Source organism: Roseateles flavus, from assembly GCF_039872765.1.
Lineage (GTDB): Bacteria > Pseudomonadota > Gammaproteobacteria > Burkholderiales > Burkholderiaceae_C > Roseateles_B > Roseateles_B flavus.
Genome location: NZ_JBDPZC010000002.1, coordinates 372,214 through 486,483 on the forward strand (window position 1 = coordinate 372,214; position 114,270 = coordinate 486,483).

General features: G+C 70.1%; 92 protein-coding genes and 3 pseudogenes (2 of these 95 cut by a window edge). 46 read left to right on the forward strand and 49 right to left on the reverse strand.

All coding sequences use genetic code 11. The annotated features are described in order from the left end of the window. From ABDJ40_RS07360 to murJ, 4 genes are all read right to left on the reverse strand, one after another. Positions 1-106: the start of an HdaA/DnaA family protein gene (locus tag ABDJ40_RS07360; protein WP_347608199.1), read on the reverse strand. The gene continues 563 nt to the left of window position 1, outside the view; 106 of the gene's 669 nt are visible here — the first part of the coding sequence; it begins with the start codon at positions 104-106; the stop codon falls past the left edge of the window. Continuing rightward, positions 103-1,173, reverse strand: a complete 1,071-nt coding sequence (locus ABDJ40_RS07365; protein ID WP_347608202.1) for an AI-2E family transporter — start codon at positions 1,171-1,173, stop codon at positions 103-105. Before ABDJ40_RS07365 ends, ABDJ40_RS07360 begins: the two co-directional genes overlap by 4 nt. Before the next feature lie 138 nt (positions 1,174-1,311). Next, positions 1,312-2,184 carry a SirB1 family protein gene (locus tag ABDJ40_RS07370; protein WP_347608205.1) on the reverse strand — a complete coding sequence of 291 codons (873 nt, stop codon included), beginning with the start codon at positions 2,182-2,184 and terminating at the stop codon, positions 1,312-1,314. Between the two features lie 18 nt (positions 2,185-2,202). Continuing rightward, positions 2,203-3,765 carry a murein biosynthesis integral membrane protein MurJ gene (murJ, locus tag ABDJ40_RS07375; protein WP_347608208.1) on the reverse strand — a complete coding sequence of 521 codons (1,563 nt, stop codon included), beginning with the start codon at positions 3,763-3,765 and terminating at the stop codon, positions 2,203-2,205. Positions 3,766-4,009: 244 nt separating this feature from the next. On the opposite strand from murJ, the gene rpsT reads away from it, so the two are divergent. Further along, positions 4,010-4,306: a 30S ribosomal protein S20 gene (rpsT, locus tag ABDJ40_RS07380; protein WP_133604851.1), complete on the forward strand. Its 297-nt coding sequence runs from the start codon at positions 4,010-4,012 to the stop codon at positions 4,304-4,306. A gap of 145 nt (positions 4,307-4,451) precedes the next feature. On the opposite strand, the gene ABDJ40_RS07385 is transcribed toward rpsT, so the two are convergent. Continuing rightward, entirely contained in the window at positions 4,452-5,294 is an 843-nt protein-coding gene (locus ABDJ40_RS07385) for an alpha/beta fold hydrolase (protein WP_347608212.1), read from the reverse strand. Then, positions 5,291-6,313: a M14 family zinc carboxypeptidase gene (locus tag ABDJ40_RS07390; protein WP_430765607.1), complete on the reverse strand. Its 1,023-nt coding sequence runs from the start codon at positions 6,311-6,313 to the stop codon at positions 5,291-5,293. The genes ABDJ40_RS07385 and ABDJ40_RS07390 overlap by 4 nt, the downstream gene beginning before the upstream one ends. A 227-nt stretch (positions 6,314-6,540) precedes the next feature. On the opposite strand from ABDJ40_RS07390, the gene ABDJ40_RS07395 reads away from it, so the two are divergent. Continuing rightward, entirely contained in the window at positions 6,541-6,669 is a 129-nt protein-coding gene (locus ABDJ40_RS07395; RefSeq protein ID WP_347608215.1) for a hypothetical protein, read from the forward strand. Between the two features lie 33 nt (positions 6,670-6,702). Here ABDJ40_RS07395 and ABDJ40_RS07400 read toward each other — a convergent pair whose 3' ends face one another. After that, positions 6,703-7,029 (reverse strand): DUF3579 domain-containing protein, encoded by a 327-nt coding sequence (locus ABDJ40_RS07400; protein WP_183104535.1) that lies wholly within the window; start codon positions 7,027-7,029, stop codon positions 6,703-6,705. A gap of 240 nt (positions 7,030-7,269) precedes the next feature. Here ABDJ40_RS07400 and ABDJ40_RS07405 point away from each other — a divergent pair, with 240 nt between their 5' ends. From ABDJ40_RS07405 to ABDJ40_RS24750, 3 genes and pseudogenes are all read left to right on the forward strand, one after another. Continuing rightward, a complete protein-coding gene (locus ABDJ40_RS07405) occupies positions 7,270-8,481 on the forward strand; it encodes an aspartate aminotransferase family protein (RefSeq protein WP_347608219.1) in 1,212 nt (403 codons plus the stop codon). Beyond that, positions 8,478-9,440, forward strand: coding sequence for an ornithine carbamoyltransferase (gene argF / locus ABDJ40_RS07410; RefSeq protein ID WP_269633631.1), 963 nt, complete (start codon positions 8,478-8,480; stop codon positions 9,438-9,440). Before ABDJ40_RS07405 ends, argF begins: the two co-directional genes overlap by 4 nt. A gap of 42 nt (positions 9,441-9,482) precedes the next feature. Then, positions 9,483-9,584, forward strand: a pseudogene (locus ABDJ40_RS24750) (hypothetical protein); the annotation flags it as partial. 33 nt (positions 9,585-9,617) lie between these two features. Here ABDJ40_RS24750 and ABDJ40_RS07415 read toward each other — a convergent pair. Both ABDJ40_RS07415 and ABDJ40_RS07420 read right to left on the reverse strand, forming a co-directional pair. Further along, positions 9,618-10,001, reverse strand: a complete 384-nt coding sequence (locus ABDJ40_RS07415) for a GFA family protein (protein WP_347608223.1) — start codon at positions 9,999-10,001, stop codon at positions 9,618-9,620. A gap of 27 nt (positions 10,002-10,028) precedes the next feature. Continuing rightward, positions 10,029-10,790 carry a substrate-binding periplasmic protein gene (locus tag ABDJ40_RS07420; RefSeq protein WP_347608226.1) on the reverse strand — a complete coding sequence of 254 codons (762 nt, stop codon included), beginning with the start codon at positions 10,788-10,790 and terminating at the stop codon, positions 10,029-10,031. Between the two features lie 141 nt (positions 10,791-10,931). Between ABDJ40_RS07420 and ABDJ40_RS07425 the strand changes: the two genes are divergently transcribed. Genes ABDJ40_RS07425 through ABDJ40_RS07435 form a run of 3 tightly spaced genes read left to right on the forward strand, consistent with a single transcriptional unit; the run spans position 10,932 to position 13,659 of the window. Then, positions 10,932-11,687, forward strand: coding sequence for a metallophosphoesterase family protein (locus ABDJ40_RS07425; RefSeq protein ID WP_347608229.1), 756 nt, complete (start codon positions 10,932-10,934; stop codon positions 11,685-11,687). Positions 11,688-11,715: 28 nt separating this feature from the next. Beyond that, a complete protein-coding gene (locus ABDJ40_RS07430; RefSeq protein ID WP_347608232.1) occupies positions 11,716-13,287 on the forward strand; it encodes a serine/threonine protein kinase in 1,572 nt (523 codons plus the stop codon). A 42-nt stretch (positions 13,288-13,329) separates the two neighbouring features. Beyond that, positions 13,330-13,659: a YkgJ family cysteine cluster protein gene (locus tag ABDJ40_RS07435; protein ID WP_347608235.1), complete on the forward strand. Its 330-nt coding sequence runs from the start codon at positions 13,330-13,332 to the stop codon at positions 13,657-13,659. 27 nt (positions 13,660-13,686) lie between these two features. Here ABDJ40_RS07435 and ABDJ40_RS07440 read toward each other — a convergent pair whose 3' ends face one another. The 3 genes from ABDJ40_RS07440 to pulA all read right to left on the reverse strand — a co-directional run bounded on the left by ABDJ40_RS07440 (position 13,687) and on the right by pulA (position 19,006). Next, positions 13,687-14,907 carry a tetratricopeptide repeat protein gene (locus ABDJ40_RS07440; protein ID WP_347608238.1) on the reverse strand — a complete coding sequence of 407 codons (1,221 nt, stop codon included), beginning with the start codon at positions 14,905-14,907 and terminating at the stop codon, positions 13,687-13,689. After that, positions 14,904-16,097 carry a tetratricopeptide repeat protein gene (locus ABDJ40_RS07445; protein ID WP_347608241.1) on the reverse strand — a complete coding sequence of 398 codons (1,194 nt, stop codon included), beginning with the start codon at positions 16,095-16,097 and terminating at the stop codon, positions 14,904-14,906. The genes ABDJ40_RS07440 and ABDJ40_RS07445 overlap by 4 nt, the downstream gene beginning before the upstream one ends. Positions 16,098-16,219: 122 nt before the next feature. Next, complete coding sequence (gene pulA / locus ABDJ40_RS07450; protein ID WP_347608244.1) at positions 16,220-19,006, reverse strand: pullulanase-type alpha-1,6-glucosidase; 2,787 nt, start codon at positions 19,004-19,006, stop codon at positions 16,220-16,222. 159 nt (positions 19,007-19,165) lie between these two features. Between pulA and ABDJ40_RS07455 the strand changes: the two genes are divergently transcribed. From ABDJ40_RS07455 to ABDJ40_RS07465, 3 genes are all read left to right on the forward strand, one after another. Beyond that, complete coding sequence (locus tag ABDJ40_RS07455; RefSeq protein ID WP_347608247.1) at positions 19,166-20,752, forward strand: alpha-amylase family glycosyl hydrolase; 1,587 nt, start codon at positions 19,166-19,168, stop codon at positions 20,750-20,752. Positions 20,753-20,765: 13 nt separating this feature from the next. Continuing rightward, positions 20,766-22,643, forward strand: coding sequence for a glycoside hydrolase family 13 protein (locus ABDJ40_RS07460; RefSeq protein WP_347608250.1), 1,878 nt, complete (start codon positions 20,766-20,768; stop codon positions 22,641-22,643). Positions 22,644-22,814: 171 nt separating this feature from the next. Beyond that, complete coding sequence (locus ABDJ40_RS07465; protein ID WP_347608253.1) at positions 22,815-26,039, forward strand: ATP-binding protein; 3,225 nt, start codon at positions 22,815-22,817, stop codon at positions 26,037-26,039. Between the two features lie 34 nt (positions 26,040-26,073). Here the strand turns inward: ABDJ40_RS07465 and ABDJ40_RS07470 are convergent, their stop codons facing one another. Then, positions 26,074-27,030 carry a hypothetical protein gene (locus ABDJ40_RS07470; protein WP_347608256.1) on the reverse strand — a complete coding sequence of 319 codons (957 nt, stop codon included), beginning with the start codon at positions 27,028-27,030 and terminating at the stop codon, positions 26,074-26,076. A 214-nt stretch (positions 27,031-27,244) separates the two neighbouring features. Here ABDJ40_RS07470 and ABDJ40_RS07475 point away from each other — a divergent pair, with 214 nt between their 5' ends. Then, on the forward strand, positions 27,245-28,462 hold the full coding sequence (locus ABDJ40_RS07475; RefSeq protein WP_347608484.1) for a 6-phosphofructokinase: 1,218 nt from the start codon (positions 27,245-27,247) through the stop codon (positions 28,460-28,462). A gap of 166 nt (positions 28,463-28,628) precedes the next feature. Here ABDJ40_RS07475 and ABDJ40_RS07480 read toward each other — a convergent pair. Beyond that, positions 28,629-29,195, reverse strand: a pseudogene (locus ABDJ40_RS07480) (P-loop nucleotide/nucleoside kinase family protein). Between the two features lie 252 nt (positions 29,196-29,447). On the opposite strand from ABDJ40_RS07480, the gene ABDJ40_RS07485 reads away from it, so the two are divergent. Next, the gene (locus ABDJ40_RS07485) at positions 29,448-30,800 is read left to right on the forward strand and encodes an erythromycin esterase family protein (RefSeq protein ID WP_347608259.1); all 1,353 of its coding nucleotides are present in this window, start codon (positions 29,448-29,450) and stop codon (positions 30,798-30,800) included. 53 nt (positions 30,801-30,853) lie between these two features. On the opposite strand, the gene ABDJ40_RS07490 is transcribed toward ABDJ40_RS07485, so the two are convergent. Both ABDJ40_RS07490 and ABDJ40_RS07495 read right to left on the reverse strand, forming a co-directional pair. After that, positions 30,854-32,017 (reverse strand): acyl-CoA dehydrogenase family protein, encoded by a 1,164-nt coding sequence (locus tag ABDJ40_RS07490; RefSeq protein ID WP_430765608.1) that lies wholly within the window; start codon positions 32,015-32,017, stop codon positions 30,854-30,856. A 64-nt stretch (positions 32,018-32,081) separates the two neighbouring features. Next, positions 32,082-33,266: a lipid-transfer protein gene (locus tag ABDJ40_RS07495; protein WP_347608262.1), complete on the reverse strand. Its 1,185-nt coding sequence runs from the start codon at positions 33,264-33,266 to the stop codon at positions 32,082-32,084. A gap of 195 nt (positions 33,267-33,461) precedes the next feature. On the opposite strand from ABDJ40_RS07495, the gene ABDJ40_RS07500 reads away from it, so the two are divergent. Further along, on the forward strand, positions 33,462-34,487 hold the full coding sequence (locus ABDJ40_RS07500) for an AraC family transcriptional regulator (RefSeq protein WP_347608265.1): 1,026 nt from the start codon (positions 33,462-33,464) through the stop codon (positions 34,485-34,487). A 29-nt stretch (positions 34,488-34,516) separates the two neighbouring features. On the opposite strand, the gene ABDJ40_RS07505 is transcribed toward ABDJ40_RS07500, so the two are convergent. From ABDJ40_RS07505 to trhP, 3 genes are all read right to left on the reverse strand, one after another. Beyond that, entirely contained in the window at positions 34,517-34,744 is a 228-nt protein-coding gene (locus ABDJ40_RS07505) for a hypothetical protein (RefSeq protein WP_347608268.1), read from the reverse strand. Positions 34,745-35,167: 423 nt separating this feature from the next. Next, complete coding sequence (locus tag ABDJ40_RS07510) at positions 35,168-37,630, reverse strand: phosphocholine-specific phospholipase C (protein WP_347608271.1); 2,463 nt, start codon at positions 37,628-37,630, stop codon at positions 35,168-35,170. A 109-nt stretch (positions 37,631-37,739) separates the two neighbouring features. Next, positions 37,740-39,125: a prephenate-dependent tRNA uridine(34) hydroxylase TrhP gene (trhP, locus tag ABDJ40_RS07515; RefSeq protein ID WP_347608274.1), complete on the reverse strand. Its 1,386-nt coding sequence runs from the start codon at positions 39,123-39,125 to the stop codon at positions 37,740-37,742. An 88-nt stretch (positions 39,126-39,213) separates the two neighbouring features. Between trhP and ABDJ40_RS07520 the strand changes: the two genes are divergently transcribed. From ABDJ40_RS07520 to ABDJ40_RS07545, 6 genes are all read left to right on the forward strand, one after another. Further along, complete coding sequence (locus ABDJ40_RS07520; RefSeq protein WP_347608277.1) at positions 39,214-39,759, forward strand: GbsR/MarR family transcriptional regulator; 546 nt, start codon at positions 39,214-39,216, stop codon at positions 39,757-39,759. A gap of 59 nt (positions 39,760-39,818) precedes the next feature. Then, positions 39,819-40,301 carry a thiol-disulfide oxidoreductase DCC family protein gene (locus tag ABDJ40_RS07525; RefSeq protein ID WP_347608280.1) on the forward strand — a complete coding sequence of 161 codons (483 nt, stop codon included), beginning with the start codon at positions 39,819-39,821 and terminating at the stop codon, positions 40,299-40,301. Continuing rightward, complete coding sequence (locus ABDJ40_RS07530; protein WP_347608283.1) at positions 40,298-41,203, forward strand: NAD-dependent epimerase/dehydratase family protein; 906 nt, start codon at positions 40,298-40,300, stop codon at positions 41,201-41,203. The genes ABDJ40_RS07525 and ABDJ40_RS07530 overlap by 4 nt, the downstream gene beginning before the upstream one ends. Beyond that, the gene (locus ABDJ40_RS07535) at positions 41,200-41,571 is read left to right on the forward strand and encodes a DoxX-like family protein (RefSeq protein ID WP_347608286.1); all 372 of its coding nucleotides are present in this window, start codon (positions 41,200-41,202) and stop codon (positions 41,569-41,571) included. The genes ABDJ40_RS07530 and ABDJ40_RS07535 overlap by 4 nt, the downstream gene beginning before the upstream one ends. Beyond that, positions 41,564-42,040, forward strand: a complete 477-nt coding sequence (locus ABDJ40_RS07540) for a DUF2269 family protein (RefSeq protein WP_347608289.1) — start codon at positions 41,564-41,566, stop codon at positions 42,038-42,040. Before ABDJ40_RS07535 ends, ABDJ40_RS07540 begins: the two co-directional genes overlap by 8 nt. Positions 42,041-42,144: 104 nt before the next feature. Beyond that, on the forward strand, positions 42,145-42,903 hold the full coding sequence (locus ABDJ40_RS07545; protein ID WP_347608292.1) for an MgtC/SapB family protein: 759 nt from the start codon (positions 42,145-42,147) through the stop codon (positions 42,901-42,903). 56 nt (positions 42,904-42,959) lie between these two features. Here the strand turns inward: ABDJ40_RS07545 and ABDJ40_RS07550 are convergent, their stop codons facing one another. The 8 genes from ABDJ40_RS07550 to ABDJ40_RS07585 are packed head-to-tail and all read right to left on the reverse strand — an operon-like array spanning position 42,960 to position 54,762. Continuing rightward, a complete protein-coding gene (locus tag ABDJ40_RS07550) occupies positions 42,960-45,791 on the reverse strand; it encodes an ATP-binding protein (protein ID WP_347608295.1) in 2,832 nt (943 codons plus the stop codon). After that, complete coding sequence (locus tag ABDJ40_RS07555; protein ID WP_347608298.1) at positions 45,791-46,564, reverse strand: hypothetical protein; 774 nt, start codon at positions 46,562-46,564, stop codon at positions 45,791-45,793. Before ABDJ40_RS07555 ends, ABDJ40_RS07550 begins: the two co-directional genes overlap by 1 nt. Continuing rightward, positions 46,561-47,982 carry a hypothetical protein gene (locus ABDJ40_RS07560; RefSeq protein WP_347608301.1) on the reverse strand — a complete coding sequence of 474 codons (1,422 nt, stop codon included), beginning with the start codon at positions 47,980-47,982 and terminating at the stop codon, positions 46,561-46,563. The genes ABDJ40_RS07555 and ABDJ40_RS07560 overlap by 4 nt, the downstream gene beginning before the upstream one ends. 31 nt (positions 47,983-48,013) lie before the next feature. Beyond that, positions 48,014-50,380, reverse strand: coding sequence for a DNA topoisomerase IV subunit A (parC, locus tag ABDJ40_RS07565; RefSeq protein ID WP_347608304.1), 2,367 nt, complete (start codon positions 50,378-50,380; stop codon positions 48,014-48,016). Between the two features lie 36 nt (positions 50,381-50,416). Then, positions 50,417-51,109, reverse strand: a complete 693-nt coding sequence (locus ABDJ40_RS07570; protein WP_347608307.1) for a lytic transglycosylase domain-containing protein — start codon at positions 51,107-51,109, stop codon at positions 50,417-50,419. Then, positions 51,106-51,654, reverse strand: a complete 549-nt coding sequence (locus tag ABDJ40_RS07575; RefSeq protein ID WP_269633663.1) for a GNAT family N-acetyltransferase — start codon at positions 51,652-51,654, stop codon at positions 51,106-51,108. Before ABDJ40_RS07575 ends, ABDJ40_RS07570 begins: the two co-directional genes overlap by 4 nt. Positions 51,655-51,659: 5 nt before the next feature. Further along, complete coding sequence (locus ABDJ40_RS07580; protein WP_347608311.1) at positions 51,660-52,712, reverse strand: histone deacetylase family protein; 1,053 nt, start codon at positions 52,710-52,712, stop codon at positions 51,660-51,662. Between the two features lie 55 nt (positions 52,713-52,767). Further along, positions 52,768-54,762: a DNA topoisomerase IV subunit B gene (locus ABDJ40_RS07585; protein ID WP_347608314.1), complete on the reverse strand. Its 1,995-nt coding sequence runs from the start codon at positions 54,760-54,762 to the stop codon at positions 52,768-52,770. 133 nt (positions 54,763-54,895) lie between these two features. On the opposite strand from ABDJ40_RS07585, the gene ABDJ40_RS07590 reads away from it, so the two are divergent. From ABDJ40_RS07590 to bamC, 6 genes are all read left to right on the forward strand, one after another. Beyond that, a complete protein-coding gene (locus tag ABDJ40_RS07590; protein ID WP_347608317.1) occupies positions 54,896-56,419 on the forward strand; it encodes an amidohydrolase family protein in 1,524 nt (507 codons plus the stop codon). Positions 56,420-56,438: 19 nt separating this feature from the next. Next, entirely contained in the window at positions 56,439-57,668 is a 1,230-nt protein-coding gene (locus ABDJ40_RS07595; RefSeq protein WP_347608320.1) for an MFS transporter, read from the forward strand. Positions 57,669-57,898: 230 nt separating this feature from the next. Then, positions 57,899-58,693, forward strand: a complete 795-nt coding sequence (locus tag ABDJ40_RS07600; protein ID WP_269633668.1) for an SDR family oxidoreductase — start codon at positions 57,899-57,901, stop codon at positions 58,691-58,693. A gap of 22 nt (positions 58,694-58,715) precedes the next feature. Further along, complete coding sequence (locus ABDJ40_RS07605) at positions 58,716-59,276, forward strand: class I SAM-dependent methyltransferase (RefSeq protein ID WP_430765614.1); 561 nt, start codon at positions 58,716-58,718, stop codon at positions 59,274-59,276. Positions 59,277-59,337: 61 nt separating this feature from the next. Beyond that, complete coding sequence (gene dapA, locus ABDJ40_RS07610; protein WP_347608327.1) at positions 59,338-60,219, forward strand: 4-hydroxy-tetrahydrodipicolinate synthase; 882 nt, start codon at positions 59,338-59,340, stop codon at positions 60,217-60,219. 74 nt (positions 60,220-60,293) lie between these two features. After that, positions 60,294-61,448 (forward strand): NlpB/DapX family lipoprotein, encoded by a 1,155-nt coding sequence (gene bamC / locus ABDJ40_RS07615; protein ID WP_430765609.1) that lies wholly within the window; start codon positions 60,294-60,296, stop codon positions 61,446-61,448. 900 nt (positions 61,449-62,348) lie between these two features. Here bamC and ABDJ40_RS07620 read toward each other — a convergent pair. Next, entirely contained in the window at positions 62,349-62,876 is a 528-nt protein-coding gene (locus ABDJ40_RS07620) for a hypothetical protein (protein WP_347608333.1), read from the reverse strand. Positions 62,877-62,918: 42 nt separating this feature from the next. After that, the gene (locus ABDJ40_RS07625) at positions 62,919-64,052 is read right to left on the reverse strand and encodes a JmjC domain-containing protein (protein ID WP_347608336.1); all 1,134 of its coding nucleotides are present in this window, start codon (positions 64,050-64,052) and stop codon (positions 62,919-62,921) included. Positions 64,053-64,107: 55 nt separating this feature from the next. Here ABDJ40_RS07625 and ABDJ40_RS07630 point away from each other — a divergent pair, with 55 nt between their 5' ends. The 14 genes from ABDJ40_RS07630 (at position 64,108) to ABDJ40_RS07695 (ending at position 82,364) form a co-directional block, all read left to right on the forward strand. Beyond that, positions 64,108-64,629 carry an FKBP-type peptidyl-prolyl cis-trans isomerase gene (locus ABDJ40_RS07630; RefSeq protein WP_347608339.1) on the forward strand — a complete coding sequence of 174 codons (522 nt, stop codon included), beginning with the start codon at positions 64,108-64,110 and terminating at the stop codon, positions 64,627-64,629. A 199-nt stretch (positions 64,630-64,828) separates the two neighbouring features. After that, the gene (locus tag ABDJ40_RS07635; protein ID WP_347608342.1) at positions 64,829-65,785 is read left to right on the forward strand and encodes an AfsR/SARP family transcriptional regulator; all 957 of its coding nucleotides are present in this window, start codon (positions 64,829-64,831) and stop codon (positions 65,783-65,785) included. A 185-nt stretch (positions 65,786-65,970) separates the two neighbouring features. After that, positions 65,971-66,276, forward strand: coding sequence for a hypothetical protein (locus tag ABDJ40_RS07640; protein ID WP_269633677.1), 306 nt, complete (start codon positions 65,971-65,973; stop codon positions 66,274-66,276). A 3-nt stretch (positions 66,277-66,279) separates the two neighbouring features. Next, complete coding sequence (locus ABDJ40_RS07645; RefSeq protein WP_347608346.1) at positions 66,280-70,527, forward strand: trypsin-like peptidase domain-containing protein; 4,248 nt, start codon at positions 66,280-66,282, stop codon at positions 70,525-70,527. 28 nt (positions 70,528-70,555) lie between these two features. Then, on the forward strand, positions 70,556-71,614 hold the full coding sequence (locus ABDJ40_RS07650) for a hypothetical protein (protein WP_347608349.1): 1,059 nt from the start codon (positions 70,556-70,558) through the stop codon (positions 71,612-71,614). After that, the gene (locus ABDJ40_RS07655; RefSeq protein ID WP_347608352.1) at positions 71,614-71,886 is read left to right on the forward strand and encodes a hypothetical protein; all 273 of its coding nucleotides are present in this window, start codon (positions 71,614-71,616) and stop codon (positions 71,884-71,886) included. Before ABDJ40_RS07650 ends, ABDJ40_RS07655 begins: the two co-directional genes overlap by 1 nt. Next, complete coding sequence (locus tag ABDJ40_RS07660) at positions 71,883-72,713, forward strand: hypothetical protein (protein WP_347608355.1); 831 nt, start codon at positions 71,883-71,885, stop codon at positions 72,711-72,713. Before ABDJ40_RS07655 ends, ABDJ40_RS07660 begins: the two co-directional genes overlap by 4 nt. Continuing rightward, positions 72,710-74,143, forward strand: a complete 1,434-nt coding sequence (locus ABDJ40_RS07665) for a S8 family peptidase (RefSeq protein ID WP_347608358.1) — start codon at positions 72,710-72,712, stop codon at positions 74,141-74,143. The genes ABDJ40_RS07660 and ABDJ40_RS07665 overlap by 4 nt, the downstream gene beginning before the upstream one ends. A gap of 260 nt (positions 74,144-74,403) precedes the next feature. Further along, complete coding sequence (locus tag ABDJ40_RS07670) at positions 74,404-76,143, forward strand: hypothetical protein (RefSeq protein ID WP_347608361.1); 1,740 nt, start codon at positions 74,404-74,406, stop codon at positions 76,141-76,143. A 16-nt stretch (positions 76,144-76,159) separates the two neighbouring features. Beyond that, positions 76,160-77,215, forward strand: coding sequence for a hypothetical protein (locus ABDJ40_RS07675; protein ID WP_347608364.1), 1,056 nt, complete (start codon positions 76,160-76,162; stop codon positions 77,213-77,215). Position 77,216: 1 nt separating this feature from the next. Next, positions 77,217-78,599, forward strand: coding sequence for a hypothetical protein (locus ABDJ40_RS07680; protein WP_347608367.1), 1,383 nt, complete (start codon positions 77,217-77,219; stop codon positions 78,597-78,599). Positions 78,600-78,609: 10 nt separating this feature from the next. Further along, positions 78,610-79,944 carry a hypothetical protein gene (locus tag ABDJ40_RS07685; protein WP_347608370.1) on the forward strand — a complete coding sequence of 445 codons (1,335 nt, stop codon included), beginning with the start codon at positions 78,610-78,612 and terminating at the stop codon, positions 79,942-79,944. 21 nt (positions 79,945-79,965) lie between these two features. Continuing rightward, entirely contained in the window at positions 79,966-80,895 is a 930-nt protein-coding gene (locus ABDJ40_RS07690) for a hypothetical protein (protein WP_347608373.1), read from the forward strand. A gap of 2 nt (positions 80,896-80,897) precedes the next feature. Next, entirely contained in the window at positions 80,898-82,364 is a 1,467-nt protein-coding gene (locus tag ABDJ40_RS07695; protein WP_347608376.1) for a hypothetical protein, read from the forward strand. A 276-nt stretch (positions 82,365-82,640) separates the two neighbouring features. On the opposite strand, the gene ABDJ40_RS07700 is transcribed toward ABDJ40_RS07695, so the two are convergent. Then, entirely contained in the window at positions 82,641-83,093 is a 453-nt protein-coding gene (locus ABDJ40_RS07700; RefSeq protein ID WP_347608379.1) for an ester cyclase, read from the reverse strand. A gap of 139 nt (positions 83,094-83,232) precedes the next feature. Here ABDJ40_RS07700 and ABDJ40_RS07705 point away from each other — a divergent pair. After that, a pseudogene (locus ABDJ40_RS07705) lies at positions 83,233-84,000 on the forward strand (IS110 family RNA-guided transposase). 427 nt (positions 84,001-84,427) lie between these two features. On the opposite strand, the gene ABDJ40_RS07710 reads toward ABDJ40_RS07705, so the two are convergent. From ABDJ40_RS07710 to ABDJ40_RS07770, 13 genes are all read right to left on the reverse strand, one after another. Further along, positions 84,428-84,721 (reverse strand): hypothetical protein, encoded by a 294-nt coding sequence (locus ABDJ40_RS07710; RefSeq protein ID WP_347608382.1) that lies wholly within the window; start codon positions 84,719-84,721, stop codon positions 84,428-84,430. Between the two features lie 650 nt (positions 84,722-85,371). Then, positions 85,372-85,854 carry a GreA/GreB family elongation factor gene (locus ABDJ40_RS07715; RefSeq protein WP_347608490.1) on the reverse strand — a complete coding sequence of 161 codons (483 nt, stop codon included), beginning with the start codon at positions 85,852-85,854 and terminating at the stop codon, positions 85,372-85,374. A 68-nt stretch (positions 85,855-85,922) separates the two neighbouring features. Beyond that, positions 85,923-86,372: a dUTP diphosphatase gene (gene dut / locus ABDJ40_RS07720; RefSeq protein ID WP_347608385.1), complete on the reverse strand. Its 450-nt coding sequence runs from the start codon at positions 86,370-86,372 to the stop codon at positions 85,923-85,925. A gap of 62 nt (positions 86,373-86,434) precedes the next feature. After that, complete coding sequence (gene coaBC / locus ABDJ40_RS07725; protein WP_347608388.1) at positions 86,435-87,643, reverse strand: bifunctional phosphopantothenoylcysteine decarboxylase/phosphopantothenate--cysteine ligase CoaBC; 1,209 nt, start codon at positions 87,641-87,643, stop codon at positions 86,435-86,437. 36 nt (positions 87,644-87,679) lie between these two features. Next, the gene (gene trmB, locus ABDJ40_RS07730; RefSeq protein WP_347608391.1) at positions 87,680-88,414 is read right to left on the reverse strand and encodes a tRNA (guanosine(46)-N7)-methyltransferase TrmB; all 735 of its coding nucleotides are present in this window, start codon (positions 88,412-88,414) and stop codon (positions 87,680-87,682) included. A 62-nt stretch (positions 88,415-88,476) separates the two neighbouring features. Then, on the reverse strand, positions 88,477-89,793 hold the full coding sequence (deoA, locus tag ABDJ40_RS07735) for a thymidine phosphorylase (RefSeq protein WP_347608394.1): 1,317 nt from the start codon (positions 89,791-89,793) through the stop codon (positions 88,477-88,479). Positions 89,794-89,797: 4 nt separating this feature from the next. After that, positions 89,798-90,577: a deoxyribose-phosphate aldolase gene (gene deoC / locus ABDJ40_RS07740; protein WP_347608397.1), complete on the reverse strand. Its 780-nt coding sequence runs from the start codon at positions 90,575-90,577 to the stop codon at positions 89,798-89,800. A gap of 41 nt (positions 90,578-90,618) precedes the next feature. Continuing rightward, positions 90,619-91,464, reverse strand: a complete 846-nt coding sequence (locus tag ABDJ40_RS07745) for a purine-nucleoside phosphorylase (RefSeq protein ID WP_347608399.1) — start codon at positions 91,462-91,464, stop codon at positions 90,619-90,621. Between the two features lie 32 nt (positions 91,465-91,496). Beyond that, entirely contained in the window at positions 91,497-91,913 is a 417-nt protein-coding gene (gene cdd, locus ABDJ40_RS07750) for a cytidine deaminase (protein WP_347608402.1), read from the reverse strand. Positions 91,914-91,923: 10 nt separating this feature from the next. Continuing rightward, a complete protein-coding gene (locus tag ABDJ40_RS07755; RefSeq protein WP_347608405.1) occupies positions 91,924-92,889 on the reverse strand; it encodes an ABC transporter permease in 966 nt (321 codons plus the stop codon). Continuing rightward, positions 92,882-94,000 carry an ABC transporter permease gene (locus ABDJ40_RS07760; RefSeq protein WP_347608408.1) on the reverse strand — a complete coding sequence of 373 codons (1,119 nt, stop codon included), beginning with the start codon at positions 93,998-94,000 and terminating at the stop codon, positions 92,882-92,884. The genes ABDJ40_RS07755 and ABDJ40_RS07760 overlap by 8 nt, the downstream gene beginning before the upstream one ends. After that, positions 93,997-95,547 carry an ABC transporter ATP-binding protein gene (locus ABDJ40_RS07765; protein WP_347608411.1) on the reverse strand — a complete coding sequence of 517 codons (1,551 nt, stop codon included), beginning with the start codon at positions 95,545-95,547 and terminating at the stop codon, positions 93,997-93,999. The genes ABDJ40_RS07760 and ABDJ40_RS07765 overlap by 4 nt, the downstream gene beginning before the upstream one ends. Positions 95,548-95,659: 112 nt before the next feature. Then, positions 95,660-96,643 carry a BMP family lipoprotein gene (locus ABDJ40_RS07770; RefSeq protein WP_269633712.1) on the reverse strand — a complete coding sequence of 328 codons (984 nt, stop codon included), beginning with the start codon at positions 96,641-96,643 and terminating at the stop codon, positions 95,660-95,662. 506 nt (positions 96,644-97,149) lie between these two features. Between ABDJ40_RS07770 and ABDJ40_RS07775 the strand changes: the two genes are divergently transcribed. Next, the gene (locus ABDJ40_RS07775) at positions 97,150-97,458 is read left to right on the forward strand and encodes a FeoA family protein (protein ID WP_347608414.1); all 309 of its coding nucleotides are present in this window, start codon (positions 97,150-97,152) and stop codon (positions 97,456-97,458) included. Between the two features lie 70 nt (positions 97,459-97,528). Further along, entirely contained in the window at positions 97,529-99,400 is a 1,872-nt protein-coding gene (gene feoB / locus ABDJ40_RS07780) for a ferrous iron transporter B (RefSeq protein ID WP_347608417.1), read from the forward strand. A gap of 321 nt (positions 99,401-99,721) precedes the next feature. Here feoB and ABDJ40_RS07785 read toward each other — a convergent pair whose 3' ends face one another. The 4 genes from ABDJ40_RS07785 to ABDJ40_RS07800 all read right to left on the reverse strand — a co-directional run bounded on the left by ABDJ40_RS07785 (position 99,722) and on the right by ABDJ40_RS07800 (position 106,986). Continuing rightward, a complete protein-coding gene (locus ABDJ40_RS07785) occupies positions 99,722-100,063 on the reverse strand; it encodes a hypothetical protein (RefSeq protein WP_347608420.1) in 342 nt (113 codons plus the stop codon). Positions 100,064-100,558: 495 nt separating this feature from the next. Then, positions 100,559-103,339, reverse strand: a complete 2,781-nt coding sequence (prsT, locus tag ABDJ40_RS07790) for an XrtA/PEP-CTERM system TPR-repeat protein PrsT (protein ID WP_347608423.1) — start codon at positions 103,337-103,339, stop codon at positions 100,559-100,561. Between the two features lie 124 nt (positions 103,340-103,463). Beyond that, positions 103,464-104,915, reverse strand: coding sequence for an exodeoxyribonuclease I (sbcB, locus tag ABDJ40_RS07795; RefSeq protein WP_347608426.1), 1,452 nt, complete (start codon positions 104,913-104,915; stop codon positions 103,464-103,466). A 79-nt stretch (positions 104,916-104,994) separates the two neighbouring features. Further along, complete coding sequence (locus ABDJ40_RS07800; RefSeq protein WP_347608429.1) at positions 104,995-106,986, reverse strand: S9 family peptidase; 1,992 nt, start codon at positions 106,984-106,986, stop codon at positions 104,995-104,997. Positions 106,987-107,179: 193 nt separating this feature from the next. Between ABDJ40_RS07800 and ABDJ40_RS07805 the strand changes: the two genes are divergently transcribed. Next, positions 107,180-109,507, forward strand: a complete 2,328-nt coding sequence (locus ABDJ40_RS07805) for a penicillin-binding protein 1A (RefSeq protein ID WP_347608432.1) — start codon at positions 107,180-107,182, stop codon at positions 109,505-109,507. 117 nt (positions 109,508-109,624) lie between these two features. Here the strand turns inward: ABDJ40_RS07805 and ABDJ40_RS07810 are convergent, their stop codons facing one another. Then, the gene (locus ABDJ40_RS07810) at positions 109,625-110,803 is read right to left on the reverse strand and encodes a S41 family peptidase (RefSeq protein WP_347608435.1); all 1,179 of its coding nucleotides are present in this window, start codon (positions 110,801-110,803) and stop codon (positions 109,625-109,627) included. A gap of 236 nt (positions 110,804-111,039) precedes the next feature. Continuing rightward, positions 111,040-112,161, reverse strand: coding sequence for a beta-ketoacyl-ACP synthase III (locus tag ABDJ40_RS07815; RefSeq protein WP_347608438.1), 1,122 nt, complete (start codon positions 112,159-112,161; stop codon positions 111,040-111,042). Positions 112,162-112,454: 293 nt separating this feature from the next. Between ABDJ40_RS07815 and ABDJ40_RS07820 the strand changes: the two genes are divergently transcribed. Continuing rightward, positions 112,455-113,432 (forward strand): GMP reductase, encoded by a 978-nt coding sequence (locus ABDJ40_RS07820; protein ID WP_347608441.1) that lies wholly within the window; start codon positions 112,455-112,457, stop codon positions 113,430-113,432. 242 nt (positions 113,433-113,674) lie between these two features. Further along, positions 113,675-114,270: the 5' portion of an acyltransferase family protein gene (locus ABDJ40_RS07825; RefSeq protein WP_347608444.1), read on the forward strand. Its footprint extends 1,567 nt past the window's final position; the window shows 596 of its 2,163 coding nt (coding positions 1-596); it begins with the start codon at positions 113,675-113,677; its stop codon lies beyond the right edge, outside the window.

Below are 114,270 nucleotides of genomic sequence, written 5' to 3' on the forward strand. Positions count from 1 at the left end.
GGCGCAGGGACAGCAGATGTGCCAGAGCCGCCTCGTTGGCGCCAGGCAGGAGGTTATCGAAGGAGTAATGCGGCTCGGGACCGAGCGCCAGCGGGATCTGCTTCAAGAACGGGGACTCTGGTACAGGGCGCTGGACAGGTAAGCCTCGCGCAGGCGGCGCGCGGCAACCACCCCCAGGGCGGACACGGGCAAGGCGATCAGCACGCCGACAAAGCCGAACAGGTGGCCGAAGGCCAGCAGGGCGAAGATGACCATCAGGGGCGACAGGCCGATGCGTTCGCCCACCAGGCGGGGCGTCAGCACGAAGCTCTCCAGCAGCTGGCCGAGGCTGAACACCACGGCCACGGCCAGCAAGCCATAGAGGTTGGCGAACTGCAGCAGGGCCGCCATCACCGCCAGCAGCAGGCCCAGGCCGAAGCCCAGGTAGGGAATGAAGACGGCCAGTCCGGTGAAGATGCCCACCGGCAGCGCCAGGTCGAAGCCCGCCAGCAGCAGGGCCAGGCTGTAGTAGACGGCCAGCAGCAGCATCACCAGCAGCTGGCCGCGCAGGTACTGGCCCAGCATGCTGTCGCACTCCTTCAGGAAACGGCCCACGGGCGGGCGCAGGCGCGGCGGCACCAGGTCCCAGGCCCGGCCGAGCAGGCTGTGCCAGTCATGCAGCAGGTAGAACAGCACCACCGGCAGCAGCACGGCATTGCCCACGATGGCCAGCACGAAGCTGCCGCCGATGCGCGCCGAGCTCAAGGCCGTGGCCAGCCAGTCCTCGATGTTTGCATCCAGGTACTTGAGCACGAAGGCCTTGATGCTGGCCGTGTCCAAGGCCACGTTCACGCCGTGCTGGGCCAGCCAGGGCGAGACGTGCTTGTTCAGGGCATTGGCCAGCACGGGGATCTGCTCGCGCAGCTGGGGCAGCTCGCGGCTGAGGATGGGCAGCAGGAGCAGGAAGAGTGACAGCAGCGCCACCACGGCCGCCAGCTCCACCAGCACCACGGCCAGCAGCCGGGGCACACGGCGTCGCGTGAGGGCATCGACGGCGGGGCTCAGGGCATAGGCCAGGATGCCCGCGGTCAGGAACGGTGCCAGCACCGGCGAGAGCAGCCACACCAGCCCCAGGCTCAGCAGGGCCAGGGCCGTCCAGGCCAGCGCGTAGCGTTGGGTCTTGCTCAGGGTCATGCAGATGTGTTGCGGATGAAGGCCGTCAGCCGGCGGGGGCATTGTGCGCAGCCGGCAGGGCCGCGTCAGGCAGGGCCGGATTCTAGGGTCTGTTGCAGGGCCCCGACCCGGGTCCTGAGCGGGCGGGACACCCGGCGCTCAGTGAAGCAGGCGCCCGCCCGGCGAGTGGCGCAGCTGCTCCAGCCGCTCACGGGCCTGCTGGGCCAGCTCCACGGGGGGATGCAGGCTCAGCAGCTGCTCATAGTCCGCCACGGCCTCGGGCCATTGCATCAGGCGCTCCAGGGTGTGGGCGCGGTCCAGCAGCTCCTCGGCATCCCCCGGCAACAGGATCAGCAGCCGGTGCTGGACCTGCAGCAGCAAGGCCCAGGCCGCCGCACGCCGGTGGATTTCCTTGAGATTGCGCAGCATGCGTGCCAGCCACTGGCGCGGGCTGCAGGGCTGCAGGAAGAGCTCCAGGGGCAGGTCCGCCGGGTCGCTGACGCCCGCCCGCTCGCGCAGGGGGTGCAGCAGCTCCTCGAGGGCGTCGCGGGAGAGGGAGCGGCCGTGGAAGACGTCCATCACCACTTCGCCGGCCGGCAGCTTCAGGCAGACCAGGAAATGCCCCGGGAAGGAGATGCCACGGGCGCGCAGGCCCAGCTGCAGGGCCAGCTCGGCATACAGCAGACTCAGGCTGATGGGGATGCCGCGACGGGTCTTCAGCACCTCGTGCAGGTAGGAGTTGCCGGAGGCGTAGTAGTCATTGACATTGCCGGCGAAGCCCTGCTCCTGGAAGAAGAACTGGTTCAGCAGGCGCAGGCGCAGGCTGGCGACGGCATCTGCCGGCACCCGGCGCTTGAGCCGCAGCGCCAGCTCGTCGACATCCGCCAGCAGCTGCTGCACGTCCAGCTGCGGCCATTCGTCCTGGGCCAGCGTGGCGGCGGCCTCCAGGAGGTTCAGGCTGTCGTCCTCGGCCACCAGGCGGGCGAAATAGTCCAGCGGATCCACCGCGGCCAGGTCCAGATAGGCAGTCATGGGCACATCATCCACGCCTCAGTGGCGGCGCGCAAATTCACGCAGCTTCAGCCCTGACAACAGCAGGACCGCGAAGTAGACCAGGGCCGACCCAGCCAGGCTCAGAGCCATCCAGGCCGCGCGCTGCATCTCGTGCCGCCCCAGGGCGACCCAGTCCAGCGCCTGACCCAGCCACCACTGCAGCCCCCCCATGGCCAGGCAGGCCAGCAGCACGCGCGCCATGAAGGCCACCCAGCCCGGCGCCGGGGTGTAGGCCCCACGCTGGCGCAGGCCCCGCAGCAGCACGGCCGCGTTGACCAGGGCCCCCAGGCCGATGGACAGCGCCAGCCCGGCCACGCCGATGGTCGGCACCAGGACGAGGTTGAACACCTGGGTCAGCAGCAGCACGCCGATGGCGATGCGCGCCGGCGTGGCGCTGTCCTGGCGGGCATAGAACCCCGGCGCCAGCACCTTGATGGCCACCAGGCCCAGCAGGCCGACGCCCCAGCCCATGACGGCCTGCGCGGTGCGCGTGACGTCAACGTCGTGGAAGGCACCGCGGTGATAGAGCGTCGCCACCAGAGGCTCGGCAAAGACCAGCAGGGCCACAGCGCAAGGCAGGGCCAGCAGCATCACCATGCGCAGGCCCCAGTCCAGCAGGGCTGAGTAGCGCTCGCCCTCCTCGCTGGCCTGCGCCGCGGCCAGCTGCGGCGTCAGCACGGCACTCAGGGCCACGCCCAGCAGGCCGATGGGGAATTCCATCAGGCGGTCCGCGTAGTTGAGCCAGGAAGTCGCGCCATCGGCGATGTGGGTGGAGATCTGGGTGTTGATCAGCAGCGAGACCTGGGACACGCCCACGCCCAGCAGGGCCGGGCCCATCTGCTTGAGGATCTGCATCACGCCACCATGGCGCCGGGCTCGCTGCAGGGCCGCCCAGCTCAGCCCGATGTGCGGCAGCATGCCGATGCGGCGCAGTGCCGGCACCTGCACGGCCAGCTGCAGCACGCCACCCAGCATCACCCCCAGGGCCATGGCATAGATGCCCGGATAGCCCCAGGCCGGCAGCCGCTTGGCCAGCAGCACGCCTGCGACGATGCAGCTGAGGTTCAGCAGCACCGGCGTGACGGCCGGCACCATGAAGCGCTTCCAGGTGTTGAGCACGCCGGCCGACAGCGCCACCAGGGACATGCAGCCGATGTAGGGAAAGGTCCAGCGCGTCATCACCACGGCGGCCTCATGCCCCTCCTTCGACATGCCCGAACCCAGGGCCCAGACCAGCAGCGGCGCGCCCACAACGCCCAGCACGCAGGTGGCCAGCAGGGCCCAGGTGAGCACCGTGGCCACGGCATCCACCAGCTCGCGGGTGGCTTCATCCCCATGCTTGGCGCGTGTGGCAGCCAGGGCGGGCACGAAGGCCTGGGAGAAGGCCCCTTCCGCAAACAGGCGGCGCAGCAGATTGGGAATGCGGAAGGACACCAGGAAGGCGTCGGTCATGGCATTCGCGCCGAACAGGCCTGCCACCATCTGCTCCCGCACAAGCCCCGTCACGCGGGAGGCCAGGGTCAGCACGGAAATCAGGGATGCGGAACGCAGCAGGCTCATCGGGAATATCGTCTTTCTTGTCTCGGGATGCCTAGCCGGCGGGGCCAGGTCCCACCCTCCTGGGAGACAGGCCGGGCGGGACCATGCAGGTGGCCGGCGATTATGAGCGAAGGCCTTGGACTAGAATCCGGCCCCTTCTTCCCGTTTTCTCCGCGAGGGGACCGAATTTGCATGTCGGGCCTATGAAACTCCAATTGCAAGTGCTATACTCGCGGTCTTTGCACCAACTGGATTAACAAAGAACATGGCAAGCTCTTCCAAAGCCAAGAAGAAAACCGTCCGTTTGGCATCGGGCCGCAAGCGCGCTCGCCAGGACGTCAAGCTGAACGCCGCCAACACGGCTCTGCGCTCCAAATTCCGCACGGTCATCAAGAACGTGCAAAAGGCCGTGGTCGCTGGCGACAAGACCAAGGCTGCTGAACTGTTCAAGACTGCCCAGGCCGTGATCGATTCGGTCGCCGACAAGGGCATCTTCCACAAGAACAAGGCTGCTCGCCACAAGAGCCGCCTGTCCGCCAAGATCAAGGCACTGGCTGCCTGAAACACCAGTCCTGGTGCAAAGAACTGAAAGGCCCGCCTCTGGCGGGCCTTTTTCATGGCGCCCGAGCTGGCTGCCCGGCTTCTTTGCACGAGACGGCGGGCACCCGACCTGCAGGCGGCCCTGGAGCCCAGGCATCAAGCCGGGCTCAGGCCAGGTGCAGCGGCACCGTCTCCAGGTCCATGGGCTGCGTGCTCGGGCCGCTCATCAGCTCGCGCTTGGCCAGCCAGTCGCCCACGGCGCGCACCACCCAGTCCGGGTCATCCAGCGGGATGTCGTGGCCGGCCCGGGTGTGCATGCGCAGGGGCAGGCCCCAGCCCCGGCTCACCGCCTGGGAGCAGCGCCAGTCCACCAGCATGTCACCCTGCCCGCACAACAGCAGCATGGGGACCCGCGGCCGCGCCCGGCTGGCCCGGTAGTTCATCGCCGCCCACAGCTGGCGCAGCACATTGAGGCCGCTGACCGGGTGCTGCCGGTGCAGCTTCACCCAGGCGTCCAGCACCTCCTCGGAGTGACTCATCAGCTGAGAGGTCAGCTGCAGCACATGGCGCTCCCGCCAGCGCGCCGCGAAGCGCGCCAGGCTCATGGCGACCAGGGTGAGGTAGTTCGTGGGGCGCAGCCGCCTGAAGAAGGGGCTGAAGGGCTTCATGCTCGTACTCACCAGCACGGCGGCGGCCAGCTCCGCGGGGTAGCGCTGGGCCCACTCGGCCGCCACCATGCCGCCCAGGCTCAGGGCCAGCACATGGACCGGCCCCTCCACGCCAGCCTGGCGCAGTTGTTCGCGCAGGTCCTCCACCATCTCGCCGATGTCGGCGGGGCTTTTTTCTCGGCAGCGGTTGCCATTGCCGGCCAGGTCCAGCGTCAGCACGCGGACCGAGCCTTGCGTGGCCTGCAGGCCCCGCGCCATCTGCAAGGGGAAGCTCCCCCAGTGGCCGGACTCGCGCGTCAGGCCACGCAGCAGCACCCAGGTCGCCGCCTGTACTTCACTCATGCCCGCCCCCCGCGATACCAGCGATCCAGCGCCCGCTCGCGGGCCCGCTCCCGCTCGGCGCCAGTCGGCAGCCAGCGCGGCAGGCTGAAGGCGGCCCTGGCGCAGAAGTCCAGCCAGCCCAGGTGGCGGCGCAGCACCCGCTGCTGGCGATGGCTCACCTTGGGGTTGAAGATGCCGTCCCGGGAAAAGAGCTGGCGGGGGTTCTTCTTGACCCAGATCCAGGAGCCCATCTCCAGGGTCAGGGGAAGAAAAACGCGGTCGGGCCGGTCAAGCATTTGGCAGGATTCCAGATACAGGTAATCCCACAGGTCCCCATGCGTCAGGTATTGCCGGCTCTGCGGCTCGAACACATAGCGGTGCTGGGCGTGGGTCTGGTCCAGCAATTCACTGAGCGCCAGCATCTCCGGCAGATGCATGATCGGCCTTGTGCTACAAGCGAACGGAAACCAGATTCTGTCATCGAGGCCGAAGCCGGAATGGCAGTCGATGGACAAGGCGGCGCGATGGCGCAACAGTTCCTCACAGACCACCTGACAAAGGGCTTGCGCTTCCGGCTGCATCTTGGCATCCGCCCTGCCCCGGTACCAGGGCAGGTTCGCGCTGAGGCGCTGCCCCCCGACCAGAAAAGGCACCGGGCGTTCGGCCTCCACGGGCGCATTGCGCATCAGGTCCACCCCCGCGGGATTGGCGCGTGTGCCCAGCAGCAGGCCGCCCGGATTCACCAGGGGCATGAAGACCATGCGCAGGCCCTGCAGCTGCTGGTGCAGCAGCTCGTCCCAGCGCAGCCGGGCGACCAGGCTGGCCAGATAGGACAGCACCACCTGGCTGCCGATGCGCTCCAGCCCGTGCACCCCACCGAAGAAGCCAATGGCCGGCACCTCCGGCGCGCGGCTGCCCAGGCTCAGCACCGGCACGGGCAGCGACTGCCCGGCCACCTCCACCACGGCCACGTCTCGGCGCTCCAGGAGGCCGCGGGACTGCGATTGCAGCCGGTCCAGCAGGGTGAGTGATTCCAGCAAGGGTGTCGGGCGACGGACGTGCAGCAGACCTGCGGATGCCGGCGCGCCGCCCGGTGGCATCGCGGCGGCGACCTCGGCCGAGGCAGGCAGGACAAGCCGGCAGCATAGCCAGCGGCAGCGGTGCCCGCCATGCGCCAAACGGCCCAGGACGCCGCCACCTGGCCGTCATGCCCCTGGACTAGGCTGCGGGCATGTCCCCTGAAGACACCCCCGAGAGGCAACGCCCAATGGACAACGCCCTGCACAAGCCCCCCCTGCGACTCGGGCAGCGCCTGAGGGTCGCGACCTGCCTGCTCCTGTGGGGTGGTGCCGAATGCCTGGCGCTGTGGCGCACCCGGCGCCGGCGCCGCGGCTGATCGCAGGACCGTGGGACGTGGGGCAGGCGCCGCTCAGCGCTCGCCGCGCTCGGGCAGCAGGCAGGCCTCGGCGACCTGCAGGTGGTTGTCACGGGCGAAGTTCATGACGAAGTCCCAGGCCATGGGCTCGACCGACTTCAGCTCCTCGTTGACGATCACGCACTTGATGCCGTTGATCACCCGAGGCACGCAGTAGGGCGAATAGCCGATGTGCGCCCCGATGCCCGCCTTCGCGCCCCCGGGACGGAAGCAGGACATGGCCCCCGCCAGCCGCTCCGCCCAGTCACTGGGACGGAAGGTGCGCCCTTCCAGGGTCACGCCTTGGATGAACACTTCGCGGGGCTTGGGGACTTGGGTCATGGATGGAAACGGCGGCCGCCCGGACAACGGAATGAACGGCAAACCGCTATTGTGCCTTGGATGTGTTGCGCCGCAGCACGGGTGAGTTACAAGGCTTCATTTTTTGCCCGGCACTTCTTGGCGAAAACCCTCAGCTGCCTGGGACGCAACCTTAGAATCATCGGCTCCCGGCCTGACGCTGGATTGACGCAGCACCAGGCCCGGAGCGCCCTTACCCCACCCATCCGACATGGAGAGTTGATGAACGCCTCTGCGCCTTCCGTTCCGTCCGAACCGCATGTGATGCAAACCTATGGCCGCCTGCCGATCGCGCTGTCGCATGGCCAGGGTGTCTGGGTCTGGGACGTGAACGGGCGACGATACCTGGACGCGCTGGGCGGCATCGCGGTGAACACCCTGGGTCATGCACACCCCAAGCTGGTCCCTGCCCTGCAGGAGCAGATCGGCAAGATGATCCACTGCAGCAACTACTACCACGTGCCGCTGCAGGAGGAACTGGCCTCGAAGCTCGTGGAGCTCTCGGGCCTGACCAACGCCTTCTTCTGCAACTCGGGCCTGGAAGCCAACGAGGCCGCGATCAAGATCGCCCGCAAGTTCGGCACCGACCGCGGCAACACCAATCCCGAGATCCTGGTCTTCGAGGGCGCCTTCCACGGCCGCTCGCTGGCCACGCTGTCTGCCACGGCCAATCCCAAGATCCACGCCGGCTTCGGTCCGCTGGTGCCAGGTTTTGTCCGAGTGCCGCTGAATGACATCGCCGCGGTCGAGCAGGCCCTGGACGCCCATCCCAACATCACCGCCATCTTCCTGGAGACCATCCAGGGCGAAGGCGGCGTGAAGCCGGCCCGCATCGAGTTCCTGCAGCAGCTGCGCGCCGTCTGCGACCGCCGCGACCTGCTGCTGATGCTGGACGAGGTGCAATGCGGCATCGGCCGCACAGGCAAGTGGTTCGCGCATCAGTGGGCCGGCATCCAGCCTGACGTCATGCCGCTGGCCAAGGGCCTGGGCTCGGGCGTACCGGTGGGTGCGGTGGTCTGCGGCCCGCGAGCGGCCCAGGTCATGCAGCCGGGCAACCACGGCACCACCTTCGGCGGCAACCCGCTGGCCATGCGGGCCGGCGTGGAGACCCTGCGGCTGATGGTCGAGGAAGACCTGCTGGCCAATGCCGCCAAGGTCGGCGCCGAGCTCAAGGCCGCACTGGAGCGCGAGCTGGCCGGCGTGGCCGGCGTGCGCGAGGTGCGCGGCCAGGGCCTCATGCTGGGCATCGAGCTGGACCGCCCCGCCGGCGCTCTGCTGGGCCGCTGCGCAGAGGCCGGCCTGATGATCAGCGTCACCGCTGACCGCGTCATCCGCCTGGTGCCCGCCCTCATCCTTTCCAGCGACGAAGCCGCGCAGGTCGTGAGCCTGCTCGTGCCCGTGGTCAAGCAATTCCTCTCGGAGACCCAGGCATGAAGCCCGGGGACAGCCTCATGCGCCATTACCTTCAGTTCAAGGACTTCCGCGCCGAAGAGTACGCCCACCTGTTCGAGCGCGCCTCCATCATCAAGCGCCGCTTCAAGAACTACGAGAAGTACCAGCCCCTGCAGGACCGCACGCTGGCCATGATCTTCGAGAAGGCCAGCACCCGCACGCGGGTGAGCTTCGAGGCCGGCATGTACCAGATGGGCGGCTCGGTGGTGCACCTCACCACCGGTGACAGCCAGCTGGGCCGCGCCGAGCCCGTGGAGGACAGCGCCCGCGTCATCAGCCGCATGGTCGACCTGGTGATGATCCGCACCTTCGAGCAGAGCAAGATCGAGCGCTTTGCCGCGCACTCGCGCGTGCCTGTGATCAACGGCCTGACCAACGAGTTCCACCCCTGCCAGATCGTGGCAGACCTCTTCACCTTCCTCGAGGCCCGCGGCATGGACCGCCGCGGCGGCATCGACATGAACTGCCTCAAGGGCCGCGTGGTGGCCTGGGTGGGTGACGGCAACAACATGGCCAACACCTGGCTGCAGGCCGCCGAGATCCTGGGCTTCACCGTGCACGTGAGCACGCCCAGCGGCTATGGCGTCGACCCCAAGGTGGCGGGCGTCAGCAATCCCGACTGCTACAAGGTCTTCACCGACCCCATGGAAGCCTGCCGCGGCGCCGACCTGGTCACGACCGACGTCTGGACCAGCATGGGCTACGAGGCCGAGAACGAGGCCCGCCGCACCGCCTTTGCCGACTGGTGCGTGGACGCCGAGATGATGGCCGCCGCCAAGCCGGACGCCCTCTTCATGCACTGCCTCCCGGCGCACCGCGGCGAGGAGGTCTCGGCCGAGGTGATCGACGGCCCGCAGTCCGTCGTGTGGGACGAGGCGGAGAACCGCATGCATGTCCAGAAGGCGCTGATGGAGTACCTGCTGCTGGGCCGCATCGGCTGAAGCTCGGGCCCAGGGTCAGGTCTTGCCTCGCGGCGCGACGAGCATTCGATCCAGATGCGCGGCGCATGGATTGCGGAGCAAGACCTTCACTGCACGCTGAACTTTGGCTTCCTCGATCCCCGCACGGGGAGGTGGCCCCGTTGACCACCCCTCCGTGAGGGCGGCGCTACGTCGGCATCAGTCCAGAAACTCCCACGTCTGCGCCCCGTCAAACCGCCTGACCAGCACGGACTCCAGCAGCCGGGGATCGAAGTTGCGCAGGTTCACGCCGTGCCGGGCGCCGGGCCCGCCCTCCAGCGGTTCCCAGTGGGTGGCGATACCGCAGGTCCGGCAGCGCAGATTGCGCAGGGTGCGATCGCCCCAGACGTAGGACTCCGTGTGCTCCGGGTGCCCCTCGATCGTGACGGACCCGAGGCCATAGAAGGCCCAGATCCCGCCGGTGCGGCGGCAGAGGGAGCAGTTGCAGCTCGTGGCCGTCTCCGGCGCAAAAGGCAGGGTCAGGCGCACGGCACCGCAATGGCAGGCGCCCTGGAGCATCGTCTGGCTGGCTTCGTCAGGCATCTGGATTCGCGGGATGACCCGCCCTCTTCAGTACTTGGGCCGCAGACTGCCTTCCATGCTGCCGGCCGGATAGAACTGCTTGAACAGCTTCCAGACCAGGCCGCTGCGGGCGGCCTTGTCCAGGGACTCCTGCAGATGCCGGCGATCAGCCTCGCCCAGCGCGGCGCGGGACAGGTAGACACCGCTGTCGTTCCAGCCCAGCTCCTCGGCCGCATCCAGGCGCAGGCGCCCCAAAAGATGGCTGACCCGTTCATCCGCATGCAGGGCGCTGGCCAGGATGGACGGGGCCATCACGGTCAGGTCCGCACCGCCGGCATCCAGCACCCGCGCCACCGAAACAGGGTCCACCTCCAGCCGCAGACGCCCCTGCCGCCCCAGTTCCTTGAGCAGGGCCTGGTAGGCATCCCCGTAGTCGAAGCCCCGAACCAGGACCACCCGCAGCTCGCTGGCCTGCGCGAGCGCCCGCAGGCTGCTCGGCAGGACACGGTCGGACCGCAGGGAGATCATCATGGCCCGCGCCTGGATCAAGGGCACGAAGTCGCCGAATTCATCGCGCCGCGGCGTGCGGGAGGCGGGCACGAGAACGTCGCTGCGGCCGGACTCGAACATCAGCTCCTGGCGGGCGCGGGGCACGGCGCTCATCGCGAAGAGGCAGCCATCGGCCTCACCCACCTGGCGCAGCAGCTCGGGATAGACCCCTGTTGCCGCGCCCTGCGGAGGCAGCAGCACGCTCAGCCCCACCGGCGCCAGCGGAACCTGGATCACCCGGCTGCAGGCCGCCTGTGCCATGCCCGCCGCGATACTGCCCAGGAGCAGCCCCCACACACGCATCCAACACCCGACGACCATCCGTGATACTCCAAGCCACGAACTCTCAGCATGCCATGAAAGCATCAGCATGCCGTCAGAGTCCCAGGAGAAACTCCGGACATGAAGCTTGCCCTGATTTCCGACCTGCATGCCAACCGCGAGGCCTTCAGCGCCGTGCTCGACCATGCACGAATCAACGGCGCGCAGGAATTTGCGTTGCTGGGCGACCTCGTCGGCTACGGCGGTGACCCGGCGTGGGTGGTCGACCAGGTGCGGGAGCTGGTCAGCCAGGGCGCCATCGCGGTGATGGGCAACCATGACAGCGCCATCGTCACCGGGCCCCTCCCCAGCATGCGCGACGACGCCCGCGACGCCATCCTCTGGACCCGCGCGCAGCTCGATGCGGCGCAGCTGGATTTCCTCGCCGGGCTGCCCATGCACCACGAGCGCGACGACTGCCTCTTCGTGCACGCCAACGCCTTCGACCCGGCCGGCTACGAATACATCCAGGGCCGGCTGGAGGCCATGCGCAGCCTTCATGCGACGCACTGCCGCTACACCTTCTGCGGCCACATGCACGACCCGCGGCTCTACCACCTGTCCGGCACCGGCAAGGCCGGCGAGTTCGTGCCCTCGCCGGGCGTGGACATCCCCCTGCTGCCCAACCGGCAGTGGCTGGTCATCCCCGGTTCCTGTGGCCAGCCGCGTGACGGCAACCCGGCGGCCTGCTACGCATTGTTTGACATGGCCACGGGTCTGCTGAGCTTCCAGCGCGTACCGTATGACGTGGACGCCGCGGCTGCGCGCGTCCGTCAATCCGGGCTCAACGCTGCGGTCGCCGAGCGGCTTGCGCAGCGTCTGCTGCTCGGAGAATGAGCATCGCCACCAGCCCCGGGACCCAGCCATGCGAGTGACCGCCGCCCGAGAAGACAAGCCCAGCGCCAAGACCGACACCGCCCTGCCCTCGCCCGCGGTCGGCCCGCTGGAGCCCGGCATGGTGCTGGACGGCTTCCGGCTGGAAGAGCGGCTGCACCAGGGTGGCATGGCCAATCTGTGGCGCGTCACCCGGCTGGACCCCTTGCCGGGCGAGGACTTCCCGCTGCTGATGAAGGTGCCGCGCATCAAGGGCGGCGAGGACCCGGCCACCATCGTGGGCTTCGAGGTCGAGCAGATGCTGATGCCCGCGCTCAAGGGCCCCCATGTGCCCCGCTACGTGGCGCGCGGCGACTGGACCCGCCAGGCCTATATCGTGATGGAGCACATCGAGGGTCAGTCCTTGCGCCCCCGGCTGGACGAGGCACCGCTGCCGCTGGACGAGGTCGTCGAGATCGGCAGCCGCGTCGCCACCGCGCTGCAGGACCTGCACCGCCAGCATGTGGTCCACCTGGACATCAAGCCCAGCAACATCATGTTCAGGCCGGACGGCAGTGCGGTGCTGATCGACTTCGGCCTCTCGCGCCACGACCACCTGCCCGACCTGCTGGAGGAGGAGTTCAGCCTGCCCATGGGCACGGGGCCCTACATGTCTCCCGAGCAGGTGCAGTTCGTGCGCAACGACCCGCGCAGCGACCTCTTCGCCCTGGGCGTCATGCTCTACCACCTGGCCACCGGCGAGCGGCCCTTCGGCCAGCCCTCCTCCGTGCGCGGCCTGCGCCGGCGGCTCTATGTGGAGCCTGTGCCGCCGCGCGCCATCAACCCCGACATCCCGCCCTGGCTGCAGGAGGTGATCCTGCATTGCCTGGAGGTCAAGGCCGAGCGCCGCTACCAGAGCGCGGCCCAGCTGGCCCTGGACCTGCAGCGCCCCGAAGGCGTCACGCTGACGCGGCGCGCCGAACGCATGAGCAAGAGCGGCGCCATCAAGGAACTCAAGCGCTGGTTCTTCGCGCTGGGCTCCGAGCCCGTGCTGCAGCCCAGCGTGGCCGAGCAGGTGGCGCGCAGCCCCATCATCATGGCGGCCGTGGACATCGAGAACGCCACCCCGGGCCTGCTGGAACAGCTGCGCGAGACCGTGCGCCGCATCGTGCAGACCGAGCCGGGGGCGCGCCTGGCCTGCGTCAGCGTGATGCGCACCGCCCGCATCGGCATGGACGTGCTGACCGACAAGGACGGCAAGAGCGTGCACGTCAAGCAACTGGTCGCACTCAAGCACTGGGCGCGCCCCATCAGCCGCGCGCTGAGCCTTGAAGATGGCCGCCTCACCTTCCACGTGCTGGAGGCGCCGGACCCCGCCTCAGCCATCATCGACTTCGCCGCCCGCAACGGGGCCGACCACATCGTGATGGGCGCCCGCGGCAACTCGGCACTGCGGCGCTACCTGGGCAGCGTGTCGGCCCAGGTCGTGGCGGAGTCGGACTGCAGCGTCACCGTGGTCCGCGAGGTGGCCTCGGGCCATCACTCCGGGCACAAGGCCGCGCCGCCGCCGGCCCCGGCGGAACGCGCGCAGCCAGCGCCATCGCTGGAGCCACCACCGCGCTGATCCTCACCGGCCGGCGGCGCCGGCCCCCCTACACTGGCCGGCATGAGCACCGACAACCCCTGCCTCCGCTGCGGCGCCTGCTGCGCCAGCTTCCGCGTCGACTTCGCCCGCGAGGAACTGCAGAGCGAGGGGGGCTCCGTGCCCGACGGCCTCTGCGTGGACCTCACCGGCAGCCTGTGCCGCCTGCGAGGCACCGATCATGCGCGCCCGCGCTGCGCTGCACTGGTGGGCCAGGTGGGTGTCGATGCCCACTGCGGCATCTACGAGTGGCGCCCCTCGCCCTGCCGGGAATTCGGCCTGCGCGCCCCCCTGGGGCTGGGTGACGAGGCCTGCACCCGGGCCCGGCAGCGCCACGGCCTGCCGGCCCTGTGAAGCAAGACCAGGCGCAAGACGGCGGGATCAGGGCTGCTGCGCGCGCGCCTGCAGCAGCAGCTTCTTCTTGGCACTGAGCTCGTGTCGCTGGCCTTCGTTGTCGCTGTACTCCAGCGCCAGGCGCAGCGCGTCCCGGGCCTCGCTGAAGCGCCCCAGCCGCGCGTAGCTGGTCGCCAGCATCTGCTCGATGCGGGCATCGTCACCGGTCACCTCGCGCTGCCTCAGGAAGGCGGCCAGCGCGCCTTCGGCATCGCCCTGGGCCAGCGCGACCTCGCCCGCGTCGAAGTCGGCAAAGGGAGCGCGCGGCTGCACGGCGGCCAGGCGCTCGCGCAGCTGCGGCAACTCGGCCTGCGCCGCCGCCCCGCCTCGCTGCTCCAGCAGGGCCAGCAGATTGCTCAGCGCGGCCACGCCCTCGGGCGCCAGGGCCAGGCTCTGCCGCAGGGCCGCCTCGGCCTTGTCCGTCGCGCCCCGGCGCTGCAGCACCAGGCCCAGGGTGTTGTAGGCCTCGGGCAAGGCGGGGTCACGCAGCAGGGCCTGCTTCACGAGCTGGTAGGACTGGTCGTAGCGACCGCCGTCCATGGCCTCCGAGGCCAGGTTGTTCAGGTACATCGCCAGCACGGTGGCCTCGGAGATCTCCTTGACGACCTCGCGGATGCGCCGGTTGGGCGGCACGAAGTCCACCGTCAGGCCCTGGCTGCCGGGAGCAGCCAGCACCGAGCCGTCGGAGCCATCGCCGACCAGGGTGACGTTGACATGCCGGACCAGGAAATTCAGGCGCTCTCCGCGGCTCCAGACATTGGGTGTGCGCACGAGGTGGAAGTGCGGCTCCACCCCCAGGCGCCGCGCATAGGCCGCCGTCATGAGGGCCAGCGACAGGCAGTTGCCGCGCCGTGCGGACCAGGCCTCGCTGGCATTGCGCGTGTAGTCCGAGCTGTACTCGACGACCACCCGCCCCCGCTCGAACAGAGCCGAGAACAGCGCCTGAGGCCCGCCGATGCGCGAGGCCATCGGCACCAGGGAGCGCTGGGCGAACTGCTCCATGTCCTCGCTGAGCGCCAGGGCGAGCTCGCCCTTCATCTGGGCGCCGGTGTCCTCGGCAAATCGCTCGTCGGCCCAGAAGACGGGCAGACGCTCGCTCAGGGCGGCCTGAGGCCGGGCCGCAGGGGCCGAGGCACAAGCGGCCAGGACCAGCGAGGCCAGCAGCAACAGGGCCGGCAGGGCCCTGCCGGCGAGGATCCGTTCACTCATTGCATCCGCTCCTTTGATCTTGCATGGGACTGCAGCCAGTTCAGCTTGGCCTGGTAGATGCGCTGCTGCCCCGGCGTCGGGCTGGTTTCGGCGGCCAATGCCAGATGCCGGGCGGCGCGCTCCTGCTGCCCGAGGGCGAGCTTGGCCAGGGCGGCCCAGAAATGCAATTCGTGGTTGTTCCCGGACCGGGCCAGCTCCTGTGCAAAGAGGGCGTCAGCCGCACGGTAGTCCTGGCGCTTCATCGCCTCCTGGCCGTCGTCGAAATACTTGAAGGGCGGCACGGGCCGCACGGACGCCAGCCGTTGCTCATAGCGTGCCAGTTCCTCGGTCCGGTGGGCCTCGCGCAGCACGACCACCATATTGGCCAGGGCGACCTCGTTGTCCGCTTCCTGCGCCAGCACCTGCTCGAGCACGCGTTCGGCCAGGTCCAGCCGCCCCTGCCGGCGGTACAGCACGGCCAGGGTGTTGAAGCCGGCACTGAAGCGCGGATCAGCCAGCACCGCGGCGCGCGCCCACCAGTAGGCCCCATGGACGTCGCCGGCATTGAGCTGCTCGGCCGCACGGTTGTTGTAGTACATGGCCGTGATGGTCGCGACGCTGACCTCCACCGCCCGGCTGCTGTACTGCCCCTCTTCGGGCAGAAAGTCCACGATCACGGGCGCCTCCACCGTGCCCGTGAAGGCCCGCTCCTGCAGCCGCGTGCCCAGGCCCAGGTTCACATGGCCGGACTGGAAGATGAGACTGTCGCTGCGCGTCCATTGCGGGTCGACCAGCACGGAACGGAAGTAGACCGGCAGCTGCAGCTCCTGCGCAAAGGCGGCCGTCATCAGCACCAGGGACAGGCAGTTGCCCCGGCCATCGGCAAAGGTCTCGGTGGCGGTGCGGGTCTTCTCGGCGTCGTATTGCAGGCGCAGCTGCCCCTCGCGGTAGAGCGCCTTCAGCAGGCCCTCCTTGCTGCCATACATCCGGACCTTGGGCCGCACCGTCTGCTCCAGGAATTCGCGCATGGCCGGCGACAGGGCCAGCAGCTCCTGGCTGCTCGGCAGCACCGGCGCCGGGGCATAGGCCTCGTCCAGCAGGGGCGGTGTGGGCAGGGCCTGCCGGGGCGCGGTGGCACAGGCTTGCAGCAAGCTCAGGGCCAGGGCCATGCCGGCCAGACGCAGACGGGCGGACAGTCGGGGCTGAGACATGATGCGGGCCTCGCAGGGCTGGGATCCCGGCCCATGATGAGCGCCTGGCGCCGCGCTGGCAAGCCGTGCCGGAACTCATGGCGCCGGCAACACCGGCGCGGTCGCAGGCCTGCGGCAGGGCCTCAGCGCACGAACACCGCCGCCGCCCAGGCCGGCACCTGCAGCTCGCCCCGCGCGGCATCCGCGCGGGCGCCCTGGCGCAGGGCGGTGTCCGCCGCGTCGGCGGCTGCCAGCACCGGGTGCAGACGCCAGCCCAGCCGCGCCGGCGTCCAGCTGAAACGGGCCGCCTCGCGCCCTGCATTGAAGACGATCAGCAGCTCGCGAAAGCCGGCACCGGGCAGGCCCCGGCCGTCCAGCCGCGCCATCAGCACGGTGGGCGGGACACCCCGGGGAAGGCGCGGGAAGCTGAGGCGCTGCTGCACCTCGGCCGCACTGCGCAGGTGAAAGAGGCTGGAGCTGGCGCGCACGCGCAGCTGGTCCAGGAACATGTCGCGAGCCTGGCGGATGTCCTGGGGGCGCGGCTTGATCGCGGGATCCGCCAGCAGGCTGCGGTAGAGGGGCCAGGCGCCGGCGTTGTCGGCCGCGGGCGGCAGGCCGGCGCCGAAGCCGTTGTCCTGCAGGCGCCAGTCCAGGCGGTTGAAGGCATCGCCCGAGTCGAAGCTGTTGCGATCCAGGGACTTGGACCGCAAGATCTCCATGCCCGCATGGAAGTAGGCCACGCCCTGGCTGTAGGCCGTCACCGCCGTGGCCAGCAGTTGCGCCCTCACTCGCTCCTCGTGCGAGACATCGCGGGGCAGGCGCAGCACGTGGTTGTCGAAGAGGGTGTGGTTGTCGTGGTTCTCGGCGTAGTTGACGACCTCCGCCGGCTCGCTGGCATAGCCAGCCGGCTGGTCGCCATAGGCGATGCCCGACAGGGGGCGCGACACACCGCGCCAGTCCCTCAGCCGGTAGCTGCGCAGGCTGCCCGCCAGGCCCACGCGGACCAGGTCGGCCGCCTGCTGCAGCGCCGCCCGGGTGGCGGGTTCCCCCACGCCGTTGGGCGCGCTGAAGAGGCCGTTGCCCCAGCCCTGGCGCACCAGGCCGGCCGGCGATCCATCGCCCGGCGAGCCCCCGCGCAGGGCGTCTCGCGCCCGGTCACTGAAGGTGCCGATGCCGCTGCCGTTGAGCGACAGCTGGCTGGCCTGCACGAAGCGCGCGCCGTTCGCGACCTCGCCGAAGTTCCAGCCCTCACCGATCAAGGGCACGGCATGCCCCAGCTGCCGGCGCAGACGGGCCGCGAGGGCCTCCATCACCGCGCGCGGCTGGTGGCCCATGAGGTCGAAGCGGAAGGAGTCGATGCCGTGCTTGTGCGCCCACAGCAGTACGGAGTCGCTCATCAGCTTGGCCATCATCCGGTGCTCGGTGGCGGTGTTGTCGCAGCAGGTGGAGCGCTCGACGCGGCCCTCGGCGTCCAGACGCTGGTAGTAGCCGGGCACCACGCGGTCCAGCACCGAATGGAGGTGCTGGCCGGAAGCTGGCGTGTGGTTGTAGACCACATCCATGCCCACCCGCAGGCCCAGCCCGTGCAGGGCCATGACCATCTGGCGGAACTCCAGCAGGCGTTGCCCGCCGGCATTGGCGTCGCTGGCGTAGCTGCCTTCCGGGGCGCTGTAGTGCAGGGGGTCGTAGCCCCAGTTGTAGCAGTCGCGGCCGGCCAGTGCGCTGACGGCCGCCTGCTGGGCCTCGCTGTCCGGCGCGGCATCAGGCACGGCGGGCTGGACGCAGCCGCGCTCGGGAATGCTGGCAATGTCGAAGACGGGCAGCAGGTGGACATCCGTCATGCCCGCCCGTGCGAGCCGGCCCAGATGCTGCACGCCCAGGGACTCGGCCTGCGCGAAGGCGCCGAAGCGGCCGCGCAGGGCGGGTGGCTGGCTGGGGTCATGCCAGGAGAAGTCCCGCACGTGGAGCTCGTAGATGCTCATGTCTGTCGGCGCGGCCGCAGGGGCGGGCCGGCGGTGCTGCTGCCAGCCGGGCGGCATCCAGGCGGGATCGTCCAGGTCCGCGATGAAGCTGCGGCGCGAATCGGCATTCAGGCTGACAGCATAGGGATCGGTCACCCGCTGGCGCAGCAGGCCCTGACCCGGCACGAGCACGTCCAGGAGGAAGCGGTAGTACTGGCCTCGCAGGTCCTCGGTCGGTGACAGAAACCAGCTGCCGCTGGCCGGCTCCCACTGCAGGGGCAGCAGGCGCGCTGCGGGCGATTCGGCGTCGGGATACAGGCACAGCTGCACCTGGTGGGCCGTCGGCGCCCACAGGCGCAGGCCGCTGGCCCGGGTGGCGGGGGCGAACAGCGGCCCGTAGTCCAGGCGCTCGGCGGCCTCGGCATACAGCTGGTCCAGCGCACCGGGCAGCTGCAGGCGGCTGGCCTCCAGCACGCGGCCCTGCGCGTCCTCCCGCAGCAGCAGCAGCTCGGCGCGCAACCAGCGCTCGTCCAGGCCCAGGCCCGGCGGCAGCGTCAGCACGCCACCCGCGCGGAGGTGCGGGAACTTCAGGGCCAGCGCCTCGGGCAGCGCCTCGCCACGCCGGACCGGCAGGCTGGCGTCGACCCCCTGCACAGGCTCACCCGCCACCGCCTTCAGGCCGCCACGCCATGCCGCGACGAGGCGAAGCACCCCCTCCGCCTTGAGGCCGGGCCACTGCAGATGCTGCAGGTCCAGGGCATGGGCGCGCGCCGGCCACTCGGGCGCTCCCGGCGCCGGGGCCCTCAGGACCTCGGCCAGGCCCGGCGCATCGCAGGCCGCCAGCCCTTCGCTCGCGAGCGCCGCCCCTTCCGCATGCCCGAGCCCGGGCAGCAGCGCCAGCAGCAAACCCATGGCCGCAGCAGCCAGGCGGAGGGACGACGCGGGAGTGATGAAGATAGGAGAGGCCATGGCGACAATGCAGTGGAGGTCGGGGATGCGGGGTGGCCACAGCGCCTGCGGCCGCGCAAATAGTAGCAAAACTACATACAAACAAAACCTGAGTTTTCAGGATGCCCGTTTGCAACTATGCTGCTTCGCGGACATTCCTTCATTGCAATCCGTCCCACCATGTATTTCAACTACAAACTTCTCAGCAGCTGCTGGCTCGGCTGTCTGAGCCTGGCCGCCAGCGCCGCGCCCCAGGGCAGCCCGCCGCCGGACTGGTCCCAGGGCGTGTTCATGGAAGTCTTCGTGCGCGGCTACCAGGACAGCAATGGCGACGGCATCGGCGACCTGCGGGGCCTCACCCGCCGGCTGGACTACCTGCAGCGCCTGGGCGTGACCGGCCTCTGGCTGATGCCCATCACCCGCAGCGCGGACCACGACCACGGCTACGCCATCACCGACTTCCGCGGCATCGAGCCCGACTACGGCAGCCAGGCCGACTTCGACGAACTGCTGCGCCAGGCCCACCGCCGCGGCATCGGCGTGGTGATGGACTACATCCTCAACCACAGCGCCCGCGAGCATCCGCGTTTCCAGGACAGCCTGCGCGATCCGCAGTCCCCCTACCGCGACTGGTACGTCTGGCAAGACCCGGCCCCCGCCGATCTCAAGGACTGGGACATCTGGGGCCACACCCCCTGGTATGCCGACCCGGACCAGGCGTCGCCGAGCGCCCGCTACTTCGCCACCTTCGGCCCGCACATGCCGGACTTCAACCTGCGCAACCCGGCCGTCGTCGAGGATCACCGCGAGAGCCTGCGCTTCTGGCTGGATCGCGGGCTGGACGGCTTCCGGCTCGATGCCGTGCCCCACTTGATCGAGAACAGCGCCAGGGACTGGAACGACCAGCCCGAGAGCCGCGCCCTCACCGCCGACTTCACCCGCCTGATCCGCAGCTATCCCGGGCGCTTCACCGTCTGCGAGGCCACGGCCAGCCCTGCGGCCTATGCCAGCCCCGAGGTCTGCGGCAGCGCCTTCGACTTCGGCCTGGAGAAGCTGATCCTCGGCGCCGTGCGCGGCGACGCGCAGGCCCTGGCGCCCCTGGCCCGGCATTTCGAGACCACGCCCCTGAACATGGCCACCATGCTGGCCAACCACGACATCTTTGCCGGCGCCCGCGTCTGGGACCAGCTCGGCGGAGACGAAGCCCGCTACCGCCTGGCCGCCGCGAGCTACCTGCTGCTGCCCGGCATCCCCTTCCTCTATTACGGCGAAGAGATCGGCATGGCCGGCGTCGAGGGCCCGGGCGATGAGCCCCTGCGCGCCCCCATGAGCTGGACCGCCGACGAGCGCGGCTTCACGCAGGGCCGGCCCTTCCGCGCGGTCTCGCCCAACGCGGCCACGCACAATGCGCAGGCACAGGCACGCGATCCGGGCTCGCTGCTGAACCACTACCGTGCGCTGATCCACTTGCGCCGCACCCAGCCCGCGCTCAAGCGGGGCGACTACCGGCAGGCCTTCCAGGACGGCAGCGTCATCGGCTTCCAGCGCAGCGCCGAGGGCCAGACCCTGCTGGTGCTGATCAACTATGGCACGCAGGCCTGGCGGGGGTTGCCGGCGGGTGTCCGCGCGGACCAGCGCCTGCGCCCCGTGCTGCGCAGCGCCGCCCAGGCCCGGCTGGCGCACGAGCGCCGTCGCGCGACGCCTGCGCTGCGAGCGGACCAGCTCCAGCTGCCGCCACAGTCCTTTGCCGTCTTCCGCCTCCCGTGAGAATGGTGCGACCATGCCCCTGCGTTCCCTCCTGAGCCGCCAGCCCTGGCTGCGCGCCATGCTCCTGGCCACCTCCCTCTTCAGCAGCGCACATGCCATGACCCTGGATCACATCGAGCCCCGCTCCTGGTGGGTGGGCATGAAGCAGAGCGGCCTGCAGCTGATGCTGCATGGCCAGGACATCGGTCGCCTGAAGGCACGCGTCGAGTATCCCGGCGTGCGCCTGCTGCGCCAGCAGGGCCTGGAGAGTCCCAACTACCTGGTGCTGGACCTCGAGATCGGCGCCGAGGCAAGACCTGGCACCCTGAGCATCGAACTGCGAGAAGGCGACCGCCTGGTGCTGAGCCACCCCTACCCGCTGCAGGCCCGCGCGCCGGGCTCGGCGCAGCGCGAGGGCTTCGGGCCCAAGGACGCCATCTACCTGGTCGTGCCCGACCGCTTCGCCAAGGGACTGCCCGCACCGGATGCCGGCGGCATGAGCGAGGGCGAGCGCCGCGAGCTGCCCGGCGGCCGCCACGGCGGCAACCTGGCCGGCATGCGCCAGCACCTGGACTACGTGGCCGCCATGGGCTTCACCCAGATCTGGCCCACGCCGCTGACCGAGAACAACGGCCTCGAGTACAGCTACCACGGCTATGCCAGCACCGACCTCTACCGCGTCGACCCCCGCTTCGGCAGCAACGAGGACTTCCGCGCCTTCGCGGCCGAGGCCCGCGAGCGCGGCGTGGGCGTGATCCAGGACATCGTGCTCAACCACATCGGCGCCCGCCACTGGTGGATGCAGGACCTGCCCACGCGCGACTGGGTCAACCAGTGGCCGCGCTACACCGAGACCAGCCATTTCCGCATGTCCGTCCAGGACCCCTACGGCACCGAGAGCGACCGCCGCGCCTTCAGCGACGGCTGGTTCTCGCCGAACATGCCGGACCTCAACCAGCGCCAGCCCGTGCTGGCCAACTACCTGATCCAGATGAGCCTCTGGTGGATCGAGTACGCCGGCCTCAGCGGCGTGCGCACCGACACCTACTCTTACTCCGACAAGGCCTTCCTGGCCCGCTGGAGTCAGCGCATGCTGGAGGAGTACCCACGGTTGAACCTGGTCGGCGAGGAATGGAGCCCGCACCCGGCGGTGGTGGCCTACTGGCAGCGCGGCAAGCGCAACCACGACGGCTACGTCTCCCACATGCCCTCCATGATGGACTTCCCGCTGCACGGGGCCCTGCTGGCCTCACTGACCGAGCCCGAGGGCCATGACAGCGGCTTCACCAAGCTCTACGAGGCCCTGGCCCACGACTTCGTCTACGCCGACCCGGCACGCCTGGTGGTCTTCGAGGGCAATCACGACACCCCACGCGTCATCGCCGCCCTGCACGGAGACCTGGCGCTCTACAAGATGGCCACCGCCTACCTGGCCATGACGCGGCGCATTCCGCAGTTCTTCTACGGCTCCGAGGTGCTGCTGAGCAGCCCGCGCGAGCGCGATGACGGCGCCGTGCGCGGCGACTTCCCCGGGGGCTGGGCCGGCGATGCCGTCAACGCCTTCACCGGCCAGGGCCTGGACGCCCGCCAGCGCGAGGCCCAGGACTGGCTGCGCCGGCTGCTGAACTGGCGCAAGGGGCAGCCCGCCATCCACGAGGGGCGGCTCGTCCACTACAGCCCTCGCCAGGGCGTCTATGTGCTGTTCCGCCAGCTGGGCGGCCGGACCCTGATGCTGGTGCTGCACAAGGGCGCGACCGACGCGCAGCTGGACATCGGCCGCTTCCCCGAGATGCTCAAGCCGGGCCAGGCCTGGCGCGAGGTCATGACGGGGCGCCAGGGCCGCCTGGCCCAGTCGGGAGACACCCTGCCCCTGCCCGCGCGCTCGGCCCAGATCTTCGAGCTGGGCGACTGAGCGCCGGTCCGGCGCAGATCACGGCGCAAGTCCGTCGTCACCTGCGGCGGTGGACGGCCGGCGCCGGCGCCCCCATACTGCGCGGCAGCGGGGGCCGGCGCCAAGCCTCGGGACCAAGCCACGGGATCCAGTGGCAAGACCTGCCCCCATCGCCAGGGAGCCAGCGTCGTCGTGTCCACAGAACAGAGTCCGCGCGAACCGTCGTCCGCCAGGCGGCTGCACCTGGCCGTCCTCTTCAGCGACCTCAGCGATTCCAGCCTCCTGGCCTCCCAGCTGGAAGCCGAGGACTACCTGGAACTGCTGGCGCGCGTGCGCGACTGCTGCCGCAGCGCCGTCGAGCGTCATCAGGGCCTGGTCGTGCGTCTGCAGGGCGATGGCCTGCTGGCGGTCTTCGGCTACCCGCAAGGGGGCGAGGACACCGCGCGGCGCGCCACCGAAGCCGCCCTGGACCTGCATGCCGGCGTCACCCGGCTGCGCGCGGCCGAGAGCCTGCGCCAGCCTCCCCTGCAGATGCACAGCGGCGTCCATGCCGGCCTCACCCTGGTGATCGAGGGCGACTGCGAACGCGGCCGCCTGGACTTGCTCGGCGAGCCGCCCAATATCGCCGCCCGCCTGTGCGAGCAGGCCGAGGCCGGCGAGATCTGGGTCAGCCAGGCCGCCCTGGGGCCGGAGCTGCACCAGTTCGAGCACCGCCCCATGCAGCGCCTGCCCCTGCGCGGCCTGGCCGAGCCGCTGCCCGCGGTCTGCATCACGCGGCGCGGCCAGGTGCTGACGCGGCTGGCCGCCCGCGAGCGCCAGGGTGCCCTGCCCTTCATCGGTCGCGTTGACGAGCTCCAGGACCTGCGCCAGCTGCTGGCCCAGGCCGCGACGGGCCAGACGCGGACCGCCCTGGTCCACGGCTCGCCGGGCCTGGGCAAGACGCGGCTGTGCGAGGCCCTGATCGCCGAGGCCCGCCAGCAGGGCTGGCGCATCCACCGCGGCTATTGCGACGGCCACCTGCACGGCGAGCTCATGCAGCCCTGGATGCAGCTGCTGCGGGCCTGCTTCGGCCAGCCCGAGCTGAGTCCCCAGGACCAGCTGCCCACCGCCCCGGACCTCGCCGCCCTGCTGCAGGCTCTGCCCACGGAGCTGCAGGCCGACGCCGCCGAGTGGCTGGAGGCCCTGCGCCCCCAGGCCCACGCCACGGCCCATGCCCGTGCGGCCGCACGATCATGGCGCGACTGGCTGCCCCGCCTGCCCGCCCTGCTGCGGGCGCTGGGGCGGCAGCAGCCGCAGCTGGTTTTCCTGGATGACTGGCAGTGGGCGGACCAGGCCAGCCAACAGATCCTCGAGCGCCTGATGCGCCTGGGCGACTGGCCTCTGATGCTGCTGGTGACCAGCCGGGAAGCCGAACTCGGGCCCGTGCAGCACCGGGGCGAGTTCCAATCCTTCGCGCTGGGTCCGCTGTCGCTGGAGGACTGTCGCGGCGCCATCGCGCAGCTGCTGCCGGGGCTGGACCCCTTCCTGGTCGAGCGCATCCATGCCCAGGGCGGCGGCAATCCGCTCTACATCGAGGAGCTGTGCCATTGCGCCGCCCAGCTGCCCCGCAGCCAGCTGGCCCAGCGCCTGGAGGAGCCCCGGCCCGCCCAGGCGGCCTGGACGGCCCTGGAGCTGCCTTGGCTGCGCAGCCTGGTCGAGGCCCGGCTCGAACGCCTGCCTGCCGAGCCGCTGGCGCTGCTCAAGACGGCCGCGGTGATCGGCCCGCACCTGCCCCTGTGGCTGCTGCAGGGCCTGTGCAGCGAGGACACCACGGCCCCCATCGACACCGAGGCCGCCCTGGCCTGCCTGGCGCGCCACGACCTGCTCTACCCGGCGGAGACCCCGGGCCTGCTGCGCTTCAAGCACGGCATCACGCGCGAGGTCGTCTATCAGCTGGTCGGGGGCCCGCAGCGACGCGAGCTGCACCGCCGCATCGCCCGCAGCCTGGCGGCGGCCAAGGCCGCAGCCCCTGCGATGGAGGCCGCCAGCGGGCAGTCGTCCCTGGCCTACCACCTGGCCCAGGCGGGCGAATGGGCCGAAGCCGCCCACCAGGCCGAACGGGCCGGTGAACGCGCCGAGCAGGGGGCCGCGCCCGACCGTGCCCAGTACTTCTACCACCTGGCCCTGGACGCGCTGGAGCAGTGCCCGCCCAGCGCCGCGTGCTACGCCGCGCAGGTGCGCATCCTGCAGCGCCTGGGCCTGGCCTGTGTCTTCGATCCCACGCCCGAAGACCTGGCCTATTTCGAACGCGGCTGGACCCTGGCCCGGCGCTGCGACGACCACGCCACCATGGCGCTGACGGTCTACTGGCGCGGCTATGTGTCCTACGCGCTGGGCATGACCCAGCCCGCGGTGGCCCATCTGCGTGAAGCGCTGCTGGGCCTGGAGCAGCTCAGTGCCGCGCCCCCGCCCGACGGCAGCGCCGGCACCTGGCTCCCCCTGCTCGTGCAGGCCCAGGCCACGCTGGGCCAAGCCCTGGCAGCTGCCGGAGACTACGAGGCCGCACTGCACCTGATGGACAGCGCCATCGCCATCAAGCGCCAGCACCGCAGCGGCGCCCGCCCCGCCGTGGGCTCGGCCTACACCCTGGCCTGCAAGGCCGCCGTGCTGGGCGACTGGGGTACCTTCGACGAGGCCGCCGAGTGCTTCGCGGAGGCGCGCCAGGCCATCTACGGCGCGGGCCACGAAGTCGAGGGTTCGGTGCTGTGCCTGCTGGCCCTGGTGCAGCTGTGGCAGGGCCGCTGGGCCGAGGCGCAGCAGTCGGCCAGCCAGGCGCTGCAGATCGCCCAGCGGGTGCGCAACCTCTATGTCTTCGGCATGAGCCGGGCCCTGCTGAGCCGCGCGCAGTGGCGCCAGTGCGAGCCGGGCAGCACCGCGGCCCTGCGCGCACTGCAGGCCCTGGAAGACGCCCTGCAATGGCTGCAATCCCGCCGCAAGCGCCTGTTCGGCTCTCTGCTGCACGGCTGGCTGGCGGAGGCCTACGAGGCCCAGGGCCGCCCCGTCCAGCTGCGCCAGCAGGCCGCCCAGGCCCTGCGCCGCGCCCGCGAGGGGGACCTGCTCGGCGGCCCCACCGCCCTGCGCGCCCTGGCCCTGGCCGCGGCGCGCGGCTTCCTGCTCCACCCGCCCGGCCGCTACCTCGCCCTGGCCCAGGTCATGGCCAGGCGCCGCGGGTCGCTGCATGAGACCGCGCTCAATCGCCTGTGCCAGGCCGAGGTCCTGGCCCTGGAGGGCGACCGCGCGGGAGCCCTGGAACAGCTGGAGGCCGCCGAGCCACCGCTGCAGCGCCTGGGCATGACCTGGCACCTGGCGCTGCTGCAGCAGCTGCGCGCCCGCTGCCTCGGCAGCCCGGCCGGCATCGGGCCCGCGGACGCCGGCTGAGCCCGCTTACCCTCGCCTTGATGAAGGGCGCCACTCAGGCCGCGGGCTGCGCCAGCAGGCAGACGGCCTCCAGGCTCAAGGGCTGGCAATAGCCCAGCAGCCGGCCCTGCAGGTCCAGGCACAGGGCACCGCCGGCCATGGCGACGGGGCGGCCGTCATGCCACCAGACGCCTCCCCGCCGCTGCAGCAGGACCAGGCACAGCTGAGGGGGCCGGCCGGGATCGGCCCCCAGCAGCAGCACCGGCCCGGCCTGCGGCTGTCCGAGCAGGGCCGGGTCCGGCGGGGGCGCGGCAGGCCCGTCCTGCTGCAGCCGTGGCAGCGCCGGCCCCGCCTCACGGGAAGAAGGCCGGGGAGGCCGGAAACGGGCCTCGACGCGCGGCGGCTCGTCCGCCACATGCCGAGGCAGGGCCGCCAGCTGCCAGCGCACGGCGGGCGCGCTGCCCTCGTCCGAAGGGACGACGGTCTCGTCCAGCGGCAGCAGGTCTGAGCCGAGGTCCAGCACCAGGCTGCGTGGCGTCCAGGACGCGGGCGCCGCCCCGCCCTGCCACAGGCACAGCAGGCGGCGCACCCAGACCTCCAGGACCATCGTGGGAGCGAGCGCCGGCCTCAGTGCACCGGCACCGGGCAACAGCCCCTGCGCCGGCGAGTCCAGCCCCGTCCAGTGGCGCCAGCCGGGACTGCACTGCAGGCGCTCGCGGCTGTCCACGCACAGGCCCAGGTCCCGACCCAGCGTGTGCAGCTTCAGGTCGTGGGCCCGCAGGCTCAGCTGACGCAGCAGCCAGGGCAAGACCTGACCCCGCGCCTCCGCCAGATCGATCCAGGCCTCTGGCGAACTGCCGGGCGGCAGGTGACCCAGCCCCTCGGGCAGGCTGGCCGCCAGCTGACCCTCGGCCTCCAGCTCGCGCAAGACCTGACCCCACTGGCAGCGCTGGCGCCCGGTCAGGTCCAGCGTCCCCGGCCTCAGCCCCTGCCTGTGCCCCACCTTTGCCATGAATTGCACCACCCGCCCCCTCCCTGGCCTGCCCGGCCAGCCGCGGAATTCTAGGAAGCCGGGGGCGCCGTCAGAGCCGCCACCGTCCACCCTCTTGAGGATGTGCTTTCGACATTAGCTTTTGCATCAAGTCGGCCAATCCAAGGTGCCAACACGGCCGGCATGGTGTAGAACGTCAGCCAGCGCCCGACCACCCAAGGAGCCCTCCGTGAGCATGTACGCCGCCCGCAAGATTCTCGTCGCCCAAGGAGGCGGTCCGACCGCCGTGATCAACCAGTCCCTGGTCGGCGTGGTGCTGGAGGCGCGACGGCACCGGGGCATCGACCTGGTCTATGGCGCGCGCCACGGCGTGCGAGGCATCATCAACGAGGATTTCGTCGACCTCACCCAGGAGACCAGCCACAACCTGGAGCTCGTGGCCGGCACCCCGGCCTCGGCCCTGGGCTCCACCCGCGACAAGCCCGACCTCGCCTACTGCCAGCAGATCTTCGAGGTGCTGCGCGCGCATGGCATCGGCTACTTCTTCTACATCGGCGGCAATGACAGCTCGGACACCGTTCGCATCGTGGCCGAGGAGGCGCGCCAGGCGGGCTATCCGCTGCGCTGCATCCACATTCCCAAGACCATCGACAACGACCTGGTCGGCAACGACCACACGCCCGGCTTCCCTTCGGCCGCGCGCTTCGTGGCCCAGGCCTTCGCGGGAGCCAACCTGGACAACGCCGCCTTGCCCGGCGTCTACGTGGGCGTGGTGATGGGCCGCCATGCCGGCTTCCTGACCGCGGCCTCGGCCCTGGGCAAGAAGTTCGATGAAGACGGCCCCCACCTCATCTACCTGCCCGAGCGCGTCTTCGAGATCGACCGCTTCCTGGCCGACGTGAAGGCGGTCCACGAGCGCCATGGCCGCTGCGTGATCGCCGTCAGCGAGGGCATCCACGACGCCAGCGGCCAGCCCATCGCCGCGCGGCTGGCCAAGGACCTGGAGCACGATGCCCACGGCAATGTGCAGCTCTCCGGCACCGGCGCCCTGGCCGATCTGCTGTGCGAGGAGATCAAGACCCGCCTCAAGATCAAGCGCGTGCGCGGCGACACCTTCGGCTACCTGCAGCGCAGCTTCGTGGGCTGCGTGTCCGACGTCGACCAGCGCGAGGCCCGCGAAGTGGGCGAGAAGGCCGTGCAGTACGCCATGTGGGGCGATCGCGACGGCTCGGTGGCCATCCGCCGCAACGGCTACTACTCGGTGGACTACGAGCTCCTGCCCCTGGAGGCCGTGGCCGGCAAGACCCGGGTGATGGAGGACCACTTCATCAGCGAGAGCGGCACGGACGTCACCGACGCCTTCCGCCTCTACCTGCGCCCACTGCTGGGCTCGGGCATGCCGGACGCGTTCAGGCTGCGGCCCAATCCGGTGGCGAAGGTGCTGAAGCCCTGAGGGCGGCTACTTCCTCTTCAGGGCCCTTGCGCCAGCCCGAGAGCCGTCCCAAGTCGAACGGCCCTGCGGACACGCATAGGCTTGGCGCGACGCAGCCATGGGCGGCTGCGCAAAGGAACACGGCACCGACGCACCGGGTGACCCCGACAGGCCGAAGGCCCCATTCTCACGGCCGTCCAGGCGCTTCCGGGCTGGTGCGGTACGGCACCCAGCCTTCGCCTTCCTTGCCCGATGCGGTGGAGACCCGCTCGACAGCGTACTCGTCTCGCTCCTGCTCATCCGCCGGCTCCCACAGATCGCTCGCCAGCTCGAAGACCGCCTCCGGCACGACCATGGAAAACGTCGCACCCTGCTCCACATTGCGCCGCTGCACACGGGTCCGTCGCAGCTCGCGCGGCGCGTCCAGCTCATGCACCAGGAGTTCGAAGCCCAGGTCCAGCACCTGGCGGCAGAAGTCCATGCGCGGCTGACGCTGGATGAGGCCCAGCTCCAGGATGACGTCCGTCCCGGTGGCCAGCAGCGCCTGGCTGTGAGCCCAGATGAGTGCCAGCAGGCGGTCCTTGCGCTCCAGGTATCAGGGGATGAAGTCACCGGCCGGACGGTCCGGGCTGAACAGCCGGGCGAACCAGGCATCCAGCGCGATGTGCACGCCGCCGGTGCGGGCGGCAAGCGAGGCGGCAAAGGTGGACTTCCCTGCTCCCACAGGGCCTTCGACGAGATGCACCCTAGGCATGGGGCGGTCCTTCCGTGAAGTCTGGCGTTGTCATCGTCCAGCATAGCAAGACCTGACCCTCCTGCTGCCGGGGCTGCCGGCAGGCCATGGCCCGGCGGCAGGCCGCCCTGGGGTCTGGCCCCGAGCGTCGTAACCGCCCATGCCTCGAGGTGGGGCCCTCGCACAAGCGTGCTGAGCCGGGTGGCCTGCAGGGTCCGGGCGGCCCTGGGGCTGGTTAGCATCGCGTCGTCCTGCGGCTCCTTTGACTTCGCCATGCCCGTCCTGCCTCCGCGCCCCCGCCCTGCCATGCTGGCTCGCCCGCCTGCCCGCCTGCTGTCCATCGGGCTGGCCACCTTGCTGTCAGGCCTCCTCGGCCCCGCGCCGGCCCGGGCCGAGCAGGCCCCGCCCTGGCAGGCCTGGCCGGTGCGCAGCGCCACGGGCGATGCCCGCAGCGACGACGCCGCCGACTTCGCGCCCCTCACGGCCGGCCTCGCGGGCGTACGGGTGCTGGGGCTGGCGGAGCAGACGCATGGCGGGCACGAGGAGTTCGCCACCAAGCTGCGCCTGCTGCGCCATCTGCACGAGACCCAGGGCTTCGACGTGCTGCTGCTGGAAAGCGGCTTCTTCGACGTGGGGCAGCTGCAGCAGGACGTCCAGGCGGCCGCAAAGGCTCGGAGCAAGGCCTCCGCCGCACGGGCGTCGAGCTGGACCAGGGGCGCCCCCGGCAATGTCTTCTACATGTACTCCAAGAGCGTCGAGGGCCAGGCGCTGATGGCCTATCTCGACCAGCAGCAGGCGATGGGCCGGCCCCTGCTGGTGGCCGGCATCGACAGCCAGCACAGCGGCCTGCGCAGCCAGCAAGACCTGGCACGGGGGCTGCGTCGGGCGCTGCAGCGCGGCGTGGGCGGCGCGCGCGGCCGTGCCCTGGCGGAGGATGCCGGCTGGCAGGCCTATGCGCGGCAGCTGAACACCCTGTTCACGCTCTCGCGGCAGGCGCCCCCGGCGGCCGAGCGCCAGGCCTTCCTGGCCCGCTCGCAGGCGCTCCAGGACGCGCTGTGCGCCGTGAGGGAAGCGCGCGCGAAGCCAGGGGGGGCAGGCTGGTGGTGCCGCGTCATCCGCAGCATGGACGCGCAGGCCCGCAGCCTCTGGAGCAACGGCGCCGACTACCAGCGCGACCAGGCCATGGGCGACAACGCCATCTGGCTGATGGAGCAGCTCCATCCGGGCCGCAAGGCCGTGGTCTGGGGCCACACCGTGCACCTGGCGCGCGGCTTCCAGCGCGACCCCGGCCACCTGCAGGCCGGCGAGGTGATGCACCGGCAATGGGGGCCGGCCTACCAGGTGCTGCAGTTCAGCGCCGCAGGCGGCCGCTACCTGGACTACGTCAGCCTGCAGGAGGCTGAGGTGCCCGCGCAGCCGCCGCAGGCCCTGGAACAGCAGCTGGCGCGCGAGCATCCGGGCCAGGCTGTGCTGGTCAGGGCCTCGGCCCCGGTCACGCTGCCCCAGTTCGCCTACGAATACGGGCAGGGCGGCGTCGAAAACTCGCAGCAGCCAGGCCAGCTCGGCCGGCACTGGGACTGGCTGTGGCTGCTGCCCAGCATCAGCCCGGCGCGCATGGCGCCCTGAGCTTGCCCCTGGCGCTCAGGGCTGACGGCCTCCGCGGGACGGTGGCCCCGGCCTCAGCCCAGGAGGCGCCGGGCAATCAGGTCCTTCATGATCTCGTTGGTGCCGCCGTAGATCTTCTGCACGCGGGCATCGGCATAGAGCCGGGCGATCGGGTACTCGGCCATGTAGCCGTAGCCGCCGAAGAGCTGCAGGCACTCGTCCATCACCCGGCATTGCTGCTCGGTGGTCCACCACTTGGCCATGTAGGCGGCCTCGTCGTCCAGCGTGCCGTCCAGCAGGCGCTGCACGCAGTCGTTGACGAAGCTGCGAACCACATGGGCCAGCGTGGCGCACTCGGCGAGCTTGAAGCGGGTGTTCTGGAAGCTGGCGACGGACTGGCCGAAGGCCTGGCGCTGGGTGGTGTACTCGACGGTCAGCTCCACGGCGCGCTCGATGGTGGCCGCCGCCGGGACGGCCAGCAGCATGCGCTCATAGGGCAGCTGGCTCATCAGCTGGCGGAAGCCCTGCCCCTCGACGCCCCCCAGCAGCTGGTCCTGGGGCACGCGCACGCCCTGGAAGGACAGCTCCGCGGTGTCCGAGGCATGCTGGCCCAGCTTCTCCAGGCGCCGCCCCACGCTGAAGCCCGGCAGGTCCTCGGTCTCCAGCACGAGCAGAGAGACGCCGCGGCTGCCGGCCTCGCCGGTGCGCACGGCCACCACCAGCAGATTGGCCGTGAAACCGTTGGTGATGAAGGTCTTGGCGCCGTCAAGGACATAGCCGTCGCCCTCCTTGCGGGCGCGGGTGCGCAGGGCCTTGAGGTCGGAGCCGCAGCCCGGCTCGGTCATGGCGATGCCGGCCAGCAGCTCGCCGCTGGCCAGCCCTGGCAGCCAACGCGCCTTCTGCGCCGGCGTGCCGTAGTCCAGGATGTAGTGGGCGGCGATGGTGTGCACGGCCGTGTTGGCGGGCATCTCGGCGCGGGCCAGCTCGTCCTGCACGACCAGCTGGTAGGCCAGGCTGGCGCCTGCGCCGCCCCAGGCCTCGTCCAGCTCCGGCAGCAGGAAGCCCAGGGCGCCGAAGGGTCGCCAGACCTCGCGCGGGATGTAGCCCTGGCGCCGCCAGCCCTCCAGCTGGGGCGCCAGCTCGGCCGTGACGTAGCGGCGCACCTGCTCGCGGAAGGCCTCGATCTGCTCGTCCATCCAGGCATGCCGGTGCAAGCGGGGGAACAGGGACTGACTCATGGGGGAACTCCTGAAGACATGCGGCCCGCCGCAGCCGGCCGCCAATCCGGGCAAAAGGGTCGGTCTACAGCCGCTCGTAGAGCGTCACCACGCAGGCACCGCCCAGGCCGAGGTTGTGCTGCAGCGCCAGCCGCGCCTGCGGCACCTGGCGCGGGCCCGCCGTGCCCCGCAGCTGCTGGACCAGCTCGGTGCACTGCGCCAGGCCCGTGGCGCCCAGCGGGTGGCCCTTGCTGAGCAGGCCACCGGAAGGGTTGGTCACGACCTGGCCGCCGTAGCTGTTGTCGCCGTCGACCACGAAGCGCTCCGCGCCGCCCACCGGGCACAGGCCCAGGGCCTCGTAGCTGATCAGCTCGTTGTGCGCGAAGCAGTCATGGAGCTCCACCACATCCAGGTCCGCCGGCCCCACGCCGGCCGCCTCGTAGACCTGCTCGGCGGCGCGCCGGGCCATGCCGAAGCCGACCAGTTCGCGCATGTCGCGGGACTCGAAGGTCTCGGGGCCGTCGGTGCTCATGGCCTGGGCCCGGATCCGCACCGCCGCACGCAGGCCGTGGCGCGCGGCAAAGTCTTCCGAGCAGACCAGGGCGGCCGCGGCGCCGCAGGTCGGCGGGCAGGCCATCAGGCGGGTCATCACGCCGGGCCACATGACGGGTGCATTGAGCACCTCCTCCTCGCTGACCACCGTACGGAACAGGGCCAGGGGATTGTGGGCGGCGTGCCGGCTGGCCTTGGCCCGGATCTTGGCGAAGGTGCTCAGCCGGGTGCCGAACTGCTGCATGTGCGCCAGGCCGGCGCCGCCGAAGTAGCGCAGCGCCAGCGGAATCTCGGCATGACCGACCAGCTCGTCCGTCGTCTGGTCGAAGCGGTCGAAGGGGCTGGGGCGGTCCTTGAAGACCGAGCCCAGGGCACCGGGGCTCATCTGCTCGAAGCCCAGCGCCAGCACGCAGTCCGCCGCCCCGCTCTCCACCGCCTGGCGCGCCAGGAACAGCGCCGTCGAGCCGGTGGAGCAGTTGTTGTTCACGTTGACGATGGGGATGCCGCTCATGCCCACCTCGTACAGCGCGCGCTGGCCGGCCGTGCTGTCGGCATAGACATAGCCCACATAGGCCTGCTGCACCTGCGCATAGCCCAGGCCGGCATCAGCCAGGGCCAGGCGCGTGGCCTCCGCGGCCATCTGCGGATAGGGCGCGCTGGCGCCGGGCTTGGTGAAGGGGATCATGCCGACCCCGGCGACGAGTACCTTGCGATTCATGGCCCTTGCTCCTCTGCCTGCCACCCGACCGGCGCGCCCCTCGGCGCAGCCCCGGAGCCGGCGACCCCGCCATGCTAGGCAGGGCCGGTGCCCGCGGCGATGGCAAAAGACCGCGCCGTGATGTCATTTCACCTCGCGCACCCTGGGCAGGGCATCGCCACGCCGCGCCCCCACCCCGCGCTACAGTGGACGGCTGTGACATCCCGCCTGTCCCTCAAGCCGGCCCCGGCCCTGACCGTGGGCATCGAGTTCGCGCTGAACCTGCTGTCCGGCCTGCGCCGGCGCGGCATCGAGGGCAGCGAGCTGCTGCTGGAGGCCGGCATCCCGCCCGAGGCGCTGAGCCAGCCCGGCGCCCGCATCTCGACTCTGCAGCTGGCCACGCTGCTGCGCACCCTGATCGAGCGCCACGACGACGAGGTGCTGGGCATGATGTCCCGCCCCTCCAAGCGCGGCTCCTTTGCCCTGCAGGTGCGGGCCGGCATTGCCGGCGCGACGCTGGAGCAGGCCATCCGCCACATCGCCCATGTGTTCCGACTGCTGCATGACGACCTGAGCCTGGTCCTGGTCCACGAGGGGCCCGAGCTGGCGGGCGTGCAGCTGTGCTTCCACAACCCCGAGGTGGCCGCGAACCCCCACCTGCACGAGCTGGTGCTGCGGGTCTACTGGCGGCTGTTGGCCTGGCTGGTGGGCGGCCAGCTGCCGGCGGTCCGTTTCGACTTCGCCTATGCGCGGCCGGCCTATTCGGAGGGCTATGGCCCCATCTTCCCGGCCCCCTGGCGCTTCGAGCAGGCCCATAGCGCGATGTGGTTCCAGGCGGCACGCCTGAAGCTGCCCGTCTGCCGCGACGAGCAGGCCCTGCGGCGCTTCGTCGCCGATGCGCCGGTGCAGGTCATCCTGCCCCGGCGCGATGCGGGCATCAGCGGCCAGGTGCGCGCCCATCTGCAGCGGGCCCAGCCCCTCTGGCCGGACCTGGCGCGCTGCGCCGAGGCCCTGCACCTGTCACCCAGCACGCTGCAGCGCCGCCTGGCGGCCGAGGGCAGCAGCTTCCAGTCCCTCAAGGACCAGCTGCGGCGCGAGGTGGCCATCTACCGCCTGCACACCAGTGCCCTGCCGCTGGGCAAGCTGGCGCTGGAGCTGGGCTTCTCGGACACGGCGGCCTTCCAGCGCGCCTTCAAGCGCTGGACGGGCCTGGCGCCCGGCAGCTACCGGCGCGCAAAGTAGGCCCGGGTCAGCAAGACCTGACCCCTTGCTCAGCCGACCAGCCTGAGCGCCAGTGCGGGATGCGGCCCGGGCAGCGCCTGGCGCAGCAGGGCCTTGGCCTGGTCCATGCCGCTGTCCTTCGCGACCAGCGCCACCACCGCGTTCCCGGACTCCAGCTCGGCCATGGCCAGCGAACGGAAGCCCGGATTGGCGCCCCACTGCCACAGCGCCCGGCGGCCCGGTGTCTGCTCCAGGCCCCTGCCCAGGCCCCCGGACACGCCCGGCACCTCCGGAACCGCCACGGGCGAGGCCGTGACCAGCGCCAGCAGCTCGCCGTCCGCCAGGGTGGCCGCCAGGGTGGCCGCCAGGGTGGCCGCCAGGAAGCGGGCGTAGTCGGCCGTCCAGCTCCAGCTGCCCCTTCAGCACCCGGCGCAAGACCAGGGTGGCCACCACGGGCTTGGCCAGGGAGGCGCCCTGGAAGACGCCCGGCGTGGCGGACCCGCCGCAGCCCTCGGCAGGCCCCGGATCGACCCGCTCGCCCCGCACAAGCCGGGGGGTCGACTGGACACAGGCGGCCGCAGCGGCCTCCGGCCCCGCGGGATCGACCGCAGCCGCGATGCCGGGTCAGGCCATGAGCAGCCCCGTCCCGCGGCGCAGGAGCCGGCGGCGATGGGCGCAGGGGCGCGCCCTGGCGGTTCGGCTCACTTCACGCTCAGGGCCAGCGCCGGCGCCGCCTGGACATAGCCGTCGTTGAGGAACAGCCCCAGCAGGTAGTCACCGGCGGGCAGGCCGCCCAGGGCCTGGCTGCCGGCCGGCGCGCTCACATAGTTCCACTTGAGCGAGGAGGTGCTGCCCGGCGTGTCGCCCTTGCGGTAGACGCCGATCCAGTGCTTGTCACCCGCCGGCAGGTTGACCCAGTTGAGCGTGACGCTCTCGCCCACCCGGCATTGCGGGGCGCTGGCGCCGAAGCGGGCGGCGGCGGGCAGGCCGGGAAGCGCCGGTGAAGGCTGGGCAAGAGCCTGTCCGCTGAGCACCGGATCGCTGAAGTCCAGTCCGGCACCTTCAAGGTGGCCCGCGAAGCGCCGCCAGAAGCGGGCATCGCCCTCGACCGTCAGCCCCAGGTCGTACCAGCCGCGGCTGTTGGACAGCGGCCGGCTGAACTCGCGTGACTGCGAGGGGGCGAGGTCCACGGTGAGCACGGCGGCATCGCCATAGGCCAAGTCCTTGAGCGTCAGGCGGATCGGCTGGCTGCCCGCATTGGACAGGCGCAGGCGCACGCCGGCGTTGGCGGGATCCTCTTCCAGGCTGAAGTCCGCCCGTGCCGTGCCGGCGCCCAGCGCGCCCGCGAACTCGCGCAGATAGCCGTTGGCACCCTGCACCCGCAGGTGGTAGGCCGGGCCGGACCAGTTCCACACCTCTGCGTCCACCCGCTTGCCGGCCTCCACGGTGTAGTGCCAGGGCCCGTCGCTGCGCAGTTGGGAATGGACGATGAAGCTGGCGCCCACGCTGCCGAGGTTGGCGAAGCTCAGGGCAAACTGGCGGGCATCGCCCTGCACGGCACCCGTCACCACGGAGCGATAGGGCAGCGGGCAGGCCGGCCGCGGCAAGCCCGACAGCACTTCCTGGGCCGGCAGCGGCTGCAGCGCGGGCGGCAGGGCCTCGCGCGTGCCCCAGCTGCGCGGATAGCTGGCGCTCAGGGGCACGCTGGCCGGCCAGCGCGCATCCGCGGTGCCCAGCTGCAGCGCGCTGAGGAGGTCACCGCACACGGCGCGGCGCCAGGGGCTGATGTGCGGGCATTGCACGCGCTCGCGCGGCAGGCCACGCCCCTGCACCAGCCACTCCTCAAGCAGGCGGATCAGCGAGGTGTGGTCCGCCAGCTGCGAATTCACGCGGCCTCCCTTGGTGAAGGGCGAGATCAGCAGCATGGGCACGCGAGGCCCCAGGCCGATGGGCTCGCTGCCGTAGGTCTCGCCGGCGGTGCTGACGGTGCTGCGACCCTGGACGCTGCTCAGGGGCGGCACGGGCGCGGGCATGTGGTCGAAGAAGCCGTCGTTCTCGTCGTAGGTCAGCACCAGCAGGGTCTTGGCCCAGACCTGGGGCTGGTCCACCAGCGCGGCCAGGAGGCGCGCCGTGAAGTGCTCGCCGGCATTGGGTGTCTGCTCCGGATGCTCGCAGTACTCGGTGGGCGCGCAGATCCAGGAGACCGCCGGCAGCCGCCCTTCCCGCGCATCCTTGGCAAAGGCGTCGATCAGGTACTGCCCGCTCGTGCTGCCCACGCCGCCCGGCCCCGAGCCCGCCGCCATGGCCCGCGCGCGCTGGTACAGGGGCGAGGCCGGGGTCAGCTTTGCGCCGCTGGCGTCCACGCGGTAGCGGCGGAAGTACTGGAGGTAGTTGTCGCCGTAGTTGTCCCACTCCTGGTAGACCTTCCAGCTCACGCCCAGGCCGTCCAGCTGCTCGGCGTAGCTGGGCCAGCTGATGCCGCTGGCGGCGCTGTTGTCATTGGCGATGTCGGCGTTGTAGATGCCGCCGGTGACGTTGTAGAGCCGCGAGTCGCCGATGCCCGTCACCACGCCGCCGCAGTGGCCGCTGAGGGCATAGAAGCGGTTGGGGTCGGTGGGCCCGAAGATCGAGCAGTGGTAGGCGTCGCAGACGGTGAAGGCGTCCGCCAGCGCGTAGTAGAAGGGCAGGTCCTGGCGGTTGAAGAAGCCCATGCAGCGCACGCCCTTCCTGGGCACCCAGGCGTTCCAGTCCTTCCAGGCGGCCTGGCTGCCCTTCCAGGAATGGTCCAGGCCCACGCGCAGCGCATTGGTGTTGCGCACGTCGAAGTGGTAGGGAGAGACGTCCGCCGTGCCATTGGGCTGTTGCCAGACGGGCTTGCCCGAGGGCAGCGGCACGGCGCGTGGGTCGCTGAAGCCGCGCACGCCGCCCAGGCTGCCGAAGTAATGGTCGAAGGAGCGGTTCTCCTGCATCAGGAAGACCACATGCTCGATGTCGCCCAGGCCGCCGCTGAGGCGCTGCGCCGGCACGGCCAGGGCGCGGGCGATGGTCTGGGCGAAGCCTGGCGCCGAGGACAGAGCCGCCGCGGCGCCCAGCAGCAGGCCGCGACGCGAGGGGTTCACGCCGGTCTCGCTGATGTCGGAAGGGTCGAGGGAATCGGGGGCCATGCTGTCTCCTGGCGGTCTGCTGCCGCAAAAAAGCAGGCAGTCTGTGCGGCGACTGCGGCCCGCCGATGAAGGCGGCACTGGCCCCTTCGGCCCATCGCGCCTGAATCGATCAGAGCAGGCGCGCCAGCAGGCCGCCCTGCGCCGGCAGACCCAGCGGCACCCAGACCCGCACCGGGTCGCCAGGCGCCACCTGCACGGGCTCGCCGTCCAGGTTCTGCATCTGGGTCAGCTCGACGATGCGGTTGCCGCTCGGGTGCAGCAGCTCGACACGGTCCCCCACGGCGAAGCGGTTCTTGGCCTGGACCTGCACCCAGCCGTCCTCGCGCACCCCGGTCACCTCGCCCACGAAATGGCTGCGGTGCAGCTCGCTGTGGCCGCTGATGTAGTTCTGGTAGTCCTGGGCCGGCCGGCGCTCCAGCAGGCCGCCGGTGTAGCCGCGGTTGGCCAGGCCTTCGAGCTCCAGCAGCAGCTCGGGATTGAAGGGCCGGCCGGCCACGGCGTCGTCGATGGCGCGGCGGTAGACCTGGGCCGTGCGGGCCACGTAGTAGAGGCTCTTGGTGCGGCCCTCGATCTTCAGCGAGTCCACGCCGATGCGCGCCAGGCGCTCGACATGCTCAACGGCGCGCAGGTCCTTGCTGTTCAGGATGTAGGTGCCGTGCTCGTCTTCCATGATGGGCATGAGCTCACCGGGACGGCCCTTCTCCTCGAGGAAGTAGACCTTGTCCGCCGCCGGGTGGCGCTGGCCGCCGCCGCAGGTGGAGAAGCTGCTCTCGGCCTCGGCCTGTGCCTCGGCGAAGTTGAAGTCGGCCTCGAGCTTGCCCACGGGGATGGCCTCGCCGGACGCCGAATCCTCGCTGGCCGCCGTCGTGCCGTACTCCCAGCGGCAGGCATTGGTGCAGGTGCCCTGGTTGGGGTCGCGGCGGTTGAAGTAGCCCGAGAGCAGGCAGCGGCCCGAGTAGGCGATGCACAGCGCACCGTGCACGAAGACCTCCAGCTCCATGTCCGGGCACTCGTTGCGGATGGCCTCGACCTCGTCCAGGCTCAGCTCGCGCGAAAGGATGATGCGCTCCACCCCGGCCTTCTGCCAGAACTTCACGGCGGCCCAGTTGGTGGTGTTGGCCTGCACGGAGAGGTGGACGGGCACCTTGGGGAAGAGGCCGCGCTCCATCTGGTCCAGCACCTGCATGATCAGGCCGGCGTCGGCCATGATCAGGGCGTCGGGCTTGAGCTCGACCACGGGCTGGATGTCCCGCAGGTAGGTGCGGACCTTGTCGTTGTGGGCGATCAGGTTGCTGGTGACGAAGAACTTCTTGCCGCGCTCGTGGGCCTCGGCAATGCCCTGGGCGATCTGCTCCAGGCGGAATTCGTTGTTGCGGGCACGCAGGGAATAGCGCGGCTGGCCGGCATAGACGGCGTCGGCGCCGAAATCGTAGGCGGCGCGCATCTTGGCCAGGGAACCGGCCGGGAGAAGGAGTTCGGGGGCTTTGAGGCTCATGGCGCTATTGTCCCAGCCCCGCCCCACGGGTTCACAGCCGGTCAATTTCTGTGTTGACAGAAATTACAGATGCTCTAGACTGCCAGCCATGGAACTCAGCAGCAGCGCACGTCGATTCATCGTCCACTGGGGAGAAATGGGCACCGCCTGGGGTGTCAACCGCACCGTGGCCCAGATCCACGCCCTGCTCTTCTTCCACGGCCGGCCGCTGAACGCCGAGGAGATCGCCGACACCCTCAACGTCGCCCGCTCCAACGTCAGCACCAGCCTCAAGGAGCTGCAGAACTGGCAGCTGATCCGGGTGACCCACCAGCTGGGCGACCGGCGCGACTTCTTCGAGACCTCGGTCGACGTCTGGGAGCTGTTCCGCACCATCGTTCGCGAGCGCAAGGAGCGCGAGTTCGACCCCACCGTGCGCGTGCTCAGCGAGATCGTGGCCGACCCGGCCTTCGTCAGCGAAAGCCCGGATGCCCAGGACCGCGTCCGCGAGGCGCTGCGCTTCATGGACACGCTGGGCTCCTGGTCCGAGGAAATGCTGCGCCTTTCGCCCAGCACGCTGGAGAAGGTGCTGAAGATGGGCGCCAGCGTGCAGAAGTTCGTGCGCGGCGAGAGCAAGCCGGGCGGCACCGCCTGAGGCGCCCCGGCGCCCCTTTTTTGTCTTTCAATTTCTGTCACTACCGAAATATCAGACAAATGAATACCACCGACACGCCTGAAGCGCTGTACCCGCTGACGATCTACTTCGATGGCTCCTGCCAGCTCTGCAGCGCCGAGATCCGCAACCTCCAGCTGCGGGACACCCACGGCCGCCTGAGCTTCGTGGACTGCAGCCCCGCGGACTTCGTCTCTCCCGTGCCCGGCGCGGACCGGGCGGCGCTGATGAACGTCATCCATGGCGTCGGCGCCGGGGGTCAGGTCTTGCGCGCGGTGGATCTGTTCGAGGCGGCCTACCGTGCCGTGGGCCTGCCCTGGGTGAGCCGGCTGCTGATCCATCCGCTGATCCGCCCGATCGCCGACCGGGCCTACCCCTGGGTGGTGCGCAACCGCTACCGCCTGCCGCGCTCGCTGATCCGGGGCCTGTTCGAGCGCGCGGCCCGGCGTGCTGCCCAGCGCGCCGCAGCGCAGCCCCGCTGCAGCGACGGCGCCTGCGAGCGGTCGCCTGAGGCTCGCTCATGAACGGCCCCGTGCGTCGCGTCCTGGTGTGCGGGGCCCGGGGCTTCATCGGCCGGCACATCGTGCAGGCTCTGCTGCAGGCGGGCTTCACGGTGCGGGCCGGCGTTCGCGCGAGCTCGACGGCCCCCCTGCCCGCGGGCGTCGAGCCCTGTTTCATGGACTTCAGCCGCGACACCCGCCCCGAGCCCTGGCATGCCCGCGTGGCCGACTGCGAGGCCGTGATCAACGCCGTGGGCGTGCTGCGCGAGCAGGCCGGGCAGTCCATGGACGCCATCCACCATGCCGTGCCCGCGGCGCTCTTCAGCGCCTGCGCCAACACGGGCGTGCGCCGGGTGCTGCAAGTCTCGGCCCTGATGCCGCCCGGCAGCCGCACCCGCTACGCCCAGAGCAAGCGCCAGGCCGAGGCCGCGCTGCTGGCGCTGCGTGCCGAAGGCCGGCTGGACGCCTGCGTGCTGCGCCCCAGCGTGGTCTTTGGCGAGGGCGGCGCCAGCACCGCCCTCTTCCAGCGCCTGGCCCGCCTGCCCTGGCTCCCCTGGCCCGCACAGGCGGTGAACCCGCGCATCCAGCCCATCCGGGTGGAGGACCTGGCCCAGGCCTGCGTCCGCCTGCTGGACGCGCCGGGGCCGCTGCCCGCCACGCTGGACCTGGTCGGCCCGGCGCGCTACACCCTGCCCGACTTCATCGCCGCGCTGCGGCAGAGGCACGGAGGCCGGCCCGCCCACTTGCTGGTGCTGCCGGCCGCCCTGGGCACCGCCTCCGCCCGCATGGGCGATCTCTGCCCGCGCCAGCCCTGGGGCAGCGAGACCCTGGCCCTGCTGGGCGCCGACAACATCGCGGACGCCGCGCCGCTGCAGGCGCTGCTGGGCCGGGTGCCGCGCTCGGTGCTCGAAGGAGCGCCCGCATGAATCCGAGCCACCGCCGCTGGGCCCGCGCCAGCCTCATCGCCCTGTGGCTGGGCACGGCCGTGGTCAGCCTGCTGGGCTGGCAGGGTGTCTCGCGCGAGCTGCTCACCGGCACGCTGCTGCCGCCGGCCTGGCACGGCGCGGCCATCGCCGCGGGCAGCGCGGCAGACGCCCTGCTGGGCCTCGCCCTGTGGCGCTGGGACCGGCCCTGGGTCTACCGCGCCTGCCTGGCCCTGGTCGGCCTGATGACGCTCGTCGCCACCGTGCTGCAGCCCGCGCTGTGGCTGCATCCCCTGGGCCCGCTGGGCAAGAACCTGCCCATTGCCGCCCTGCTCCTGATCCTGCAAGACCTGACCCCGCGCCATGAATGAGTACCTGATCCTCAAGACCCTGCACGTGATCTCCAGCGTGCTGCTGGCCGGCACGGGCTTCGGCTCGGCCTTCTACCTCTTCTTCGCCAACCGGACGGGCTCGCTGGAGACGCAGGCCGCCGTGTGCCGCATGGTCGTCAAGGCCGACACCTGGTTCACCACGCCCACCGTGATCGTGCAGCCGCTGACCGGGCTCTGGATGGTCCACCTGGCCGGCTGGCCGCTGGACACGCCCTGGCTGCTGGCGGCCCTCCTCCTGTTCGTCGTGGCCGGCGGCTGCTGGCTGCCCGTGGTGTGGCTGCAGCTGCGCATGCGGGACATGGCCGAGACCGCGCTGGCCCATGGCGAGCCCCTCCCGGCGCGCTACTGGCGCTATGCGCGCTGGTGGGAGGGCCTGGGCTACCCGGCCTTCGCGGCCATGCCTCTCATCTTCTGGCTGATGGTGGCCAAGCCGCAATGGAGCTTCTGAAGCGCGAGCAAAGCGGCAATTTCGCCACTCTTCGGCTTGTTCGCCACACGGCGCAGGGCTATGGTCAGGCCATGGTGCGCCCTGCACGCTGACAAGATCACCCCATGAGCCTGCTGGACCTGGACCAACTGCTGCGCTACTGGACCGCCGAGCAGTGGCAAGCCAATGTGCTGATGCTGCTGCACCTGATGGGCGCGATGCTGCTGGGGCTGATCCTCGGCTACGAGCGCGCCTTTCACGGCCGGGCCGCGGGCATGCGCACCTACGCGCTGGTGTGCATGGCCTCGACGGGCGTGGTCATCCTGCTGGCCTACCCGCAGCAGTGGTTCGGTGGCCATGTGGCGGGCGGCGCGGCCCCGCTGATCGCCGACCCCACCCGCGTGATCCAGGGCGTGGTCACCGGCATCGGTTTCCTGTGTGCCGGCGTGATCATGCGCGAGGGCATGAACATCTCCGGGCTGACCACCGCGGCCTCGCTGTGGTCGGCCTCGGCCATCGGCATCCTGCTGGGCATGGGCTTCTACTTCGCGGCCATCTCGCTCACGCTGCTGTGCGCCAGTCTGATGATGTGGGGCGCCAAGCTGGAGTCCGCCCTGCCCTCGCACCCGGCCATCTCGGTGATGATGCGCGGCGTGGACGGCCGGCACTTCAGCCAGTCCGAGCTGGCCGCCTTCACCGAGCAGCTGGGCTACCGCTTCGCGCCCGGCTCGCTGAGCATCGAGCGCATGGGCAAGCACGAGGAATGGCGCTTCGTGTGCACAGCCAAGCGCAACTACCGGGGCGAGACGCTCACCCGCTTCTCCAGCCGCCTGGGCGAGCTGCCCGGGGTGAGCGAGTACCGCGTGACCCACGCGCGGAACTGAGCCGCTGCAGAGGACTCAGGCAGCAAAAAGGGCACCGCGGCGCCCTTTCCTCCTGCTCAGTCGTAGATCGACTTCTCCGGCCGCCGCGCCAGCACCGCGATGGGCGGCGCCCAGCGCTCGCCGCGCGGCTTCTTGCTGGTCACGAGAGTGATCTCCGAGGGCTCGAAGACCTCCACGTTGTGCGTGATCGGCGTGGTCAGCAGGTACTGGGCCCGCGTGGAGCGCAGGAAGTGCCCGACCAGCTGGATGTTGCGCACGTCCAGGTGGGCGAAGGGCTCGTCGATGAAGACGAAGCCACCGGGGCTGTCGTCGTCCTTCATCAGGCCCACCAGCAGGATCAGGCTCTTGAGCACCTGCTGGCCGCCCGAGGCCTCGCCGTCGTTCAGGCCGACCTCGCCCTTGCCATCGAAGTTGAAGCGCACGTGCAGGCCGGCCTGGGCCAGCACGAGGTCGTCGTTGTCCAGGTGCGGCAGCTCGGCCTGGGCGATCACGCCGGCCAGCTCGCCCAGCTCCTGCACGTTCTTCTTGTAGCGGCGCACGGTGGCGCGCAGCACGTCGATGTAGCGCTCGCGGGCATTGAAGGCGGCGATGCGGGCCATCTCGTTGCTGGCGCGGCGGTCCTCCAGCTGCGTGGTCTGCTCCAGCACGGAGAGGTGCATGCGGGTGTGGCGGTCGGCCACGGCCGGGTCGGTCTCCCAGGTGCCCGCGTTGAGGCCGGTGTCCAGCTCCTGCTGCACATGGCGCATGGCGATCTCGGCCTGCTTGGCGTTCTCGAACTCGTCCCGCAGCGCGGCCACGCGGGCCGGCTGGGTCCAGCTGGACGGGAACTTGGCTCGCGCCTCGCGCGAGGCCTTCGCTGCGGCCTTGAGCTCGCGCAGCCGGCCTTCCTGGTCACGCTGGCCACGCAGCACGTTCTCCTCGCTGGCCTTGAGCGAGCCTTGCGCGGACTCGTAGTCGCGCTCGCTGCGCGTGACCTGGGCCAGGGCGCGGTCGTGCGCCTGGTCGAGCTGTGCCATGCGGGTCGCGGCCTCGACGCGGGCCTGGCGCAGCGCCGGCATGCGGGCGCGGCATTCGGCGAATTCGTCGGAACGCTCCGACAGCTCCAGCGCCGCCTTGTGGCCCTGGGCCGCGCGCTGCGCATCCTTGAGCTGGCGTTCGACCTCGGCCTGCTCCTTGGCAATGCGGGTCAGCTCGCCGTCGTAGCGGGCCAGCTCGCGCTCCAGGGACTGGCGGCGCGAATCCAGGGCGGAGACGCCGAACTGGTACTCGCGCGGCTCCACCCACAGGCTGCGGCCGCCGCGGCCGTCGCGGTAGTAGGCGTCGGGCGTGATCCATTCGCCGCCCGCGTCGCGGCCGGCCTCGGTGTCCTTGACGCAGCGGATGCCGCCCAGCTGACGGATCAGCCAGCCCGGCAGCTTCGCGCTGACCTTCAGCGCCGAGAGCAGGCTGTCCTTGGGCACCACGGAGGGCACATGCTCGCTGTCGCCCACCACGTAATGGCGGTAGCGCTCCTTGGCGGCCAGGGCGAAGGCGCGGGACTCGTCGCCCGAGCGCTCCAGCACCACCACCCAGCGCGAGGGGCGCAGAAAGCCCTCGGCCGCGGCGCGCCAGGCCTCGTCGGCGATGTCGATGCAGTCGGCCAGCACATGGTGGCCGATGTCGGCGTCGTCCAGCGCCTTGCGGAAGCGCGTGACCTCGGGCGGTGGCGGCGGCAGGCGCTGGCCCTGCAGCGCGTCCATCGCGGCCTGGGCCTTGCGGGCCTGGTCATTGGTGCGGGTGTAGCTCTCGCGCAGGGCGTGCTGGCGGTTGCCCAGGTCTTCCAGGCGGGCGGTCAGCTCCTTGGCATCGGCCTCGACGGCGGACAGGGCCTTGAGCTCCTCCTCCCGCTTGGCCAGCAGCTCGGCGGGACGCTCGGCCTCGCGGGCGGCGTCGAAGGCGGCGCGGGCCTCCTTGCGCTGGCGCTCGAGGTCCTGCAGCTCGGCCTTGGCGTTCTCGTGCTTCTCGAACAGCGCATGCAGCTCGGCGCGCTTGGCGGCCATATTGCGCTGATCGCCCGAGGCGAACAGGCGCTGGCGGTGCAGCTCGCGCAGGGCCTGGGCCGTGCGCAGCCGCCCTTCCGACCACTGCAGCACCGGCACCACCTCGGTGGCCAGGCGCTCGCGCTCCTTCAGCCGCAGCTGGTACTGCTGGTAGCTGTTGACGCGGTTGGCGAGGTCCGAGAGCTGGGCCTGGGTGTGGGAGAGCTCATGTGCCGCCTGCTCCACTTCCTTGCTCAGCTGCTGCTGGTGGCTGCGGGCCTGGTCGTAGCGGTCCAGCACCTCCTGGTCGCCGAAGACCTCGAACACAAGGCGCAGCAGCTCCTTGGGGCTCAGCTCGCACAGGCGGTCGGTCTGGCCCTGCTCCAGGGCCAGCACGCGGCCGATGGCGCGGGTCAGGCCGGCGGCCTCCAGGCGCTTCTTCCAGGCCTCGATGCCCAGCCAGTCCTTCTCGGCGCGCTCGGCCAGGGCCTCGATCTCATGGACGCCGTCGACCAGCAGGTAGCGGCGCTGCCAGTCCCCGCCGTGGCGCTCGATGCGGCAGGCCAGCGTCACCTGGTCGGCATACAGCAGCGAGCTGGCGAAGGGCCGGCTGCTGTTCTGGCGGCCGCGCGGGCGGTTGTCCACCAGGGCGCGCAGCCAGGCGGTCTCGGCGTTGGCGTGACGGGCGTAGGTCTTGTAGGTGCGGCCGCCCGAGCACTCCAGGCCCAGCAGGGTGCGCATGGCATCCAGCAGCGTGGTCTTGCCCGAGCCGTTGGGGCCGGCGATGGTGATGATGTTGCCGTCCAGCGGCATGGAGACGCGGCGGCAGTAGTCCCAGTGCAGCAGTTCCAGCGATTGCAGGTGAAACATCAGTGCGTCTCCGGCGCGTCGCCCGCTTGCGTCGGGGCGGCGTCGTTCATGTCTTGTTCAGCCTCGGGCTCAGGCTCAGCCTCGGGCTCGTTGCGCTTGGCGATGATGGCGTTGATCGCCGGGCCGGCCAGCGGGTCGGTGGCGCGGGCCAGCACATCGGCCAGAGCGCCGTCCAGCACGCGCGGGGCCAGCACGTCGTAGTCCAGCAGCAGGTCCAGCAGCGGGCCTTCGGCGATGTCCTCGGCGCGGCGGGTGATGAAGCCGTTGCGCTCCAGCAGCTTGAGGTTGGCGTCCAGGCGCATCTTCTTGCCCAGCTGGTTGCCGAAGTCGGCCAGCAGGCTGCGGTAGGACAGCGTGGGCGACACGCTCGACGCCAGCGGCAGCGGCTTGTCCGTGGCGAACATCTCGCCCTGCCCTTCGGCCTGCGCCTCGGTGCGGGCGATCTGGCGCTGGCGCTTGGGCAGGATGATCAGGGACCACAGCACCACCAGCAGGGCCACGCCGTCGCGCGGCAGGTCCAGGTTGTTGTTGGAGGCCAGCCCCGTCTCGCCGAACACGGCCACCTCGGCCGGGCGCAACATGGCCACGGTGATGTGGTCGGCGTAGAGGTTCTCGACCAGCTTCAGGCCCACGGCGGCCAGGCGGTCGTTGAGCGCGGCCCACAGCTCGGTGTCGATCAGGGCGCGGCGCACCAGCGGGTGGCTGCGGGGCAGCCAGCGGCGGGCGATCAGTTGCGCGGCCAGGTGGGCCGCGTCGTCCAGGGTGTTGCTCATGATTCGGATGCGGGGCCGGGGGCGGCGTCGGGTTCGGGTGCGGGGGTGGAGGCCAGCTCGGGCGGCAGCATCACCTGCCCCGCCCCGTCCACCGGCAGCAGATGGCCACGGCTCATCCACTTGACGAATTCGTCCTCGACCTCGCCCTGCTCGACGGACCAGCGCACGCGCCAGGGCTGGCGGGCCATGTCGCCGGTCGCGCCCTGCAGATGCTGGGCCTGGGGGTCACCGAGCAAAGGCAGCAGCTGGGCGCGGTAGGCCGCGCGGGCATAGCTGCCGCCCAGCACGGCGGGGGTCAGGTCTTGCGCGCCACGGCCCTCGGACTGCCACAGGCCCAGCAGGGTCTGCATGCCGGCGAGGTCTTCGGGCAGGCTCATCACGGCCAGCTGGCCTTCGGGCGCGACAAGGCCGGCCGGCAGCGGCTCGGGGGTAGGCGGCTTAGGGCGGTCGCGCTCGAATTCGGCCTCGCAGGTGTCCAGCAGCTCATGCTGGGCCACCATCACCGGCAGCACGGGGCGGGAGAGCGCACCCAGGCTGAGGTTCTCCAGGAAGGGCACGTTCTGCAGCCAGCGCCGCACGTCCGTGGTGGTGATGCCGGTGGAGCCCAGGGTCACGCGCTGGCGGTCCACCTGCTGCAGCGCGCGGTTGAACTGGCTGGCCATGGCTAGCAGGCGGGCCTGGGCCAGGCCCAGCTCGCGGGCCAGGCGCTCCAGGCGCGCGTTGCCGTCCGCCTGGGCCTGCTCGATGATGGCCGAAAGCGCCTCGCTGGCCCGCTCCACCAGGCCGAGCGCCCGCTCGAAACGCTGGCGGGCGCGGCGCAGATGGAACTCGGAGCCGCTCGCGATGGCGTCGGCGAATTCGTCGTAGAGCCGCGCCAGCTGGGCCTGCAGGTGGTGCAGCTGGGCCGGGTCCAGCGTGCCGAGCTGATGGGCACCGGCCACGTTGGCCAACAGCGCGGCGAGGTCAGCATCCTGCTCGCCCGCCACGGTCAGCGGCGAGAGCAGGCCCACCAGCTGCTGGGCCAGGGGCGTGATGGTGTACTGCTGGTTGGAGCCGTCCCAGGCGAGCAGCTGGGCCTCGCGCAGGCGCTTGAGCACCAGCTCCAGGGCCTCGTCGCGCAGGGCGTGGAAGTGGCGGTTGAGGGTGTCGCGCGGCAGGCGGGACTCCGGCAGCGCCATCAGCTCCATGAAGACCCACAAGCGCAGGCGCACCAGTGCCGCAGGCCCGTGGAACAGGGCCCGCATGGCCTGGATCAGGGGCTCGTTGCGCTCCAGCTGCCACCACAGCAGGGCCTCGCCGGGCACGGCGCCCTCGCGGAAGTAGTCCTCGAAGCGGGGCGCCTCGGTGGCGTCATCAAAGCGCTCGGCCGCGGCGTCCTGCTCGGGCAGGGCCACGGCGCGGGTCTGGGAATCGGTCATCGCGCGGATTATCCCTGTCCAGCCCCTGGGATCAGCCCGCCAGCACGCGGGCGACCTTCTGCAGGCCCTCGACCGGCTTGCCCTTGCGCGCGCGCTTGCCGGCGTAGCCCGCCAGGCCGGCGCCCTTGAGCAGCTCCTCCTTGGGCTTGCCGCCGCGGCCCGAGCCCAGCACCTGCAGGGTCTGGGTGAAGGCGGCCACGCTCAGCAGCAGGTCCTTGCCCTCCAGCTCCATGAGGGTCAGGCCGCGGCCGCCCTTGGGCTGGTGCTTGAGTTCGTCCAGCGCATAGGTCAGCAGACGGCCGCCCAGCGAGAGGCAGGCCAGCTGCACCCCCAGCACCTCGCCACCCGGCACGGGGCTGGGCGGCAGCGGCTTTTCCTCGCCTTCGAGGCTCAGGAAGGTCTTGCCGGCCTTCTGGCGGCTGATCAGGTCACCCACTTGCGCGATGAGGCCAAAGCCGCCCGTATTGGCCAGCACCAGGCGCTGCGCCGTGGCGGCGGCCCAGTAGTGGACGATCTGCGTGCCGCTCTCCAGCTCGATCAGCGTGGTGATGGGCTGGCCGTCGCCGCGACCGCCCGGCAGGACCGAAACGGGCACCGAGTACACGCGGCCATTGCTGCCGAAGACGATCAGGGGATCGACGCTGCGGCAGGGGAAGGTGCCGTAGAGCTGGTCGCCCGACTTGAAGGACAGCGCGGCCGGGTCGACCTCATGCCCCTTCAGCGCCCGCACCCAGCCCTTCATGGAGACGACCACCGTGACCGGCTCGTCCACCACCTTGATCTCGGCCACGGCCTTCTTCTCTTCCTGGATCAGGGTGCGGCGCTCGTCGCCGTAGGTCTTGGCGTCGCCCTCGATCTCCTTGACCACGGTGCGCTTGAGCACGCTGGGGTTGTCCAGGATGTCCTGCAGCTTGTTCTGCTCCTCGCGCAGGGCCTTGAGCTCCTGCTCGATCTTGATGGCCTCGAGCCGCGCCAGCTGGCGCAGCCGGATTTCGAGGATGTCCTCGGCCTGGCGGTCGGACAGCTTGAAGCGTTCGATCAGCGCGGCCTTGGGCTCGTCGCTGTTGCGGATGATGCGGATCACCTCGTCGATGTTCAGCAGCACCAGCTGGCGGCCTTCCAGCACGTGGATGCGGTCCAGCACCTTGTCCAGGCGGTGCTGGGTTCGGCGCTCGACCGTGGCCATGCGGTAGCCCAGCCATTCGGTGAGGATCTGGCGCAGGCTCTTCTGCGTGGGCCGGCCGTCGGCGCCGATCATGGTCATGTTGATCGAGGCGCTGGTCTCCAGGCTGGTGTGGGCCAGCAGCTGGGTGATGAGCTCCTGCTGCTCCACCGTGCGGCTCTTGGGCTCGAACACCAGGCGCACCGGCGCGTCCTTGCTGGACTCATCGCGCACGCCGTCCAGCACGGCCAGGATGGAGGCCTTGAGCTGCTGCTGGTCCGCCGTCAGGGCCTTCTTGCCGGCCTTGATCTTGGGGTTGGTCAGCTCCTCGATCTCCTCCAGCACCTTCTGCGAGGAGGTGCCATGCGGCAGCTCGGTGACCACCAGCTGCCACTGCCCGCGGGCCAGGTCCTCGATCTTCCAGCGGGCGCGCAGCTTCAGCGAACCGCGGCCGCTGCGGTAGGCGGCCTGGATGTCCTCGGGCGAGGAGATCAGCTGGCCGCCGCCGGGATAGTCCGGGCCCGGCAGGTGGCTGAACAGCTCCTCGTCGCTGAGCTTCTCGTTCTTCAGCAGGGCCACGGCCGCGGCCGCCACCTCGCGCAGGTTGTGGCTGGGCACTTCCGTCGCCAGGCCCACGGCAATGCCGGACGCGCCGTTGAGCAGCACGAAGGGCAGGCGCGCGGGCAGCTGGCGGGGCTCCTGGGTGGAACCGTCGTAGTTGGGCACGAAGTCCACCGTGCCTTCGTCGATCTCGTCCAGCAGCAGGCGGGTGATGGGCGCCAGGCGGGCTTCCGTGTACCGCATGGCCGCCGCGCCGTCGCCGTCACGGCTGCCGAAGTTGCCCTGGCCGTCGATCAGCGGGTAGCGCTGGCTGAAGTCCTGGGCCATGCGCACCAGGGCGTCGTAGGCGGCCTGGTCGCCGTGCGGGTGGAAACGGCCCAGCACGTCACCGACCACGCGGGCGCTCTTCACCGCCTTGGGGCCGCTGGCCGTGGTGAAGGACAGGCCCATGCGCTCCATCGAATACAGGATGCGGCGCTGCACCGGCTTCTGGCCGTCGCACACGTCCGGCAGCGCGCGGCCCTTGACCACGGAGAGCGCGTACTCGAGGTAGGCGCGCTCGGCATAGTGGGCCAGGGTCAGGCTGTTGCCGTCGTCGCTGCCCCCGCCGCCGGGGGCGGGCTGGGGAGCCGATTGCGGGTCGTCGAAATCGAAGGAGTTCTGGTTCATCGTCATGGGGAATGGCGCCTTGCCTGCGGGCCTGATGCGGGCCTACTGCTGGGAGACCGGCGCGCTGTGGAATTGCATGCCCTGCAGCTGCTGGCTCTGGCTGCGCTGCAGCAGCGCCCAGTAGAGCTCCAGCACCATCTGCACATGGGCCTGGGTTTCGTCGATGGGAGGCATGCGCCCCCCGGCCTTGCGGACCGCCGACTCGCCGGCGTTCCAGGCGGCCAGGGCCGCGTCGATGCGGCCGTAGCGCTTGATCAGGTCGGCCAGCATGCGGGCGCCGATCAGCACGTTGCTGCGCGGCTCGCGCAGGCGCTGCTCGACGGGCTGGCGGGATTCTGCCGCGGTGGCGTACTGTTCGGCCGCAAGGGCGGTGATCTGCATGAGGCCGGTGGCGCCGCGCGGGGACACCACGTCGGCCTTGAAGCCGCTCTCCACCGCGATCATGGCCTTGAGCAGCTCCGTGTCCACGCCGGTCTGCTGCGAGGCCTCGCGCAGATAGGGCTGCACGGCCTTGACCTCGGGCGCGAACTCCAGCCAGGTCAGCAGGGAGCGGCCGTGGTCGGTCTTGCCCGGCACCCGCTGCGGGCGCGCGCCCAGGCTCATCACGGGCTGGTAGCGCTCGTCCAGGCGCTGGGCCGCGAAGTGCGCGACGCCCGTCTTGTCCACATAGGCCCACAGCTCCGCCTGCGCAGCCGTGGCCAGCATCAGGAGCACGAAGGCCGACAGCCACTTCACGCGGATTCCTCGTTCATGGCGCGGCGGGCCTGGTACTCGCGGTCCAGCATGGACATCACGATCAGGCTGTCATAGCCGTCCGCGCCCTCGATGCTGACCCGCACGCTTTCGCGCAGCCGGCCCTCCTCGACGAAGCCCTCGCTGAGGTAGAGCGCCTGGGCGCGCGTGTTGAGGCCTTTGACGTCCAGCCAGAAGCGGTGCGCATGCAGCTGCTGGAAGGCCAGCTGCTTCAGCAGGCGCACGCATGCGCGGCCCACGCCCTGGCCCTTGGGCTGCAGCACCAGGCGCTTGAGTTCCACCGAACGGTTGGGGTTGCGGCAGCCCTGGAGGATCACGTAGCCGGCCGGCTGGGCCTGGGTTTGCAGGTCCTGACCCCATTCCACGATGAAGTGGCGCGAGTCCGGGAAGCGGATCGCGCCCTCGTGCTGGGTGCGCTCCCAGGGCGTGATGAAGGGCAGGTTGGCCCCGTCCTGCTCGACCGAGACGACGTAGTCCAGGTCCGAGAGCATGGTGGGGCGCAGGTGCACGCGCGGCAGGCCGTTCATGGTGTTCAGACCCCGGGCTGGCCCTGGGCCGTCGATTCGAAGCCGGCCAGCACGGCTTGCACATTGCGGCCGATGGCGGCGGTGGCATAGCCGCCCTCCTGCAGGAACAGCGTGGGCAGCTGCAGCGAGGCCAGGCTCTGGCCCATGCGGCGGAACTCGGGCTCGTCCAGCTGGAAATGCGAGATGGGGTCGCCGCCGTAGGTGTCCACGCCCAGCGAGACGATCAGCAGCTCCGGCGCATAGGCATTGAGCTGCACGAGGGCCTTCTCGAAGGCCTCGAACCACTGCTCGTTGCTGGCGCCGGCGGGCAGCGGCCAGTTGGCGTTGAAGCCCTCGCCCGCGCCCGCGCCGCGCTCGTCGGCATGGCCCAGGAAGAAGGGGTACTCGGTCTGCGGATCGCCGTGGATGCTGAGGAAGAAGACGTCGGCGCGCTCGTAGAAGATGGCCTGCGTGCCGTTGCCGTGGTGGTAGTCCACGTCGAGGATGGCCACGCGCTTCCTGCCCGCATCGCGCGCGGCCTGGGCGGTGACGGCGGCGTTGTTGATGAAGCAGTAGCCGCCGAAGAAGTCGGCACCCGCATGGTGGCCGGGCGGGCGGGTCAGGCAGTAGGCCGAGCGTTCGCCGGCCAGTACCAGGTCCAGCGCCGTGAGGCTGGCCTGGGCGCCCCAGTAGGCGGCGGACCAGGTGCCGGCGGTCAACGGGGAGCCGCTGTCCATCGAGTACAAGCCCATGCGGGCCGCGAAGCTCCGCGGCTCCACATCGCTGCGCAGGCTGCGGATGGGCCACACGGCCGGGAAGGCATCGCCCTGCCCGCCCAGCGCCTGCCACTCGGCGTAGGCGCCCTCGATGAAGCGCAGATAGCGTGGCGCATGCACCCGCTCCAGCGGTGCTCGGCCGTGGTCGACCACGGGCACGAAGGGCCCGAGATCGCTGGCCTGCAAGGCCTGCAGCACGTAATCGGCACGGGCCGGGATCTCGAAGGCATCCACCAGCTGGCCGCGGAAGAATTCCTTCTGCGCGGCATGCTCGGCGTGGCGCTCGTTGTAGACGATCTTCATGGGGATCCCCGAAATGGCTGGAACGGCAGAGGGTCAGGTCTTGCCCGGCGATCGATCAGATGTCGACCTCGACCGAGTCGCCATGCAGCTCCATGAGCTCGCGGCGCGAGGCGGCCTCGCCCTTGCCCATCAGCTTGTTGATGGCGCCCTCGGTGGCGGCGAAGTCGAACATGCCGTAGGCCACCTGCATCAGGCGGCGCGTCTCGGGGTTCAGCGTGGTGTCCCAGAGCTGCTCGGCGCTCATCTCGCCCAGGCCCTTGAAGCGGCTGATGGTCCAGCTGTTCTCGCGGGCGCCTTCCTTGCGGAGCTTGTCCAGCGTGGCGGTCAGCTCGCCTTCGTCCAGCGCATAGATCTTGGCGGCGGGCTTCTTGCCGCGGGCCGGCGCGTCCACCCGGAACAGCGGCGGGCGCGCCACGTAGATGTTCCCGGCCTCGACCAGCTTGGGGAAGTGGCGGAAGAACAGCGTCAGCAGCAGGACCTGGATGTGGGAGCCGTCGACGTCGGCGTCGGACAGGATGCAGACCTTGCCGTAGCGCAGGTTGCTGAGGTCCGGCGTGTCGTTGGGGCCGTGCGGATCCACGCCGATGGCCACCGAGATGTCGTGGATCTCGTTGTTCTTGAAGAGCAGGTCGCGCTCGACCTCCCAGGCATTGAGCACCTTGCCGCGCAGGGGCAGGATGGCCTGCGTCTCCTTGTTGCGGCCCATCTTGGCGGAGCCACCGGCGGAGTCGCCCTCCACCAGGAAGAGCTCGTTGTGCAGGAGGTCGCGGCTTTCGCAGTCGGTCAGCTTGCCGGGCAGCACGGCCACGCCGGAGCCCTTGCGCTTCTCGACCTTCTGGCTGGCGCGCTGGCGGGTCTGGGCCTGCTTGATGACCAGCTCGGCCAGCTTCTTGCCGTGCTCCACATGCTGGTTGAGCCACAGCTCCAGCTGCGGCTTGACGAAGGCGGAGACCAGGCGCAGGGCGTCCCGCGAGTTCAGGCGCTCCTTGGTCTGACCCTGGAACTGCGGGTCCAGCACCTTGGCCGAGAGCACGAAGCTGGCGCGCGAGAAGACGTCGTCCGGCATCAGCTTGACGCCCTTGGGCAGCAGGCTGTGCATCTCGATGAAGCTCTTGATCGCGCCGAAGAGGCCGTCCTTCAGGCCGGACTCGTGCGTGCCGCCGGCCACGGTGGGGATGAGGTTGACGTAGCTCTCGCGCCAGGGCGCACCTTCCTCGGTGAAGGCCGCTACCCAAGCGGCGCCCTCGCCCTCGGCGAAGTTCTCGGTCTCGGCCTTGCTGGCGTACTGCTCGCCTTCGAACAGAGGGATCAGGGGATCGCTGTTGAGCGTCTGCATAAGGTAGTCACGCAGGCCGCCCTTGTAGGCCCAGGTCTGGACCTCGCCGGTCTTTTCCTGCTTGAGCGTCACCGTGACGCCGGGCATCAGCACGGCCTTGGAGCGCAGCAGGTGCACCAGCTCCGCCTTGGGCAGGTCGGGACTCTCGAAATACTTGGCGTCGGGCCAGACGCGCACCGTCGTGCCCTGCTTGCGGTCGCCGCTGGCGGCGGGGCGGACCGTCACGGGCTCGACCACGTCGCCGGCCTCGAAGGCCAGGCGTGCCACCTGCTTCTCACGCCAGACCGTCACCTCCAGGCGCTTGGCCAGGGCATTGGTCACGCTGACGCCCACGCCATGCAGGCCGCCGGAGAAGCTGTAGGCGCCGCCCGAGCCCTTGTCGAACTTGCCGCCGGCATGCAGGCGGGTGAAGACGATCTCGACCACGGGCACGCCCTCTTCCGGGTGCAGGCCGAAGGGGATGCCGCGGCCGTCGTCCTCGATGGTGATGGAGCCGTCGGTGTGCTGGGTGAGGTCGATGCGGCGGCCGTGGCCGGCCAGGGCCTCGTCGGCGGCATTGTCGATCACCTCCTGGATGATGTGCAGGGGGTTGTCCGTCCGGGTGTACATGCCCGGGCGCTGCTTGACGGGCTCCAGGCCCTTGAGAACGCGGATCGAGGCCTCGCCATAGCCCGAGGGCGCGGCGGACGCGGGGGAGACTGCTTTGCTTGCCATGGCGGCGATTGTAGGGAGGCGCCGGCCCGGCTCCGGCAACGGCGGGCGGGGGAATCCCCAAGCCTGACTTGAGCCGAGCGGCTTATTTCCGGCGTAGCATCCGCCACTTTGCTGAAGCCTGGGGCCTTCTCTCTTGTTGTACGTCCTGCGAATTTCTGTCCTGCTGACTTCCCTGGCCCTGGGCACCGCCGCCCAGGCCCAGACCGCCGCCGCGCCCACGGTCGGCCAGTCCCAGCCTTTCAAGGCCAGCGCCCCGCTGGCCATGGAGCTGCACAATGCCCGCTGGTTCGACGGCCAGGGCTTCCAGAAGGGCACGCTCTACGTCGTCGACGGCAAGTTCACCAAGGCACGCCCCAAGCGCATCCACCGCCGCCTGGAGCTGCGGGACCAGTACCTGATCCCGCCCCTGGCCGAGGCCAACAACCACAATCTGCAAAGCGGCTGGGGGGTGCAGACCTTCGGCCAGCGCTACCTGCAGGACGGCGTCTTCTATGCCGCCATGCAGTGCGGTGACCCGGACAGCATTGCCAGCGCCCGCCCCCTGCTGAACCAGCCGGACAGCGTGGACGTGAGCTTCACCACCGCCTGCGTCACCAGCTCCGACGGCCATCCGCTGGCCCCGCTGCTGGCCCAGCCCGTCGCCGAGGGCCAGGCACCGCGCCAGGTCAGCGACTTCGCGGACCGGCAGCTGCTGCTGGTCGATACGCCGGAGCAGGCCCAGCAGAAGTGGCCCCTGGTGGCGCCACGCAAGACCGACTGGCTCAAGATCATCCTGGCCTACAGCGACCGGCCCGAGCTGCGCGGCGACCCGGCCGCCCTGGGCCGCCTGGGGCTCAGCCCCGAGACCGCTGCCGCCCTCGTGCGACTGGCGCACAAGGACAGGCTGCCGGTCAGCGCTCATGTGGAGACCGCCTCCGACTTCCGTGCCGCCCTCGAGGCCGGCGTCGACCAGATCGGCCACGTGCCCGGCTACTTCGCGAACTTTGGCGACGGCCCCGAGCGCTTCCGCCTGGACGAGGCCACCGCCGCCCGCGCCGCCAGCCAGAAGACCCAGGTGCTGACGGCCACGGTGGCCAACACCCTCTTCCCCATGAGCGAGGAGCAACGCCAGGCCCAGCGCGCCGTGCTGGCCGAGAACCTGCGCCTGCTCAAGGCCGCCGGCGCGCAGCTGCTGCTGGGCTCGGACAACTTCCCCGGCACCTCGCTGGCCGAGGTCCACCACCTGGCCGGCCTGGAGGTCTTCAGCCCGGCCGAGCTGCTGAAGATGGCCAGCATCAGCACGCCGCGCGCCCTCTTCCCCAAGCGCCGCCTGGCCTGCTTCGACGAGGGCTGCGAAGCCAGCTTCCTGGTGCTGGTGAGCAATCCCCTGGACGATCTGCACACGCTGGACAAGCCGCTCATGCGCATCAAGCAGGGCCGGCTCCTGACCCAGCTGGACAGCGTGGCCGAGGCCAGCGACGCCAGCACGGAGGCCACCGCCGTGGCGGCCAAGGCCGCCAAGCCCGCCAAGGGCAAGAAGGCAGGCACGGCCAAGGCCGGCGGCAAGGGCGGCAGCAAGACCGCCGCCACGGCGCGCAAGACCAGCGCCGGCAGCGCCGCCGGGAAGTCCCCACGCGGCGCTGCGGCAGTCCGCCAGGGGACAGCGAAGCGCCGCTGAGCCCGCTACAGTGCGGCGGATGCAGTACCCGCCCCATCCCGGTCTCCCCTCGCGTTCCCCATCCGTGCAGCAGGTCCTGCTGTGCGGGGCCCTCATCGTGACCCTTTCGATGGGCATACGCCACGGCTTCGGCCTCTGGCTGCAGCCCATCACCGTGGAGCGGGGCTGGCCGCGCGAGACCTTCGCCTTCGCCCTGGCCGTGCAGAACCTCGCCTGGGGTGCGGCCGGCCCCATCGCCGGCATGCTGGCCGACCGCTTCGGGGCCTGGAAGGCCCTGGTGATCGGCGCCCTGCTGTACGCCCTGGGCCTGGTGCTGATGTCGGTCTCTCAGTCGGGCCTGGCCTTCACCGGCAGCGCCGGCCTGCTGATCGGCATGGCGCAGTCGGCCACCACGTACGCGGTGATCTACGGCGTGCTGGGCCGGGCGGTGAGCCCCGAGAAGCGCTCCTGGGCCTTTGGCGTGGCAGCGGCGGCCGGTTCCTTCGGCCAGTTCTGCATGATCCCGCTGGAGAGCCACCTGATCGCCGGCATGGGCTGGCAGCAGGCCCTGTGGGTGCTGGCCGGCGCGGCCCTGCTGATCATCCCCCTGGCCCTGGGCCTGCGCGAGAAGGGCCCGCGGCCCGCGCATGCCGGGCCCCACCAGAGCATCGGCCAGGCCTTGCGCGAGGCCTTCGGCTATCGCAGCTTCCAGCTGCTGATGCTGGGCTACTTCGTCTGCGGCTTCCAGGTGGTGTTCATCGCGGTCCACATGCCCAGCTACCTGAAGGACCACGGCCTGGAGCCGGGCCTGGCCACCACCTCGCTGGCCCTGATCGGGCTCTTCAACATCTTCGGCACCTACACCGCCGGCCTGATGGGCCAGCGCTATCCCAAGCGCTACCTGCTCTCGGCCATCTACGCGCTGCGGGCGGTGACCATCACGGTCTTCCTGCTGGTGCCGCTGAGCGCGCCCAGCGTGTGGATCTTCTCAGCGGTGATGGGCTTCCTGTGGCTGTCCACCGTGCCGCCCACCAATGCCGTGGTGCTGCAGATCTTCGGGCCGCAGCACCTGTCCATGCTGGGCGGCTTCGTCTTCTTCAGCCACCAGATCGGCAGCTTCATGGGCGTCTGGCTGGGTGGCAAGCTCTACGACGCCACGGGCAGCTACGACGTCGTCTGGCTGCTCGCCATCGCCCTGGGCGTGATGGCGGCCCTGGTCAACCTGCCGGTGCGCGAGCAGGCCATCGCGCGCCAGCCGCTGCCGGCGTGACGCCATGAGGGGACAGGTCTTGCCCCGGCCTCCCTGGCGCAACGGGCGTCTCTGGCGCATTTGGCTGACGCGAGGCATGATCGCGCTCGCGCTGCTGCTGGCCTTCGCGGCCTACCAGGACCCGACCCTGATGCTGCAGCTGGGCAACCAGCTGCTGAGCTGTTTCTGAGGCCGGGCATGCGCCCGGTGCCGCCCATTTCCGGGCAGCTCCCACCTCTGCAGGACCCTTCATGATCGTCATCATCACCGGCGCTTCCGATGGCATCGGCGCCGAACTGGCCCGGCAATGGGCCGCGCGCCAGGGCCAGGGACTGAAGCTGGTGCTCAGCGGCCGCCAGCTGCCCAAGCTGCAGGCCGTGGCGGCGCACTGCGAGGCGCTCGGCGCCACCGTGCGCGTGCATGCCGCCGATCTCGCGGAGCAGGCTGCCTGTCAGGGCCTGATCCGGGCCGCTACGGAGGCCTTCGGCGGCATCGATGTGCTGGTCAACAACGCAGGCATGTCGGCCCATGCGCTGCTGGAGGAGGTCCAGGACCTGGCCTGGTACGAGCAGCTGATGCGCGTCAACCACTGGAGCGCCGTCTGGTGCAGTCATGCAGCCCTGCCCTGGCTCAAGGCCAGCCAGGGGCGGCTGGTGGCGGTGTCCAGCCTCGCCGGTCTGGTGGGCGTGCCGGGCCGCACCGCCTACAGTGCCACCAAGTTCGCAATGACCGGCTTCTTCGAGGCCCTGCGGGTGGAGATGGCGCCGGCCGGCGTGTCCGTGACCATCGCCTATCCGGGCGTGGTCGCCACCGAGATCCGCTACCGGGGCTTCGGCGCCAATGGCCAGCCCGCGGGCCGCAGCGGCCTGGACGAGCGCGGGGCGATGGGCGTGGACACCTGCGCACGGCTCATCCTGGACGGCACGCTGCAGCGCGAGCGCGACATCGTCATGAGCGCCAAGGGCCGTCTGGGCCGCTGGCTCAAGCTGATCGCGCCCGGCGTGGTCGACCGCCTGGCGCTCAAGGCCCTCAACAGGCAGCACTGAGCTGCGACCTGCCATGCAAGACCTGACCCCCACGGCTGCGCCCTCCCCCTGGCTCCTGCGCTGGCAGCGCCATTTCGGCGCCGGCCAGACCGCGCTGGACCTGGCCTGCGGCAGCGGCCGGCATGTGCGCTGGCTGCGCGGGCGCGGCCTCCAGGTCTGCGCCGTGGACCGTGACGCCCGGGCCCTGGCCGCCCTGCAGGACAGCGGCGCCGAGCTGCTCGTGGCCGACCTCGAAGGCGCGCCCTGGCCCCTGGCCGATCGCCGCTTCGACCTCGTGCTGGTGACGAACTACCTGTGGCGCCCCCTGCTGCCGCGCCTCATCGAGGCGGTGGCGCCGGGCGGCTGGCTGGTCTACGAGACCTTTGCCGAGGGCCATCAGCTGCTGGGCCGGCCCTCGCGCCCGGACTTCCTGCTGCGCCATGGCGAGCTGCTCGAAGCGGCCCGGGGCCTGCGCATCGTGGCCTACGAAGACGGCTTCGCCGATGGCGATGGCGCCGGCGTCAACCCACGCCAGATCCAGCGCGTTGCCGCCGTTCGCGAGCGAACGCCGGGCGACCCGCAGGCCCGCTATCACTTACCCTGAAGCCGGACCGGCCAGACCCATCCGGCGCTTCAGTAGAATCCGCTGATTACGAGGAACCCTCATGAAACCGATTCTTGGCAGCATCGTGGCGCTGGTGACCCCGATGCAGGACGACGGCAGCGTCGACTACGACGCCCTGCGTCGCCTGATTGACTGGCACATCGCCGAAGGCACTGACTGCATCGGCGTGGTCGGCACCACGGGCGAATCGCCCACGGTGACGGTCGACGAACACTGCGAGATCATCCGCGTGGCCGTCGAGCACGCCGCCCGCCGCGTGCCCATCATGGCCGGCACCGGCGCCAACAGCACGGCCGAGGCGATCAACCTCAGCCGCTACGCCAAATCGGTGGGCGCCGACTGCACGCTGTCGGTCGTGCCCTACTACAACAAGCCCTCGCAGGAAGGCATCTACCAGCACTACAAGGCGATCGCCGAGGCCGTGGACATCCCCATGATGCTCTACAACGTGCCCGGCCGGACCGTGGCAGACATGAGCCCGGAGACCGCCCTGCGCTGCGCCAGCCTGCCCGGCGTCTTCGGCGTCAAGGAAGCCAGCGGCAACATCGAGCGCGCCGCCTACCTGGTGAAGAACGCCCCCAAGGGCTTCCACATCTATTCGGGCGACGACGGCACGGCCATCGCCCTGATACTGCTGGGCGGCCATGGCAATGTGAGCGTGACGGCCAACGTCGCGCCACGCGCCATGCACCAGCTGTGCAAGGCCGCCCTGGCCGGCGACGTCAAGGAAGCCACCCGCATCCACTTCCAGCTGCTGAGCCTGCACAAGCAGCTGTTCTGCGAACCCAGCCCGGCTCCCACCAAGTGGGCGCTGGAACGCCTGGGCCGCTGCAAGGCCGCGCTGCGCCTGCCCATCACCCCGCTGACCGCGGCGGGCCAGGCCAGCGTCGAACAGGCCCTGCACGAAGGCGGCCTGCTGTGATTTGAGGTGTGAGCCGCGGATTTGTGTCAAATCTGCGGTACAACACCGCCCGTGTTCTCTTGGAGATGTCTAGCGTGACTCGTTCTCTTTCTGCCCCGGCCAAGGGCCTGGCCTCCGGTCTTGTCCTGGCCTCGTTGACCTCGCTGACGGCCTGCAGTTCCATCGAAGGCATGATCGGCACCGACAAGGTCGACTACCGCACCGGCGCCAGGCAGACGAGTGGCCTGGACGTGCCTCCGGACCTGACCCAGCTGAACCAGGAACGCCGCAACAGCGGCGGCGTGGTGACGGCCTCCGAAATGGCCAGCCAGAAGGCCTCCCCCCGCAACGCAGGCACCGCAGCCGCCACCAACGTGGCGCTCAACGCGGTGGGCGACATCAAGCTGGAGCGCGTCAACGGCCAGCGCGTGCTGCGCAGCAGCCTCGCCCCTGAGCAGCTGTGGCCGCAGATCCGCGGCTTCTGGATGGGCATGGGCTTCGAGATTGCCAGCGAGCAGGCCGAAGTCGGCGTGATGGAAACCAACTGGGCTGAGAACCGCGCCAAGCTGCCGCTGGACTTCATCCGTCGCACCATCGGCCAGGCCCTGGACAACCTCTATTCGACCGGCGAGCGGGACAAGTACCGCACCCGCGTCGAGCGCGTCAACGGCGGCACCGAGATCACCATCTACCACCGCGGCATGCAGGAGGTCTACACCAGCCAGCAGCGCGACCAGACGGTGTGGCAGCCCCGTGCGGCCGATCCATCGCTGGAAGGCGAGATGCTCTCCCGCCTGATGCTCAAGCTCGGCGGCCGCGAGGCGGACGCCAAGGAAGCCCTGCAGGCCAATGCCGGCAGCGCCAGCACGACCAAGCTGGCCGTGGAGCCGACGGCCCGCAATCTGTCGGAAGTGCCGACCAGCCTGAGCATCAACGAGGACTTCGACCGCGCCTGGCGCCGTGTCGGGCAGTCGCTGGACCGCCATGGCTTCACGGTCGAGGACCGCGACCGCAAGCTGGGCCTGTTCTTCCTGCGCTACGCCGATCCCAACCTGGTCGGCAAGGAAGAGCCCAACTTCTTCTCGCGACTGTTCGGCTTCGGCAAGACCGTCACCGCCAACCGCTACCGCGTGCTCGTGAAGAGCGAGGGCGGCAAGACCGTGGTGAGCGTGACCGACAGCCAGGGCGTGCGGCAGACCGACGACAACGCCAAGCGCATCCTCTCCCTCCTCCAGGAAGACCTGCGGTGAGGGGGTGGGGCTGGCGCCCCATCTGATTGACCGGACAGACGACAAAGCCTCTGGGCGCTTCGGCCTCAGAGGCTTTTTCTCTTCCTTGGAAGGCTTGCGATCCGCAGCCGCAGCAAGGTCTTCGGGCAGGAGCGGCGGAGTGTCCTCAGTTCCTGACTTCTCTCCTGCGCAGGGCAGGCGACGCAGGACTGCGGGCGCACGCCTTTGCTCCGTGTCCCCCGGCCCGCTGCGCGGGCCTCCTCCTCTTGCCTGCGCAAAGGCGCACACCCGCAGTCCCGCTGGAGCGACACCGAGTCAGGTGTACAGAGAGACGATGGCACCGCACCGGGCCGCGGCCCGGTGCGCCATCAACGCACGGCAACGGCACGCCCGAGGCTGCGTTGCGGAGGGTCAGGCCTTGCTGGGGCCAGGCCTTGCGCCCGAAGCCAGGAAAAAAACGTACAGGCAAGAAAAAACCGCCGGCCTTGCGGCACGGCGGTTTTTCCTGAACCGGGGATCCGATTACTTGCTGGCGGCAGCCGAAGCGGCGTCAGCAGCGGCAGGAGCCGAAGCGTCCATGGCGGGAGCCGAAGCAGCTTCCGAAGCAGCAGGAGCCGGGGCAGCGGCAGGAGCCGGGGCAGCAGCGGGAGCAGCTTCTTCAGCCTTCTTGCCGCAAGCGGTCAGGGCAGCAGCAGCCAGCAGGGAAGCCAACAGGATCGACTTATTCATACTTGTCCTCAAGATCTATTAGACGAAGATTCAATTACCGGTAATTCTTCGAGCCGGCCACAAAACGATTGCGTCCAGGACACCAACGTCCGAAACGACTCCGCCCATGAGCAACTCGGCAGAACAAGACGTGGAAACCTCGAGCGCTTCCCTCGCCTAGCCAGAAATTATAGCGTCAGCTTTCGGCGCTAGTTAAAGCCCCAAAGTACTGGCGGCAAAGGATTCTTCTGAACGTTGCGAGACCGCATCAAACCATTCGAGCGCGGCGCCATGCGCACTGGCATCGCTTTCAAGCACTGCCCGCCCCTGCCGCGCATCGATCAGCCGCCACATCTGCGGCACCTGCCCCAGCAGCAGGGCCACCGGGCGGCGATGGTCGACCGGGCCTTCGTCGCTGAGCTGGCGGGCCTCCACCACATGGCCGTAGATCTGGCGCCACTGCACGAAACGCGGATGGCGGCGGGCCATGGCCTGGTAGTCGCGCGCCAGCAGGCGCAGGCGCCGCCGTGGTCCCACCCACTGGCGCAGGGCCTCCAGCAGCTGGGGGTTCGAGAGTGGCCAGTGCTGGAAGTCCGCATCGAAGCAGCAGATCTGGGGCGCGCCGTCGCGGCAGGCCTGCAGCAGCTGCTCCAGCAAGGCCGCCTCGACGGCGGCCTGCCCCTCGAGCAGCACGGACGGCGCTGCCGTGCCGGGATCGGGGCTGTCCTTTGAGGCGTCCATGGGCTGCTCCTTCAGGTCATTGGGCCAGGCGGTTCCAGGGGCTCAGGCCGGGTCGCTCGCGGGCTGCACCCAGCCGTCCTCGGCCCACTGGTCCAGCAGCTCACGCGCGCCCTCCGACAGCTGGGCTACCTCGCGGGCGCTGAGCGCGCGCTGATCGGCCAGCCGGCGCATCAGTTTGGCATCACGACCACCGGCGCGGTAGGACTCACCGTTGATGAAGACATGGGCCGCGTCATACATCATGCGGCTGCGCCGGTCCAGCTGCGCCGCGGCGCCCTCGGGCAGGGCGTCGCCCATCTCGAAGAAGACCTTGGGCTTGGGCTCGGTGAGGGCCTCGCCCAGCGCGCGCTCCAGGGCCAGCGGCTCGCGCAGGGCGCGTTCGCAGGCATCGCGGGAGAAGTCCAGCAGCTGCTGGGGGATGGCGCCCGGGCTTTCGGTGGCCGGCTGCTTCGGGTCCGCGTACATCTTGTTGGCATAGGCCTGGGACTCATCGTCCATCAGGCGCTGCAGCAGCTCGCGGGCCAGCTCGGCGCGCCAGGGAGTGCGGAAGCCGACCGAGCAGGTCATGCATTCGCCGATGGCAATGCCGTCGTGCGCCCAGCCTGGCGGCAGGTAGAGCATGTCGCCCGGCTCCAGGGTGAACTCCTGCTCGGGCTCGAAGTCCGCCAGCAACTTGACCGGCACGTCCGGACGCAGCGCGCCCGTCGTCGCGTGGCCCTGGCGGCCGATGCGCCAGTGGCGCTTGCCATGGACCTGGATCAGGAAGACGTCATAGGAATCGAAATGCGGGCCCACGCCGCCGCCGTCGGTGGCGTAGGAGATCATCAGGTCGTCCAGGCGCGCCTCGGGCACGAAGCGGAACTTCGCCAGCAGCTCGTGCGCGGCCTGCACATGCAGGTCCAGGCCTTGCACCAGCAGCGTCCAGCCCGGCTTGCTCCAGGGCGGCAGCTTGGCCACGGGGCCCTGCTTGAGGGCCCACTTGCCCTGGAACTGCGAGACCAGGCGGGACTCCACGTCCTCGCTGGCGGCCAGCGCGGCGAGCTCGCTGCGAGTGGCGGGCGGCTGGATGCCCGGCAGGGCCTGGCGCACCAGCAGGGGCTTGCGCTGCCAGTATTTGCGCATGAATTGGTCCGGGCTCTGGCCGCCCAGCAGCGGGGTCTTGAGGCTTGTGTTCATCCGGCCATTGTCGCCGCGCGGCGGACCGGGTCTCTTGCCGTGGGACAATCGTGCCATGCAAATCACCGCCCCCTGCGTCGTCTCCCTGAGCTGGAGACTGGAAGATGCCCAAGGCCAGCTGATCGATGAACTGGCCGAACCGCTGGAGTTCTTCTTCGGCGGCGACGACCTCTTTGCCAAGGTCGAGGAAGCCATTGCCGGCCAGGAAGCCGGCTTCGAGGCCAGCGTGGCCCTGGACCCGGAACATGCCTTCGGCGACTACGACGCCAAGCTCGTCTGCTTCGAGGCCCGCAGCGTGATGCCCGAGAACGTCGACGTCGGCATGCAGTTCGAAGGCATGCCCGAGGGCGCGGCCACCGAGGACATGCCGCAGGAGCTGATCTACACCGTCACCGAGGTCTACCCGGAGCACGTGGTGCTGGACGGCAATCACCCGCTCGCCGGCGTGGGCTTGCGCATGCACCTGCGCGTGCGCGACGTCCGTGAAGCCACCGAGGAAGAGATCGAGGCCGGCTCCGTCGGCGAGGCGGTCTTCAGCGTCGTCAACGGCGCGCCTCCCGGGGAAGCGCTGCACTGAGGCCCCGCGCCTCGCCAATGCGGGCTGCCTCGTGCAGCCCTTTTTGCTTTCTAGGCGGCAGTCGGACCGTCTTGGAAATCCCTAACTTCGACCCTGCTAGTTCTGACAGTGGGGGGCTGCTCAGCTGAGCAGTTGTGCAAAGATCGCCAGCCCAGCGGTTCTCACGCGCGCCAGCGCAGGCAGGCGCCACCGGAGCGATATGGACGTTCAGCTACGCCTGGAACTGTTCGGCGCCTACAGCGTCAGCCTGCACACCGGCCACTGGGCCCCGCAGCGAAGCCTCGCCCTCAGCGGGCGCCTGGGCGGCCTGCTGGCCTTGCTCGCCCTGGGCCGGGGCCAGGCCCTGAACCGCGGCGAGCTGTGCCGCGAGCTGTGGGGCGGCGGGCCGGAATCGGCCAGCCCCGCCTGCTTCAACACCCTGCTGTGGCGCCTGCGCCGGGCCCTGGAGCAGCCGCCCCTGGCCAGCGGCGCCATCATCGAGACCGACCGCCAGGGCGGCGTGCGCATCGCCCGCCATGTGCAGGTGCAGTCCGATCTGGAACGCTATCTGGCCCTGGTCGAGAAGCCCCTGGCCAAGCCGGTGGAGCACCTGGAGACGGGAGACGTGTACGCCCTGCGCGAGGCCGTGCAGCTCTACCGTGGGGACGTGCTGGCCGGCTACCAGGACGACTGGGCCCTGCGCCTGCGCGAGCGCCACCGGCGCATGCAGCTGGGCGCCCTGGCACGGCTGATGCACCTCAGCAGCCTGCAGGGCCAGTGGCAGGACGCCATCCAGCACGGCGAGGCCATGCTGGACATGGACGCCCTGCGCGAGGACATCCACCGCGAGCTCATGCGCTGCCACCTGGCCGCCGGCCAGCGCGCCCTGGCCCTGACCCAGTTCGAGCGCTGCCGTGCCGCGCTCCGGCGCGAGCTCGCCATCGCTCCCATGGCGGAGACCCTGGCGCTCTACCAGGAGATCGCCCGCGAGGCCACCCGCCCCGCGGCGACGGCTCCCGACGCGCCCCTGCTGACGCCCGTCACGGCCCTGCCGCCGGGCGAACGCCCGGTGAACCTCCAGGCTTTGATGCCCTGGAACGAGGCCCTGCTCCAGGCCCGCTGGCACCTGGCCCAGGCCGACGCCCATCTGCAGACGCAGCTGGACTTCGGCCACTGACCCCCCTGCCGCCCCCTCCCCCCTGGCTCGCCGCCTGAGCCTGCAGCCCCACCCCCGGGGCCGCAGCGCCTGGCCCTGTGCGCCCGTCCCGCCCCACAGATCACTGCCCCATCACATCCCTCGCCCCCTCCTGTGATGGCCGTGTGATGGCGCCGTGATGCGGCGGTGATGCGCCGGGTCGCAAGATGAGCTCGCCCACATTGCGCCCCTACCAGCGCCCCAACGCCATGGCCTTGATCAACGACCGCAGCGCCGCCTTCATCGTGAGGGTGTGGTGCGAGCACGGCGATCAACCGGCGCGTGGCGTGCGTGACTGGCGGGGGTCCATCGAGCATGTCGAGAGCGGCGAGCGGGCCTTCTTCCGTGAGCTGAACGCAGTGCCCAGCTTCATGGACCGGCACCTGCGGACCCTCGGCATCGAGGCCCCCAACCGATTCTGGGAGCAAGTCTTCGACGAGGACGAGCCCCCCGAGCAGCGACCCAAGGAGTGAGCGATGCCACGCATTCAGGCCAATCGAGACCAGGTGGATGACCGCTTCAGCGTGCTGGGCTTCACCATCCGCACGGAGAGTCCCTTGTTCGAAGTGGCCGTGGCCACCGACCCCGCCCTGTTCCGCGCGGACGCCCGCGGCCGGCGCGGCCGGCGCAACTTCTACTCCAGCCGGGCCCAGGGCGTGCTGCGCGCGCGCCGCGGCGAGGCCGTCTACCTCCTGCCCCAGGACGTGCTGGCCAACTTCGTGGGCCAGCCCAAGCTCTACTTCGGCCTGGCCACCTACAAGGACGGCACGCCCCAGCAGCCGGACTTCGTGCAGCTGCCGCAGAGCGGGAACATGTACGTCTCCCTCAGCGGACTGAGCGAGCGCGGCCTGCGCCGGTCCGTCGGGGCCTTCAACGGCAGCTCCTACGGCCAGGCCGCCACGGGCCGCGACCCCAGCCTCGAATGGGGCGGGGACAGTACGGCCGCTCGCCCGGCCACCGCGCCTGCGCCGGCCGCCGCCCCGAGCGCCGCACGCCCCGCTGCAGCGAATGGCGCGGCCGCCCCTGCCGGCACCGCCACCCCGGTTGCCGCCGGCCTGGACTATGACGACGGCTTCGGCCCCTTCCCCGCCGCGCAGTCGGACGAAGGCGTGCAGGCCTATCGCCAGAAGGACACGGGCGAGCAGCCCGCCAGCCAGTCCCCCGACACCCAGGCCATGGACATCCCCCTGGACCCCGGCGCCGGCGGCCGCTCCATCGGCCTGGATGCGCTGCAGGCCGGTGACATCATCGTCAGCACCACGCGGGCCTGGGTCTCGCGGGCCATCCGCCTGGGCACGCTGTCGCCGGTCAGCCATGTGATGCTGTACCTGGGCGGCGGCCGAGTCATCGAGGCCGTGGGCTCGGGCGTGCGCGAGGTGCAGCTTGAAGCCGCCATCGCCGACGCCATCCTGGCCGTGGCCTACCGCGTGCCCAATCTCTCGGCCACCCAGCGCGACCGCGTGCTGCGCGAGGCCCGCCAGTTCAAGGACCAGCCCTACAACTACCCCGGCATCGTGCAGCGCGGCGTGGCCATCGTGGCGCCGGTGACGGGTGCGGTGGTCGATGCCATCAGCCGCCTGCTGAGCGTGCCGCGCCAGCAGGCGCATGCCGTCTACTGCTCGCAGCTGGTGCTGGAGGCCTACCAGCGTGCCGGCATCAGCCTGCTGAGCAGCCCGGCCTCGCAGAGCACGCCCGAGGCCGTCGCCCGCTTCGCGCAGGGCCGCCTGGGCTATGTGGGCCATCTCAAGGCCGAGGATGTGCCCCTGGGCATCCAGTTCGCGCTGGACGAGGACAGCCCCGAGGCCGGCGCACCGTACGCCGCGCAGAAGCCCGAGCAGGCCGTCCAGCCCCAGGGCTGGGTCGAGCCCCAGGAGGTGCTGCTCAAGGCCTACAACGGCACCCTGGGCGACCAGATCCGCCTCTTCGCCGACACCGTACGCTGGATCGCCGGCGTGGACGACACCCGCGCCCTGCCCCACAGCGCCATCTGCCAGGTGCTCTGCTACAACGGCGAGCGCATGATCGGCAAGGCCACGGCCTTCTTCATCGCGCAGCGCCTGCTGCTGACCAATGCGCATGTGGTGAACGGCTGCACCAAGCTCGTCATCATCCCCGGCAAGGTGGGCGATGGCGCAGGCAGCGAGCCCTTCGGCCGTTTCGAGACCACGACCTGGCGCGCCCACCCCAGCTACAGCCGCGGCAGCCGCGACTTCGACTTCGCCGTGGTCCTGGCCCCGCGCAATGCGCCCGGCGGCTTCCTCTCGCCCGTCGAGGAGCTGACCCAGAGCCGGCCCGAGGGCGTGGCCGTCTGCGGCTACTCGGCCCGCTCCCGGCGTGACGATCCGGTCGGCACCATCGTCAACGCCGTGCTCAACCCCGACAAGCAGCACGTGCACCGCGGCTATGTGCGCGAGATCACCGACGAGGTCATGCACTACGACGTGCAGGAGCTCGCCGGCTCCAGCGGCTCGCCGGTCTACTGGATCGAGGGCGGCGCCTTCCCGCGGGTGCATGTGGTGGGCGTCAACGCCGGCCCGCGTGACGGCACCACCAACTCCGGCGTGCGCCTCACCCGCGCCAAGGTGCAGTGGATCCGCGACCGCGCCCGCGACATGGGCGTCAGCGTGAGCTTTGAGGCGGAAGGCGGCGAGGAGCCCAACCACGTCAGCGAGGCTCAATCCGCCGAGGCCCTGATCATCGACAGCGACGACGTCACCCGCCTGCAGCGCCATCTGCCCGCCTGGCGCGACCTCTACACCTGGACCGCGCCCAGCAGCCTCACGGCGCCGCTGGCGGCCCGCAACATGCGCATCCAGCGCTTTGCCGACGCCCACGGCGCGCTGAACCTGGACCGCTACGAGGTGCGCATCAGCCGCCTGCCCAGCGGGGCGACGCCGGAATCGCTGGTGGCGGAGATCCGCAAGAACATCAACCAGTACGTCGACACCCGCAACTCGGAATTCATCCCCTACGACGCCAGCGACGCCACGCTGTGGAGCTCCAACAGCCCCTTCGGCGCGGTGCTGAAGATCGACATCCTGGGCCCCGACAACGCCAGCGTGGTCTGCAGCCTGGCCGAGGCCCGGCGCTGGCGCTTCACCACCATCCATGCGCCGTGGTCCGGCGACCATCCGGTCAGCGGGCATCGTGAATTCGGCATCCGGCCGGACGGCGACGGCTTCATCTTCTTCACCCGCGCCGCGGACCGCGCCACCGACGGCATCGCCGAGACCGTGGTCTGGGCCGGCGCCAACCACCTGTGGCAGAGCCTGCAGCGCAAGGTCACGGACTACGTCAACAGCCATGGCGGCGCGGCCAGCATCCTGCCGCACTTCAGCGAGCGCTTCCACCCGCGGGTGGCGGCCATCCTGGCTCAGGAGGTGATCGAGGCACAGAGTCTCGCTGCCCAGGAGCCGGCGGCCACGGCCCCGCCCCAGCGCGAGCTGCACCTCGCCCCGCCCCCGGCCCCGCAGATGCAGCAGCCCCTGGGCTGGGACGAGGCACAGGCCGCACCGGCCGCGGCCGTCGAGATCGCCAGCGCCATCGCCGGTGCCGCCATGGAGCGCCTCAGCAGCAACCAGGGCGACATCAACGTCGAGCTGGACCAGCTGCGCGGCCTCAAGCATCCCGGCGACCAGGCGCCCGCCAACCCAGCGCCCTTCCAGGACGCGCCGGTGATCCGCCTGACCGGCTGGCCCAAGGTCAGCAACTACCTGGGCGACGAGATCTCCGCCGGCTTCGAGATCCGCTGGCAGTTCAACGGCCGCTCGCTGGGCAATGTGCAGATCGCCCTCTCGCGCAGCAACGACGCCGTGGGCTGGGGCCTGCAGGTGCACGCCCGCATCATGGACGACGCCATCGTCTACCCGCGCCAGTCGCCCAGCTTCGCGGCCATCCGCGTGCGCTTCGACTACCGCTTCACCCGCGCCGTCGGTTCCGATGTGCTGGCCCACCAGGAGGTCCACCTCTTCGGCAACGGCCGCCACAACATCAGCGGCGAATGGACGCAGGCCAGCACCTTCAGCCTGGCCGTGGAGGAAGAGGATCCGCGCCTGCTGCAGGCGCAGATGCCGGCCCAGGAGCTCAGCGGCGCCCTGGCCTTCATGGCCCGCACCGCCGCCCCCACGGCCCCCTCGCAGACCCTGCGCAACGCCCTGGGCGCGACCAGCGGCATGCGCAAGGCCCTGCTGGAGGTGGCGGCCCGCGAGCTGGGCGTGCGCGAGGAGGCCAACCCTCGCGCCGGCGAATCGGGCCAGGACCCCACCATCAACTCCGACAGCGAAGGCCGCATCGTGATGTACCTGCAGGAATGCGGGGTGGGCGCCGCGCAAGGCCAGGCCAACCCGGCCTACTGCGCCGCCTTCGCCACCACCATGCTGCGTCAGGCCGGCTACCGCGGCGTCAACGGCAGCGCCAGCGCCTCGCGGCTGCGCCAGCAGTTCGAGAGCGCCGGCAAGTTCCAGCTGCTGGACGCCAGCCGGCCCTACGACCCCGCCCGCGACTACCGCGCCCAGCCCGGCGACCTCTACTTCAAGGGCGCCCACGGCCACGAGACGCATGTGGGCATCGTGGTGGCCGTGGAGGACAACGGCACCCTGCACACCATCGAGGGCAACACCTGGGGCGCGGGCGGGCCGGCGCAGTCAGGCGTCATGGAACGCACCATCCGGCCCAGCCACGGCCAGCAGCGCGCCGCCATCGCCGGCTTCGGCGTGCTGAGCTGAAGCCCCGACCACGAGACCCATCCCGCCCATGGCCATGGACCCGCATCCGCAGTTCGCCAGCGCCCCGGCGCCCACCGTCGGCTTCGACGAGGGGGTGCAGGCCCTGGGCGGCCTGCCGGGCATGCTGCCCGGGCTCAGCGGCAACGCCGTGCCTGCCCCGAGGCAAGCCCTGACCCCCAGCCCGGCGCCAGCCTCGCCCTCGCCCCCGCCCAAGCCGCCCGCCACCGAGACCCTGGCCCAGCGCACCGGCAACCTGATCAACGAGGTCGACTTCCCCGGCTTCGTGGCCCAGCTGGTCAACGGCACCTTCGACGCCATCGTCGACGCCTCCATCCGCCAGATGGAGAGCTATGCCGAGCTGGTGGCCGCCGTGGCCAAGACCACCGAGCAGTTCACCGAGGAGAACGTCAGCACCAACCAGGCGCGCGACTGGGTGGCCCAGCAGTACGGTGCCGACGTGGCCGTGCTCCTGCCCCGCGGCAGCGACGACCAGCTGCGCCAGCCCATGCTGGTGCCGCGCGGCGAAGGCCACAGCCCGGCCTGGCTCGCGAACTACGGCGTCGGTGACCAGGAGCTCAGCAGCGAGCTGCTGGAGAGCGTGGTCCTGCCCCAGGCCCGCGCCCAGCTGGGCCGCGAGCGCCAGCAGCTGCTGGCCACGCTGGTGATGATGGGTCTCAACCGCGTGGCGGTGAAGGACGGCTCCATCAGCGCCAAGGTCATGTTCCGCGCCGTGGCCAACGACAAGGCCACGGTGCAGTACGCGCAAGGCCAGGACCCCGGCTCGGCCTCGGGCAGCAACTGGGGCAGCCGCGGCTCGCTGGCGGCGTCCTCGGGCGTGTCGACCATGGTCAGCACGCTCAACCTCAACGCCCAGAGCGACACCAGCCTCAGCGCGACCATGTTCGGCGAGGTCAAGCTCAACTTCGTCTCCGAGACCCTGCCGCTGGACAAGATGGCCGATGCGATGAAGCTGGCCATGGTCCAGCGCCATGCCGCGCTGGGGCCGCGCGCCGCGGCGCCTCTGCCTGCCGCCACGCCGGCCACGCCCGCCGTTCCGGCCGCCCCCACTGAACCCGGGAGGAGCTGATGCTGCGCGCCCTCTCCACCGTGATCGACGAGCTGCAGACCGCCATGGCGCCCCTGCTGCATGAGGCGCTGGCGCCCGCCGGCGTGGCCCGCATCCGGCTGGCCGAGGCGCAGTTCGACCTGCCCCTGGACCTGGCCCTGGTCTTCTCTGACGGCGGCCCCTGCCTGCTGGCCGAGCTGCCGCGCTCCAGCAGCGACGGCCACTGGCATGTGGACCGCTCGCGCCTGCGCTTCGTGCTGCGCGCCGAGCTGGAAGAGGAGGTGTCGCCATGAGCGGCAGGGATGACGCCCCCCAGGTCAGCCAGCTCTCGGGCGTAGGCGACCTGGGTGTGCCCTTTGACGTCTTCATCCAGGCGCTGACCCTGCAGCTGGACAAGGCCCAGGCCGCCATGGCCCTCAAGGCCCGCGTGGGCAAGCTGCCACTGACCTTTGCCGTGAAGGACGTGCAGCTGGACCTGCGCGCCTTCGTGCGCATGGTCGAGGAGGATGTCTGGGTGCGCCCTGCCGGCCCGGGCGAGGCCGAGGCCAGCAGCATCAAGCTGGCGCTGACCACGGTCACCAAGCCCATGATCGACGAGAACGCCGTCAGCTACGAGGCTCACGATGCCAAGCTGGATCTGAAGGAAGCGCTGGGCGAGCGCATCAGCACCGAGGAACAGCGCCAGTTGGAGCGCATCGGCGTGCACACCATCCAGCAGCTGCAGGAGCTGAAGAAGTCCGCCGGGGCCGATGTGGTCGCGCGCCTGGCCCGCATGCCGGTGAACCGCCTGCAGCAGGCCATGATGGCTGCCACCGCGCCGCGGGTGCAGCGGGTGGACAGCGCGCCCGCCGTCGGCGACGAGGGCGGTGCCCGCTCGCGCGTCACCCTCAGCACGCCTTCACTCAAGAGCGGGCGGCTGCCCCAGGTACGGGTCAATGGCCAGCGGCTGCCCGTGCGCCAGGCCGAGGCCATGGCCCTGGAGCTGAGCGTGGACCCCGAGCACATGGGCCAGGAAGCCGAGATCGACTTCGGCGACGGCGAGACCGCCCGCCTGCGCCTCAGCGCCGGTGCCATGGGCAGCTGGCACGAGGCCGAGGCCACCGCCAAGGAGCAGCCATGATGGCCCTGCCCTCCGACTGGCCCAAGCAGCTGCCGCGCCGCCTGCTGCTCACCCTGCGCCTGGGCGAGATGCCCGAGCATGTGCCCGCCTGGCGCGCCTGCCAGCGCCACGGCGTGCCCTTTGGCGAGCACCTGGACGGCGGCCCCATCGACCGCCTGCTGTCCCACTTTGGCGGCGGCATGCGCCTGGCCCGCGTGCACAGCGCGCGCACCGGCCGCGAGCAGGCGCCTTCGCGCGTGGGCGCCCGGCGCTTCGACGACATCGAGCAGCTCAGCGGCGTGGCCCGCGTGCTGCGCATCGAGCTGCAGCAGGGCGATCGCCTGCCCGAGCTGATGACGGCCCTGGCCCAGCTGCCCACGGTGGAGCATGCGCGGCCCGAGCGCCTCGTCGACATGGGGCTGGACGGCAGCGCCGTGCATCCCTCCCCGCTGCCCGCCGCCGTGCCGCAGGCGGCCAGCGTCGACATGCAGGAGGCCTGGGCCGCGCGCGACCTGATCCGCCTGACCGAGGCCCTGGCCTATGCACCGGGCGACCCGACCGTGATCATGGGCCTGGCCGACACCGGCGTGGTGATGGACCACCCCGCCCTGCACCGCGCCCTGCGCCCCGGCTTCGACACCGTGGACCTGCAGGCCGGCGCCGGCGGCCCCGAGCTGGTGGGCGACGACGCCGGCGCGGACGCCGACCCGCAGGACGAAGTCGGCCACGGCACCGGCTGCGCCGGCATCGTCTGCGCCGACAGCCCCGAGCTGCCCCCGGGCGCGGCGGGCCGGTGCCAGGTCTTGCCTGCCCGGGTGCTGGGCGCGGCGCTGAAGGGCCAGCGGCGCGTGGGTATCGGGTCCGTGGCCAATATCGACGCGGGCATGAAGCGCCTGATCGACCTGGGCGTGAAGGTCATCAACATGAGCTTCGGCACCGCTTCCTCCCAGCTGAGCCCGGACGAGCCGCCGCCCCACAGCGAGGTGGTGCGCTATGCCCTGGCGCGCGGCGTGATCCTGGTGGCGGCCAGCGGCAACTCCGGCCTCACCGAGCCCTTCTACCCCGCCGCCCTGCCCGGCGTGATCGCCGTGGGCGCCGTGGACCTGCAGGGCAAGCCCGCCCGCTTCTCCACCCGCGGCGATCACGTGGCGCTCAGCGCGCCCGGCCAGGGCATCTGGACCTGCGGCCTGAACGGCTGGCAGCGCGCCAACGGCACCAGCTTCGCGGCGCCCTTCGTGTCGGCCGTCTGCGCGCTGATGGCGGCGCGGGCCGAGGCCCGGGCCTGCCCCATCGATCCCGAGATGACCCGCCAGCTGCTCATGCAGAGCAGCCGGCCCCATGCCCAGGCCGGCGAGTCCGGCATGGGCCGCGGCGTGCTCGACGCCCTGGCCGCCCTGCGCGCCCTGGACGACTGGCTGGACCGCCACGACGGCCTCCAGGCCGACGACTGACCCTGTGCATGACCGAGTGACAAGGAGCCCCCATGGCCAGCCAAAACCCCAAGAAGACAGCGCAGCGCAAGGCGGCCCCACCGGTCGCTGCGGCGCCTCGCGCCCCGCGCAAGAAGACGAGCGCCGCCGCTGCAGCGCCGCCACCCCCCACCCGCAAGGCCAGCGCCCCGGCGCGGGCCCGTCCCTCCCGTGCGGGCCTCGCCGCACCCAAAGCCACCGCCCCCGCTGCGGCAGCCAACACCCAAACAGGAGCCACCCAAATGAACCGCATCCTCTTCATCGACCTGGCCGAACGTGACCGCAACCGCCGCGCCGAGATCCGCGTGCGCATCGCCAACCTGGAGCGCATCGAGAACACCAAGGCCCGCTCCGGCGGCCTGGGCCCGGACCTGAAGAAGGAACTCGACGACCTGCGTGCCCAGCTCGCCGACCGCGACACCACCGACGAGCTCTACCGCGGCGTGGCCGAGCAGGTCTCGGGCAAGCCCTGGGCGGTGCTGTCGCAGACCGGGCAGACCGACTACGTGATGCGCTACGGCTTCATGGGCAGCCAGTACGGCGTGCAGCCCAATGACCTGGGCGTGGAGGAGAAGGAGATCCTGGCCGTCTGCGGCTTGCTGCTGCTGGACGGCATCCAGGGTCCGGACAACCTGAACTTCGTCTCCAAGGTCACCATCGCGCGCGGCGAGTTCGAGCAGAACCGCGCCCTGTTCATGGCCGCCTTCAACCGCTTCACCACGCGCCATGAGGTGACGCTCAAGTCGCAGATCGAGAAAGGCTACGTGGACCCGGAGGCGCCCGGCTTCATCAGCGGCCGCAGCAGCACTAGCAGCACGAAGGGCAGCAGCTATCTGGTGCCGGACCCGGACGACACCGTGTACGCCGTCTCCGCCAACAGCCTGGCCTCCATCGTGCGCCGCATTCGCGACGAAGGCATCTCGCCCAACGACCCGTGGCTCACCAGCCGCATGGACAACGCCTTCAACCTGCTGACCGGCATGGTGGAAGGCGCCCCGCCCTCGGCCCTGGAGATCATGCTGCCGGACCTGGAAGAGGCCGTGGACGTGGAGATCCAGAAGGAGAACCTCCAGGCCTCGCAGGCCATCTACTTCGCCTACCAGCTGGAGGAGATGCGCATGTTCCAGGTGGTGGACAAGATCGTGGACCTCTTCCGCGGCGGCCTGCTGCCCCTGGGCAAGGGCACGGTGGGCGACAAGCTCTTCAAGTACTTCAAGACCAGCACCGAGCGCATCACCGAGGCCGAGCGCCGCGAGCTCTACTACCGCATGTTCGGCGCGCCCGGTGGCAACCCCAGTGCCGGCGACCCGAACCGGGACTTCAACGAGCTGTGGCTGCGCTTCGTCTCGGCCGTGTCCAGCTTCGCGCGCCAGATCTCGGTGGAGCGGCTGCTGCGCAACAACGTGCCCATGGCCGTCAGCCAGGAGCAGGTGCGCAAGGCCGCGCGCGACCTGGGCGCCAACCTCTCGCGCAACGGTTACGGCATCGCCTACTTCGCCGCGACCGAGCTGCAGAACACCATCATCAACTTCCGCGACATCCTGCAGGACCCCGACCTGCGCTCGGCCTTCGGCGCCCGCGACATGTGGCAGGTGATCGACATGGTCAACGTCAACTACCTGGGCGGCGCCAAGAACACGCACCGCTTCCGCACGCAGTCGCGCGCCGGGGCCATCATCATTCGCTGGATCTCCGAGAACATCCAGCGCCTGGCCAACATCTCGGGCCCGGTGCTGTCCATCGACGAGATCTCCAACCCGCAGATGCGCATCTCCAGCGGCGCCAACCCCACGCTCAAGCCCACCGACTGGGATCTGGTCAATGCCTGCGAGCAATGGCTGGCGGTGATGGGCGTGCAGGAGCAGAGCGTGGAGCACTACTCCCAGTCCATCGAGGCCCCGGCCATGACCAGCCGGCCCATCGACATGCCCCAGGCCGCGCGCGATGTGCTGGCCTCCGTGGGCGTGAACCTGCCGGTCTGAGCCCAGGAGGCTTGTCATGACGCAACCGATGTTCAAGCACGTGGCGCAGTCGCTGGCGGTGGCCTCGCGCCGCCTCGGCGTCAGCGATCCCATGGACTATGTGGGCCCCATGCTGCAACGCAGCTTCGCCCGGCCTGAGAACGACCTGGCCTATGCCAACAACGCGCTGACGCCCGGCGCCGTGCCCTACGAGCCCTCCTTCTCGGAGAGCGAGCCGCGCATGCTGCGCTTCACCATCTCGCCGCTGGAGCCCGAGGCCAGCCCCATGGCCCGGCGCGACGAAGCCACGCGCGAGCTGCGCCGCCTGGTCTACCCCATCTTCGGCCGCGATGCCCTGCGCTGGTTCGACGAGCGCAGCGAGGCCTGGCGGGGCATGTCTGGCCTCTCGTGGATGAACTTCGGCGCCTGGTTCGGCAGCGCCTTCGACGAGGACGGGCTCTACGCCGCCAAGATCTACTACGAGCTCAATCCGCAGCAGATCGAGGCCCTGAGCCCGGGCCTGGCCCGGCTCACGCGCCGGGTGATGATGCTCTACCCGCGGCTCATGCCCATCTTCACCAGCATCGGCTGCAAGCGCGACGCGGGCTCGCAGCGCGTGACCTTCATGCACCGCGGGCCGCTGGTGCTGTCCGAGCTGGGATCGCTGATGAACGAGCTGGGCCTGGCCCAGCGCCTGCCCTCGCTGATGCGCGCCGTGGGCGTGGCCCTGGGTGGGCGCTTCGAGCTGCCGCACGGCTCAGCCCTGCTGGGCCTGCGCGAGACGCCCGAGGGCGCGGAGCTCAAGCTGGAGATCCTGCTCTCCGCCCTGCCCGACCTGCCCACCGGCTTCGTCGACCTGGTGCGCCTGGGCCTGGCCGAGCGCCCGCGCCAGCTGATGGCCCTGGAGCGCTGGCTGCAGGCCTTCGGCGTGGATGATGCGCGCGAGCAGGGCCATTTCTCGGTGCTGTCCGTGCGGGTCACGCCGCGCAGCGACGCCCGCATCAGCCTCTATGTGCGCCCCATCGAGTTCGAGCTGCGCGACCAGATGAACGAGCGCGCATCCGCCGGTCACGTCCTGAGCCCCGAGGTGTGAGATGAGTGCACTGCCCGCCCCCAGCCCTTCGCCCGCCACGCCGCCCGTCAGCCGCGAGACCCTGCAGGCGACGCGCAGCTCCGTCCGCGCCCTGCTGGAGCAGAGCCCGGCCTACACCCGCCTGGCGCCGGACACCCAGCGCCAGCTGGCGCATGACCTGGTGCAGGTCGGCGCCTTCCTGGCCGAGCCGGGCATCAAGGTCGACCCGCAGCAGGCCGCGCCCGAGGTGCAGTCCCTGGCCGCGGGCGGCCTGCTGGGCTTCGGTGCGCTGAACAACCAGGCCAATGCACGCGGCAGCACCAGCGGCGTCAAGGACGTGGAGGCGGACGACGCCCCGGCCTTCGGCGCCGCCGTGCGCACGGGCGTGGAGCAGGCCGTGGCCATGATCAAGGGGGTGAACTTCCCCGGCTTCGTCAGCGGCCTGATCAACGGCGTCTTCCACAGCATCGTCACGAGCAGCATCGAGCAGATGGAGGCCTACGCCAAGCTGGTGGCCGACGTCTCCAAGAGCCTCAACCAGTTCCGCGACGAGAACACCACGGCCAACCAGGGCCGGGACAACCTCATCGAGCGCTTCCCCGACCTCTTCCAGCTGCAGGAGCCCGGCCAGGGCGACTTCAGCTTCGGCGACGCGCCCGCCACCGGCCCGCGCGTGACCCTGCGCGAAGGCGTGGAGGAGAAGGACGCCATCGCCCGCATCAACGGCAGCGGCCTGCCCCTGGCCCAGCCCCTGCAGCGCATCGACGACAACCTCATCGAGGCCCTGCTGGTACCCGCCGCGCGCACCACCATCGCCACCGGCCGCCAGCAGCTGCTGGCCACCATGGTCATGATGGGCATGCAGCGCATCGTGGTGACCGACGGCAAGATCTCCGCCAAGGTGCTGTTCGACTTCCAGGCCCGCGACAACCGCCGCTTCCAGAAGAGCGCCGTCAAGTACGACTACGCGACGGACATGTACGGCAACGTCCAGAAGACCCACAGCGGCGAAGGCCAGTGGGACTACAAGAAGGAAGGCGGCAGCGAGACCCGCAGCGACACCGGCGTGCTGACCGGCAAGACCGACGCCAGCACCTACTCGAACGGCTCCTACAAGTACAACGAGGCGCCTGTCGTCACCCTGATGAGCACCAGCCAGCTGCGCGACGACTCCTCGCTGCAGACCAAGGCCAGCCTGGCCGGCCACGTGGAGGTCAACTTCAAGAGCGACTACCTGCCGCTGGAGAAGATGGCCGACCCGGCGGCCATCGCCGCCATCCAGATGAACTCGCAGCCCGGCATGGTCAAGACGATGGCTGCGCGGCCGGTCACCACCACACCTGGCGCGGCGGCACCCGCTGCAGCGCCGGCCGCCGGCACGCCTGCCCCTGCCCCCGCCGCCTGAGGACGCCGCCATGCCAAGCACCGCGCTCACGTCCGCCGCCTCGGGCACTTCGGCGGCCCCGCACGACTGGCTGGACGATGCCACCCTGGCCACCGTGCGCCCCCAGGTGCGGGCCCTGCTGGCCCAGAGCGAGGGCTTCCGGGCCCTGCCGCCCGAGCAGCAGCGCGAGATCGCCCAGACCATGGTGCGCGTGGCCTCCTTCATGGCCAATCCTCAGGGCCTGGCGCGCGAGGAGTTCGAGAACCCCGTGGTACGCAAGGACGGTGGCTCAGTCGATGAGCCAGCGCGGCTGCCCCGCAGCGAGGCGGCCTCCGCCGAGGCCCTGGCCGGCGGCGTGGATGCGGCCAAGAACAAGGCCTCCGAGAAGGTGGGCACCTTTGCCGGCGCCGACTTCAAGGCCGGCGCCCTCCAGCAGGGCACCGAGCAGTTCAAGAACCTGGTCAACTCGGTGGACTTCCCCGCCTTCGTGGGTGGCCTGATCCAGAACGTCTTCCAGGCCATCGTCAACGCCAGCATCCAGCAGATGCAGGCCTATGGCGAACTGCTCAAGTCCGTGGCCCAGACCGTGGACCAGTTCGCCCAAGACAACATCAGCCTGGACCAGGCGCGCGGCTGGCTCAGCGACAAGTTCCCCGACGCGCTGCGCGTCGGGCGCGGCGAGCAGGAGGACGGCGGCACCGGCCAGCGCCTGCAGCTGCGCAACGAGGACAACGAAGGGGCGCTGGCCCGCATCAACCAGGAGCTGCAGCTGCTCAAGCCCGTCACCGACCTCTCGGACGAGGAGCAGGAGGCCCGCCTCGTGGCCGCCGCCCGCGTGCAGATGGCGCGCTCGCGCCAGCAGCTGCTGGCCTCGATGACGCTGCTGGGCATCAACCGCATCGTGATCACCGACGGCGCCATCAACGCCAAGGTGGTGTTCGATTTCCGCGCCAGCGACCAGGCCCTGCGCAAGGCCAAGGCCGGGCTCTCGGACCGCGAGCACATGCACAACACCAACATCTCGGGCGCGGCGGGCGGCTTCTTCGGCTGGGGCGCGGCCACCATGAACCGCAACGACTACGACCACATGACCACGGTGCAGTCCTCGGTCGACGAGAGCAGCGAGTCCAAGGCCTCGCTGAAGGCCAAGCTCACCGGCGAGGTGCGGGTCAACTTCAAGAGCGACTACTTTCCCATGGAGAAGCTGGCCACGCCGGGCATGCTGGCGTCCATCCAGGGCAATGCCACGCCCTTCGACCCGAACCCGCCGCGGCCTGCCGCCCCGGCTGCACCGGGGACGACGCCCGCGCCGGCCGGCAACGCCGCCGCCCCGGCCGGTCAGACGCCCCCGCGCATGGCCGCCTGAGTCCCGCCCCGGAGCATCGCCGTGAGCTGCGAGACCGCCCCCCATCCCGCCGCCGAGGCCCTCGCGGGCACCGAGGCCACCCCGCCCGCCCCCGAGCCGGCGGTGCTGGCGCTGTCGGCCCTGCTGGACCAGGCCGAGGCGCTGCAGGCCGCGCACCTGCCGGGGCTGCGACTGCTGGCCCAAGGCCTGGACCTCGGCGCCATCGACCTGCCCGAGCCCGCCCGCCCCACGCGTGCACCGGCCCAGCTGGGCGTGCTGGCCAGCCTCTACCTCGTGCAGGAGCTGGAGCCCATGATCCGCGCCAGCGAGCGCGTTGCCGCGCTGTGGAGCAGCGGCGCCATCAGCGTGGCCCTGCCCAAGCTGGAGCCCCTGCTGAAGAAGCTATGGAAGGAGCGCCGCCAGCGTCTTTCCGGTGACGAGCGCCGCGCCCTGCTGGCCCAGGCCTTCGACCCGCAGGACTTCGAGCCCGCCCTGGCCCGCCTCTGCGACGCCATCGTGCCCCTGGCCGACAACGCCGGCCAGCACGATGTGCGCGAGGAAGTCGGCCTGCAGCATGCGGCCCAGGGCCTGCTGGAGATCGCCGCCAGCCGCCTCGAAGGCATGCTGCTGCAGGCGGCCGACGAGCTGCTGGGCCAGCTGCGCAGCGCCCTGCAGCTGCTGGGCGACCGCCAGCTGCAGACGGCCTTCGGCGTGCGCGACCTGCACGGCCTGGTGCGCGCGGCCCTGGTCCATGAGCGCGACGTGCTGGGCGACCTGCGCCAGCGCTTCGACCGCGCCCGCGCGGGCAGCCAGGTGCTGATGTGGCTGGCTCAGGCGGCGAGCCAGGGCTTTGCCATCGCGCCCGCGGACCCGGCGCTGCAGACCCTCATCGCGGCGGCCGAGCGCTGGCGGCTTTCGGCCCGTGGACAGCGCCCCGAGGTGGTCAACCTCGCCGTGCTGGAGGCCTTCTGAGCATGGAGGCCCTCAGCCCCGCCCGCCCCACGCAGGCCGTGCACGCGGCGGCCCCGCTGGGCCTGGAGGCCGACACCCCGCCGCCCTGGCTGCGCGCCGCCGTGCGCCAGCAGCTGGCCCACACCCAGGCCTATGCAGAGCTGCCCCCGGAGCAGCGCCGCGACCTGGCCCAGGCCATGGTCAAGGTCTCCCACCTCGTGGCCCTGAGCCTGCAGGAGGAGCACGAGGCCGAGCAGGCCATACGCCGGCGGCAGCCCCGCGCGCAGCAGGCCTCGGTGCAGAGCCTCGAGGCCCAGCCCGACTTCGGCACCGCCACGCGCCAGATCGGCCAGACCACGCGGGACACGCTCAATGCCATCAGCTTCCCGCGCTTCGTGACCGACCTGCTCAACGGCGTCTTCCGCGCCATGAACGACTCCAACCAGACCCAGCTGCAGCAGTACCTGCAGCTGCTCAATGCCGTCTCCGGCTCGGCCCAGGGCTTCGAGCAGCTGGCCACGCATGAGACACAGGCCCGGCAGTGGCTGGTCGACCACTTCCCCGACCAGCTGGAGATGGACGCCCCCGAGGCCCCGGACCCCGAGGACCGCCCCGAGCCCGGCGAGACGCCCGACCCCGACGACGCCCCCGAGGTGCCGCGCCTGCGCCTGCGCCCCGGCGGCCACATGCCCGAGCCCGACACCCTGCGCGCCGCCTTCGGCCTGGGCCCCAACGAGCCCATCGAGGCCTCCAGCCCGGAAGCTCTGGTGCCCTTCGCGCGGCGCCAGCTGGCCCGCCAGCGCCAGCAGATGCTGGCCACCATGGTGATGATGGGCATGAACCGCATCGTGATCGACGCCGGCAAGATCAACGCCGCCATGCGCTTCCACATCGACACCCGCAGCGCCGCCTCCCAGGACCGCGGCAGCCAGTTCGGCATGCAGAACCGCGTGAAGGCCGGCGGCAGCTTCGGCATCGGCGCCTGGGGCGCCAGCGCCGAGGTCGAGAACACCATCTCCTACGTCAACACCGAGCGCAGCCAGCGCACCGAGGAGATCAACACCGAGGCCGAGCTGAACTCCTCGGTGGAACTGCATTTCCACACCGATGCGGTGCCGCTGAATCGCCTGGCGGCGCAGGCCCAGGCCGATCGCATTCGCAATGCCAGCATCAATCCGAGCGCGGAGCTGGAGACCGCCCACCTGAACGCCCGCCAGCAGCGCCGCGAGGGGGTGCGCACGGGCGACGAGGCGCGCCGCACAGGCATGAACAGCGCCGTGGGCGGGGTGAGCCAGCCCAGCATGCGGGACGCGCCCTTGCCGGTGCCGGCGCCGGGGAGTACGGGTGGGACTGGAGGCGGTGGCAGCGGTGGTGGGGAGAGTGGGGGCAGTGGAGGCGCATCGGGCGCCAGCGGTGCATCGGGCGCCAGCGGTGCCTCAGGTGCGAGCGGTGCCTCGGGTGCGAGCGGGGGCGCCGCGACCCCGCCCTGACATCGCATAGGTGCGCAGCTCCAGACCGCATTTGCGTGACCTGTGCCGCGCCACGGATGGCGGCGGCGAGTGAATGGAGCCCTGCTGAGCGTTTGGTATTCGGGCCCGCACCGACACCCGAGTGAGTGCGACAAGGCCGCCTGTCGATGTGCCGTCTGTTCCCTGTGGCACTGCAGCGATCCCGAACTCAGGTCCGGACGGGAAAACAGCAAAGGCACGTATCGAAAACAGTCCTCATTGAGCTTGCATAGTTACCGGGAGGTCCCTGTAGAAGGGTTAGGCATCGCCGCGTTGCCGGTTCGGCTTCCGCAAGGTTCGAGAAAGCGACTTTCGGCCGAGAAGCAGTCGTTCAGCAAGTTCCGTGACAACCCACTCCTCCGCAATGAGTGTGCCGGACAAGCGACTTACCACCATCTCCCGCCAGATGATGGGCTGACCTGTACCAGGGAAGCCTTTGAAGGGACCTGTATGGGTTGCGCGCATGGTTCTCTGCCAACTCACGGTGTCTGATGAATCAAGGAAGAACCGCACCTCAACACTCAGGTCGGAAAACGCTCCGCGATACAGATCGACAACTGATCGAACCAAACTTGTTCCACCTAGTACGTCCTGATCCGTGATGTGAACAACGTAGTCCGGAGCGAAGTACTGACTTATGGCGTCGACTTGGCCATCGCGAAACAGCGTGTAGCTGGCATTCAGGATCTGATCTCGGGCAGCGTGGTTCATGTGTAGCAGCGGGTTTGTTGCGATGCCTAACGACTTCCCCGTCCCGAACCAGCCGCGATGCGGCGAACGGCAACTGAGTGCCACGATGGGAAGCGCGATCTCTCATCAACTCATTCGGAAGGGGACGTCATGGCCATGACTGTACGTGGGTATCGATCTCGCCAAGAACGTGTTTGCCCTGCATGGCATCAACGAGGCCATCCAGCGCCCCCACATGCGCTTCGTGCCGATCAAAAATCTTGAGCAGCAGTCGCGCCTGATGGTGCACCGTGCCCGCCAGGGATTCGTCGAGCAGCGCACCGCCACGCTCAGTCGCATCCGCGGGCTGCTAAGCGAATTCGGCATCGTGCTGCCACTCAAGGCCGCCACCGTGCGTCGGCGTGCCTGCGCGTGCCTGGAAGATCTCCCAGGCTACGCCAACACCGTGATCGGTGATCTGCTCAGCGAAGTCACGCGGCTGGACGAGCGTGTGGCGCTGTAGGACGCCCACATCCAGGCCATGGCCAAAGACGATGAGCGCGCCCACCAACTGATGAAGTTGGGCGTTGTCGGCCCCACTACCGCCACTTGCTTGCTTGCCATGATTGGCAATGGGCACGACTTCGATTGCGGCCGCCAGTTCCCGGCCTGGTTGGGCCTCACGCCGGGTCAATACAGCTCGGGTGGCAAGACGCGGCTGGGGCGCATCACCAAAGCGGGCGACGCCTATCTGCGCAGCCTGCTCGTGCTGGGCGCTAAGGCGCTGCTGGCGGCCGCCAAGAACAAGACCGATGCAATCAGCCGATGGGCGGTAGCCCTCGCCGAGCGACGCGGCTACTGGCGGACGGTCGTCGCCATCGCCGCGAAGAACGCGCGCAAGGCTTGGGCAGTGCTGCGGCGTGGCGAGGCTTTTGCGCTGCCTGCCTGAGCCCCATCGGCTTGTCCATCATCGATTCAAAAGCAACACAGAACCACCGCCGTGTGACAGCAAGCGTTGATGACAACAGGCTTGGACCTGCGCGGGGCGTGACCGACTAGCTCAAGGGCGGCGCAAGACTTGCCGGCTAACGAATGGCCCCCCCGCGTGCGTCCTTCATCAGGGTCCGTAGCATCGAGCGCCACACGAATGACCGTTTGTTGATTGGCCAGTCCGCACCTTGTTGTCCTTGCCAACGCCAGCCCCTGCCACGGCTGCAGGTCTTGAAGAAAGAAGTTCAGATGGAGAAATGGCCCGCACAGCGGGCCATTAGGGATGCGTTTGGCTTGACGGACGGGGAAGCCCTTGTAGTTTCAGATGAGAAGCTGACCCGGCTTGCCGGGGCAAGTCCTCTCGATTGAAGGGTTGGGCGTCATTCTCACAACAAGCCCCACTCGCGCTCCAGGCGAGCTACTTCATCAAGCAACGTGTACTGACGAATATTGTCTCCGCGAGCGCCACCTACGTAAAAGGTGCGAGGAGCTTCGATCATTCGAACTATCTCTGGTGAAAGATGGTGGCGCAGACTTGAGTAGGTGGCCGAGGATAAGAACTTGCTTCGATAGTCAATGAAGTCGTGCTTCTCTTTTGAGATGGCCGACCGCCAGGAGTCAATGAGCTTGCGGCGTTCTGTTCGCTTGGCAATTCGTTCCGCTTCGGTCTCCTGGTGCATTGGTCTTTCCAACTGAGCGATAGCCGCTGTCTCTGCTAGGCGCTTCCAGTCTTTAAGTACGTCTGCCGTGTAGCGGGTGGAATCGTTGTCTATGAGCTTGGCGCAAACCTGGCAGAGCCAGATGCCGTTTGTTATAGACCGTCGCTGAGCAGCTGACATTGTTGGGTCAAAGCGCGGCCCACCAGGTGCCGCCGCAGAGATATGTGCGCCAACACCAATGTTTACTACTGCGTCAGCCTCGCTCCGCGGGCCAGCAGTTGGTCTTCCGCAAATCGGGTTCGAGCAGCGAAATCCGACACGCTTTGCGAGCGTATCAAGCGTGCGGGCTGAGAAGTCGTCTCTTTGTGGTAACACGAAGATTCTCTCTATGACGCCCAACCTGCTATGGGGAGACAGACACTGCCGCATAACGTCGATGCCACCCACCTAACAACACCGCAACAAGCTCTCTCAATCCCTTGATTCATCGGTGATTTCTCCCAGTCTCCAGTCCCGACCAGGATACTAAAAATCCGGACACAAGCGGCACGGGCTGCAACTGATGCGACGCATCGTGGCCCCGAAGCCTGGGCCTCTCTCGAGGACGGCCGTTGGCCGTGCGTCTACCGTTCTGCGACGCTGGCAGCAGGAGCCTTGAACTGACGGTCAGCCTATTGAACCCCCAGCACCTCAAACTGCTGTCGGACGGCAGCGACCTGCATCAACACCTCATCCCCCTCGCACTTGCCAAGCACGGCCTTGCACAAGGGCGCTTCGCTGCTGATGACCTGCACCCTCTGTGCGCCGCTGAGCAGCTTCATGCTGCCGCCCTCAGGGCCGAGAAAGAGCTGCTGCTCCACGCCGTCGGCGTCGACTAGGCAGACCAGCGCGCCCAGCTGTATGCCTTTGCCCGGGTCGTAGGGGCGGGGTTGGAACTGGCGCCACTGGGCCATCGCCTGGCGGATGGCTTCGGCGCGACGCGCTTGGCCGGTGGCCAGGTAGGCAGCCTCGAGCCCGAGCGTGTCGTACTTGTTCTCGGCGACGTTCTCTTCATGCGTCGCCGTTTCATGGGCCACCCGCGCCGCCTGTTCAGCCTGCAGCAGGTCATCGGCGAGCTGGTCCAGCACTCGCTGCCGCAGCAAGAATTTGTCCATCATGGAAGGCCGGCCTCTCGAACAAGCGGGAGCGGATCTTGCCACCAGCCCGCGTCAGGCTGAGCGCCTCAATGCTTGCCCGTCGACCCGAACCCACCCTCGCCACGATCACTGGCACCAAACTCGTCCACCACACGGAACTGGGCCTGCACCACCGGCACGATCACCAGCTGGGCGATGCGCTCCATCGGCTGGATCACGAAGGCGGTCTGGCTGCGGTTCCAGACGCTGACCATGAGCTGGCCCTGGTAGTCGGAGTCGATCAGGCCCACGAGGTTGCCCAGCACCACGCCGTGCTTGTGGCCCAGGCCTGAGCGCGGCAGGATCACCGCGGCCAGGCCGGGGTCGCCGATATGGATGGCCAGGCCGGTGGGCACCAGATGGGTCTGGCCGGGCTCCAGGGTCACGGCGGCGTCCAGGCAGGCGCGCAGGTCCAGGCCGGCCGAGCCGGGCGTGGCGTAGGCGGGCAGCTGCTCGGCCATGCGGGCGTCGAGGACTTTCAGGTCGATGGTGCTCATGGATGTCGGGGAGAGAGTTCGAAAGGGGTCAGGTCTTGCCACCTGACTGAACGGGGCGGCGCTCAGCCGACGCGGCGGGCGATCTCGGCCACCAGCTGGCGGGCCAGCGTGAGCTTGTCGGCGCGGGGCAGCTCGGTCTCGCGGTCGGCCTCGACCAGCACCAGGCTGTTGTCGTCCTTGCCAAAGGTGGCGGGGCCGAGATTGCCCACCACCAGGGGCAGCTTCTTGCGCAGCAGCTTCTCGCGGGCATGCTTGACGAGGTCCTGGCTCTCGGCGGCGAAGCCCACGCAGTACGGCGCATCGGGCAGCGCGGCCACGGTGGCGAGGATGTCCGCGTTCTCGGTCAGCTCGAAGGTGGGGGCGCTCTTCTTGCCGTCCTTCTTGATCTTGTGCTCGTTGAGCTGGGCGGGGCGCCAGTCGGCCACGGCGGCGGTGGCCACGAAGACCTCGTGCTGCGCGGCGCGCGGCAGCACGGCTTCCAGCATCTGCTGGGCGCTGGTGACGTCGATGCGGCGCACGCCCACCGGCGTGGGCAGGTGCACGGGGCCGGCGATCAGCGTGACCTCGGCGCCGGCCTCGGCGGCAGCGCGCGCGATGGCAAAGCCCATCTTGCCGCTGGAGAGGTTGGTGATGCCGCGCACCGGATCGATGGCCTCGAAGGTCGGGCCCGCGGTGATCAGCAGGCGGCGGCCCTGCAGCAGCTTGGGCTGGAAGTGCGCGATCACGGCGTCCAGCAGCTGCTGCGGCTCCAGCATGCGGCCGTCACCGACCTCGCCGCAGGCCTGATCGCCATGGCCGGGGCCCAGCACCTGGGCGCCGTCCGCCTGCAGCTGGGCGATGTTGCGCTGGGTGGCGGGGTGGGTCCACATCTCGCGGTTCATCGCGGGGGCGACGAGCAGGCCGCAGCGCTCGCGCGGGCGCGCCAGCGCGGTCAGGGAGACCAGCTCGTCGGCGCGGCCCTGGACCAGGCGGGCGATCATGTCGGCGCTGGCGGGGGCGATGAGCATCACGTCGGCCTCGCGGCTGAGGTTGATGTGCGCCATGTTGTTGGGCTCGCGGGCGTCCCATTGGCTGGTGTAGACCGGCCGGTTCGAGAGCGCCTGCATCGTGACCGGCGTGATGAAGGCCTCGGCGGCCTCACTCATCATCACCTGCACGGTGGCCCCGGCCTTCACGAGCAGGCGGGTGAGCTCGGCGACCTTGTAGCAGGCCACGCCGCCGGAGAGCGCCAGCAGGATGTGCTTGCCGGCCAGTGGGAGTGCGTCAGACATGAGCGGGGACTCTATCAGCCGGGGCGCAGCCGCGCTTCAGCGTTTCTTGAAGACCAGGTCCCAGACGCCGTGGCCCAGCTTGAGGCCGCGGTTCTCGAACTTGGTGAGGGGCCGGTAGGCCGGCTTCTCGGCATAGCCCTCGGCCGTGTTCTGCAGCTGCGGCTCTGCGCTGAGCACCTCCAGCATCTGCTCGGCATAGGGCTGCCAGTCGGTGGCGCAGTGCAGGTAGCCACCGGGGGCGAGATGCTCGATGAGCTTCGCCACGAACGGCGTCTGGATCAGGCGCCGCTTGTTGTGGCGCTTCTTGTGCCAGGGGTCGGGGAAGAAGATGTGGATGCCGGCCAGGCTGGCCTTCGGGATCATCTGCTCCAGCACCTCGACGGCGTCGTGCTGGAAGATGCGGATGTTGGGGATGTCCTGCTCGCCGATGAGCTTCAGCAGCGCGCCCACGCCGGGCTCGTGCACCTCGCAGCCGATGAAGTCGTGGTCGGCCAGGGTCTGGGCGATCTGCGCGGTGGCGCCGCCCATGCCGAAGCCGATCTCCAGCACCACCGGCGCCTTGCGGCCGAAGACGGCCTCGTAATTCAGGGGCGTGCCAGCCTGGAAGGGCAGCACAAAGCGCGGGCCCAGCTCGGCCAGGGCCTTGATCTGGCCCGTGCCCATGCGGCCGGCGCGCACGACGAAGCTCTTGATGGCGCGGCGCGGGGCCTCGCCCTCAGCGAGCGTGGCGTCTTGGGTGTCGGGGGGCGTGAGGTCAGGCGGCGTGGTCATGGGAAATTCCGGGCGAAGGGCCGGGATTTTACCGGCGCCCTGCCCGTCCGCCGCGGAGGCTGTCAGCCGATGACGTCCATCACGATGGGCGCCGGCGCCACGGCGGTGCCGGGCTCGGTCAAGGTGACGGCTGCCTGGTAGGCCGCGATCACGCGATCGGCCTGGGCCTGGTCGGCCGCATGCACCAGGGCCAGGGGCTCGCCCGCGGCCACCGAGGCGCCCACATGGCGGACGCCGGACAGGCCCACGCGGAAGTCGATGGCATCGCTGGCCACGCGGCGGCCGCCGCCCATCTCGACGATCAGCAGGCCGATGTCCCGCGTCTTCATGGCCGACAGCACGCCGGCACGCGGCGCGGGAATGGCCTGGATCACGGGCGCGGCCGGCAGATAGGCCTGCGGGCGTTCCATCAGATCGGCCGGGCCGCCCAGGGCCACGACCATCTGCGCGAACTTCTCAGCGGCGGCGCCGCTGTCCAGGGCTTGCTGCAGGCGGGCGCGGGCGGCGGCGGTGTCGGCCGCGAGGCCGCCGATCACCAGCATCTCGGCCGCCAGCGCGAGCGTCACCTCATGCAGGCGCGGCTCGCGGCGATCGCCCTTCAGGTAGGCGATGGTCTCGGCGATCTCCAGCGCATTGCCCACCTCGTCACCCAGGACCTCGTTCATGTCGGTGATCAGGGCGCGGGTCTTGAGGCCGGCGCCGCCGGCCACGGCCACGATGCTCTCGGCCAGCTCACGGGCGAATTCGGGCGTGCTGGCGAAGGCGCCGTTGCCGCACTTGATGTCCATGGACAGGCCCTGCAGACCCGCCGCCAGCTTCTTGGACAGGATGGAGGCGGTGATCAGGGGCACGCTCTCCACGGTCGCGGTGACGTCCCGCGTGGCGTAGAAGCGCTTGTCGGCGGGGGCCAGGTCGCCCGTCTGGCCGATGATGGCGCAGCCCAGCTCGCGCACGATGCGGTCGAAGCGGGCCGGGTCCGGCGTGGTCGTGTAACCGGGGATGGCCTCCAGCTTGTCCACCGTGCCGCCGGTGTGGCCGAGGCCGCGGCCGGCGATCATGGGCACATAGCCGCCGCAAGCCGCAACCATGGGCGCGAGCATGAGGCTGACCTTGTCACCCACGCCGCCGCTGGAGTGCTTGTCCAGCACGGGGCCCGGCATGTCGGGCCACTGCATCACGCGGCCGGAATGCATCATGGCGCGGGTCAGGTGCACGGCCTCCTCGCGGCCCATGCCGCGCAGGAACACGGCCATACCCAGCGCGGCCACCTGGCCCTCGCTCCAGCTGCCATCGGTGAGGCCCTTCACGAAGGACTGGATCTGGGCCTCGGAGAGGGCCTGGCCGTCGCGCTTGGCGCGGATGATTTCTTGGGCAAGCATGGGTTCAATAAGCGGAGGTGACGGCCTGCGAGGCCTGGCCGGACAGCACGGACTCGATGTCCTTCAGCAGGCCGCTGGCGCCGAAGCGGAAGCGGCGCGCCTGCAGGGCATCAGCACCCAGCACGTCGGCGGCCAGCTGCAGATAGCCCTGGGCATCGGCCACGGAGCGGATGCCACCCGAGGCCTTGAACCCGGCCGAGGCCATGCCCGAGGCGGCGATCTCGCGCAGCATCACGCGGGCGGCTTCGGGCGTAGCGGAGACGGGCGTCTTGCCCGTGCTGGTCTTGACGAAATCGGCACCCGCGGCGAGCGAGAGGCGCGTGGCCTCGGCAATCAGCTCCGGCTCGGCCAGCTCGCCGGACTCGATGATGACCTTGAGCGTCAGCGGCCGGCTGGCATGGCGCACCTCGGCCAGGAACTCCTCGACCTCGCTGCGCTGGCCAGCCTGCAGGGCCCGCCAGGGCAGCACCACGTCGACCTCGTCGCCACCGGCTTGCGCGATGGTCTCGATGTCGGCAATGGCGCGGGCCACATCCAGCGCGCCATCGGGGAAGTCGGCCACGGCGGCCACCTTGATCTCCGGCGGCAGCATCGAGCGCGCCTGCGACACGAAGCGCGGCCACACGCACACCGCGGCCACGGGGCCGAAGGCGGTCTGGGCGCGCTCGCACAGCGCGGTGACGTCAGCGGCGGTGTCGGCGTCGTTGAGGCTGGTCAGGTCCAGGCACTGCAGGGCCAGGCGTGCGGCCTGGAGCAGGTCCAGGCGGTCAGTGGTTGTTGTCATGCGGTTCTCCCTGGGCGACCCCAGGCCGCCCTTGATGTGGCTCAGCCCTTGAGCGAGTCGAGCCCGGCCATGCCTGCCACCACCTGGGCCAGGTAGGCCGCGGCGCGGGCGCCGGAGGCCTGGGCCTGCTGCAGGGTCAGGGCGTGGGTCAGGGCCTCGTCAGACAGGCCGGCGGCCATATTGGTCATCAGGGCCAGTCCCATGACGCGCAGGCCGGCGTGGCGGGCCAGGATGGTCTCGGGCACGGTGCTCATGCCCACGGCGTCGGCGCCCCAGGCGGCGAACATGCGGATCTCGGCCGGCGTCTCGAACTGCGGGCCCAGGGCCCAGCAGTAGACGCCTTCGCCCACGATCAGATTCTCGGCCTTGGCCACGGCCTTGGCGTGCTGGCGCAGCTCGGCGTCATAGGCAGCACTCATGTCCACGAAGCGCTCGCTGCCCGGCTCGCCCACGAGGGGGGAACGCTGCGGGGCATTGATGTGGTCCGAGATCAGCATCAGGGCGCCCGGCGGCATGTGCGGGCGCAGGGAGCCCGAGGCGTTGGTCTGCACCAGCACCTTCACGCCCCAGGCCTTGAGGCTGCGCAGCGCGCCGGCCATGCCGGTGCAGTCGCCGCTCTCGTAGGTGTGGGCGCGGCCGCGCAGCATGACCACGCGTTGCTCGCCCATGGTGCCGACGACGACCTCGTTCACATGCCCCTCGACCTTGGGCTGCGGAAAGGCCGGCAGCTCGGCATAGGACAGGTGCTGGGCGCCCTGCACCTGGTCCACGGCGCCGGCCCAGCCGGAGCCCAGCACCACGGCCACGGCAGGCGCGGCACCGAATTGCGCCTGCAGCCTGGCCACGCTGGCGTCGATCTTGGGATTGAGGGTGTTGCGGTCGATCATGTTCGTTCTCCGTGTTCTCTTGGGTCGGACGTTCAGAAGCGCAGGTGGCCTGGTCCGAAACTCGCCGGCAGCAGCTGCTCCAGCGTCCAGTGGGCCTTGATGCCGGCGGGGTCGGCGGCGATGACGATCAGGTCGCCGCTGTTGAATTCCCGCAGCTTCTGGCGGCAGCCGCCGCAGGGCGTGATGACCTCGGGGCCGGGGCCCATCACCAGCACCGCACGGGCCTGGCGGCCACCGGCCATGACCATGGCGCCCAGGGCGGTGGTCTCGGCGCACCAGCCTTGCGGGTAGGCGGCGTTCTCGATGTTGCAGCCGGCGTGCACGCGGCCCTGCTCGTCAAGCACCGCGGCGCCTACCGCGTACCTCGAGTAGGGCGCGTGCGAATGGCTGCGGGCGCTGGCCGCGGCGGCCAGCAGCTGCTGCAGCAGCGCGTCGTTCAGGGGCGGCATGGCAGGTCCCTCAGCGTTCTTTGACATAGGGCCGGCCCAGGGCCTTGGGCGCCAGTGCCTGGCCGATGAAGCCGGCCAGCAGGATGACGGTCAGCAGATAGGGCAAGGCCTGGATGGCCTGCACCGGCACCTCGCCGATGCCCGGCAGCTTCACGCCCTGCAGGCGGATGGCGACAGCATCTAGGAAACCGAACAGCAGGCAAGCTGCCGCGGTAGGCAGGGGCTTCCACTTGCCGAAGATCATCGCGGCCAGGGCGATGTAGCCGCGGCCGGCGGTCATGTTGGGGGCGAAGGAGGCGTTCTGGGCCAGGGTCAGGTAGGCGCCCGCCAGGCCGCACAGCAGGCCGTTGAGCACCAGGGCGCCGTAGCGCAGACCCTTCACCGAGACGCCGGCGGCCTCCACCATGGCGGGGTTCTCTCCGACCGCGCGCAGGCGCAGGCCCGGGCGGGTGCGCTCGAGGAAATACCAGACGGCGAAGACCAGCGCGAAGGCCGTGTAGACCAGGCCGTTGTGGCTCAGCAGGCCATGGCCCAGGACCGAGGCGAACCACTGCCCTTCCACCGGCTCGGCAAGACCTGGCACCAGGCCGTGCAGGCGCACCTCGGGCGAGACCGGCGGTGTCTGCCCGCCCTGCGCGAACCAGGCGATGCCCAGCACCACGGTCAGGCCGGCCGAGACCATGTTGATGGCCACGCCCGACACCACCTGGTCACCCCGGTGGCTGACACAGGCGAAGCCGTGCACCAGGGACCAGACGCAGGCCACCAGCAGCGCCGCGACGATGGCCAGCGTCGTGGAACCGCTCAGGGCGCCCACCGCGGCCGCGGCGAAGGCGGCCGACAGCATCTTGCCCTCCAGGCCCAGGTCCACCACGCCGGAGCGCTCGGACAGCAGGCCCGCCAGCGCGCCCAGCAGCAGCGGCGTGGTGACACGCAGGGTGGAGGCGATCACCGATCCGATCAGCACCTCATCCATTCTTGGACTCCTTGCGCTTGAGGGCGGCGTAGATCCTGGCAAACATCGGCGCCGACACCATGGCCATCGCCCCCGCGAACAGCACGATCAGGCCCTGCACCGTCACCACCATCTCTCGGGAGAAGCCGGGCACCTCGAAGGACACCTCGACGCCCCCCTGGTACAGCACGCCGAACAGCAGCGAGGCCATCACGATGCCCACCGGGTGGTTGCGCCCCATCAGGGACACGGCGATGCCGGTGAAGCCGGCACCGGCCACGAAGTCCAGGGTCAGCTTGCCCTGCACGCCGGAGATCTCGTTGACCGCCATCAGCCCGGCCAGCGCGCCGGAGACACCCATGGCCACCAGCACCTGCAGGCGCGGGCGGATGCCGGCGTAGTGCGCGGCCTCGGGCGCCGAGCCCACGGCGCGCAGGCGGTAGCCGGCGCGGCTCTTCCACAGGAACCACCAGACGAAGACACAGGCCAGCAGGGCCAGCAGCAGGCTCAGGTTCAGCGGCGAGGACGGCCACTCCAGGCCCAGCTTCTCGGCCAGGGCATGCAGGGCGGGCATGCGGGCGCTCTCGGCGAACTCCTGGCTCTCGGGCGACATGGAGCCCGCCGGGCGCAGCCAGTTCACCAGCAGGTACACGTTCAGGCTGGCCGCCAGGAAGTTGAACATGATGGTCGTGATCACGATGTGGCTGCCGCGCCAGGCCTGCAGATAGGCCGGCACCGCCGCCCAGGCCGCACCGAACAGCGCCGCAGCCAGCACCAGCAGGGGCAGCATCACCACGGCCGGCAGCTTGGGCGAGAGCCACAGCGCCAGCAGCGCGACGCCCAGGCCGCCGAAGGTGGCCTGCCCTTCCCCGCCGATGTTGAAGAGCCCGCCGTGGAAGGCCACGGCCACGGCCAGGCCGGTGAAGATGAAGGTGGTGGTGTAGTACAGCGTGTAGCCCAGGCCGCGGCCGCTGCCCAGGGCACCCTCGACCAGCACGGAGAAGGTCTGCACCGGGCTCTGGTGGATGGCCAGCACCACGAGGGCGGCCACGCCCAGCGCGACCACGAGGTTCCACAGGGGCAGCAGCAGCAGGTCCATCCAGCGCGGCAGGGTCAACGATTGCGCGCTCATGCCTGCGCCTCCTCGGGCTGGGCCGTCATCAGCAGGCCCAGGGTCTTTTCATTGCAGTCGGCAATGGCCAGCTCGCCGGTCACGCGGCCGGCGTTCATCACCACCACGCGGTCGGCCAGGGCCAGGATCTCGTCCAGCTCGCTGGAGACCAGCAGCACCGCGCAACCCTCGTCACGCAGCCGGCGCAGCTGGCCGTGGATGAACTCGATGGCGCCGATGTCCACGCCGCGCGTGGGCTGGCCCACCAGCAGCACCGCGGGCTTCTGGGCGATCTCGCGGGCCAGGATCAGCTTCTGCTGATTGCCACCGGAGAACTTGCTCGACCCCAGCAGCGGGTCGCGGGGGCGCACGTCAAAACGCTCCATGAACTCCGCGGCCTGCCTCTTCATGTGGGCCTGGTCCATCGAGAGGCCCAACGGCCCGGCGCGGTACTGGGCCTGCTCGTGGTAGCCCAGGGCCGCGGTTTCCCAGGCCGGGAAGCTCATCACCATGCCGCACAGGTGCCGGTCCTCGGGCACGTGCGCGAGGCGCAGCGTGCGGGCCTGCGAGGGCGTCATCCAGGCGCCGGGCTCGAAGGTCTGGCCGGCCACCGTCAGCTGCCCGGCCGTGGGCGCCTGCATGCCCGACAGCAGGGCCAGCAGCTCGCTCTGGCCATTGCCCGACACACCGGCCACGCCGACGATCTCGCCCGCCTTCAGGTCCAGGTCCACGCCCTTGAGCGTCTGCACGCCCTGCTCGTTGCGCAGAGCGAGGCCGCGGGCCTGCAGGCGCAGCTCGCCGGCCCTGGCGCCCTCGCCGTCCTCGCGGCCCAGGCTGACCTTGCGGCCCACCATGGACTCGGCCAGGTCCTCGGGATTCGTCTCGGCGATGGCCACGGTCTTGACCACCTGGCCGGCGCGCATCACGGTGACGGCATCGCACAGGGCCATCACCTCCTTGAGCTTGTGGGTGATCAGCAAGATGGTCGTACCCATGGCGCGGAGCTGGCGCAGGGTCACGAAGAGCTGCTCGGTCTCCTGGGGCGTCAGCACCGCGGTGGGCTCGTCCAGGATCAGGAGGCGGGCGCCGCGGTAGAGGGCCTTGAGGATCTCCAGGCGCTGCAACTCGCCCACGGGCAGGTCGCCCACGAGGGCGTCCAGGCGCACTTGCAGGCCAGTCTCGCGCATCAGCGCTTCCAGCTTCGCGCGGGCCGCCTTCTTGGCGCCCCCGAGGAAGAAGCCGCCCTCGGCGCCCAGCATGACGTTGTCCAGGCAGCTGAGGGTCTCGACCAGCATGAAATGCTGGTGGACCATGCCGATGCCCTGGGCGATGGCGACCTGCGAATCGGGGATCTGGACGCGCTGGCCCTGGATCTCGATGTGCCCCTCGTCAGCCTGGTAGTAGCCGTAGAGGATGGCCATCAGCGTGGACTTGCCGGCGCCGTTTTCGCCGACGATGCCGTGGACCGTGCCCGCGGCAACGCTGATGCTCACGCCGCGGTTGGCCTGCACGGCGCCGAAGCGCTTGGAGATCTCGCAGAGGCGGACCGCCGGCTGGGCGGTGCTCATCGGAGCTGTCATGGGTGGATGGGGATGTGGCGCTGGGAGGGCGCCACACCGGACGCCCCGCGATTTCCGGGCGGCAGACCCGACCGGGGTCAGGTCTTGCCGCGGGGGCTCGTCAGTACTTGCAGGCGTTGTCCGCCATGTAGTCGGCGACCTTGATCTTGCCGGCGATGATGTCGGCCTTGTAGGCCTCGACCTTGGCCTTGACCTGCGGGCTGATCAGCTTGGCGTTGTGCTGGTCGACGGCGTACTCGACGCCGTTCTCGGCCAGACCCAGGATCTTGATGCCGGGCTGCCACTCCTTCAGCACGTTGTAGACGGCCACGTCCACGCGCTTGACCATGGAGCTGAGCATGGTGCCGGGCTGCAGGTGGTTCTGGTTGCTGTCCACGCCGATGGCCAGCTTGCCGGCGTCCTTGGCGGCCTGGTAGACGCCCACGCCGGTGCCGCCGGCGGCCGCGAAGACCACGTCCACGCCCTTGGCGAACTGAGCCTTGGCCAGCTCACCACCGCGGGTCGGGTCGTTCCAGGCGGTCGCCGTGGTGCCCGTCATGTTGGCCTGCACGTCGATCTTGGGATTGGCCGCCTTGGCGCCCTGCTCGTAGCCGCACTGGAACTTGCGGATCAGCGGGATGTCCATGCCGCCCACGAAGCCCACCTTGCCGGACTTGCTGGTCAGCGCGGCCAGCGCGCCGATCAGGAAGCTGCCCTCGTGCTCCTTGAAGACGACGGCCTGCACATTGGGCATGTTGACCTTCTCGTCGATGATGACGAACTTGGTCTTGGGGAAGTCCTTGGCCACCTGCTGCAGGGCCGAGGCCTGGGCAAAGCCCACCGAGATGATGGGGCTGGCGCCGCGCTCGGCCATGCGGCGGATGGCCTGGGCGCGCTGGGTGTCGTTGCTGATCTCGAACTCGAGGTAGTTCTTGCCGGTCTCGGCCTTCCAGCGCTCGACGCCGCGGTAGGCAGCCTCGTTGAAGCTCTTGTCGAACTTGCCCCCCATGTCAAAGATGACGGCCGGCTGCTGGGCCTGCGCGGTGGTGGCGGCCAGGGTCAGCGCGGCAAGGGCCGTCGCGGCAAGAGTGTGCAAGGTCTTCATGGTGGGCAATTCCATCTCGACAGAACAGACAACGGACGAACAAGGGATGTGGCGGACGACCCGCCGGCAGATCCACCCCGCAGATCCGACGGGGCTCTCCCGGAAGATCGCCTGACGAACCCGCCCGGCGCCACCACTGCGGCAACGCCAGCGCATTCTAGAAAGCGGGAGTGTATCGGCGAATGAGGAAAACGCTAAACGTTTGCGCGCCCGTTTCCTCAGGGGCTGGGGCCACACGCCGGGGCATCCCCGTGGCCGCGGCGAACCCTCCTTGTGCACCGCACTGGATACCGCAGCCGTCACGGCCACGGCCCCTGCACCGGCGGGTCCCGAACCACCGGGGCACGGGAGCGCCTCCCGGGGCGCCCGCCCCCGGTCTGGAGCCGGCCCTCTACAAAAATTCACGCGCCAGTCTTGCGCTGGCTCAAGCCTTGACCACTAAATGCGATTCTTTCTCATTTAGAATGCCATCATCCTCTTCCAGAGCCTCGCTCCCGGCAGACACCATGATTGCAGCCCCGTCCTTCACGCTGGCCCAGGCCGGCATCGGCCAGGCCCACCGGGTCAAGTCCCTGCACGCCCCGGCCCATGCGCCGGAATGGCCGCAATGGCTGGAGGAGATCGGCTTCGTCAGCGGCGAGCATGTCTCGGTGATCGCGAAGGGCCTGCCGGGCGCCGACCCGCTCGTCGTGCGCATCGGCCAGTCGACCTTCGCCCTGCGCCGCGCCGAAGCCGACTGCATCGAGCTCGCCCTGCCCCACGAGGCCCCCGAACTGACGAACGCGCCAGCCCTGAGCCAGCAAGCGCTGGCATGAGCCAGGCCCGGCCGCCCCAAGGGGCTCCTTCCCGCGCTGCGGGATCGCACGCAGTGCAACAGTTGCTCCCATGAACGAAGCCGTCATCCATCTGCATCCGGCAGGCCCGCTGCTGGCCCTGGTCGGCAATCCGAACTGTGGCAAGACCGCCCTCTTCAACCGCCTGACCGGCAGCCGCCAGAAGGTGGCCAACTACGCGGGCGTGACCGTCGAGCGCAAGGAAGGCCGCGTGCAGACCCCCCAGGGCAAGAGCCTGCGCCTGCTGGACCTGCCCGGCACCTACAGCCTCTATCCGCGTTCGCCGGACGAGCGCGTCACCTGCGACGTGCTGGCCGGCCGCGCCATCGGCGAGAAGCGGCCGGACCTCGTCGTCTGCGTGCTGGACGCCACCAATCTGCGCCGCAACCTGCGCCTGGTGCTGGCCGTGCAGCGCATGGGCCTGCCCTGCGTCGTCGCCCTCAACATGGCGGACCTGGCGGCCAAGCGCGGCCTGCACATCGACACCGAGAAGATGTCCCGCGCCCTGGGCGTGCCCGTGGTCCGGACGGTGGCCACCAAGGGCGAAGGCCTGGACGATCTGCGCGCCCTGCTGGGCCAGCGCGAGGACTGGCCGGCCGTGCCGGCCCAGGGCGAGCCCAGCACCGACCCGCAGGACCAGGCGCGCGTCAATGCCCTGCTGCATGAGCTGGGGCTGGACCAGCAGACGCCCGAACTGCCCAGCGACCAGCTGGACCGCTTCGTGCTGCACCCAGTCCTGGGCCCGGTGCTGCTGGCGGTGCTGCTGTTCTTCCTCTTCCAGGCCGTGTTCAGCTGGGCCGAACCGCCCAAGGACCTGATCGAGGCGTCCATCGCCTGGCTGGGCACCGAGGTGGGTTCGCTGATGCCCGAGGGCTGGCTGCGCAGCCTCGTCGTCGACGGCCTGATCGCCGGCGTGGGCGGCGTGCTGGTCTTCCTGCCCCAGATCCTGATCCTGTTCTTCTTCATCCTGGTGCTGGAGGAGTCCGGCTACCTGCCCCGGGCCGCCTTCCTGCTGGACCGCATCATGGGCAGCGTGGGCCTGTCGGGGCGCAGCTTCATCCCGCTGCTGTCCAGCTTCGCCTGCGCCATCCCCGGCATCATGGCCACGCGTTCCATCGCCAATCCGCGCGATCGCCTGGTGACCATCCTGATCGCCCCCATGATGACCTGCTCGGCCCGCCTGCCGGTCTATGCCCTGCTGATCGGCGCCTTCGTGCCGCAGCGCCAGCTGTGGGGTGGCATCCAGCTGCAGGGCCTGGTGCTCTTCGCGCTGTACCTGGCCGGCATCGTGGGCGCCATGGCCGTGGCCTGGGTGCTCAAGCGCTTCACCAGCGGCCAGCAGACCCGCCCGCTGATGATGGAGCTACCCAGCTACCACTGGCCGCATCCGCGCAACATCGCCATCGGCCTGTGGCAGCGGGCAGTGATCTTCCTGCGCCGCGTGGGCGGCATCATTCTGGTCCTGACCCTGCTGCTGTGGCTGCTGGCCAGCTTCCCCGGCCCGCCGGAAGGTGCCACGGGTCCGGCCATCCAGTACAGCTTCGCCGGCATGCTGGGCCGTGGCCTGGCCGTGATCTTCGAGCCCATCGGCTTCAACTGGCAGATCAGCCTGGCCCTGGTGCCTGGCCTGGCCGCCCGCGAGATCGCCATCAGCGCCCTGGGCACCGTCTACGCCCTGGCCGCCACCGGTGAGGACACCGCGCAGGCCCTGGCACCGTTGATCGCCCAGAGCTGGGGGCTGCCCACAGCCTTCTCCCTGCTGGCCTGGTTCGTCTTCGCCCCGCAGTGCGTGGCCACGCTGGCCGCCGTGCGGCGGGAGACCGGCGGCATGAAGATCCCGCTGATCATGGTGGGCTATCTGTTCGGGCTGGCGTATCTGGCGTCCTATGCCACCTTCCACATCAGCCGCTGGATTCTGGGTTGACCCCCGACGGCCTGCGGCCGCCCCCCCCCCCGAGAGGGCACGCCCGTAGGGCCGGCGGAGCCGGATCTTCGGGCGTCGTGCGGGACGGTCTCCGGCTGCGCCGAGCGCACGCGTCAACGTCCACTGGATCGGGCTTGCGGGAGGTGAGTGGCCAGCCGCGGGGTCAAGGCGCGCAAGGGGGTCGGGTCTTGCCTGAGCCCAGCGGTCATGGGCTGCCGCGTCCCCGCAGCCCTTGGCCGGTCTGGCCGCCTGGTGCGCGAGTTCGCCTGCGTTCGGGCATGCGGCGCGGCCCGCTACCGGCCCGCGGCAGCGCTGCGGGGCTTAGAAGGCCGCCTTGACGAGCTCGGCCAGCTGCGCATCACTGGCGGGCTTGGCCTTGTTCAGGATGTCCGGGGTCACGCACACGGCACTGCCGCCGGACTTGGCGCAGACGGTCCGGATGTCCTCGTACTGGAAGGCATCGCCGCCCAGGGCGGGAAACGGGCGGATCTTGATGCCGGTCACGGACTTCCACATGGCGAACTGGTCGGCGGACGCCAGGCGCAGGGTCAGCACGGTGGTTCCCTGGGTGTCCTGGTAGAGCACGTCCGTCGCCTTGATCCCATACGCGGCAATGGGCCGCACGGTGTGCTTCACGGACGGCAGGCCGAGTATCTTGGCCACCGTGGCATCCGGGACTTCGCCAGCAAAGGCGGGGAGAGACAAAAGGCCGAGGCCGAGGCTGAGGGCAAGGCGGGTGATCTTCATCGGTGTTCGTTCAGGTGCGAAAAGAGTTCCTGGAGCGTGCACGGATGATGGGTGTTCGGGCGGCAAACCTCAACGCCAACCTTTGGGGGGCCGCATGCCGCGTCGGTCGACGACGGAGGCCAGGCGGGCATGCGTCGGGGTGTCAAGACCTGACCCCAGCCGCCTGACCCCAGCCGCCGTGTCCCCAGCCGCTGACGGCTGCAGCCCCATACCTGCAGACGGCATGGCTCGAAAGCGGCAGGGCCTCGTACACGGGCGGGCGACGCCGGCCTTGCCGGGTCAGCGGGGGGACGGCACGCGTACGGTTTCGGCTTCGGCTTCGGCTTCGGCTTCGCCCTTGCCACCGTCACGTCCGGCCCGAAGGCCGGGCTGGCCCTGCCTTGCCAGCCCCGGGGACCGCCGGGCATCCACTCAGCGGTTGGCCTCCGCCAGCAGTTTGTTGACCTCGTCCTGCTGCGGGAAGCCCTTGCCCAGCTTGCTCAGCTGCTGCAGTTCCTGGCGCGCCGGTGCCTTCTCGCCGGCGGCGAGCAGGTAGCGGGCCAGGGCCAGGCGGTAGGTGGGCACCTCGGGCGAGAGCTGGACCACCTGGCGCTGCACCTCCAGGGCCTTCTTGGACTGCCCTTCGGCGGCCAGGGCGCTGGCATAGGTGTCCATGATCGCGGGCTGCTCGGGCGCCAGGGCCAGGGCCTTCTGGGCGTAGTCCAGGGCGCCGGGCTTCTTCTGCACGCTCAGCAGCCAGGCCATGTTGTTCAGGGCGCCGACCAGGTCCTGGCGCTTGGCCAGCAGGGCGCGGTAGTGCTTCTCGGCGCCGGGATAGTCGCCGCTGGCCAGGGCCAGGTCTGCGAGGTAGAGGCCGAAGGTGGTGTCCTCGGGGTGGGACTTGAGCCAGCCCTCGGCAAAGCTGTCGGCCTCGGCGGCGCGGCGGGCCTTGCGCAGCAAGGCATGCAGGCGCAACGGCGCCTCGCCCGGTTGCTCCAGGGACAGGGCCTTGCGCATGGCGGCCAGGGCCGGCTCGGTCGCGCCGAGCTCCTGCTGGACGACGCCCTCGGCCAGGTAGCCGGCCGCGGCCTTGGGGTGGCGGGTCTGGAGATCCTTGGCCAGGGCCAGGGCCTCCTGCGGGCGCTTCAGCTGCAGCTCCACCTGGATGGCCATGGCGCGGCCCTGGAGGTCATCCGGCTTCACGTCCAGCAGCTTCTTCAGCTCGCGCTGCGCCGCCTGGTAGTCCTTGTTGATGATCTGCACGCCGGCCGTGCCAAGCTGGCCCACGCCGGACTCCGGCATCAGCGAAGTGATCTTTCCGAAGGTGCTCAGGGCCTGGCCGTTCTCGCCGGCCGCCAGCTGGGCGCGCGCCAGGCGTTCCAGCAGCTCGACATTGTTCGGGATGGCAGCCACGGCCGCCTGCGCGGTGCTGAGCGTGAGCTTGGCATCGCGGCCGGCGAGCAGCACGTCGAGCAGCATCTCGCGGGCCATGGCGTCGTTGGGGTCGACCCGCACGGCCTCATTGAGCGTCTTGAGGATCTGGTCGTGCGGCTTGCCCAGCTGCGCATCCAGCTCGGCCAGGGCGCGCAGGGCCTGCGAGTTCTTGGGGTTGTCCTTGATGTAGGCCTCCAGGCGCGTGCGGGCCTGGTCGGGCTTCTTCTCGTTGACGTCAATGGTCACGAGCCCGCCCACCGCCAGCAGCATCTTGGGGTCCTTCTTGAGCACGATGTCGAAGGACTTGCGGGCCTCGGTCAGATTGCCCTGGGCCAGCTGCACGCGGCCGCGCAGCAGCGGCACGTCCACGGAGTCGGGCTGCTTGCGTTCCAGGCCCTCGATGGCCTTGAGCGCGCCGGCGTAGTCGCGGCGACCGGCCAGGGCGCTGATCAGGGCCAGGTCCACGCCCGTACCCTTCTCGGTGGCGGCGATGCTGCTGAGCTCGCTCAGCGCCGCCTCGCCGGAGCCACCCCGGCCCAGCTGGCCGATGGCCAGGGCCGCGCGGTAGCGCTGGTCCTCGGGGCGCAGGGCCGAGGCTCTCTTGAAGAAGTCCTCGGCCTGCTTCTGCTCGCCCAGCAGCATGCTGGCCTGGCCGGCCAGGGCCAGGGCCTCGCTGTCCTTGCTGCTGCTGTCCAGCAGCGGCTTCAGGGCGGCCAGGGCCTTGGCCGGCTGGCGCAGCTTGATCAGGGCCTGGGCGTGCTGGTAGCGCAGCTGGGATGACTGCGGTGCCAGCTGGACGGCCTTGGCCGAGAGCGCCTCGGCCTCGCTGTAATTGCCCAGCCGGGCCTCGGCCATGGCGGCCATGCTCAGCAGGCCCAGGTGCTCGGGCGCGCCACGGCGCAGGGCCTGCACCAGCTCCTTGGCGCGGCTGTAGTTGCCGGCGGCCATCTCGACCTTGGCCTCCAGCAGGGCCGAACGGCCACCGGGCACGCCGGCCTTCTTCATGGCGGCCAGCTGCTGGCGGGCGGCTTCCACGTCATTGCGGGCCAGGGCCAGGCTCAGCAGGGCGTCATGGGCATCGAACTGGTCCGGCCGCACCGCCAGCAGCTGCTGGAAGGTCTTGGTGGCCTCGGCGGGCTGGTTCAGGGCGCGCAGCTGCAGCTGGGCCTTGAACAGCAGGGCATTGACGGACTTGGGGTGGGTCTTGAGCAGTTCGTCCAGGCGCTGCACAGCTTGGTCGAAGGCCTGCTGGCTGGACAGGATGCGCGCCTGGGCCAGGCTGGCCTGCTCGGAGCCCGGGTCGCCGGCCACGGCGGCATCGGCCAGCTGGCGGGCGCGGTCCTTGTCGCCGGTGCCCAGGGCGGCGGCGCTGAGCTGGGCGTCCAGGGCGGCCTGGGCGGACTTGTCGGCCAGGCGCGTGCTGCCGTAGTCGCTGAGCACCTTCTTCAGCTGACCCTGGCTCAGCATCACCTGCACCAGCAGCGGCAGCACCTGCTCCTGGGGGTGCTTGTATTCCAGGGCGCGCCGCAGCTCGATCTCGGCGCTGGCGAGGTCACCGCTGTCCAGCAGGGCCTTGCCCAGCAGGAAGCGGCCTTCCGGGCTGGACGGATTCTTCTGCAGGAGGTTCTTCAGCTCGATGGTGGCCGTCTTGGCATCCTGCTGCTGCAGGGCCGTCTTGGCGGAGGCCATCAACTCCTCTTCACTCTTGCCACCGCAGGCAGCCAGCAGGCTCACACTCAGGACCAGGGGAAGGCTCAGACGTCGGGCGCGCAGTTTCAAGTCAATGTCTCCGAAGGTTTGCGGCGGGATCATGCCCTCAAGCGCCGAAGATTGCAGCAGGGACACCCCCACACTCGCAGGGGCGGGGCCTCTTGAGCGATGTCATGCCGGGTGACGGCCGCGCTCACAGCGGCGGTGCGATGGACTCGGCGTAGTCGTACAGGGCTCCGAGGATCTCCTGGTTGCGCTCGTCCTCGGCGTGGTCGGCTTGCTCGCCCAGGGCGTCGATGCGCTCGAAGAAGGCGCTGAGGCTCAGGGCGCCGCCTTCGCCGCCATGCAGGCGTGCCACGCAGTGCTGCTGCCAGCGCGCCTGTTCGGCGTCCGTGAGGGAGCCGGGGAAGTTGCGGGCGCGGTAGCGGAACAGCAGCTCCTCCAGGCGCCCGTCCTCGAAGGCAATGCGGCCGGCGGCCACGCGCTCGGCCAGGGCGGCGCCGTCCAGGGTGCGCAGGCGCTGCAGCTGGCGGCGGTCCTCATTGCCGACGAAGCCGCCGTAGAGGTCCTCGTCCACGTCCAGGGGCGGCAGGGCTTCGCGCTGGTAGACCCGCGACCACAGCCCCGCCAGCGCCCCGCCCTTCTCGGCCAGCAGCTGGGCATGGGCCAGGGCCTGCGCCTTGTCCAGGCCCCAGCGCTGGGCCAGGGCGTCGTTGACGGTGGCCAGGTTGCCGATCACCACAGGCGACTTGTTGACGTGGATGGACTTGATGGGCAGGCGCATCTGCCCCTCGGGCAGCTCGGACTGACGGGTGAAGAGCCGTGCGCGCACGGCCTCGGCGTCCAGGGTGAAGAGCTCGGACGGGTCATGGGACAGATCCCAGACGATCAGCTCGTTCTTGTTGCTCGGGTGGGGCGCCAGGGGCCAGACCAGGGCCAGGCAGCCCCGCTCCACGCCGTACATGCCGGAGATGTGCCAGAAGGGGCGGTTCACCCCGATCTCCGCCCAGACCGCCTCCTTCTTGCGCAGCTTGAGGCAGAAGTCGAAAAGCCGGGGCTGCTTCTGGCGTACCAGGCGGGCCAGGGCAATGGTGGCCCGGACGTCGGACACCGCGTCATGGGCCTGCTCGTGGGCCAGGCCGTTGGCGCGACTGAGGTCCTCCAGCTTGAAGGACACACGGCCGTCCTCATGGCGCGGCCACTCGATGCCCTCGGGGCGCAGGGCGAAGGTGCAGCGCAGCACGTCCAGCAGGTCCCAGCGGCCGCAGTCGTTCTGCCACTCGCGGGCGTAGGGGTCGATGAGGTTGCGCCAGAAGAGGAAGCGGGTGACCTCGTCGTCGAAGCGCAGGGTGTTGTAGCCCACGCCGACCGTGCCGGGCTGGGCCAGTGCGGCCTCGATGCGGGCGGCGAACTCGCGCTCCGGCACGCCCTCGGCCTGGCATTGCTGGGGCAGGATGCCGGTCAGCAGGCAGGACTCGGGGTCGGGCAGGTAGTCCGGCGAGGGCTGGCAGTAGAGGGCCAGGGGCTCGCCGATCTCGTTGAGCTCGGCATCGGTGCGGATGCCGGCGAACTGGGCGGGGCGGTCATGGCGCGGCACGCGGCCGAAGGTCTCGTAGTCGTGCCAGAGAAAGCTGAGGGTCTGCATGGGCCCGCACGATACTCCATCCGGGAGGGCTCGGCGCCGGCCCCATCCGCAGCAAGGCGGACGAGGCCGGCCCCCGCCCTCAGCCCCTGGGCGCCAGGACCTGGGCCAGGAACTTCTCCAGATGGCCGAAGAGCTGGTCGCGGTAGGCCTGGTGGCTCAGTTGGTGGTCGCCCTTGTCGAAGGTATGGAAGCTGTGGACCTTCCCGGCCTTCTTCAGGGCCTCGGCCATCTTGACCGAGTGCTTGTAGTCCACCTGACGATCGTGCGTGCCATGCAGCAGCACGACGGGCACCTTGATCTTCTGGGCATGGAGCACGGGCGAGGTGCTGCGCAGGCGCTCGACATCGTCGCGGGCATCGCCGATCTGGCGGCGCACGGCCTCGCGGCGACTGCCCTGGCCGGCGTCATCGACGAAATCGATCAGGTCGGTCACGGGCGCGAAGGCAAAGGCCCCTCGGTAGAGGTCCGGTGTCTTGACCGCCCCCATCAGCGCCGCATAGCCGCCGTAGCTGGCCCCCACGATGGCCACGCGGGAGGGATCTGCCCACTTGCTGTCCACGCAGTGACGGACCACATCCTCCAGGTCGTCCTGCATTTCCAGGCCCCAACGTCGCAGTCCGGCTTCCATGTAGGCCTCGCCATAGCCGGTCGAGCCGCGGAAGTTGGGCTGGACCACCAGGTAGCCGCGGTCGGCGATGAAGGCGGCCCAGGCGTCGAATTCGAGCCCGTCAGCGGCCTGCGGCCCGCCGTGCGGCATGATGACCACCGGTAGCCTCTCGTTGCTCTCGGCCCCCGGGGGGTAGGTGACGAAGGCATGCAACTCCATGCCGTCCCGGGCCTTGTAGAGGAAGTGCTGCTTCTTGCCCAGGGGCTGTTTGTGCAGCTCGGGATAGGTCTGGGCCAGCAGCTTGATGCTCGGCGCGTCGCCGAGGTTGGCGATGTAGACGCTCTCGGGCTGCCCCGGGACCTCGGAGGTCAGGATGAAGTCCTGCCCGTTGCGGGCGCCGGCGTAAAGCATGTTGAAGCGCCCCGGCAGCGACTCGTCCAGCTCCTTCTGCCAGGCCTTGTAGCGCGGATCCCAGTAGAAGCTGGCCATCTCTCCCAGCACGGCCTTGCGGATGCCCACAGCTTCGCCGCGCTCGTCGTGGATCAGGCTGCCGTCCAGTGCATAGCGCTTGTCGGCGAGCTTCAGCACGGGCTTGCTGTCGGGCTTGCTGATGTCCAGAGTGAAGACGGCGGGCAGGCCCTCGTGCAGGGCCTGCAGGTACAGCTGGTCCGGGTCGAGGCCGAAGCCCAGCGGGTACATGCGCTCGCGGTCGAAGGCGGCGTAATGAGAGATCTGGCGCCAGTTCTTGCCATTGGCATCGCAGACCCACACCGAGATGACGCCCTGCTCCGTGCGGCCGATGCCCACGCGCACCTGGTGGGAGGCGTCGGTGACCCAGTCGTAGATGCGATCGCGGGCGGTGAAGTAGGTGCTGCGCTCCGCGGTGTCCACGTTGACCTTGTAGACGGCGGTGTCGAACACCCGGTCACTGGCGGGCAGCTCCAGCAGGATGTGCTTGCCGTCTGGCAGGTAGTCCAGCACCTCGTCCTGGATCTGGGCCCAGCGCAGGTTCTTGGCCGAGGCGCCGCGGTTCTTGATCAGATTGATGGGGTTGCTGCCGTCGGCGTTGATGGCGACCAGGCGCGTCTCGGTGGTCGCCCACACGCCGAGGAAGTCGTCCTCGCGGTGCGAGGGGTAGCGCAGGCCCAGGATGAGCCGCTCGTTGTTGATCCAGCGGATCCAGCTGAAGATGAACTCCAGGTTGTCCGTGGTCATCAGGTTCTGCACGGGACCACCAGCCGCCGCACGGGTGACCAGCATGGTGCCGGACTCACCGTTGACGAGCGCGGCCAGCCGCTTGCCGTCGGGAGACAGAGAGACCTGCTCCATCAGCGGCCGGCGGCTGAAGCTGCGCAGGGGCAGCGGCGTGCGCGCCGCCTGGGCGCGGGCCAGATTCATCGCGGCGGGCAGGGCGGCCAGGCCCAGCATCTGTGCGCCGGTCGTCAGCACGGTTCTTCTCTTCATCCACATCCTCCTTGACCCCAGATTGCGAGGCAGCAGCATTCTCCGCGCCGACCCGACCGCGCACGGGTCTGGAGCCTCAGGGTTTTCCATCTTTTTCCCCCGCCTGGGGGAAGTCATCCAACATGCGGACCGGCATGGGGCCGGGGCCGGCGCGCGGCCCATAATCCAGCGCATTGCCGAGCCCCCGCTTCCCATGACCTTGATCAAGCCCCCCCTGCCCTGCTCCGCCCGTCGCGCCCAGCAGGGATGGATCTCCCGCAAGCTGCTGCTGTGGATCGGACTCGGCCTGCCGCTGGCCCTGCTGCTGCTGCTGGGCGTGGCTGCCGCCTTCATCTACCCCTCCCTGCCCTCGCTGGACAAGCTGACCGACTACCAACCGAAGCAGCCCCTGCGCATCTACACCTCCGACGAGGTGCTGATCGGTGAGTTCGGCGCCGAGCGCCGCAGCTACCTGCCGCTGAAGGACATCCCCAAGCGCATGCAGGATGCGCTGCTGGCCGTCGAGGATTCGGCCTTCTACGAGCATGGCGGCATCAGCTACACGGGCATCCTGCGGGCGATGCTCAGCAACACCGTCAGCAGCCGCAAGCAGGGCGCGTCCACCATCACGCAGCAGCTGGCGCGCGACCTCTACCTGACCAAGCGCCAGCTCTACAGCCGCAAGTTCATCGAGATGCTGCTGGCCCTGAAGATCGAGAGCCAGCTCCCCAAGGAGAAGATCCTCGAGGTCTACATGAACCAGATCTACCTGGGGCAGAAGGCCTATGGCTTCGAGGCCGCGGCGCAGACCTACTTCGGCAAGTCGCTCAAGGACCTGGATGTGGCCGAGACCGCCATGCTGGCCGGCCTGCCGCAGAACCCGGCCTATGCCAACCCGGTCGCCAACTTCCAGCGCGCCAAGCGCCGCCAGCTGCTGGTGCTGGAGCGCCTCAAGGACACCGGCGTGATCACCCCCGAGGAGCATGACCGCGCCCGCGAAGAGAAGCTGCACATCCGCAGCAGCCAGGACGAACGCCTGCACGGTGAGTACGTGGCCGAGCTCGTGCGCCAGCAGGTCTTCGCCCAGTACGGCGAGGAGGCCTACACGCTGGGCCTCAAGGTCTACACCACCCTCGTCGCCGACCAGCAGCAGGCGGCCTACCGCGGCCTGCGCAAGACCCTGCTGGAGTACGAGCGCCGCCGTCCGTGGCGCGGCCCAGAAGGCTTTGTGGAGCTGCCCGACGAGCCCGCCGAGGAGGACGCCGCCATCACGCAGGCCCTCGCCGAGCACCCGGACAACGACGAGCTGCGCGCCGCCGTCGTGACCAAGGTCGCGGGCGGCAAGGTCTATGCCTCGCTGCAGAGCGGGGACGAGCTCCAGATCAGCGGCGACGGGCTGCGCGCCCTGGGCAATGCGCTGTCGGACAAGGCGCGGCACGAGCTGCAGGTCCGCCGTGGCTCCATACTGCGGGTGCTGAAGGGCTCGCCCACCAAGGAGTACCCGCAAGGCGCCTGGGCGGTGACGCAATCGCCCGAGGCCGAGGGCGCACTGGTGGCCATGGCGCCTGACAGCGGCGAGGTGCGCGCCCTGGTGGGCGGCTTCGATTTCAACCGCAACAAGTTCAACCACGCCACCCAGGCCTACCGCCAGCCGGGGTCCAGCTTCAAGCCCATCGTCTACTCGGCCGCGCTGGAGCTGGGCGTCACGCCCAACACCCTGATCAACGATGCGCCCCTGGTCTATGACAACTGGGAGCCGCGCAACTACGACGGCAGCTACGACGGCCCCATGCCCATGCGCACGGCCCTGGCCAAGTCCAAGAACATGGTGACCATCCGTCTGCTGGAACAGGTCAGCCCGCCGCGGGCACGGCAATGGGCGGGGCGCTTCGGCCTGGACGTGGACCGGCAGCCCGACAACCTCACCCTGGCCCTGGGCTCGGGCTCGGTGACGCCCATGCAGATGGCGGGCGCCTATGCCGTGTTCGCCAATGGCGGCCAGCTGCGCAAGCCGGTGATCATCCAGCGCATGATCGACGCCAAGGGTCAGGTCTTGTTCCAGGCCCCGGCGCTGGCCGAGGGCGAGCCTGCCATCTCGGCGCGCAACGCCTTCACCATCAGCAGCCTGCTGCAGGAAGTGACGACGCGGGGCACGGCGGCGCGTGCCGCCGGCCAGCTCAAGCGGACCGACCTCTACGGCAAGACCGGCACCACCAATGATTCCGTGGACGCCTGGTTCGCCGGCTTCCACCCGCGCATGGCCGCCGTGGTGTGGATCGGCTATGACAACCCGCGCAGCCTGGGTGACCGCGAAAGCGGCGGCGGCCTGGCCCTGCCCGCCTGGATCAGCTTCATGGAAGTGGCCCTGCGCGGCGTGCCGCCCTCCGAGCTCCAGCCGCCCAGCGAAGGCCTGGTGCGCGAAGGCCAGGAATGGATCTTCGAGGAGTTCGCCGGTCCGGCGGGGCTGCAGCAGATCGGCCTCACGGCCGCGCCGGCCGGCGCGGCTTCAGCGGCCTCCAGCGCGGCAAGCTCGGTGCCCTGACACCGCGGGCTTCGCCAAGGCGGGTGAGATCAGGCCTGGGTGGTCAGGGCTGGGTAACCTGGCCCATCCACGCAGCACCGCTCCACCAGCCCGGACGCCAATGGAACCGCAGCGACCTCAGGGCTTGCCGCCGCCCGTGCCAGGCAGGCGCTGCAGCGAGCCGCCTTCCAACCAGCGCTGCACGGCCTGCAGCTCCGCCGCGGCGTCGGCCGGCCCCTGCAGCTCGGGCAGCAGGATGTCGGGCAGGACGCCGAAGGCATCGACGGGCAGCTGCGGCAGGCGCAGGCTGCGCGAGGTGGCATACCAGAGGTCACGGCGGCCGGACGGCAGGGTGAAGGGTCGCATATTGCTGTAGTCCAGCGCGCCGAAGCTGGGCCGCCCCAGGAGCTTGACGCCCAGGCCCTGGCGCACCGTCAGCAGGAACTGCTCGCAGGAGCTGCCGCAGTCCCGGTCCATCAGCACGGCCACCTTCTGCGGCCGGCGCTTCTCGGGCACCACGCTGCGCTCGTAGACGAAGCGGTCGGCCTGCACGCGCGCCCAGGCGCCCGAGGGCACCGCCCGCAGCGCGGCCAGCACCGATTGCGCGAACAGCACGCAGGCGGCGTCGCCCGGGGCATAGCGTGCGCAGATCTGCTCGTGGGCACGCTGGTTGGCTGGCGTGGACAGCCACTCCACGCCCACGCTCACCGGCTGCTCGGCGAGCAGCCAGGGCAGCAGGGGCGCATAGCTGCTGTCGGCGCCGCCGTCGTTGTCGCGCACATCGATGATCCAGTTGGGCCGGCTCAGCAAGGCGGCCCGCTGCTTGCGCAGCAGGGTCTCCAGGGCCGCACGGTGCTGCGGCGAGAAGCTGGGCAGGTGGATGACCAGCGTGCGAGGCGTCAGCAGGCGTAGTGTGGGCTGGCGGGCGCCGGACGCCGGCTCGGGAGCGGGGGGCGCGGTCGCGGCGCTGGCAGGCGCGGCACCCGGCGCGGCGGCCGCCTGCGCCTCCGCACCGGGGCTGCTGCTCACCCACAGATGGCCCTTGCGCCAGTGCTTCAGGTAGCTGTTGAGCAGGGCCAGGCAGGCCTTGTCATCGGCGATCTGGGCCGCCTCGCTGCGGGCCTTGAGCAAGGCCGCCGCCATGGACTGCTCGCCGCGCTGAGGCAGCAGTTCGCGTGCGCCGGCATCGTTCTCCATCAGGAAGGCTGGCATGGCCTCGAGGTCCTTGGCACAGGCATCGCCGGCGCCCAGCGCATGCTCGGCCGCCTGCACGCCCTGAGCCCACGCCGGGCACGCGGCAGCCAGGCACGCGGCCATCAGCCAGCCTGTCGTCCGGGCGTGCATCCAGGCATGCCCGCGGGCCTGCCTCCGGGTCGCGGGCCCTGCCGGGGCCTGCGCCCCGCCGGACTGGGCGCCGCGCCCTGCTGCTTGCGATGCTGACGACTGCTTCATGGTCGTGCCTCCTCCTGCATTCTTGTGCTGCACAGGCACGCCTCATGCCTGCGTCCGGGTCCGGGCGGCCTCCTCGCTCCCGGCCTTGGCGGGCCAGGGTCTCAGCGCCGGCGTACCACCAGGCTGCCCACGGAGTAGCCGGCACCGAAGGAGCAGATCACACCCGTGTCACCCGGCTTCAGATCGGCGCGGTGGCGGTGGAAGGCGATGATGGAGCCCGCCGAGGCGGTGTTGGCGAACTCGTCAAGGATCAGCGGCGCGACGTCCGAGCCGGCCTCGCCACCCACCAGCTTCTTGACGATCAGCTGGTTCATGCCCAGGTTCGCCTGGTGCAGCCAGTAGCGGCGCACGGCCGTGGTCTCCAGGCCCAGTGCGGCGACATGCGCCTCGATATGGGCGGCCGCCACCGGCACCACCTCCTTGAAGACCTTGCGGCCCTCCTGGCGGAAGGTCTTGTCGCGGGCCAGGGGGTCGCTGTCCTCGCTGCGGTTCATGAAGCCGAAGTTGTTGCGGATGTTGTTGGAGAACTGCGTGGCCAGCTTGCTGCCCAGCACCTCCCACTGCTCGGCCGCCACGGCCTCGTCGGCACGCTCCACGAGCAACGCCGTGCAGACGTCGCCGAAGATGAAATGGCAGTCGCGGTCCTTCCACTCCAGGTGGGCCGAGGTGATCTCGGGGTTCACCACCAGCACGCAGCGCGAGGCGCCGCTGCGCACGGCGTTCCAGGCCTGCTCCAGCGCGAAGGTGGCCGAGGAGCAGGCCACGTTCATGTCGAAGCCATAGCCGCCGGCACCCAGCGCCTGCTGGATCTCGACGGCCATGGCCGGGTAGGCGCGCTGCATGTTGGCGGCGGCGCAGATGACCATGTCCACGTCCTTGCCCTCGCGGCCGGCGGCGGCCAGGGCCTGGCGCGCGGCGTCGACGGCGATCTCGGCCATCAGGGAGAGTGCCTCGTCCGGGCGCTCGGCGAAGCGGGGGTACATGCGCGCCGGGTCCAGCACGCCCTCCTTCTCCAGCACATAGCGCTGCTTGATGCCCGAGGCTTTCTCGATGAACTCGACGCTCGAGTGGCACAGCGGCTGCACCGTGCCGGCCGCGATGGCCTCGGCCTGCTCGGCATTGTGGCGGTCCACATAGGCGTTGAAGGCCTGGACCAGCTCGGCGTTGCTGATGGTGTGAGGCGGCTGGTAGAGGCCGGTACCGCTGATGACGACTGCGTGCATGGACAAATCCTGTGGGCGGCGCCTGGGGCGCCTGCTGAAGCGGGCAAGTGTAGCGAGCAGCCCAGCACGCTCCATTGGCGGCTTCCCCCAGATCCGCTTGCACTGCGGACAGGCATTCCGCGTAGAATCAATCACCGGGCCCAAATTTTGGCGCCCGGTTTTTTGTGCCCGCACCTTGCCCCGCTGCAAGGCCTCGCGGATCCACAAGCTTCTGACCGGGACTCCAAGTCAAGCGCTCGCAGCCGAGGCCGTGCACTGCACCAACGCACGCCGCAATGCGACTCCCTTGAACCATGGAAATCTTCGACTACGACAACATCCTCCTCCTGCCGCGCAAGTGCCGGGTGGAAAGCCGCGCCGAATGCGACACCTCGATCGAGTTCGGCCCGCGCCGCTTCAAGCTGCCGGTGGTGCCGGCCAATATGAAGACGGTGGTGGATGAGCGCATCACCGAATGGCTGGCCGCCAACGGCTACTTCTACGTGATGCACCGCTTCGACCTGGACGCCGTGGCCTATGCCCGCAGCATGCGCGACAAAGGCCTCTTCGTCTCGATCAGCTCCGGCGTCAAGGAGGCGGACTACGCCCTGATCGACCGCCTGGCCGCCGAAGGCGTGGGGGCCGACTACATCACCATCGACATCGCCCATGGCCATGCCGACAGCGTGCAGCGCATGATCGCCCACATCAAGCAGAAGCTGCCGGACACCTTCGTCATTGCCGGCAACGTGGGCACGCCCGAGGGCGTGATCGACCTCGAGAACTGGGGCGCGGATGCCACCAAGGTGGGCATCGGCCCGGGCAAGGTCTGCATCACCCGGCTCAAGACCGGCTTCGGCACGGGCGGCTGGCAGCTCTCGGCGCTGAAGTGGTGCGCGCGCGTGGCCACCAAGCCCATCATCGCGGACGGCGGCATCCGCCACCATGGCGACATCGCCAAGAGTGTGCGCTTCGGTGCCTCGATGGTGATGGTGGGCTCGCTGTTCGCCGGCCATGAGGAATCGCCCGGCAACACGGTGGAGGTGGACGGCAAGCTCTACAAGGAGTACTACGGCTCGGCCTCGGACTTCAACAAGGGCGAGTACAAGCACGTCGAGGGCAAGCGCATCCTCGAACCCGTCAAGGGCCGCTTCGCCGATACCGTGCGCGAGATGCGCGAAGACCTCCAGAGCTCCATCTCCTACGCCGGCGGCCGCCAGCTGGCGGACCTGCGCAAGGTGAACTACGTGATCCTCGGCGGCGAAAACGCCGGCGAGCACCTGTTCATGTGAGGCGCGGGCGGCCTGTGGTCGCCCGCTGGATCATCGGCCCGGCTGCAGAGTCGGGCCGCCTCACCGTTCCGACCTCGCGCAAAGCGCTTCATGATGCAACAGCATGTATTGATAACTCGTCTTCTTGCATCAAGACGTTTCCTACCGCCGTCAAAATCACCCTTTCAATGCATGTAGGGGGCTGACAGGCGCCGCGTGCTCGCCACAATGCGGGAGTCTCCAAACCGCCACCCGCTCCCTGCATGACGCGTCGCACGCCCCCTGCACCGACTCCCACCAGCTTTCGCCGGGACATCAACGGCCTGCGCGCATGGGCCGTCATGTCGGTCGTACTGTTTCACCTGGGGGTGCCCGGCCTCCGGGGAGGCTTTGTGGGGGTGGATGCCTTCTTCGTGATCTCCGGCTTCCTGATGACGGGCATCCTGCTGAAGGGGCTCGATGCCGGCAAGGTCTCCATTGGCGACTTCCTGCTGGCCCGGGCCCGGCGCATCCTGCCGGCCCTGCTGCTGCTGTGCCTGGGCCTGCTCCTGCTGGGAGCCCGCGTGCTCCTGCCGCTGGACTACAAGCAGCTGGCCTCGCACAGCCTGGCGAGCCTGACCTTCCTCTCCAACTTCAAGTACTGGGGCGAGGCCGGCTATTTCGACGCCAGCTCCCATGAGAAGTGGCTGCTGCACACGTGGTCGCTGTCGGTCGAGTGGCAGTTCTACCTGCTCCTGCCCTGCCTCTTCTGGGCCCTCTGGCGACTGCAATGGGGGCGCCGAGCCCTGTGGTCAATGCTGGCGGGCCTGGGCCTGCTGAGCCTGGCGCTGTCGATCTGGCAGAGCTTCTCGGACCCGAC

Excerpts from the sequence above, each read along its gene's own strand:
- ABDJ40_RS07365 (WP_347608202.1), bottom strand. The coding sequence starts at position 1,173 with ATGACCCTGAGCAAGACCCAACGCTACGCGCTGGCCTGGACGGCCCTG.
- ABDJ40_RS07370 (WP_347608205.1), bottom strand. The coding sequence starts at position 2,184 with ATGACTGCCTATCTGGACCTGGCCGCGGTGGATCCGCTGGACTATTTC.
- murJ (WP_347608208.1), bottom strand. The coding sequence starts at position 3,765 with ATGAGCCTGCTGCGTTCCGCATCCCTGATTTCCGTGCTGACCCTGGCC.
- rpsT (WP_133604851.1), top strand. The coding sequence starts at position 4,010 with ATGGCAAGCTCTTCCAAAGCCAAGAAGAAAACCGTCCGTTTGGCATCG.
- ABDJ40_RS07385 (WP_347608212.1), bottom strand. The coding sequence starts at position 5,294 with ATGAGTGAAGTACAGGCGGCGACCTGGGTGCTGCTGCGTGGCCTGACG.
- ABDJ40_RS07395 (WP_347608215.1), top strand. The coding sequence starts at position 6,541 with ATGGACAACGCCCTGCACAAGCCCCCCCTGCGACTCGGGCAGCGCCTG.
- ABDJ40_RS07400 (WP_183104535.1), bottom strand. The coding sequence starts at position 7,029 with ATGACCCAAGTCCCCAAGCCCCGCGAAGTGTTCATCCAAGGCGTGACC.
- ABDJ40_RS07405 (WP_347608219.1), top strand. The coding sequence starts at position 7,270 with ATGAACGCCTCTGCGCCTTCCGTTCCGTCCGAACCGCATGTGATGCAA.
- argF (WP_269633631.1), top strand. The coding sequence starts at position 8,478 with ATGAAGCCCGGGGACAGCCTCATGCGCCATTACCTTCAGTTCAAGGAC.
- ABDJ40_RS07415 (WP_347608223.1), bottom strand. The coding sequence starts at position 10,001 with ATGCCTGACGAAGCCAGCCAGACGATGCTCCAGGGCGCCTGCCATTGC.
- ABDJ40_RS07420 (WP_347608226.1), bottom strand. The coding sequence starts at position 10,790 with ATGGCACAGGCGGCCTGCAGCCGGGTGATCCAGGTTCCGCTGGCGCCG.
- ABDJ40_RS07425 (WP_347608229.1), top strand. The coding sequence starts at position 10,932 with ATGAAGCTTGCCCTGATTTCCGACCTGCATGCCAACCGCGAGGCCTTC.
- ABDJ40_RS07430 (WP_347608232.1), top strand. The coding sequence starts at position 11,716 with ATGCGAGTGACCGCCGCCCGAGAAGACAAGCCCAGCGCCAAGACCGAC.
- ABDJ40_RS07435 (WP_347608235.1), top strand. The coding sequence starts at position 13,330 with ATGAGCACCGACAACCCCTGCCTCCGCTGCGGCGCCTGCTGCGCCAGC.
- ABDJ40_RS07440 (WP_347608238.1), bottom strand. The coding sequence starts at position 14,907 with ATGAGTGAACGGATCCTCGCCGGCAGGGCCCTGCCGGCCCTGTTGCTG.
- ABDJ40_RS07445 (WP_347608241.1), bottom strand. The coding sequence starts at position 16,097 with ATGTCTCAGCCCCGACTGTCCGCCCGTCTGCGTCTGGCCGGCATGGCC.
- pulA (WP_347608244.1), bottom strand. The coding sequence starts at position 19,006 with ATGGCCTCTCCTATCTTCATCACTCCCGCGTCGTCCCTCCGCCTGGCT.
- ABDJ40_RS07455 (WP_347608247.1), top strand. The coding sequence starts at position 19,166 with ATGTATTTCAACTACAAACTTCTCAGCAGCTGCTGGCTCGGCTGTCTG.
- ABDJ40_RS07460 (WP_347608250.1), top strand. The coding sequence starts at position 20,766 with ATGCCCCTGCGTTCCCTCCTGAGCCGCCAGCCCTGGCTGCGCGCCATG.
- ABDJ40_RS07470 (WP_347608256.1), bottom strand. The coding sequence starts at position 27,030 with ATGGCAAAGGTGGGGCACAGGCAGGGGCTGAGGCCGGGGACGCTGGAC.
- ABDJ40_RS07475 (WP_347608484.1), top strand. The coding sequence starts at position 27,245 with ATGTACGCCGCCCGCAAGATTCTCGTCGCCCAAGGAGGCGGTCCGACC.
- ABDJ40_RS07485 (WP_347608259.1), top strand. The coding sequence starts at position 29,448 with ATGCCCGTCCTGCCTCCGCGCCCCCGCCCTGCCATGCTGGCTCGCCCG.
- ABDJ40_RS07490 (WP_430765608.1), bottom strand. The coding sequence starts at position 32,017 with ATGAGTCAGTCCCTGTTCCCCCGCTTGCACCGGCATGCCTGGATGGAC.
- ABDJ40_RS07495 (WP_347608262.1), bottom strand. The coding sequence starts at position 33,266 with ATGAATCGCAAGGTACTCGTCGCCGGGGTCGGCATGATCCCCTTCACC.
- ABDJ40_RS07510 (WP_347608271.1), bottom strand. The coding sequence starts at position 37,630 with ATGGCCCCCGATTCCCTCGACCCTTCCGACATCAGCGAGACCGGCGTG.
- trhP (WP_347608274.1), bottom strand. The coding sequence starts at position 39,125 with ATGAGCCTCAAAGCCCCCGAACTCCTTCTCCCGGCCGGTTCCCTGGCC.
- ABDJ40_RS07520 (WP_347608277.1), top strand. The coding sequence starts at position 39,214 with ATGGAACTCAGCAGCAGCGCACGTCGATTCATCGTCCACTGGGGAGAA.
- ABDJ40_RS07525 (WP_347608280.1), top strand. The coding sequence starts at position 39,819 with ATGAATACCACCGACACGCCTGAAGCGCTGTACCCGCTGACGATCTAC.
- ABDJ40_RS07530 (WP_347608283.1), top strand. The coding sequence starts at position 40,298 with ATGAACGGCCCCGTGCGTCGCGTCCTGGTGTGCGGGGCCCGGGGCTTC.
- ABDJ40_RS07535 (WP_347608286.1), top strand. The coding sequence starts at position 41,200 with ATGAATCCGAGCCACCGCCGCTGGGCCCGCGCCAGCCTCATCGCCCTG.
- ABDJ40_RS07540 (WP_347608289.1), top strand. The coding sequence starts at position 41,564 with ATGAATGAGTACCTGATCCTCAAGACCCTGCACGTGATCTCCAGCGTG.
- ABDJ40_RS07545 (WP_347608292.1), top strand. The coding sequence starts at position 42,145 with ATGAGCCTGCTGGACCTGGACCAACTGCTGCGCTACTGGACCGCCGAG.
- ABDJ40_RS07550 (WP_347608295.1), bottom strand. The coding sequence starts at position 45,791 with ATGTTTCACCTGCAATCGCTGGAACTGCTGCACTGGGACTACTGCCGC.
- ABDJ40_RS07555 (WP_347608298.1), bottom strand. The coding sequence starts at position 46,564 with ATGAGCAACACCCTGGACGACGCGGCCCACCTGGCCGCGCAACTGATC.
- ABDJ40_RS07560 (WP_347608301.1), bottom strand. The coding sequence starts at position 47,982 with ATGACCGATTCCCAGACCCGCGCCGTGGCCCTGCCCGAGCAGGACGCC.
- parC (WP_347608304.1), bottom strand. The coding sequence starts at position 50,380 with ATGACGATGAACCAGAACTCCTTCGATTTCGACGACCCGCAATCGGCT.
- ABDJ40_RS07575 (WP_269633663.1), bottom strand. The coding sequence starts at position 51,654 with ATGAACGGCCTGCCGCGCGTGCACCTGCGCCCCACCATGCTCTCGGAC.
- ABDJ40_RS07580 (WP_347608311.1), bottom strand. The coding sequence starts at position 52,712 with ATGAAGATCGTCTACAACGAGCGCCACGCCGAGCATGCCGCGCAGAAG.
- ABDJ40_RS07585 (WP_347608314.1), bottom strand. The coding sequence starts at position 54,762 with ATGGCAAGCAAAGCAGTCTCCCCCGCGTCCGCCGCGCCCTCGGGCTAT.
- ABDJ40_RS07595 (WP_347608320.1), top strand. The coding sequence starts at position 56,439 with ATGCAGTACCCGCCCCATCCCGGTCTCCCCTCGCGTTCCCCATCCGTG.
- ABDJ40_RS07600 (WP_269633668.1), top strand. The coding sequence starts at position 57,899 with ATGATCGTCATCATCACCGGCGCTTCCGATGGCATCGGCGCCGAACTG.
- dapA (WP_347608327.1), top strand. The coding sequence starts at position 59,338 with ATGAAACCGATTCTTGGCAGCATCGTGGCGCTGGTGACCCCGATGCAG.
- ABDJ40_RS07620 (WP_347608333.1), bottom strand. The coding sequence starts at position 62,876 with ATGGACGCCTCAAAGGACAGCCCCGATCCCGGCACGGCAGCGCCGTCC.
- ABDJ40_RS07625 (WP_347608336.1), bottom strand. The coding sequence starts at position 64,052 with ATGAACACAAGCCTCAAGACCCCGCTGCTGGGCGGCCAGAGCCCGGAC.
- ABDJ40_RS07630 (WP_347608339.1), top strand. The coding sequence starts at position 64,108 with ATGCAAATCACCGCCCCCTGCGTCGTCTCCCTGAGCTGGAGACTGGAA.
- ABDJ40_RS07635 (WP_347608342.1), top strand. The coding sequence starts at position 64,829 with ATGGACGTTCAGCTACGCCTGGAACTGTTCGGCGCCTACAGCGTCAGC.
- ABDJ40_RS07640 (WP_269633677.1), top strand. The coding sequence starts at position 65,971 with ATGAGCTCGCCCACATTGCGCCCCTACCAGCGCCCCAACGCCATGGCC.
- ABDJ40_RS07645 (WP_347608346.1), top strand. The coding sequence starts at position 66,280 with ATGCCACGCATTCAGGCCAATCGAGACCAGGTGGATGACCGCTTCAGC.
- ABDJ40_RS07650 (WP_347608349.1), top strand. The coding sequence starts at position 70,556 with ATGGCCATGGACCCGCATCCGCAGTTCGCCAGCGCCCCGGCGCCCACC.
- ABDJ40_RS07655 (WP_347608352.1), top strand. The coding sequence starts at position 71,614 with ATGCTGCGCGCCCTCTCCACCGTGATCGACGAGCTGCAGACCGCCATG.
- ABDJ40_RS07660 (WP_347608355.1), top strand. The coding sequence starts at position 71,883 with ATGAGCGGCAGGGATGACGCCCCCCAGGTCAGCCAGCTCTCGGGCGTA.
- ABDJ40_RS07665 (WP_347608358.1), top strand. The coding sequence starts at position 72,710 with ATGATGGCCCTGCCCTCCGACTGGCCCAAGCAGCTGCCGCGCCGCCTG.
- ABDJ40_RS07670 (WP_347608361.1), top strand. The coding sequence starts at position 74,404 with ATGAACCGCATCCTCTTCATCGACCTGGCCGAACGTGACCGCAACCGC.
- ABDJ40_RS07675 (WP_347608364.1), top strand. The coding sequence starts at position 76,160 with ATGACGCAACCGATGTTCAAGCACGTGGCGCAGTCGCTGGCGGTGGCC.
- ABDJ40_RS07680 (WP_347608367.1), top strand. The coding sequence starts at position 77,217 with ATGAGTGCACTGCCCGCCCCCAGCCCTTCGCCCGCCACGCCGCCCGTC.
- ABDJ40_RS07685 (WP_347608370.1), top strand. The coding sequence starts at position 78,610 with ATGCCAAGCACCGCGCTCACGTCCGCCGCCTCGGGCACTTCGGCGGCC.
- ABDJ40_RS07695 (WP_347608376.1), top strand. The coding sequence starts at position 80,898 with ATGGAGGCCCTCAGCCCCGCCCGCCCCACGCAGGCCGTGCACGCGGCG.
- ABDJ40_RS07700 (WP_347608379.1), bottom strand. The coding sequence starts at position 83,093 with ATGAACCACGCTGCCCGAGATCAGATCCTGAATGCCAGCTACACGCTG.
- ABDJ40_RS07710 (WP_347608382.1), bottom strand. The coding sequence starts at position 84,721 with ATGCACCAGGAGACCGAAGCGGAACGAATTGCCAAGCGAACAGAACGC.
- ABDJ40_RS07715 (WP_347608490.1), bottom strand. The coding sequence starts at position 85,854 with ATGGACAAATTCTTGCTGCGGCAGCGAGTGCTGGACCAGCTCGCCGAT.
- dut (WP_347608385.1), bottom strand. The coding sequence starts at position 86,372 with ATGAGCACCATCGACCTGAAAGTCCTCGACGCCCGCATGGCCGAGCAG.
- coaBC (WP_347608388.1), bottom strand. The coding sequence starts at position 87,643 with ATGTCTGACGCACTCCCACTGGCCGGCAAGCACATCCTGCTGGCGCTC.
- trmB (WP_347608391.1), bottom strand. The coding sequence starts at position 88,414 with ATGACCACGCCGCCTGACCTCACGCCCCCCGACACCCAAGACGCCACG.
- deoA (WP_347608394.1), bottom strand. The coding sequence starts at position 89,793 with ATGCTTGCCCAAGAAATCATCCGCGCCAAGCGCGACGGCCAGGCCCTC.
- deoC (WP_347608397.1), bottom strand. The coding sequence starts at position 90,577 with ATGACAACAACCACTGACCGCCTGGACCTGCTCCAGGCCGCACGCCTG.
- ABDJ40_RS07745 (WP_347608399.1), bottom strand. The coding sequence starts at position 91,464 with ATGATCGACCGCAACACCCTCAATCCCAAGATCGACGCCAGCGTGGCC.
- cdd (WP_347608402.1), bottom strand. The coding sequence starts at position 91,913 with ATGCCGCCCCTGAACGACGCGCTGCTGCAGCAGCTGCTGGCCGCCGCG.
- ABDJ40_RS07755 (WP_347608405.1), bottom strand. The coding sequence starts at position 92,889 with ATGGATGAGGTGCTGATCGGATCGGTGATCGCCTCCACCCTGCGTGTC.
- ABDJ40_RS07760 (WP_347608408.1), bottom strand. The coding sequence starts at position 94,000 with ATGAGCGCGCAATCGTTGACCCTGCCGCGCTGGATGGACCTGCTGCTG.
- ABDJ40_RS07765 (WP_347608411.1), bottom strand. The coding sequence starts at position 95,547 with ATGAGCACCGCCCAGCCGGCGGTCCGCCTCTGCGAGATCTCCAAGCGC.
- ABDJ40_RS07770 (WP_269633712.1), bottom strand. The coding sequence starts at position 96,643 with ATGAAGACCTTGCACACTCTTGCCGCGACGGCCCTTGCCGCGCTGACC.
- ABDJ40_RS07775 (WP_347608414.1), top strand. The coding sequence starts at position 97,150 with ATGATTGCAGCCCCGTCCTTCACGCTGGCCCAGGCCGGCATCGGCCAG.
- feoB (WP_347608417.1), top strand. The coding sequence starts at position 97,529 with ATGAACGAAGCCGTCATCCATCTGCATCCGGCAGGCCCGCTGCTGGCC.
- sbcB (WP_347608426.1), bottom strand. The coding sequence starts at position 104,915 with ATGCAGACCCTCAGCTTTCTCTGGCACGACTACGAGACCTTCGGCCGC.
- ABDJ40_RS07800 (WP_347608429.1), bottom strand. The coding sequence starts at position 106,986 with ATGAAGAGAAGAACCGTGCTGACGACCGGCGCACAGATGCTGGGCCTG.
- ABDJ40_RS07805 (WP_347608432.1), top strand. The coding sequence starts at position 107,180 with ATGACCTTGATCAAGCCCCCCCTGCCCTGCTCCGCCCGTCGCGCCCAG.
- ABDJ40_RS07810 (WP_347608435.1), bottom strand. The coding sequence starts at position 110,803 with ATGGCCGCGTGCCTGGCTGCCGCGTGCCCGGCGTGGGCTCAGGGCGTG.
- ABDJ40_RS07815 (WP_347608438.1), bottom strand. The coding sequence starts at position 112,161 with ATGCACGCAGTCGTCATCAGCGGTACCGGCCTCTACCAGCCGCCTCAC.
- ABDJ40_RS07820 (WP_347608441.1), top strand. The coding sequence starts at position 112,455 with ATGGAAATCTTCGACTACGACAACATCCTCCTCCTGCCGCGCAAGTGC.